This is a genomic window from Planctomycetaceae bacterium (genome assembly GCA_041398825.1).
GTDB lineage: Bacteria > Planctomycetota > Planctomycetia > Planctomycetales > Planctomycetaceae > F1-80-MAGs062.
On the sequence record JAWKTX010000003.1, the window covers coordinates 288,358 to 403,700 of the forward strand.

General features: G+C 54.2%; 79 protein-coding genes (2 of these 79 only partly in view). 47 read left to right on the forward strand and 32 right to left on the reverse strand.

Annotated features, from left to right (window positions below; all coding sequences use genetic code 11):
* On the forward strand, nucleotides 1–968 hold the final stretch of the coding sequence (locus R3C20_07460; protein MEZ6040326.1) for a DUF1592 domain-containing protein. Its footprint begins 1,576 nt before the window's first position; only the last 968 of its 2,544 coding nucleotides appear in the window; the start codon falls outside the window, past its left edge; the stop codon is at nucleotides 966–968.
* A 121-nt stretch (nucleotides 969–1,089) separates the two neighbouring features.
* On the opposite strand, the gene R3C20_07465 is transcribed toward R3C20_07460, so the two are convergent.
* Complete coding sequence (locus R3C20_07465; GenBank protein MEZ6040327.1) at nucleotides 1,090–4,089, reverse strand: hypothetical protein; 3,000 nt, start codon at nucleotides 4,087–4,089, stop codon at nucleotides 1,090–1,092.
* Between the two features lie 156 nt (nucleotides 4,090–4,245).
* Complete coding sequence (locus tag R3C20_07470; GenBank protein MEZ6040328.1) at nucleotides 4,246–4,884, reverse strand: XRE family transcriptional regulator; 639 nt, start codon at nucleotides 4,882–4,884, stop codon at nucleotides 4,246–4,248.
* 118 nt (nucleotides 4,885–5,002) lie between these two features.
* On the opposite strand from R3C20_07470, the gene tdh reads away from it, so the two are divergent.
* Both tdh and R3C20_07480 read left to right on the forward strand, forming a co-directional pair.
* Nucleotides 5,003–6,025 (forward strand): L-threonine 3-dehydrogenase, encoded by a 1,023-nt coding sequence (gene tdh, locus R3C20_07475; GenBank protein ID MEZ6040329.1) that lies wholly within the window; start codon nucleotides 5,003–5,005, stop codon nucleotides 6,023–6,025.
* Between the two features lie 138 nt (nucleotides 6,026–6,163).
* A complete protein-coding gene (locus R3C20_07480) occupies nucleotides 6,164–7,348 on the forward strand; it encodes a glycine C-acetyltransferase (protein ID MEZ6040330.1) in 1,185 nt (394 codons plus the stop codon).
* A gap of 153 nt (nucleotides 7,349–7,501) precedes the next feature.
* Here the strand turns inward: R3C20_07480 and R3C20_07485 are convergent, their stop codons facing one another.
* Together R3C20_07485 and R3C20_07490 are read right to left on the reverse strand one after the other, a co-directional pair.
* The gene (locus R3C20_07485) at nucleotides 7,502–11,932 is read right to left on the reverse strand and encodes a protein kinase (protein MEZ6040331.1); all 4,431 of its coding nucleotides are present in this window, start codon (nucleotides 11,930–11,932) and stop codon (nucleotides 7,502–7,504) included.
* A 534-nt stretch (nucleotides 11,933–12,466) separates the two neighbouring features.
* Nucleotides 12,467–13,750 (reverse strand): 1-acyl-sn-glycerol-3-phosphate acyltransferase, encoded by a 1,284-nt coding sequence (locus tag R3C20_07490; GenBank protein MEZ6040332.1) that lies wholly within the window; start codon nucleotides 13,748–13,750, stop codon nucleotides 12,467–12,469.
* 355 nt (nucleotides 13,751–14,105) lie between these two features.
* Here R3C20_07490 and R3C20_07495 point away from each other — a divergent pair, with 355 nt between their 5' ends.
* Both R3C20_07495 and R3C20_07500 read left to right on the forward strand, forming a co-directional pair.
* Complete coding sequence (locus R3C20_07495) at nucleotides 14,106–15,422, forward strand: Gfo/Idh/MocA family oxidoreductase (GenBank protein MEZ6040333.1); 1,317 nt, start codon at nucleotides 14,106–14,108, stop codon at nucleotides 15,420–15,422.
* Between the two features lie 16 nt (nucleotides 15,423–15,438).
* Complete coding sequence (locus R3C20_07500; GenBank protein MEZ6040334.1) at nucleotides 15,439–17,214, forward strand: serine/threonine-protein kinase; 1,776 nt, start codon at nucleotides 15,439–15,441, stop codon at nucleotides 17,212–17,214.
* A gap of 126 nt (nucleotides 17,215–17,340) precedes the next feature.
* Here the strand turns inward: R3C20_07500 and R3C20_07505 are convergent, their stop codons facing one another.
* The 3 genes from R3C20_07505 to R3C20_07515 all read right to left on the reverse strand — a co-directional run bounded on the left by R3C20_07505 (nucleotide 17,341) and on the right by R3C20_07515 (nucleotide 21,802).
* A complete protein-coding gene (locus R3C20_07505) occupies nucleotides 17,341–18,528 on the reverse strand; it encodes a PQQ-binding-like beta-propeller repeat protein (GenBank protein ID MEZ6040335.1) in 1,188 nt (395 codons plus the stop codon).
* A 236-nt stretch (nucleotides 18,529–18,764) separates the two neighbouring features.
* Entirely contained in the window at nucleotides 18,765–20,195 is a 1,431-nt protein-coding gene (locus R3C20_07510) for a metal ABC transporter permease (GenBank protein ID MEZ6040336.1), read from the reverse strand.
* Entirely contained in the window at nucleotides 20,192–21,802 is a 1,611-nt protein-coding gene (locus R3C20_07515) for an iron chelate uptake ABC transporter family permease subunit (GenBank protein ID MEZ6040337.1), read from the reverse strand. The genes R3C20_07510 and R3C20_07515 overlap by 4 nt, the downstream gene beginning before the upstream one ends.
* 636 nt (nucleotides 21,803–22,438) lie before the next feature.
* On the opposite strand from R3C20_07515, the gene R3C20_07520 reads away from it, so the two are divergent.
* The 8 genes from R3C20_07520 (at nucleotide 22,439) to R3C20_07555 (ending at nucleotide 32,256) form a co-directional block, all read left to right on the forward strand.
* The gene (locus tag R3C20_07520; GenBank protein MEZ6040338.1) at nucleotides 22,439–22,771 is read left to right on the forward strand and encodes an STAS domain-containing protein; all 333 of its coding nucleotides are present in this window, start codon (nucleotides 22,439–22,441) and stop codon (nucleotides 22,769–22,771) included.
* A gap of 83 nt (nucleotides 22,772–22,854) precedes the next feature.
* Nucleotides 22,855–23,898 (forward strand): methyl-accepting chemotaxis protein, encoded by a 1,044-nt coding sequence (locus R3C20_07525; protein MEZ6040339.1) that lies wholly within the window; start codon nucleotides 22,855–22,857, stop codon nucleotides 23,896–23,898.
* A 102-nt stretch (nucleotides 23,899–24,000) separates the two neighbouring features.
* The gene (locus tag R3C20_07530) at nucleotides 24,001–24,366 is read left to right on the forward strand and encodes a response regulator (GenBank protein ID MEZ6040340.1); all 366 of its coding nucleotides are present in this window, start codon (nucleotides 24,001–24,003) and stop codon (nucleotides 24,364–24,366) included.
* A gap of 92 nt (nucleotides 24,367–24,458) precedes the next feature.
* A complete protein-coding gene (locus tag R3C20_07535; protein MEZ6040341.1) occupies nucleotides 24,459–26,579 on the forward strand; it encodes a chemotaxis protein CheA in 2,121 nt (706 codons plus the stop codon).
* A gap of 86 nt (nucleotides 26,580–26,665) precedes the next feature.
* Nucleotides 26,666–27,142, forward strand: a complete 477-nt coding sequence (locus R3C20_07540; GenBank protein MEZ6040342.1) for a chemotaxis protein CheW — start codon at nucleotides 26,666–26,668, stop codon at nucleotides 27,140–27,142.
* Between the two features lie 66 nt (nucleotides 27,143–27,208).
* Nucleotides 27,209–29,371, forward strand: a complete 2,163-nt coding sequence (locus tag R3C20_07545; protein ID MEZ6040343.1) for a methyl-accepting chemotaxis protein — start codon at nucleotides 27,209–27,211, stop codon at nucleotides 29,369–29,371.
* Nucleotides 29,372–29,491: 120 nt separating this feature from the next.
* Nucleotides 29,492–31,099 carry a CheR family methyltransferase gene (locus R3C20_07550; protein MEZ6040344.1) on the forward strand — a complete coding sequence of 536 codons (1,608 nt, stop codon included), beginning with the start codon at nucleotides 29,492–29,494 and terminating at the stop codon, nucleotides 31,097–31,099.
* An 86-nt stretch (nucleotides 31,100–31,185) separates the two neighbouring features.
* Nucleotides 31,186–32,256 (forward strand): chemotaxis response regulator protein-glutamate methylesterase, encoded by a 1,071-nt coding sequence (locus R3C20_07555; protein MEZ6040345.1) that lies wholly within the window; start codon nucleotides 31,186–31,188, stop codon nucleotides 32,254–32,256.
* A gap of 131 nt (nucleotides 32,257–32,387) precedes the next feature.
* Here the strand turns inward: R3C20_07555 and R3C20_07560 are convergent, their stop codons facing one another.
* From R3C20_07560 to R3C20_07610, 11 genes are all read right to left on the reverse strand, one after another.
* Nucleotides 32,388–33,632: an RNA polymerase sigma factor gene (locus R3C20_07560; GenBank protein ID MEZ6040346.1), complete on the reverse strand. Its 1,245-nt coding sequence runs from the start codon at nucleotides 33,630–33,632 to the stop codon at nucleotides 32,388–32,390.
* 7 nt (nucleotides 33,633–33,639) lie between these two features.
* Nucleotides 33,640–33,891: a YciI family protein gene (locus R3C20_07565; GenBank protein MEZ6040347.1), complete on the reverse strand. Its 252-nt coding sequence runs from the start codon at nucleotides 33,889–33,891 to the stop codon at nucleotides 33,640–33,642.
* Between the two features lie 119 nt (nucleotides 33,892–34,010).
* Nucleotides 34,011–34,484, reverse strand: a complete 474-nt coding sequence (locus R3C20_07570; GenBank protein MEZ6040348.1) for a VOC family protein — start codon at nucleotides 34,482–34,484, stop codon at nucleotides 34,011–34,013.
* A gap of 9 nt (nucleotides 34,485–34,493) precedes the next feature.
* The gene (locus tag R3C20_07575; GenBank protein ID MEZ6040349.1) at nucleotides 34,494–34,871 is read right to left on the reverse strand and encodes a VOC family protein; all 378 of its coding nucleotides are present in this window, start codon (nucleotides 34,869–34,871) and stop codon (nucleotides 34,494–34,496) included.
* Between the two features lies 1 nt (nucleotide 34,872).
* Nucleotides 34,873–35,241 (reverse strand): YciI family protein, encoded by a 369-nt coding sequence (locus tag R3C20_07580; protein ID MEZ6040350.1) that lies wholly within the window; start codon nucleotides 35,239–35,241, stop codon nucleotides 34,873–34,875.
* Nucleotides 35,238–35,642 carry a DoxX family protein gene (locus R3C20_07585; protein MEZ6040351.1) on the reverse strand — a complete coding sequence of 135 codons (405 nt, stop codon included), beginning with the start codon at nucleotides 35,640–35,642 and terminating at the stop codon, nucleotides 35,238–35,240. Before R3C20_07585 ends, R3C20_07580 begins: the two co-directional genes overlap by 4 nt.
* 4 nt (nucleotides 35,643–35,646) lie before the next feature.
* Nucleotides 35,647–36,492 (reverse strand): YciI family protein, encoded by an 846-nt coding sequence (locus tag R3C20_07590; protein MEZ6040352.1) that lies wholly within the window; start codon nucleotides 36,490–36,492, stop codon nucleotides 35,647–35,649.
* A 38-nt stretch (nucleotides 36,493–36,530) separates the two neighbouring features.
* The gene (locus tag R3C20_07595) at nucleotides 36,531–36,926 is read right to left on the reverse strand and encodes a glyoxalase/bleomycin resistance/extradiol dioxygenase family protein (protein ID MEZ6040353.1); all 396 of its coding nucleotides are present in this window, start codon (nucleotides 36,924–36,926) and stop codon (nucleotides 36,531–36,533) included.
* Nucleotides 36,927–37,036: 110 nt separating this feature from the next.
* On the reverse strand, nucleotides 37,037–37,486 hold the full coding sequence (locus R3C20_07600; GenBank protein MEZ6040354.1) for an SRPBCC family protein: 450 nt from the start codon (nucleotides 37,484–37,486) through the stop codon (nucleotides 37,037–37,039).
* A gap of 59 nt (nucleotides 37,487–37,545) precedes the next feature.
* Nucleotides 37,546–37,944 carry a YciI family protein gene (locus R3C20_07605; protein ID MEZ6040355.1) on the reverse strand — a complete coding sequence of 133 codons (399 nt, stop codon included), beginning with the start codon at nucleotides 37,942–37,944 and terminating at the stop codon, nucleotides 37,546–37,548.
* A gap of 118 nt (nucleotides 37,945–38,062) precedes the next feature.
* The gene (locus R3C20_07610; protein MEZ6040356.1) at nucleotides 38,063–38,536 is read right to left on the reverse strand and encodes a DUF1579 domain-containing protein; all 474 of its coding nucleotides are present in this window, start codon (nucleotides 38,534–38,536) and stop codon (nucleotides 38,063–38,065) included.
* A gap of 893 nt (nucleotides 38,537–39,429) precedes the next feature.
* Between R3C20_07610 and R3C20_07615 the strand changes: the two genes are divergently transcribed.
* Nucleotides 39,430–40,575: a PhoH family protein gene (locus R3C20_07615; GenBank protein MEZ6040357.1), complete on the forward strand. Its 1,146-nt coding sequence runs from the start codon at nucleotides 39,430–39,432 to the stop codon at nucleotides 40,573–40,575.
* Nucleotides 40,576–40,778: 203 nt separating this feature from the next.
* Nucleotides 40,779–43,118 carry an HDIG domain-containing protein gene (locus R3C20_07620; GenBank protein MEZ6040358.1) on the forward strand — a complete coding sequence of 780 codons (2,340 nt, stop codon included), beginning with the start codon at nucleotides 40,779–40,781 and terminating at the stop codon, nucleotides 43,116–43,118.
* A gap of 273 nt (nucleotides 43,119–43,391) precedes the next feature.
* Here R3C20_07620 and R3C20_07625 read toward each other — a convergent pair whose 3' ends face one another.
* Nucleotides 43,392–45,143 (reverse strand): alpha/beta hydrolase, encoded by a 1,752-nt coding sequence (locus R3C20_07625; GenBank protein ID MEZ6040359.1) that lies wholly within the window; start codon nucleotides 45,141–45,143, stop codon nucleotides 43,392–43,394.
* Between the two features lie 255 nt (nucleotides 45,144–45,398).
* Here R3C20_07625 and R3C20_07630 point away from each other — a divergent pair, with 255 nt between their 5' ends.
* From R3C20_07630 to R3C20_07640, 3 genes are all read left to right on the forward strand, one after another.
* Nucleotides 45,399–45,758: an STAS domain-containing protein gene (locus R3C20_07630; GenBank protein MEZ6040360.1), complete on the forward strand. Its 360-nt coding sequence runs from the start codon at nucleotides 45,399–45,401 to the stop codon at nucleotides 45,756–45,758.
* A gap of 88 nt (nucleotides 45,759–45,846) precedes the next feature.
* On the forward strand, nucleotides 45,847–46,281 hold the full coding sequence (locus R3C20_07635) for an ATP-binding protein (protein MEZ6040361.1): 435 nt from the start codon (nucleotides 45,847–45,849) through the stop codon (nucleotides 46,279–46,281).
* Nucleotides 46,282–46,530: 249 nt separating this feature from the next.
* Nucleotides 46,531–47,016, forward strand: coding sequence for a hypothetical protein (locus tag R3C20_07640; protein MEZ6040362.1), 486 nt, complete (start codon nucleotides 46,531–46,533; stop codon nucleotides 47,014–47,016).
* A 174-nt stretch (nucleotides 47,017–47,190) separates the two neighbouring features.
* Here the strand turns inward: R3C20_07640 and R3C20_07645 are convergent, their stop codons facing one another.
* Nucleotides 47,191–50,604, reverse strand: coding sequence for a PQQ-dependent sugar dehydrogenase (locus tag R3C20_07645; protein ID MEZ6040363.1), 3,414 nt, complete (start codon nucleotides 50,602–50,604; stop codon nucleotides 47,191–47,193).
* 445 nt (nucleotides 50,605–51,049) lie between these two features.
* Here R3C20_07645 and R3C20_07650 point away from each other — a divergent pair, with 445 nt between their 5' ends.
* From R3C20_07650 to R3C20_07665, 4 genes are all read left to right on the forward strand, one after another.
* Nucleotides 51,050–52,528, forward strand: a complete 1,479-nt coding sequence (locus R3C20_07650) for a hypothetical protein (GenBank protein MEZ6040364.1) — start codon at nucleotides 51,050–51,052, stop codon at nucleotides 52,526–52,528.
* Nucleotides 52,529–52,604: 76 nt separating this feature from the next.
* Nucleotides 52,605–54,392: a putative Ig domain-containing protein gene (locus R3C20_07655; protein ID MEZ6040365.1), complete on the forward strand. Its 1,788-nt coding sequence runs from the start codon at nucleotides 52,605–52,607 to the stop codon at nucleotides 54,390–54,392.
* 104 nt (nucleotides 54,393–54,496) lie between these two features.
* Nucleotides 54,497–59,263 (forward strand): crosslink repair DNA glycosylase YcaQ family protein, encoded by a 4,767-nt coding sequence (locus R3C20_07660; GenBank protein ID MEZ6040366.1) that lies wholly within the window; start codon nucleotides 54,497–54,499, stop codon nucleotides 59,261–59,263.
* On the forward strand, nucleotides 59,264–60,082 hold the full coding sequence (locus R3C20_07665) for a DNA-formamidopyrimidine glycosylase family protein (protein ID MEZ6040367.1): 819 nt from the start codon (nucleotides 59,264–59,266) through the stop codon (nucleotides 60,080–60,082).
* Nucleotides 60,083–60,113: 31 nt separating this feature from the next.
* On the opposite strand, the gene R3C20_07670 is transcribed toward R3C20_07665, so the two are convergent.
* Genes R3C20_07670 through R3C20_07680 form a run of 3 tightly spaced genes read right to left on the reverse strand, consistent with a single transcriptional unit; the run spans nucleotide 60,114 to nucleotide 61,966 of the window.
* A complete protein-coding gene (locus tag R3C20_07670) occupies nucleotides 60,114–60,398 on the reverse strand; it encodes a DUF493 domain-containing protein (GenBank protein ID MEZ6040368.1) in 285 nt (94 codons plus the stop codon).
* A gap of 51 nt (nucleotides 60,399–60,449) precedes the next feature.
* Complete coding sequence (locus tag R3C20_07675; GenBank protein ID MEZ6040369.1) at nucleotides 60,450–61,355, reverse strand: DUF6605 domain-containing protein; 906 nt, start codon at nucleotides 61,353–61,355, stop codon at nucleotides 60,450–60,452.
* Nucleotides 61,262–61,966 (reverse strand): DUF6605 domain-containing protein, encoded by a 705-nt coding sequence (locus R3C20_07680; protein ID MEZ6040370.1) that lies wholly within the window; start codon nucleotides 61,964–61,966, stop codon nucleotides 61,262–61,264. The genes R3C20_07675 and R3C20_07680 overlap by 94 nt, the downstream gene beginning before the upstream one ends.
* Before the next feature lie 457 nt (nucleotides 61,967–62,423).
* Here R3C20_07680 and R3C20_07685 point away from each other — a divergent pair, with 457 nt between their 5' ends.
* From R3C20_07685 to R3C20_07700, 4 genes are all read left to right on the forward strand, one after another.
* Complete coding sequence (locus R3C20_07685; protein MEZ6040371.1) at nucleotides 62,424–62,780, forward strand: hypothetical protein; 357 nt, start codon at nucleotides 62,424–62,426, stop codon at nucleotides 62,778–62,780.
* A 623-nt stretch (nucleotides 62,781–63,403) separates the two neighbouring features.
* Nucleotides 63,404–64,510 (forward strand): DUF1559 domain-containing protein, encoded by a 1,107-nt coding sequence (locus R3C20_07690; GenBank protein ID MEZ6040372.1) that lies wholly within the window; start codon nucleotides 63,404–63,406, stop codon nucleotides 64,508–64,510.
* 130 nt (nucleotides 64,511–64,640) lie between these two features.
* Nucleotides 64,641–65,096, forward strand: coding sequence for a hypothetical protein (locus R3C20_07695; GenBank protein ID MEZ6040373.1), 456 nt, complete (start codon nucleotides 64,641–64,643; stop codon nucleotides 65,094–65,096).
* Nucleotides 65,097–65,317: 221 nt separating this feature from the next.
* On the forward strand, nucleotides 65,318–68,629 hold the full coding sequence (locus R3C20_07700) for a PQQ-binding-like beta-propeller repeat protein (protein MEZ6040374.1): 3,312 nt from the start codon (nucleotides 65,318–65,320) through the stop codon (nucleotides 68,627–68,629).
* A gap of 76 nt (nucleotides 68,630–68,705) precedes the next feature.
* Here R3C20_07700 and R3C20_07705 read toward each other — a convergent pair whose 3' ends face one another.
* From R3C20_07705 to R3C20_07715, 3 genes are all read right to left on the reverse strand, one after another.
* Complete coding sequence (locus R3C20_07705) at nucleotides 68,706–68,867, reverse strand: hypothetical protein (GenBank protein MEZ6040375.1); 162 nt, start codon at nucleotides 68,865–68,867, stop codon at nucleotides 68,706–68,708.
* A gap of 29 nt (nucleotides 68,868–68,896) precedes the next feature.
* Complete coding sequence (locus R3C20_07710; GenBank protein MEZ6040376.1) at nucleotides 68,897–69,568, reverse strand: transposase; 672 nt, start codon at nucleotides 69,566–69,568, stop codon at nucleotides 68,897–68,899.
* Between the two features lie 121 nt (nucleotides 69,569–69,689).
* Nucleotides 69,690–71,594: a hypothetical protein gene (locus R3C20_07715; GenBank protein MEZ6040377.1), complete on the reverse strand. Its 1,905-nt coding sequence runs from the start codon at nucleotides 71,592–71,594 to the stop codon at nucleotides 69,690–69,692.
* A gap of 351 nt (nucleotides 71,595–71,945) precedes the next feature.
* Here R3C20_07715 and R3C20_07720 point away from each other — a divergent pair, with 351 nt between their 5' ends.
* Entirely contained in the window at nucleotides 71,946–73,571 is a 1,626-nt protein-coding gene (locus tag R3C20_07720; protein ID MEZ6040378.1) for an endonuclease/exonuclease/phosphatase family protein, read from the forward strand.
* 17 nt (nucleotides 73,572–73,588) lie between these two features.
* On the opposite strand, the gene R3C20_07725 is transcribed toward R3C20_07720, so the two are convergent.
* Complete coding sequence (locus R3C20_07725) at nucleotides 73,589–76,897, reverse strand: hypothetical protein (protein MEZ6040379.1); 3,309 nt, start codon at nucleotides 76,895–76,897, stop codon at nucleotides 73,589–73,591.
* A 241-nt stretch (nucleotides 76,898–77,138) separates the two neighbouring features.
* The gene (locus tag R3C20_07730) at nucleotides 77,139–77,354 is read right to left on the reverse strand and encodes a hypothetical protein (protein MEZ6040380.1); all 216 of its coding nucleotides are present in this window, start codon (nucleotides 77,352–77,354) and stop codon (nucleotides 77,139–77,141) included.
* Between the two features lie 6 nt (nucleotides 77,355–77,360).
* Between R3C20_07730 and R3C20_07735 the strand changes: the two genes are divergently transcribed.
* From R3C20_07735 to R3C20_07765, 7 genes are all read left to right on the forward strand, one after another.
* A complete protein-coding gene (locus R3C20_07735; protein MEZ6040381.1) occupies nucleotides 77,361–77,585 on the forward strand; it encodes a hypothetical protein in 225 nt (74 codons plus the stop codon).
* Between the two features lie 889 nt (nucleotides 77,586–78,474).
* Entirely contained in the window at nucleotides 78,475–79,455 is a 981-nt protein-coding gene (locus tag R3C20_07740; GenBank protein ID MEZ6040382.1) for an IS110 family transposase, read from the forward strand.
* A 257-nt stretch (nucleotides 79,456–79,712) separates the two neighbouring features.
* A complete protein-coding gene (locus R3C20_07745; protein ID MEZ6040383.1) occupies nucleotides 79,713–81,479 on the forward strand; it encodes an arylsulfatase in 1,767 nt (588 codons plus the stop codon).
* 142 nt (nucleotides 81,480–81,621) lie between these two features.
* Nucleotides 81,622–82,539 carry an endonuclease/exonuclease/phosphatase family protein gene (locus tag R3C20_07750; GenBank protein ID MEZ6040384.1) on the forward strand — a complete coding sequence of 306 codons (918 nt, stop codon included), beginning with the start codon at nucleotides 81,622–81,624 and terminating at the stop codon, nucleotides 82,537–82,539.
* Nucleotides 82,540–82,578: 39 nt separating this feature from the next.
* The gene (locus tag R3C20_07755; protein MEZ6040385.1) at nucleotides 82,579–83,607 is read left to right on the forward strand and encodes an SMP-30/gluconolactonase/LRE family protein; all 1,029 of its coding nucleotides are present in this window, start codon (nucleotides 82,579–82,581) and stop codon (nucleotides 83,605–83,607) included.
* Between the two features lie 326 nt (nucleotides 83,608–83,933).
* Nucleotides 83,934–85,385 carry a DUF1501 domain-containing protein gene (locus R3C20_07760; GenBank protein MEZ6040386.1) on the forward strand — a complete coding sequence of 484 codons (1,452 nt, stop codon included), beginning with the start codon at nucleotides 83,934–83,936 and terminating at the stop codon, nucleotides 85,383–85,385.
* A gap of 508 nt (nucleotides 85,386–85,893) precedes the next feature.
* The gene (locus R3C20_07765) at nucleotides 85,894–89,430 is read left to right on the forward strand and encodes a PAS domain S-box protein (protein MEZ6040387.1); all 3,537 of its coding nucleotides are present in this window, start codon (nucleotides 85,894–85,896) and stop codon (nucleotides 89,428–89,430) included.
* 98 nt (nucleotides 89,431–89,528) lie between these two features.
* Here the strand turns inward: R3C20_07765 and R3C20_07770 are convergent, their stop codons facing one another.
* Nucleotides 89,529–90,866 (reverse strand): DUF1501 domain-containing protein, encoded by a 1,338-nt coding sequence (locus R3C20_07770; GenBank protein ID MEZ6040388.1) that lies wholly within the window; start codon nucleotides 90,864–90,866, stop codon nucleotides 89,529–89,531.
* Nucleotides 90,867–91,067: 201 nt separating this feature from the next.
* Between R3C20_07770 and R3C20_07775 the strand changes: the two genes are divergently transcribed.
* Both R3C20_07775 and R3C20_07780 read left to right on the forward strand, forming a co-directional pair.
* Nucleotides 91,068–92,363, forward strand: coding sequence for a hypothetical protein (locus R3C20_07775; protein ID MEZ6040389.1), 1,296 nt, complete (start codon nucleotides 91,068–91,070; stop codon nucleotides 92,361–92,363).
* A 173-nt stretch (nucleotides 92,364–92,536) separates the two neighbouring features.
* Nucleotides 92,537–93,535: a methyl-accepting chemotaxis protein gene (locus tag R3C20_07780; GenBank protein MEZ6040390.1), complete on the forward strand. Its 999-nt coding sequence runs from the start codon at nucleotides 92,537–92,539 to the stop codon at nucleotides 93,533–93,535.
* 47 nt (nucleotides 93,536–93,582) lie between these two features.
* Here the strand turns inward: R3C20_07780 and R3C20_07785 are convergent, their stop codons facing one another.
* A complete protein-coding gene (locus R3C20_07785) occupies nucleotides 93,583–94,038 on the reverse strand; it encodes a macro domain-containing protein (GenBank protein ID MEZ6040391.1) in 456 nt (151 codons plus the stop codon).
* A 227-nt stretch (nucleotides 94,039–94,265) separates the two neighbouring features.
* Between R3C20_07785 and R3C20_07790 the strand changes: the two genes are divergently transcribed.
* From R3C20_07790 to R3C20_07830, 9 genes are all read left to right on the forward strand, one after another.
* Complete coding sequence (locus R3C20_07790) at nucleotides 94,266–95,420, forward strand: retroviral-like aspartic protease family protein (protein ID MEZ6040392.1); 1,155 nt, start codon at nucleotides 94,266–94,268, stop codon at nucleotides 95,418–95,420.
* A 169-nt stretch (nucleotides 95,421–95,589) separates the two neighbouring features.
* Entirely contained in the window at nucleotides 95,590–96,513 is a 924-nt protein-coding gene (locus tag R3C20_07795; GenBank protein ID MEZ6040393.1) for a Gfo/Idh/MocA family oxidoreductase, read from the forward strand.
* Between the two features lie 303 nt (nucleotides 96,514–96,816).
* Nucleotides 96,817–98,214, forward strand: coding sequence for a shikimate dehydrogenase (aroE, locus tag R3C20_07800; protein MEZ6040394.1), 1,398 nt, complete (start codon nucleotides 96,817–96,819; stop codon nucleotides 98,212–98,214).
* Nucleotides 98,211–98,771, forward strand: a complete 561-nt coding sequence (locus tag R3C20_07805; protein ID MEZ6040395.1) for a shikimate kinase — start codon at nucleotides 98,211–98,213, stop codon at nucleotides 98,769–98,771. The genes aroE and R3C20_07805 overlap by 4 nt, the downstream gene beginning before the upstream one ends.
* Nucleotides 98,768–100,066, forward strand: a complete 1,299-nt coding sequence (locus tag R3C20_07810; protein ID MEZ6040396.1) for a prepilin peptidase — start codon at nucleotides 98,768–98,770, stop codon at nucleotides 100,064–100,066. Before R3C20_07805 ends, R3C20_07810 begins: the two co-directional genes overlap by 4 nt.
* Before the next feature lie 281 nt (nucleotides 100,067–100,347).
* Nucleotides 100,348–102,522, forward strand: coding sequence for a peptidylprolyl isomerase (locus tag R3C20_07815; GenBank protein ID MEZ6040397.1), 2,175 nt, complete (start codon nucleotides 100,348–100,350; stop codon nucleotides 102,520–102,522).
* 422 nt (nucleotides 102,523–102,944) lie between these two features.
* On the forward strand, nucleotides 102,945–106,010 hold the full coding sequence (locus R3C20_07820; protein MEZ6040398.1) for a PSD1 and planctomycete cytochrome C domain-containing protein: 3,066 nt from the start codon (nucleotides 102,945–102,947) through the stop codon (nucleotides 106,008–106,010).
* Between the two features lie 117 nt (nucleotides 106,011–106,127).
* On the forward strand, nucleotides 106,128–107,669 hold the full coding sequence (locus R3C20_07825) for a DUF1501 domain-containing protein (protein ID MEZ6040399.1): 1,542 nt from the start codon (nucleotides 106,128–106,130) through the stop codon (nucleotides 107,667–107,669).
* A gap of 356 nt (nucleotides 107,670–108,025) precedes the next feature.
* Entirely contained in the window at nucleotides 108,026–108,577 is a 552-nt protein-coding gene (locus R3C20_07830) for a hypothetical protein (GenBank protein ID MEZ6040400.1), read from the forward strand.
* Nucleotides 108,578–108,672: 95 nt separating this feature from the next.
* Here the strand turns inward: R3C20_07830 and R3C20_07835 are convergent, their stop codons facing one another.
* On the reverse strand, nucleotides 108,673–109,545 hold the full coding sequence (locus R3C20_07835) for a sugar nucleotide-binding protein (GenBank protein ID MEZ6040401.1): 873 nt from the start codon (nucleotides 109,543–109,545) through the stop codon (nucleotides 108,673–108,675).
* A gap of 151 nt (nucleotides 109,546–109,696) precedes the next feature.
* Here R3C20_07835 and R3C20_07840 point away from each other — a divergent pair, with 151 nt between their 5' ends.
* Together R3C20_07840 and R3C20_07845 are read left to right on the forward strand one after the other, a co-directional pair.
* Nucleotides 109,697–110,257, forward strand: a complete 561-nt coding sequence (locus R3C20_07840; GenBank protein ID MEZ6040402.1) for a transcription termination/antitermination NusG family protein — start codon at nucleotides 109,697–109,699, stop codon at nucleotides 110,255–110,257.
* 655 nt (nucleotides 110,258–110,912) lie between these two features.
* Entirely contained in the window at nucleotides 110,913–112,343 is a 1,431-nt protein-coding gene (locus R3C20_07845; GenBank protein MEZ6040403.1) for a carbohydrate porin, read from the forward strand.
* 553 nt (nucleotides 112,344–112,896) lie between these two features.
* On the opposite strand, the gene R3C20_07850 is transcribed toward R3C20_07845, so the two are convergent.
* On the reverse strand, nucleotides 112,897–115,343 hold the 3' portion of the coding sequence (locus R3C20_07850) for a HEAT repeat domain-containing protein (GenBank protein ID MEZ6040404.1). The gene runs 1,006 nt beyond the window's last position; the window shows 2,447 of its 3,453 coding nt (coding positions 1,007–3,453); the start codon falls outside the window, past its right edge — the gene reads right to left on this strand; it ends in the stop codon at nucleotides 112,897–112,899.

The window sequence follows — 115,343 nt, forward strand, 5'->3', positions numbered from 1 at the left end:
ATGCGGAACTGACCGATGTTGCAATAAGAAACGAGCTGCAGACGCCGGAACAAATCCTCATTCAGTTCGACCGTATGCTGAAAGACCCAAAGTCCAGCGCATTCATCGAAGGGTTTCTTGACAATTGGCTGGCGTTGCGCGATCTCGGGTCAAGTCCTCCTGATCGCTCTGAATTCAGAGACTACTACCAGTACGATCTTGGAACTGCGATGAAAACGGAGACTCGTTTATTTGCTCGGTACCTGCTCGACAACAACCTGAGCGTTTGCAACTTCCTGGACTCAGATTTCACCATTCTCAACAAACCGTTAGCAGACCTGTATGGGCTGAATGAACCGTTCGAAGATGCAGGATTTCATCTGGTGAAACTGGCCGACCGACGTCGAGGCGGCCTGCTGGGACAAGCCAGTGTTTTGACCGTCACGGCCAATGGGATTGATACTTCGCCGGTTGTTCGCGGAGTCTGGCTTCTGAACAACATCCTCGGCACACCACCCTCACCGCCGCCACCGGATGTCCCTCCACTGGATCCGGATGTTCGTGGGGCAGAATCGATTCGGGATCAACTTGCAAAACACCGTGATGTCTCCGCCTGCTACGACTGCCATCGAAGAATTGACCCGCCGGGTTTTGCGCTGGAAAACTTCGACCCAATCGGGCGCTGGCGAGAGCGTTACAAGCGGGGACCGGTCATTGATGCATCCGGTGAGCTCCCCACTGGTCAGGACTTCAGAGACGTGCGAGGCTTGAAGAAATTGCTGCTGGAACAGGATGAACTCTTTATCCGAAATCTAACATCACAACTGCTGGCGTATGCGGTTGGCCGTGATATGGAAATTGAGGATCGTCCGGCTATCGATACCATCGTGGAAGCTGCTGTCGGTCAGGCTGCAGCCGACGGGCAGCCCGCCGGGTTTCGAGACCTGCTGCAACATGTCGTGACATCAGAGATTTTCCTGAGTGAGTAGATCACCATTGGATTCTGAATTCCAGAGCGTGGCCCTCGGAACCGGTTTCAGCTCAATCACGTTCATCCACTGCTGTCAGCCGGCTTTGTGAATGCCGTTCGAAAGACGACGGAAGATTCCATCAAAAGTCATCGTCTTCCTGGTTTCCAAACTGGTACTTGAAGTCCACGCACTTTTTGGCGCCGAGCCATTCCGAAATTGCAACGGCACCATCGACGGGCGAGGAAAGTGTCACGTAATCCAGACGGATCAAAACACCGGCACGAGTTGCATATCCGCCGTCACAGCTGAGCGAAAATTCCCGGGCAAATTCTGTTTCCGGAGTCACCGGCAACGCCCCCATTCGTTCTTCCAGTTTTTGATTCCACGCTCTGATCTCAGTCATTAGCTTCTCCGGACCAGAGGGTTCAGAAGCCTCGGGCAGGGATTCCTGCGGCTCTTCGATTTCCAAAAAACGGTTCTTCTGCGGCTGCTGTTGATAAAGTTCGATGGTTCCCTGATCGACGCCTGGTTGTTGGAGAACCAATTCCATTCGTCGCTCTTCCATCCGTTTGCGCAGGTTCTCCTGAACCTTTCGGATCTCTTCAATTCGTCCGCTGTCAGCTAGCTGAGTGGCCGTACGGATTTCTGAATACGTTCTCATGAGCTCTTCCTGCAGACTCGCCAGATCCGCATCATCTTCTCCAACTCCTGATTGAGAATTAATCGCGTTGATGGTGCGTCGGGCGGCCTCCTGATGAGGCTGTATGGAGAATTCAGGTGACCATGGCGGAATCAGACGCCTGGTTCGAGCGACCCCCGTCATAAAGTACATTCCAAGAACCTCCTGAATCCGTTCGGCTTCTGCCTCGGATGGCGCAATGCAGGTCAGTGTGAATGATTTCGGGAATTCCGGATCGATAACAATGACGCTGCCCCCAGCAGTCTCAAGCGAGGAAATCCACTGCTGCCGATCGTCTGATGCGCTGGCCGGAGATGCGAACAGGATCGATTGACCGAATAATCGAATCACGGCGTTAGGTGGAATACTCGCGGAGAGAGTACTGTAAACATTGCCAGCTGTCTCTGAGTCTGCAAAAGTTGCGACCAGAGTTGATTGCGGTGACAGGTAGATTTCGTCTGCTTCGGGGCCACGATGTTCCAGACTGGTGCCGCAATCGTAAGACTGTTCGGGTTGCAGAGTCGCCAATGACATCATATTGAAAAGGTCGCCATGTTTTGCGGCAACGAGGATGAGCATTGAAAGAACAGCGGCACACAGGCTCATTCCGTGAAGGCCGCCGAGCAATATCGTCGGGCCTGCGTTTGGAGGAGGCGAATTGACGGCCTCAAAAATGTTCAGTGTCAATTGCGCCTTTGTGCGGATGTTCAAAGGTTGATTTGCGAACTCGCGGTCAATTTCAATCAGTATGCAATCGGCAGTCTCGGGACGAACAGTATCCCCGTCGCCAGCGGCGTTCCGGAGATCAGCCGGCATGAACTCTCTCAGACGATGAATTACGCGTCCCGTTCGCATCACCATCGGAATGCCAGCGCCGATGAAAATACCAAGGAACAACAACCATTTGTCTCCGGTGGCTGCAGAAATCCCCAGCAATGCGATCGCTGCGATCACCCGAAACGCAACGTCTGCCAGCCAATGCCGAGAGAAAATCAGGACGTGCGCGACCCAACCCCCATCCAGCGGGAGAACGGGAATCAGGTTTAGTCCATTGAGAATGAGCATCAGCATCGCAATCTCACCCATGAGTTCATTTTCGAACCACAAACCGGCGACGCCAATTCCGATTCCAGCTGCGATTCCAGGAACCGGTCCGGCTAAAGATACCAGCACCTTCTTCCAGCTGGGTATGTTGTAGTGAACTCCGGTTACAGCTGCCCCGAACAGCGGAATAAAGAACATCCTCAGATTACGGTAGCCGAAATACCTCATCGTCAGGTAATGACCGAGTTCATGTAAGAACATGATCGGCAACAGCATCACCGCAAAACGCCACGACCAGTTTGCTGCTCCAATCCCCAGAAACAGACCGATGGATACAGCTAACAGAACGATGCCACTTAACCAGCCGGACTTTTTATCCTGGATCCTGCGAATCTCCCGGACGACATCTGCGTGCGCACCCGAAATAGGCATTGGCGGGGGCGTTTCACCACGTTCCAATGCCGCTTCACGCTGGTTGAGAGCCTCGATTCTAATGACGCGATCAATAGCAGGTTGCTTTGCACGAAGCTGGTCTTCTGATTTGAGCGGCCGAAAAAATCCCCTGCGGCAGTGATAATCGAAGAGGCCAGCATGATGTTCTGCGATCAATTCCCGCAAATCGTCGGTTGAGGATATCGTTTGGATATTGGCCTCATGGGGAGCCAGCATCGTCTGGTGATGGTTCCAGAGCTCATTGGGTGACGATTTCGGATAACGATGCAGCTCGAAAGTTGAAGGCCAGGAAGCATCAGGCGGCATGGATGTCGTAACCAGATACCGACCATCATCAAGAGCGGAGATGAAGGAGCATCCGATATGATAAGAGACCGGACGGTTGGCTCTCCATTCACGCACGGCCACACGCCCCATCGAAGTACCGCTTTCGTGACGCATACTGATCCACCAGATTGTGGAGTTGCAATGGCCATCCTCAATCATATGGGTGACGGATGAATCAAACCCACAGTCCTCCATTTCATCTGCCATCTGATCGAAGAGGATCGTTTGTTTTTCCGGCATATCAAACAGATCACCTTCGAACGGAGCCAAATCACTGACCGGAGGATCATCTGTCGAGGCAGGCAACGGGAGCCGGAGGATCTTCAGCAGCAGGAACATGATCAACAGCTTGACGGGATTTTTTGTCTCCAGCAGAAAGTCTTTCAGAGAAGCCCGTCGGCCATCGACCTTCCAGAACAGGTCTCCTTTGTAGTCGCCAACAGGACAGGCTGGCCGAACAGAGCAGTCGGCAGGTGAAGCAACGAAGCCAGCCGCTTCCCCCTGCGCACTCGGAATCGGCAGGGCGTGTGGAGACGACGGAAGCGACGGTGCTGTCTCGAACTTCACAGCAAATACACGCCCACACTCAGGGCAGCGTAGTCGCTGACCCGATTGCGCTGCATCTGGCAGACGCATTGAAAGTTGGCATTCCGGGCACTTCACTCGCCTTGCCATATCGCGACCACCGTTAAGCGTATTGGACGAATCAATCCGGCAGTGTAGGCATCATTGCAGTTAGAGAAAACGAATTCTCCCTGACTCGACGAAGCAATTTGAGATTGAGAGCCGTCGTTACTGATAGATCACGACCAGAAACACCAAAGCTTCCGACCGACCTGGATTCGAAATTTCATGGGAAACATCAGCTCGATAACTGGCAGAATCGCCTTTGTTCAATTCACATTTTTCGACATCAGAGGTGACCGCGACACGCCCTTTCTGAACGGTCAGAAATTCGCGAGTCCCCTCAAAGTGAGCGGCAGATTTCAGTGCCCCCCCAACATTCAGCAGCACTTCGTAAAATTCAACATCCTTCTCCAGATGCAGTGGCGACAATGTACGGATGGAACAGTTTTCGTCAGCGCGAAAAATGTGCGAACGATCCTCCGAGCGAATCACCTCAATGTTGGTTGGTGGTGCGACCTGCTCGATCAATTCACCGACGCTCATCCCCAGTGCATGGGCAATCTTGACAGTCACGGCAAGCGTTGGATTCGCCTGCTCCCTTTCAATTTGACTGAGCATCGACTTGCTGACACCGGACAGCTGAGCCATGACGTCAAGGGACCAACCCCTCTGGCGGCGAAGGTCGCGAATTCTCTGGCAGACATGACGGCTGACATCTTCTGCCGATTCCCGTGAAGTCGGCTTAGCGGCGCTTGTGGCTGAAAGAGCATTCCCGGACCGGGACTTACCTCCAGATTTTTTCATGGGATTTCCATTATCCTGCACAAGTCGTCTTGTAAGATGAACTTTCGTGTTCTAGTATTCCGAACACAGAATCCGGTATATTAAACAATGCCTGAAATCCAGCAAGTTGGGGTATCAAATGAAAGCTCTCGTCAAGCGACATCGCGAAAAGGGTTTATGGCTCGAGGATGTTCCGGAACCGACTGTTGGCCTGAATGACGTGCTGATAAAGGTCGATCGGACGGGTATCTGTGGCACCGATGTTCATATCTACGACTGGGATTCCTGGGCACAGAAAACAATTCCTGTTCCAATGGTCGTTGGGCACGAGTTTGTGGGAGAAGTGGTCGAAGTCGGTGCGAACGTGACTGACTTTCATCCGGGGGAGGTCGTCAGCGGTGAAGGGCACGTTGTTTGTGGCCGATGCCGCAATTGCCTTGCTGGGCGACGTCACCTTTGTGCGCATACGCAGGGCATCGGAGTGAATCGCCCGGGTGCATTTGCCGAATACATTTCGTTGCCAATGACCAATGTCTGGCATCATGCCGATGGCATTGACCGTGACATAGCCTCAATATTTGATCCGTTCGGAAATGCCGTGCATACAGCCCTGGCGTTTCCTGTTCTGGGAGAGGACGTCCTGATCACTGGAGCGGGGCCTATTGGATTGATGGCCACAGCCGTCGCGAGACACGCAGGGGCACGCTTTGTCGTGGTGACCGACGTCAATCCCTGGCGTCTTGAACTCGCAAAAACGATGGGGGCTACGAAAGCTGTCAATGTCCGGGAAGAATCACTGGAGGCCGTCCAGAAGGATCTTGGCATGGCGGAAGGCTTTGATGTTGGTCTCGAGATGTCGGGAAATCCGTCGGCATTCAGAGACATGCTCAGGAACATGGCCCACGGAGGGAAGATTGCCATGCTCGGAATTCCTTCAGAAGACATCTCCATCGACTGGAATCTGGTTGTCTTCAATATGCTGACCATTCACGGGATTTACGGTCGGGAAATGTATGAAACCTGGTACAAAATGACAGTCATGCTGCAAAGTGGCCTGGATATCAGCCCCGTGATTACCCACCGACTTCATTACACGGAATATGAAGAGGGGTTTGCGGCGATGAAGTCAGGTCAGTCGGGAAAAGTGGTTCTGAAGTGGTAGTGCATTCGGTCAGTGGCGACCTCTGTTGAATCTCTCCGGTAGTGGCATCGACGGGTCCGGCAGCACCGGTATTTTGGCGACACATTCTCAATTCACATTGTTATTGAACCCAACAAATACAGCGGGGTGTCAAATCTAATGTCTGCTTTTCTTGACCATCTGACGTCTCAGCTCGGGGACATCCGAACCCAGGGCTTGTTCAAGTCTGAACGGACAATCGATTCTCCGCAGAATGCCGCGATACGCCTGCAGGACAACACTACGGTCCTGAATTTGTGTGCAAACAACTATCTCGGGCTGGCTGACCATCCGGAAATCGTACGTGCAGCTCACGACGGGCTGGATCGGTGGGGTTATGGAATGGCGTCCGTCCGATTTATATGCGGGACACAGGCCGTTCATCGTCAACTGGAAACCAGGATCAGTGAATTTCTGGGAACCGACGATACGATCCTGTACAGCTCCTGTTTTGATGCCAACGGCGGCCTGTTCGAAACACTTCTGACGGAAGAAGACGCCGTCATCTCGGATCAATTGAATCACGCCAGCATCATTGATGGCGTTCGATTGTGTAAAGCGAAGCGTTTTCGATATCGCAACAACGACATGACGGATCTGGAGGTTCAACTCCGGGAAGCAGCAGGCTGCCGTCACCGATTGATTGCAACGGATGGTGTGTTTTCGATGGATGGATATCTGGCAAACCTGCCTGCCATCTGCGAACTGGCAGACAAATACGATGCCGCTGTGATGGTTGATGATTCCCATGCCGTGGGTTTTATGGGCGTCAATGGCGGCGGGACACCTGAGCATTTCGGGGTCAGTGATCGAATTGACATCATCACGGGCACTCTTGGAAAAGCATTGGGAGGTGCCAGTGGTGGGTACACATCGGCCAGGCAGCCGATTGTCGATTTGCTCCGGCAAAGATCGCGGCCGTATCTTTTTTCAAATACACTCGCCCCCCCGATCGCAGCAGCTTCGCTTCAGGCGATTGATTTACTCAGAAGCTCGGGCGATCTTCGTCAGAAGCTCCGCGAGAACACCGCATGGTTTCGGCACCAGATGACGAAAGCCGGGTTCAATATCCTTCCTGGTGAACATCCCATCGTGCCTGTTATGCTGGGCGATGCAGAACTTGCAACAAGGATGGCGGAGGAAATGCTGAAACGCGGAATTTACGTTGTTGGATTTTCGTTCCCAGTCGTGCCTCGCGGCCAGGCTCGGATTCGTACTCAAATGTCTGCGGCACACGACCGCGAACACCTTGAGCGAGCGGTTGATGCCTTCACCGAAGTCGGACGTCTACTCCAGCTGATCTGAGAACAGTTCTTTCCTCTCGAAAGGCCTCGAGAAGCCCTGAATCCATGCATGTGGTCTGCTACGAACTGGGCGAATTCACTTCTGATTGACCAGATCGAATCGCAGAAAGCGGCACAACACGGACCGTGGTTCCTAATCGTTTGGCCCGGCTGCTTACGATTGCCCCATGCTTGCCAGCACATAGATGATCGCGAACAGCAATCCGAGAATCGCAGCAATACCAATCAATGCTGAACTGGACAGTGATAGCGACCGGTCCCCGAAGTCGAAATAAAGGGCCGGCGGCTTCTCTTCTCCGGGTTCGGCAGGAGGTGTCGCCTTCGCTTTCTTCTCCTTTTCCCTGGCACGCGGATCAGGTTCCTCACGGCTGGGGGCACGGAACGCGATACCAGCTGTGCGGGGTGCAAACGAACCCATTTCGTCATCCTGCAGCATCGTGGATGTGTAATTAGACCGGCGGTCTTTGTCAGTGTTGTTTTCGTCACTGAACACATCGTCAAAAATGGCGGAGATAACTTCCTCTTCCTGCTTCTTCTTTTTCCGAACTGCCTGGACGGCCTTCTGCCGCCGTGGAACACTTTTCTTGCCAGCCTTTTGACGACTTACCGCCGACTTACCACTCGGTTGCTCTCGATCAGCGGCGACGACAGATGCAGTGCCCGTTGTAGCAGCATCTGACGGGCCCGGTTTCTCGGTTGATGCCACTATTGGTATCGATGGCTGACTACCGGAGAGCCTTGCAGCTGGGGTGGTTCCGGAACCCACTTTGGGCCTTGTGATATCGCCATCTGATTTTCGCGAACGTTTGCGGGATTTTGCCGCACGGGCAGCTGAATCGGCGTTCTTTCTCCCGTCGGGCGAAGTGTCAGATTTCCTGGTTGATTTCTCACCGGACTCGCTGGATCCAGCGTCGGAAGTTTGTTTCTTCCGTCCGGCCTTTCGCTTGTTCGAAATCCTGGACTTACGCGTTCCTGCTTCAGCGTTTCCGCTGAGCGACATGGTTGCCCAGACATCCTCGCTGTGTAACTCGCCGTCGACATCTTCGGTATTTGCTGCAGACTCTGGCTCAGAAGCCTCCGATGAATCGTCATCGGCAACGTTGCCTGCCGTCGCAAGTCGAAACGTCGCTTCTTCTTCTTCGTCTTCACTGCTGAGGGTTTCTGATTCCGGTGAAGCGACAGCAAACGCACGTTCCAGATCGTCATCGTCATCGCTCAGCGGAACAAAGTCATCATCAGAATCGCTGTCCCCAGCGGAAACTTCTCCATCTGAAAGAGGGACATAGTCGTCTCCACCTTCTGCCGCAGTCTCGGCGGCAAGTTCGCGTTCAAGCCACTCTTCCTCCTGCTCTTCACGCTCGAGACGCTCGCGCTCGAGACGCTCTTGTTCTTCACGTTCGAGTCGCTCTTGCTCTTCACGCTCCAGACGCTCAAGTTCGAGACGCTCCTGCTCTTCGCGTTCCAGGCGCTCGCGTTCAAGACGCTCCTGCTCTTCGCGTTCCAGACGCTCGCGTTCAAGCCGCTCCTGCTCTTCGCGTTCCAGACGCTCCTGTTCGAGGCGCTCCTGCTCTTCGCGTTCCAAACGTTCGCATTCGAGACGTTCTTGCTCTTCGCGTTCGAGCCGCTCTTGCTCTTCGCGTTCCAGACGCTCCTGTTCGAGGCGCTCCTGCTGTTCGCGTTCCAGACGCTCAAGTTCGAGACGTTCTTGCTCTTCGCGTTCGAGACGTTCAAGTTCGAGACGTTCTTGCTCTTCGCGTTCGAGACGTTCAAGTTCGAGACGTTCTTGCTCTTCACGCTCCAGACGTTCAAGTTCGAGACGCTCTTGCTCTTCTCGTTCGAGTCGCTCGCGTTCGAGACGTTCTTGCTCTTCGCGTTCGAGTCGCTCTTGTTCGAGCCGCTCCTGCTCTTCACGCTCGAGGCGTTCTTGTTCGAGCCGCTCCTGCTCTTCTCGTTCCAGACGTTCGCGTTCGAGACGTTCTTGCTCTTCTCGTTCCAGACGCTCGCGTTCGAGACGTTCTTGCTCTTCTCGTTCGAGTCGCTCTTGTTCGAGCCGCTCCTGCTCTTCACGCTCGAGGCGTTCTTGTTCGAGCCGCTCCTGCTCTTCTCGTTCCAGACGTTCAAGTTCGAGCCGTTCCTGCTCTTCACGCTCCAGACGTTCGCGTTCGAGCCGCTCTTGCTCTTCGCGTTCCAGTCGTTCGCGTTCGAGACGTTCTTGCTCTTCTCGTTCGAGTCGCTCTTGCTCTTCACGTTCCAGTCGTTCGCGTTCGAGACGTTCTTGCTCTTCTCGTTCGAGTCGCTCTTGCTCTTCACGCTTCAGACGTTCAAGTTCGAGACGCTCCTGCTCTTCTCGTTCCAAGCGTTCGCGTTCGAGCCGTTCCTGCTCTTCGCGTTCCAAGCGTTCTTGTTCGAGCCGCTCTTGCTCTTCGCGTTCCAAGCGTTCGCGTTCGAGACGCTCTTGCTCTTCACGCTCCAGACGCTCTTGCTCTTCACGCTTCAGGCGTTCTTGCTCCAGACGTTCCTGCTCTTCACGGACTTTGCGTTCTTTTTCCAGGCGTTGTTTTTCGGCGCGTTCCTTTTCGAGTCGTTTTCGCTCTTCTCGTTGTCGGCGTCGCAATTCGCTGGCAGCCTGCGCGAGAGAGGCCTGCTCTGAGGCGGCTTCCTTTTGTGCAGCCTCTTCGGCTTCGGCTTTCTGGCGTTCAGCGTCGGCCTTCTCTTTTGCCTTGCGCGCTCGCTCTGCTCGCAATCGAGCGGCCATTGCCTTGGCATCTTTGATCGTTTCCAGAGGATTATCCGCAGCCTGTGGCTTCGATGCGGAACCCTCGGATCGTACAGCCGCCGGCATTTCATGGGTTGGCTGCTGCGACAGCTCATTGCGTTGCGAAGGTCGGCTACGTGTCTGTCGAGGCGCTTGTTCTGACGCAGGGATCTGATCGATCGATGCTTCACTCGTTTTCAGACCCCGGCGGAGTTCAGCCACCGTAGGCGTTAACTCCATTGGAGCATCCGGAGAATCAGTTGCATCGCCGAAGTCATCATTACTGGTTAACTGCGGACGATCCGGATTCATTCGGGCCGTGGGCCCCTTACGGGACGCAGTCTTCTCCGTCGTTTTCGTGGCCGGAGCTTCGTCAGGCGTAAGTATTCCTGCCAGTTCTTCGAAGTGTTTCCGGATGTCACGCAGCGTCGTGGGCTGGAACATCGTTGTACCGTACTTCGTGGAATTCAGCTTGCGTTTGACTTCAGGTTCGTCGTTTGTCGCGAACACTGCGACGCAGGGTGTCTTCAGCGATCGCGCATAGGCCTGAATCTGGGGGTAAATTTCCAGCGTGGCGTCTGAATCTTCATCTGCAAAAAACAAAATGCCGCCGGGAGCATTATTCCCTTTCAGCCTTTCAAGGGCTTCCGCGTGATCACTCAGGAACTCAAGTTGGAACGCGTACTTTTCAAAGTACTGGTTCAGAACCTTTCGACGTTTTCGTGACGTATCAACGACCAGCAGCTTGAATTCCGGGCGTCCAAAGGCTGCATCTGCGGCAGCATTTCTGGTTCCTTCCACCACAGCATCGGGATCGCCGAGTTCGGCGAGGGCCAGTCGAAGGTCCCGACAAGCTTCCCCAACGGTCTGGTAACGATCAGATGGATTCACATCCATCATCTTCGAACAAATGCGAGCGACACAGGGAGGCAGGCTTGGTTTGATCAGGTTGACTGGCCGCACACTCGAATACCGCTGGAGCTGCAGGCGTTCTTCGCGATCTGCCGTCCGCGGCCATGGCCCCTCACCGGTGAGCAGTTCGTAGTAGATCGCTCCGGCAAAAAAAATGTCGCTGCGCGGGTCGTTGCGTGGAGCGTTGGTTCCGCGTTCAAGCGAAGCATACTCAAGCGCTCGCTGCACGTCGTCGCTGGTTCCTGCCTGGTTGGGGTTTTCGGCCCCCGCGAGTCCAAAGTCGACAAGCTTGGCGACACCGGTACTGCTCATCAGAACATTAGTCAGCTTCAGGTCACGATGCGTGGCCCCCAGCGTCAATGCGTATTCCAGTGCAGAGCAGATCTCGTAGATGCACTTTGTCGCCTCCAGTGGAGCCAGCACCTGCCGAATTTTCATAAAATCCCGGAGGTTGCCACCTTCGACGAATTCCATCGTAAAGAAGTGGTACTTACCCTCATTTCCAATATCGAAGATTGGAACAATGTTGGGGTGAATGAACTTCATGCAGATCCGAGCTTCACGCTCGAACCCCTGAACCGCTTTGGGATCATCTGCCCATCGTTCTCGAAGCAGTTTGAGAGCGACGATCTTATTGTCATCTACCGTGGCGGCTCGGAAAACACGAGCAAAACTTCCGGACGCGTTTCGGTAAAGCAGCTTGTATCGCCCAAGAACCAGCCCATCCGTCTCGCCTTTCAGGATTCGGCCTGTCTGTAAAGGCGTGAGCAGCTGTCGACGTTCCAGAACGTCCAGCATTTCGCGCATTGTCTCACAGCCCGACATCTCAGCGTCAACCGTAGCCCATTCGGCTGGTTTCAGCAGACGAGACGTCAGCAAAAAAGACTTCAGACCGTCTTTCGTTTTGATCGGCGGCATTGACCGAGAATGCTGTCGGAGGAAAGTGAGCGGAACGCTAACTCGAATGCAGTGACTGCAGGTTCAAGAAAGGAGAACGAGAAAAGAACGTGGGATGGTGTCATTTTCCGTGCCACATCCGGGGAACGCGAGAGCCTGGGTGTGGGACATGCTGGAGTACGAAATGACACCTCAAGTTGTTTGGTCACCTTTTGCAGAAATCACCGGACAAGAAAAGTCGCACGTCCATTGCAGGGAAATGACCCGGAACCTGCCTGCTGCCGCCCTGCAACATGCCTTTCATAAATCCTATCACCTGAGCCAGGTCGTTCAACTTTTTCACCCTGGGTTTACGCAGCGAAGCAAATCTAGCGTGGTTTGGATTGATTTGACTGTCATTCTACTGCACAGACGTTACGTATCGCCGCCCGACCAGGGCCACTATCCCGTACAACACCGTTTATTCAAATAAGCCGACCGGGCGGAAGATTCCCTGCGGCTCATCCAGTTTGATTCAGCCTGATAGCGACCGTGGGTACCGCAGTGGCATCTGCTTCAGGTAACAGCCTCAATCGGCGCCGCCCGCGAAGAAACATCGGCGAAAGTGGCCGGCGCGGCGGCTTGAGGCGGCCACCAATCCTGCACCCCAAGTAAACTCAGCATATCCCTTCTGAGCTGATCCATGATTGGATCTGTTCCTCCCCTGGCCCGGGGTGTGTTCGCTGGGACTTCAATGGCAGCTCCAACATTAATTTCAACGTGCCATTCCGGCCGAATGGTCACGGCATCCGTCATGTCTTCTTCAAGTCGATGGACAGTTTCGATGATGCGTTCGGCCGATACATGGCCGCAGACGCCTTCTTCCAGATAACCTGGTGGATAAAGTGACAGGCATTGAAGGTAGTAAGCGTCGGTGAGTTGCCTCCACCTTCGATCCCGCTCCAGAGGCGGCAAACCGCCTTTGACCAGATCCGGCAGCATGGCGGATCGCAAGTCCTTTACCCTGGCGATCACGTCACCACAACGGCGTTCGCCAAGCCATTCTTCTTCGTAGGGATGCAAAACGGCATCAATCAGTTTTCCCATTCGATGTTTGAGACTGCCGGTTTGGGGCTGACCCAGACATTCAATTTCACGTGCAGCCAGCAAAGCCTGACCCAACTGATGAACGCGTGAAACGATCGATTGATGCCCATGCGACTTCCAGAAAGTTCGGGATTCCAGTCGGTCCAGCACACCGCGGATGGTTTCTTCCGGGTCTCCCTTCAGCTGGTACCGAATCGAAACAGGGTGAATCACAACCGGGGCCGTTTCACCTGCCCTGACTCGTCTTTTGGCTGCCGCTCTGGCGATGAAAGAAACCCCATCCATCAACGACAGCAGCCGATCGTTGGCTCGAGAGATAACCCCTTCCGGAAAAATCATCAGGGGGCGTTCTGCAGTCGTGACAATTTCAATGGACGTCTCCAGAGCCTGCCGATCCAGCCCTTCCCTGTAAATGCTGAATCCACCAACGCGGTTCGCCACGAATGCTTCAAGACGTGACTGCTTGAAGATGTGCCAGCTTGCCATCGCGTAAAGGTAGCAGGGCGTTTGCTTCACAAGAACGCCCATCAGCATCGGGTCAGACGGCCGGCAATGATTCGGACACAGGATGATACCTCGCCTGGCTGCGATAGACTCCCGGAGATGGTCCAGGCCATTGACACGATAGCTAACAATCCCGTACGCCGACTTCAGAAATCTATCCAGGTAAAATCTCTGTACAATCCAGGCCCAGACTTTCCCCCGGTGTGGTGGAATAAAATGGTAGGGTTCGTCAATGACCACCTTATGCATGAATCGAAGACTTTGTGCGTAGGAAATGCGCTGACATTCAGTCGACGGAAAAACTGAATTGGGTATTCGGGGTTAACGCTAACAGACTGAACCGCGTTAAAGAATCGGCGAAGGTCGCTCCCCGGGGGAATCCGCAGAAATTGAGCCCTTCAAACTCGAAGTTCTGGCATCGTTTGCAGGATTCGTTTCTTTCGCGTCTGTGCATGCCGTTGAAACGCAGTGCCGCGTGCATTTCGGGATTCTACTGACTAAGCTTTTTCAGTTCAGAAGTGTTACTCTTCTCAACCGACTGCCGTGCGACGTCAGCACGACCACCCCGATAACCCCCTCCCGCCCCTCTCAAGGACATCCTGCCATGTTAAACCGTAGAAAGTTCCTGTACACAACTGGTGCCGCAACTGCAGCCTTCGCAGCTCCAGCTCTGGTTCGCGGCCAGAACCTGAACAGCAAGTTGCAACTGGCCGGGATAGGTTGCGAAGGTAAGGGCTGGTCAGACATCCATGAAATGTCTTCTCATCCTCAGATTCGCTTTGCCGGATTCTGCGACGTCGACTTGTCGCGAACCGAAAAGGTCCGGGAGCTGGCTCCTGAAGCGCCGGTGTTTCAGGACTACCGTGAGATGCTTTCGGAACTGGGAGACAAGTTTGATGCAGTGACCGTATCGACCCCGGATCACATGCATGCGTACATTGGGTTGGATGCAATGCGTCAGGGAAAACACGTCTACTGCCAGAAACCTCTGACGCACAATGTCTGGGAGGCTCGGCAAATGACGCTGCAGGCCAGAAAATCCAACGTCATCACAAGACTGGGAAACCAGATCCACTCGCATGGTTTCTACCGAACTGCCGTCCATGCAATTCAGTCCGGGCTGATTGGAAAAGTAAAACAGGTTCATAGCTGGTGTGCAGCAACCGGCCACGGCAAGTCTTTTCATATCAGTCGACCAGAAGGAAACGTTCCCCATCCTGCGACTGTGGACTGGAACCTCTGGATCGGCGTTGCGCCCATGCGTCCGTACGGCGGCATGAAGGTCTACCATCCATGGGGATGGAGAGACTGGCAGGATTTCGGGAATGGAGCTCTTGGAGACTTTGGCTGCCATATTTTCGATCCCGTGTTCACAGCATTGAAGATCAACAAAGCCCCGACTCAGTTCACAGCTGACCATACCGGTATGAACCATGAAGTATGGCCAGCTCAGACCACCGTCAACTACATCTTCCCCGGGACGGAATTTACATCCGGGGACACTATCGCAATCTCCTGGAATGACGGGGGCAGACTGCCTTCAAGAAACGGTTCACACCTGCCGTCCGGCGAGGGATTGCCGTCCAGCGGATCCCTTTTTATCGGCGAGAAGGCGTCGCTCGTTCTCCCACATGTGGGTAAGCCGCGCGTCTATCCGGAATCACCTCTTGAAGAATTGGACAACCAGAACCACTATCACGGATGGGTGGATGGCTGCATCAGTGGTAAGCAACCCAGTGATGGGTTCGATTACGGCGGTCCACTGACGGAAGCTGTGTTGCTGGGAAATATTGCTGTGCGGTATCGCGGGACAACGCTCAAATGGGATTCCGAATCGATGACAATCCTGAACCACACTGACGCTAACAGATGGCTGCGTCGGGAATACCGTGACGGCTGGGATATTCCTGCCGTCAGCTGACAAGAATTCAACCAAAGTGACTGAAACGGACGAATCCCAAACCTGGTGGACACGCATCGCAGTACGACTTGGTGCTGCCAGTGCGGCTAAAGAAGTACGCCGAGTCCTCTCCACGGATACCCACCATGGCGAATCGGAATCCGCGTCACTGCTTCGCAAACGGCTGCGGGCAGTGACGCTGCTTCTGTTCCTGATTCGGGCAACGTTCGCGGTTCGCCAGCTTTTGTCCGATCACATGGATTTGTCCACACGGCACGGAGTTGTCATTGGGTGCCTGGCAGTCCTTTTCGTCGGTCTCCAGCGATCGCCTCTGTTGACGTCTCGCAGGCTCCGGATTGTTGAGGTCGTGCTCTTTCTCGGGTTCTCCGTGGATTCGGCGATGACCCTGAATGAGCGGCTTGCCCACATCGGCAACGAGATGACTCACACTGAAGCGAGTCATCCCGCTCAGGTCGTAGAACTGGTTGCGGCGATTAAAGACCAGGTCGTGGCCTCTATTGGTCTCATGCTGATCTACGGAATGTTCATTCCGAACTCAGGTCGAAAAGCTGCCCCGGTGGTCCTGTTGATGGCGACAATTCCTGGTCTGGTTGTGTTTGGAAATCGACAGTCTCGGGAGGAGTTGAATTCCTTCCGCAGGAGGAATGCAGAAGCGGTAGAGCAACTAAGAGGCGTCAATTTACTGACGCTCACGATCGGCGCTGTATGCAGCATCTATGGCACCGTAGTGATTAACGAACTTCGGCGACGCGCCATAAATGCTGAGGAAATGGGCCAATATCAGCTGCGTCGCAAACTTGGCCGCGGCGGGATGGGAGACGTCTACCTGGCAGAACACAAATTGTTAAGACGACTTTGTGCGCTGAAAGTCATTCGTCATGACCAGGCTACCGATCCGGTTATGATGGGGCGATTCGAACTGGAAGTGCGCGCGACCGCGTCGCTAACCCACTGGAATACGATCCAGGTGTTTGACTACGGGCAAACCGATGATGGTCGCTTTTTCTATGTCATGGAGTACCTGAAGGGCAGGAACTTGCTTGAGATTGTTCGCCACTTCGGTCCCATGTGCGCAGAACGGACGGTCTTTTTGCTGATGCAGGTCTGCGATGCACTCCGAGAATCTGCGTCACGTGGCCTGGTGCACCGAGACATCAAGCCCAGCAACGTTTTCCTTGCGGCACTGGGGGAACGTTATGATGTTGTCAAGCTGCTGGATTTTGGTCTGGTTCGTCCCCTGAAGGGCATGCCGAATGCGGACACCGATGGTGATCACCTTATCCATGGCAGCCCTCGATATATGTGTCCGGAGCAGGCTCAGGGGCAAGTGCCCGACATTCGCGGCGATCTTTATTCACTTGGTGCCGTTGCCTATTTTCTGCTGACAGGGCGGCCACCGTTTTTACTGGATAACCCGGTTAAGTTGATCGTCGCGCACGTCAGTGAAACTCCGGATTCCTTTCAGGATCTGGGCGTTGATGTCCCCGATGGACTCAGCAGGATCGTCCTCCGCTGCCTGAACAAATCACCGGATGATCGGTACTCCAGTCCGGACGAACTGCAACGGGATCTCAGGAGCCTCCCGGAGTTTCAGAAATGGTCATGGGAGCGGGGAGAGCAGTGGTGGCGAATGAACCTGCCAGCTCTGGTCGCCGAAGCAGATGCATTGCACCTGCAGCCTCACGATGCGGCATCACCAACGGATAACGCCATCGAAGCCGCCCTCGGACCAATGGATGATCCCGCTTCAAGCAGCGTCGGGTTTAACGATGAAACGGTGATCGATATTTGACAGATCACGAGGGTGCTCAACGATGCGCCGTCCGTGAATCCACAGGAACGGGCGGCTGAGGAGTTACATCCTGCAGTTCGTGTCATCAGATTCAGGACGCAATAAGATCGACCTTCCCGGTCGATTTCATTTACCAACCTGCAGGCATTTGAGGACGCTGTCGTCGCGGATATACAGCCGACCGCCGGACAACGCGGGCAGGCGATAGCCACTGTCAGTCGCGTTCAGGACCGTGTGTCGCGACTTCTCACTGTATTTTCCGGGCGACGCTTCCGCGCGAATGAGTTCTCCCGTACATGTCAGAATGATCAAGTCGTTTGAAGATCGAATGACGGTTCCATAGTCAAGACCAGTTTCCTCCCACAGCACTTTGCCGGCAATGACATCAATGCACTTCAGGCTGGCAGAACCTCTTCCCGAATCCTGACGGCCATCGATTGCGAACACAATACGATCAGGAACCCCCGGGATCCGGGGAGCTTTGACGGCCGTTGCATACTGGGTAGCCAAAAGCTCTTCATCCCGCCGGACTTCGGTGGCTGATTGGCCGTCGAACCGAAGCAATAAAGAACCAATGTTGTAGCTGGCGGAGAGGAAGATGTGGTTGCCCAGCACGACCGGTGTGGCTCCATTGACAGTAGGCCCCCGAGCTCCGAACGGAAACGTGAACAGTATTTTGCCGGTCTCGGGATTCAGACCTGTGACATTCAGCCTTGTGACGACGACCGCGGTTGGAGCCCCTCCGATGTCTGCCACAATTGGCGACGAATAGCTGGCATGGTCGGTGAAGGACGTCCATGCCGTTTTGCCACTTGAGGCATCGAAAGCGACAATCGCTGTTTCGTCCGCTCGCCCACCAACATTGACGATCAGCAGGTTCTTGTAAAGTACCGGGGTGCTGCCGACTCCAAAATAGCCTTCGAGAGGCCGAAAGTCTTTTGTGGTATCACGTTGCCAGATGGTCTTGCCATCGTTGAGCGTCAGACACTGCAATCGACCTTCCACACCGAACGTGAATACCTGGTGGCCAGCAATCAGAGGAACACAGCGTGGACCTTTATCGCCTGAAACTCCCCCCTGATATCTGCAGGGAGACTCTGATTTCCAGAGCTGCTTTCCGGATTCACTGTCAAGGCAACGCACGACTTCACTCGGGCCTTCGCGGTCGAAAAGAATGACTCGATCGCCGGCAACCGCAACTCCCGCAAAACCGCTTCCTACCTCCTGCTGCCAAAGACTCTCGGGGCCATTCCGCGACCATCTTTCCGCCAGTGTTTCGCCGACCGCAATTCCATCGCGGTTCGGACCGAGCAATTGAGGCCAGTCACCTGCCAGGACTGAACCCGTCTGAAAAACTAGGCACGCGAGGGCGCTGCAGATGAGGAAGGAGAGGAGTGTTTGCCCCCTCATGCAGAAGCAACCGTCAGGAGACTTCTCCGCGGATTGAGACATCTGAGTCCGGCGATGTACGAATGAGGTAAAGAGGAATCCGCAGGTGTTCCTGGCGGTAGCAAATCTCCTGCAGTAAATCCTGAAACGGCCCGTAGCAATCATGGGGAATTCTCTTCCGAAGGGATGGGGCGACCATGTGGATCTGAGTGCGGAGCGGATGTTTCCTGGTCAAGTCGATCACGAAGGTCTCGCCCGGTATAGTGCTCAAGACGCTCTGCCTGCTCATGAATTCGATCAAATGAGACGCCCGCTTCTGTGACAAGGTATTGTTCCCAAAGACGATGCGAACGCACCAGTTCCACTCCAAGTTTTCGTCCGGCATCCGTCAGAAAGAAGCCATCTGCATTGCCCGTCACATAACCGCGAACCCGGTGGCAGAACATGAGAATCGAAGTTATCCATGGCCCTGACAGCAGTACGTCCTGCAGATTCTCCTGCGTTGGTCCCGGATTCGTCGTAATCACAGCAGCAGTCTCCCGTGGTCGCCGCTCTTCCATTCGATACAACAGAGCGATCAGGTCTTCAGAAAGAATACGCAGGCTCAACAACTGCTGACGGAAAACGCGGACGACAACTCCCTGTTTTGGGGAAAAGAATGCCGTGATCAAAAATAGCAGTCCGGACGCAAGTGCCATCATCCCCGCCGTGCTGGCACTGCGATATCCAAGCACTGGAGGAATGGAAATGGCCGACAGGTGTCCCAGAATAGCTGCCGCAATCGCCACCAGAACGCTGATCAGGATCATTCTGGCGAGGTTGTCAGTCAGCAGGCGAGCCGTGGCGGGAGGCACAATAAACATGGCAACGACCAGGATGTTGCCAACACTTTCGAAGCAGGCCACCGCTGTGACCGACACAAGAATCATGAGAAGGTAGTGCATCAGTCTGGAGCGAAAACCCTGTGTTGTAGCCATTGCCGCATCAAAAGCGCAGATTTGCAGTTCTTTGTAAAAAGCGACGATGAATGTCAGATTCAGGAGTAGGACTGAGCCAATTGTAACAACGACCCTCGGAACTCGGATGCCAACGATGGTCACCTTGTCGAGAGGCGTTAGTTCTATGGCTCCGTAAAGGACGCAACTGGGATCCAGGTCCACATGATCGGCCGCCTGAACAATCAGAACCAAGCCCAGAGCAAACAATGTTGTGAAGACGACGCCCATCGAAGCGCCTTCGTCAACATCACCAAAGTTCCTGATCCACTCGGTGAACAGAGCTGTCAGAATGCCAGCCAGAACTGCGCCAACAAACATTGGTACGCTGCTGCGGCTGGCACTGATAAGGAAGGCAATTGCAAGCCCCGGCAGAATCGCATGGCTGATGGCATCGCCCAGCATGCTCATCCGTCGCAGAAGCAGGTAATTGCCCGGCAATGCGGCGGCAACCGCGCTCAGGATTCCTGCGAGCACGATCCATCCGTCCAGTTCCCAAATCCATGTGGCTCGCGGAATCGTGGCAAACGACAATACATCCGGAAATGCACTTGCGACGGAGGTGTTCAGGCCTGTCTGGAAAAGGGCTTCGTTCACGAAACGGACTCCCCGGACAGAGGCCCCGAATCATGACTCGGAGTTGGGACAGGTTCTGCGGCGCCGGCCTGAGTGATCGGATGGGGGCTTTGTGGAACACCATGCACCGGCCGCGACTGTTCAAGCAATTCTTCAAGCTGTTGAATCATCTCCGGCTCCAAAACGTGTTCAATTGCGTCGGCGTCCCGGTCCACACGCGAGGGAGCCACTTCTGCGTGGGTAATCAGATACATCTCCCAGAGCCGATGCTCATGGACAAGTCTTGCGGCTTCATGGATTCCATCCGTCGTCAGGGCAACCGCTTGGATGGAGCTCTGAGAAACTGTGCCATGGCGCCGACACCGGTTGATCTGCCTTTGCAATCGCCCGGGCGACCAGCTTCGCATAGAAAGGATGTCACTGAACGGCACCGGCTGAAGCAATTCTTTCTCTGTAGGATCACGCTGCAATGTCTGTTCAATAAACTCGTACAATCCCCGCAACAAATGCTGGCGATCAATGTTCTGGTTCAACTGCCAGCGACGAAACAGCCGGATCAGCACCCCGCGGCTCGAACCGCCAAACATACTGAACAAAAAAAGCACTCCGGAGACGAGAACAATCATGGCGCCAGAGGGCAAACCGGGAAAGATGGCGCTCATTGCTGAGCCGATCAGACCGCTCACTGAGCCAATTGCTGAAGAAATAACAGTCATTTGACGAATGTTCTGTGTCCAGAAGCGGGCTGCAGCCGCAGGGATGACCAGCAATGCAATCATAAGAATCTGCCCCACTGCCTGCAGGCCAATGATTGTGACCACCACGACCATCGTCATCAGAACGATGTCCAGTGCGAGCACAGGGAATCCACGGGCACCAGCATACTGATCATCGAAACACAGCAGTGTGAGTTCTTTGAATACGGCGTAAGCCAGCAATACGCACAACAGACCAGAAATTCCGATGAGCCACGCATCGGACGCGACCATGGACGCGGTTTTCCCGTAGATGAATGCTTCCAAACCGGCAGCGTGGCCTTCGGGCATCTGTTGCACGATACTCAGTACGGCAATCCCCGCCCCGAAAAAGACGCTCAGTACAATTCCCATGGCCGCGTCTTCTTTCAGCCGTGTGTAGCGGCGTACAAAGAGTATCGCGACGACACCAAGCAGTCCGCTGAAAACGGCCCCTGCCAGCAATACCGGAAGGGACTTCCCGTCTCGCCCGAGCGTTGAGGCAAAGATGAAGGCCAAACCCACTCCCGGCAGAGTTGCATGGCTTAGCGCATCGCCCATCAGAGATCGACGGCGCAACAGCGTAAAGCTACCCACTGCACCTGCGGCCATGCCCAGAAGCATTGTCCCCAAAACAACCACCCTGGTGTTGTAGTCGGACAGAGTAAACAGCCGCTTCCACTGCTGCCAGGTCGGCCATTCAATCGCCTGGTGAGTAAGCGATGGCGTTTCATCGCCAATGATACCGCCAGCGGCGGTGATGCTCCGAAGCACATCGGCGGGAAATGGATCTGCCTCTCTGGATAAGGCCAGGGCGTTTGACGGACTGTACCAGGCAAAGAGCAGCGTCAGTACAGCCAATCCCCGGGCGCAACTGCAGAATCGCATGCCCATGAAGATCGGGGAAAGTGTTCTGCGGTGTCGGTTGCATGTCCGCCAAATGAACTCAGTCCACAGCCGAAAGCTTTCGCTTTTGTCAGAAGTACCTGCAATCGATCCGTGGGCAGGCATGGAACACAGACGAAAGTCGGAGACGTTTCGTTGCGCGGAAAGACACTTCGCGGATGGAGGTTGTTCATTACGTAACTTCATGTGCGGGATTGTAGGAATCCGAAGCCGGGAATCCACCGCACTCAGAATTGAAGCTCAACAGCAACCAGTGGGAAGGTGCAATCTGAATGCCAGCAATCTAAGTACTTTCCTCCGGAAGCTGTGCCTTCGGCCGAATCATTTCCTGCCTGCTGCACCGGAAAATATTTCTCAATCAGCCGTTGAGAACAGGCGTTTTACAAGCTTATCCCCATGTCGTGAGCTGTCGTTGGTGGCACGTTCCATAAATCTGAGGCTGACCATGCGGATCAGGCCGAGTTTTCTCATTCGATGCCGCAAGCCAACCAGGACGCGTGCGATATTAGCAGGACAGACATCAATGACAGGATGGTTTCGCTGGGACAACAGACGCAGCGGTCCATCGAATGTGATTCCACTTTGTCAAATCATTCTGGAACAAAGTAGCTGGAGAGCTGTTTCATGTCCGACCTTGTTGCCAGGGAAGAACCGCGGGAATGTAACGAAGTTCAATTGGCCGGCAGTGTCGGAATCGAATCAATTGCATCGTTACATCAAACAGTCCTGCAACTATGCGGAACAAATCAACACACCATCGTTGGATGCAGTCAGGTTGAGCAATTAGACGTTGCAGCCATGCAGATACTGCTCTCCGCCATGCTGAAGCCCGGTGGACATATACACGTAAACCTTGGTGTTGCGGGGAGTCCCGCGTGGGACGCCGCGGATGCCGCCGGACTTATCGGATTGTTTGAAGCTGCTGAAAACGTGAACAAACACGATGAAGCAGCCTGAGGAAAGCTGCCCCTCTCTCCACGATGCTTAACGCACACACGTCGGACTCACGAATACTTTGTTGAATATCGGGACCATCCTGCATGTCGCAATCAATAATCCCTTCCAGCGCATCACCTGAACAGGATGATGATGTTGCTCAAAAGAAACGTAAGGCAAGCGAACTGACTGTTCGACGACGGCACGTGGATCCGTCTGAATTGTCGGCCGTGCTTGAAATACTGCGTGGAGTTGGGGAACAAATTTCAGAAGTTCAGAAGGATATGCAGTCGGCCGTTGACGAGGTGTGCGGTGGGTTTGAAGGCATGGCTGAGAAAGCCATGCGGACCGTACAGATTGCTTCGAACGTTCTTGGAGATCAGGCCGAGAATCGGAACACCGACCTGATTGGTGACGTCCATGTGACGCTGAATCAGATGTTGCAGATCATTCGGGATTCGAATCAAAGTTCTTCAGAAATGGCCACCCAGATTCGCGAACTGGATGTGAATCTCAAATCGATCAATCGATGTGTGAAGGAAATTGAACACATCGCACGCGGCGCAAAGCTCGTAGCACTCAATGGAAGCATCGAAGCAGCCAGAGCTGGCGAAATGGGAGTGGCATTTAACGTTGTCGCAGAGGAAACAAAACATCTCGCCACGCACGCTTCCGTGGCCAGTGATCGAATACGTGAAACGGCTGGTAGTCTTGCCGATTCTTTGTCCGGTGCATCAACGCGTCTCACAGCACATGCAGACAAGAGCATTCAGGAAACATCACGAAGTGAGACTGCTGCATTAAAGAGTCTTGGGATTCTTTCGCAGATGCATGAACTAATTACCAGAGCGATGCAGGAAACGGAACAGGTTAGTCACAGTTTGTCTTCGGACATCAATCGAAGCATTGTTGCGATGCAGTTTCAGGATCGCGTTGATCAGCGGCTATGTCACGTCGTTCAGACAATCAACGAGATCTGCACTGTGCTGGAACCACCCGAGAGTGCTGTTTCAAACCGGCGACGAACTCAGGTCATTGACGACTGGATTTCGAAGCTGTCGGCCAGGTACACGATGGCGTCGGAACGCAGCGTTCACACCGGTGAAGCCACATCGCAGTCAGATAATGGTGATTTTGAACTCTTCTGACCAAACCAGGTCATCCCGGTAATCAGGGATCGACGTGCAACGATCCCTGCCCACTCGTTGAAATGAAGATTACGCACCTTTGTTTAGTCGGAGTTTTCGAATATGGCCAAGTCCGCCCTTGTTGTTGATGATTCAGCGTCGATGCGTCAGATGGTTTCGTTCACGCTAACCTCGGCTGGGTTTCAGGTCATCCAGGGCTGTGACGGCAAGGACGCCCTCAGCAAGGTTTCGGGAAAGCCGATCAATCTTGTCGTCACCGACCTGAACATGCCGGTGATGGATGGAATTACTCTGATCAAAGAGTTGCGCAACATTCCTGAATATAAGTTCATCCCGATCCTGATGCTGACAACCGAATCTCAGGATGAAAAGAAGAAGCAGGGGCGCGCGGCCGGCGCGACTGGCTGGATGATCAAGCCATTCAATCCCGAGCAGCTGATGTCGGTTGTTTCGAAGGTTGTTCGTTAGGCCAACCACTCTGCTGGTCGACGACATGTGACGCTTGTTGATGTTCCCCTCTGCGTCTGGAACAGGAGCAACTTACAGCTATGCAAATTGACATGAATCGATTTCGTGCAGCATTCTATGAAGAAGCTGGCGAACATCTTGAGAATATGGAAGGAGCCCTGCTGCAGCTGGAGTCTGCAAGCGATGACCCGGAATTGCTGAATACCATCTTCCGTGCGGCTCACAGTATTAAAGGCGCCAGTTCGACCTTCGGTATCGAGCAGGTCGCGCGATTTACCCATGTGCTGGAGAATCTCCTGGATCGACTTCGCGAGGGCGAAGTCATCGTGACTTCTGAGCTGATTCAGCTGCTCCTGAACTCAACGGATGTCCTGAGCGCCCTGATTGATGCCGAGAAGAATGAGTCCGCACCGCCTGAGAACATTGACATGATTCTGGATGCACTGCACAAGTGCACTGGTGAGCCTGAGTCGGCAAAATCAGGCGTGGTTGACGGCACGCCTCAGTCCGAGACGGCATCGGACGGCGAAGAAGTTGTTTCGTACGAAGTGACATTCCTTCCCTCTGAATCCTTCTTTCTGTTTGGGCAGAATCCGCTCTACCTGCTGGCCGATCTGAAGAGTCTCTCCAACGAGTTTCAGGCCGTTCCCAACGTTTCGAAGCTGCCGGCGATCGAAGAACTTGATCCGGAGAAATGCTACATCTCCTGGACGATTCATCTGACGACGGCTCAGCCTGAAGATGCAGTTCACGATGTCTTTATGTTCGTTGATGATGCAACCAGCTATGAAGTCAAACGCCTGACCGCCCCGGCTCCTCCTGAATCGAAACAGGCTGTCCAGTCTGACATGCCTGCAGAATCGGCTCCCGGCGAGGATCCTGAAAACGAAGTGAAGCAATCCGTGGACAGCCCAGCTGCCGACGCACAGGAGGAAGCAAAGGCTCCGGAACGCCGGCAGGCCGATCGAAGATCCGGCGACGAGCGGCGCAATGAGGGTGTCAGTGTCGCAACCAGCTCGATATCACGCGAGACAGTGCGTGTCGACCGGGAGCGACTGGACAAGATGATCAATCAGATTGGTGAGCTGGTCATCGGCACATCAATGGTGGAACAGGACTGGATGCGACATCATGCCGACCTGGAATCACCAGCCCTTGTGCAACTGGGCAAGATCGTTCGTGATCTGCAGGAGATGAGCCTGTCGCTGCGAATGGTCCCAATCGCAGCCTCATTCCAGAAAATGACACGAATCATTCGTGATCTCAGCCTGCGGCTCGGAAAACAGGTGCGACTGGAAACTGAAGGTGAAGAAACAGAACTCGACAAGACGGTCGTAGATCAAATCGGTGATCCGCTGCTGCACATGGTCCGCAACAGCGTCGATCACGGAATCGAGACTGTTGAAGAACGTCTTGCGGCCGGCAAATCGGCAGAGGGTTTGATTTGCCTGAAAGCGTATCATCAGGGTGGCAATTTTATCATCGAAATTCAGGACGATGGCCGCGGACTGGACCGTGACAAGATCCTGCAGAAGGCCATCGATCGGGAGATTGTCTCCGAATCGGATGTATTGTCCGATGAAGAAGTTTATGGATTGATCTTCGCCCCTGGATTCTCAACGGCGGAGCAGGTCACAGATGTTTCCGGGCGTGGCGTTGGTATGGACGTTGTCCGTCGGAACGTCGAAGCGCTGCAGGGCAGCATTTCAATCCGGTCAGTAAAAGGTCAGGGCTGTCGAATGATCGTTCGACTGCCTCTGACACTGGCCATTCTGGATGGCCTGCTGGTCCAGGTCGGAGTCAACAGCTACGTGATTCCACTGCTTTCTGTCGTCGAATCCATTAAGCCGGATCCGGATGAAATACGCAGCGTCCTTGGACGCGGTGAAGTGATCACTCTTCGCGGCGAAGTCGTCCCCCTGATGCGTTTGAACCGCATTCTGAACATGCCAACCGGTGGTGAACCCGAGGATGAGAACTTGCTTGTGATTGTCGAAGACCAGGGCCGCAAGTATGCACTGGTGGTACATGAACTTCTTGGTCAGCAGCAGGTAGTCATCAAGAATCTGGAAGCCAATTTCCAGAAAGTTCCCGGTGTCGCGGGAGCCACAATTCTTGGTGATGGTCGCGTGGCTCTGATTCTGGACATCAATGGTCTCTGCGGCCTCGTTGGCCGGACGTCGGGCATCTCCGATTCGACCGGAGTCGTCTGACGATCAGACACAGACAGCGATTGGATGATGCATCTAATCTATTTGACCCAACTGTAAACGTACAGAATTCAAGAGGAGAGCATAGCGTGGTAAGCGAAACATCGAACGCAACATTGTGTGAACTGGCCGAAGGCGGAAGTCAGTTTCTGACGTTTCAGCTGGCCGAAGAAGAGTTCGGGATTGACATCCTGAAGGTCCAGGAAATCAAGGGTCTCACGCATCTCACTCAAATTCCCAATGTGCCGCCTTATATCAAAGGCGTGATGAATCTGCGAGGAACAGTCGTACCGGTAGTTGATCTGCGAAGTCGCTTCAATATGCCGGCCGCTCAATACAACCAGTTCACGGTAATCATCATTGTGACCGTGGGACAAAAAGTCATGGGACTGGTGGTGGACGCCGTTTCAGATGTCCTGAATGTGGCGGATTCGGATCTGGAATCTCTGCCGGAACTTGGTCACGGCATTGATACCGCTTTCATTACCGGAATGGCCAAGTCTAGTGATCGACTTATCACGCTTCTTGATATCGGCCGCCTGCTCGGCAGCACCCAGGCTGCGTGAAACTGGCATTCCCTTACCCGTCTGCACATCGACATTCACACTGTAAATCACAGGAGTTCACATCCCATGGCAACAAAGTCCGCAGCATCTTCTCGTTCTCCAAAAACCAAAGCAAAGACTGCGACAAGACGTCCAGCATCGGGTCGTCCACCTGCGCGGCGGAAGGCTGGTGATCAGGTTGAAGGAGCAACAGTTGATGAAATGAAGCTGTCCCACTACCTGATGGATGAAGTTTCCAGTGCTGTAATGGTAGTGGACACCGATCTGGTGGTTACCTACGTGAACAAGGCCACCATGGACTTGTTTGCTCGTCACGCCGCGACGCTTAAGTCAGTCTTTCCGGACTTCCACGCGGAAGACATTATTGGCACTTGTATCGACCGCTTCCATAAAGCCCCGGAACATCAACGACGCCTGCTGGCAGACCCTCGCAATCTCCCATACCGAACTGACATTTCGCTTGGAGACGTAAACATCGGTCTGTACGTCACAGCGATCCGTGACAATAAGGGCGAAGTAAGTGGCTACGGACTCGAATGGTCTGATGTCACCGAACTGCGAAATTCAACCGGTCAACTGGCGGCGATCGACAAGAGCCAGGCTGTGATTGAGTTTTCGATGGACGGAAAGATTCTGAGGGCAAATGACAATTTCCTGAAGACGGTTGGTTATACGCTCGACGAAATCCGCGGCAAACACCACAGCATGTTCGTTCCGGCCGACTACGCCAGCAGTCCGGAATATCGACAATTCTGGGCGCACCTCAACGAAGGTCGATTCGACGCTGGCGACTATCTGCGCGTCGGAAAAGGCGGCAAAGAAATCTGGATCAAAGCGACATACAACCCAATCGTCGACCTGAATGGACGTCCGATCAAGGTTGTTAAGTTTGCAACCGACATCACGCGACAGAAGGAAATGGAACGCAGCATTGCGGAAAAGCAGGAAGCAGACGCGAAGGCTGCTGAAGAGCTGAAATCGAATGTTGCACAGATACTGGAGGTCGCGAACCGCGTGTCTCGAGGCGACTATTCCCTGGAGATCACGGTGAATGGAGAAGACGCCGTCGGCCAGCTTGGAGAAGGCCTCCGGAGATTCTTCGCAGATAAACAGGCGGCGGAAGCGGCAGAACGCGAACGAAGTGACCGTGAGCGTCGTGATTCAGAGCTGCAGCAACGCAAGGTTCAGCAGGTTCTGGAGATCGTGAATGCTGTTGCCGATGGCAATTTCAACATTCAGGTACCAGACCTTGGCGATGATGCTGTGGGTCAGGTTGCTCAGGCGCTTGAATCTGCTGTCAGCTCAATTCGGTCCGCGCTCGCCGAAGTCAAGTCTGTAGCGGGAACCGTCGCTTCAGCGGCCTCTGAAATGACGGCCGCTTCGAATGAGATCTCCAAAGGGGCTCAGCATCAGGCTTCAAGTCTTGAAGAAACTGCCTCAAGTCTCGAGGAAATTACATCGACGGTCAAACAGAACACAGAGAACGCTCAACAGGCTCGTCAACTTGCGAATGGTTCTCGTGATGTCGCTGAGAACGGCGGACGGGTTGTTGGTGATGCTGTAAAGGCCATGGCTGAGATCAACCAGGCTTCAACCCGAATCGCCGATATCATTACGACCATCGACGAAATTGCCTTCCAAACGAATCTGCTTGCCCTGAATGCCGCTGTTGAAGCCGCACGTGCAGGCGAGCAGGGTCGTGGCTTTGCCGTCGTAGCCGCGGAAGTCCGCAACCTTGCTCAAAGAAGTGCTTCGGCAGCAAAAGAGATCAAGACTCTTATTCAGGACTCTGTGAGAAAGGTTGAAAATGGCACCTCACTGGTCAATCAGTCCGGCAAGACGCTGGAAGAGATTGTTGGGTCCGTTAAGCGTGTGACCGACATTGTCAGTGAGATCGCGGCCGCCTCGAAAGAGCAGCTCACAGGGATCGAACAGGTGAATAAGGCGGTTGCTCAAATGGATCGCGTGACTCAGAGCAATGCGTCGCAGACCGAAGAAATGTCGGGTACGGCCACTTCGCTGTCTCAGCATTCAGAACAGCTGCTTGAACTGGTCGGCCAGTTCCGACTGGAGACGGATGTAGCCGAGCACAGCGGACGTCGACACGCAGCCCCTGCTGCCAGTGGTCGGTCCCGTGGGAATTCGGCAATCAGAAATACAGAACAGGAGCTGAACAACATCAGCAACCAGGTGGATCGGTTAGTCGGCAACGGCTTTATCGAATTCTAACCCAATCCGTATTTCGAACGTTCTGTCAGTGCGGAGCCGAGCCGTGACCTTCGGCTTCGCGCTGCAGAACGTTTACAGCCCGGTTTCAGTCAACACGCACGTCAGACCAGAGTTCAGAAAATGGCAGACCCAGGAACACCAGCTCAGCTTACACGGAAAGAGTTCAAGCTCTTCCGGGAACTGATCTACGCCGAAGCAGGTATCTCCATGTCGGAGGCGAAGTTTCAGCTGGTGGAGTCCCGATTGCAAAAGCGTCTGCGAAAGTTACAGCTGAACTCTTTCAGTCGCTACTACGACTTCCTGCAGAATGAGGACAGGAATGGTGAAGAGCGTCTTCAAATGATCAACGCTCTGACGACCAACAAGACCGACTTCTTCAGGGAAAACCATCACTTCGAATACATGCGCGAAGAGCTGCTTCCTTCAATCGAGGCACAGGCGCGGGAAACCGGTCACTATAAGCTTCGCATCTGGAGTGCGGCGTGCTCAACCGGTGAAGAACCCTACACGCTCGCGATGACGCTGCTTGAGTACTTCGGGGCAGCGAAAGCCGCGCAATGGGACATCCGAATTCTGGCATCCGATGTCGACACGGATGTTCTCGCGAATGCGGAACAGGGTGTCTACCACGAAGATAAAGCGGACGAGATTCCGGCAGATCTGAGGAAAAGATACTTCCGCAAGGAAGTTCGCGGTAAAGACACCGTCTGGGTAGCGGGGCCGGAGTTGAAACAGTTGATTGCATTTCGACGCATCAACTTCATCGAATCACCATGGCCAATTAATACATCGTTCGACATCATCTTCTGCCGAAATGTCATGATCTATTTCGACGAACCAACGCAGGATCGTCTGGTCAGCCGCTTTGCCGAACAACTGGTGCCCGAGGGGCATCTGTTTATCGGGCACAGCGAATCGATCATGCGAATCGAGGGAGTCTATCGGCCGCTGGGGAAAACTATTTACCGACTCAATCCGGGTAAGGGAGCCACTTCCGCTCGATCTCTGTCCAAAGCTGCGCAGCTACCCTCGCCAACGCCGTCCACAGGACTTCGAAGGTCGACGGGGGCCGGATTGGCTGCATCGTCAGGTGGAACCGCAAGGGAACGGCTTCGACAGCGCATCGACAGTCAGGCGAGCACCCAAAGCTTCTCGACAGGCACGATGGGCAAAGGTCCGGATGCTTCGCACGCCATTATCGTTGGGGAGATCAAGGCATCCTCGAGCCCATGCAAAGTCTCTACGGTAGTCGGATCCTGTATCGCCGTGTGTCTGTACGATCCAATCGCTCATGTCGGGGGCATGAACCACTTCATGCTGCCGGCAAACAAATCAGACGACCGGGTGTGTGCCAGCTATGGGGTGCACGCAATGGAACTTCTGATCAACGAGATTATGAAACTGGGTGGGGATCGCAGAAAACTGGTTGCCAAAGTCTTCGGCGGAGGCAATGTCTTAAAGAGTTCCGGATGCTCACTGGATATCGGCGGCCGTAATGCAAATTTCGCCATGCAGTTTCTGGATACAGACTGTATTCCTATTGTCTCCAAAGATGTCGGCGGCAGACACGGTCGGCAGGTCCAGTTTCTGACACACACAGGACAGGCATTCGTGCGTCCGGTGAAACAGATGGCCGAGATTGAGGCAGAAATGGCAACAGTCAAACAAAGGGAAGAAAAGCCTGTCGCCGAGCCAGCAGGGTGTTATGGATCAGTCGAGTTGTTTTGAAGTTAGAGCGGCCTTGAAGGGAACTTCGGGGTTCTTCAGTCCAGATAAGCCTGAAGGGGTGCTGAAAAGCCGCCTGGGAGCCAGCCATGAACAAAGTGCGAGTACTGATTGTTGACGATTCGGCATTGATGCGCCAACTGCTCACCGAGATTCTGACGAAAGACCCGCATCTGGAAGTTGTCGGGACTGCTGGTGATCCGTATGTCGCTCGCGACAAGATCATGACGCTCAACCCGGACGTCATTACTCTGGATGTCGAAATGCCTCGGATGGATGGGCTGACATTTCTCGAGAAATTAATGGCGAGTCGGCCGCTGCCGGTTGTTATGGTTTCGTCCCTGACCGAACGTGGCTGTCAGACAACGCTGCGGGCTCTGGAACTGGGCGCCGTGGACTTCGTTGCCAAACCCAAAGGCGATATCTCCACTGGTATGCGGGATCTGGCTCGCGAACTTGTCCTGAAAATTCGTGGCGCTTCTTCAGCCAAAGTCCGTCCGCGATCAAGATCAGCACAATCGCCTGCCGAGCCCATCGTGAAGACACAATTGCAGTCAAGCAGTTTGATCACAGGTTCGAATAAGGTGGTCGTGATTGGCGCATCGACTGGTGGAACAGAGGCAATGGCTGAGGTTCTCACTAAGTTTCCTTCCGACGGACCAGGTGTAATTGCGACAATTCATATGCCGCCAGGCTACACAAAATCATACGCCGAACGGTTGGACCGTTGCTGTCAGGTTCACGTGAAAGAAGCGGTGAATGGCGATCGCATTCAGTCCGGGCAGGTGCTGATCGCTCCTGGTGATTTTCATATGGAAGCCGTTCGCAGCGGTTCCGGGTACAACGTACATATCTCAAGTGGCGAAAAAGTGAGCGGCTTCCGTCCTTCGGTAGACGTACTCTTCCGATCCGCCGCCCGCGCGATTGGAAGCAATGCGGTTGGAATCATCCTCACAGGAATGGGCAGCGATGGTGCTCTCGGTATGCTGGAAATGAAGAAATCCGGCGCTCAAACCATCGCACAGGACGAAGCGACCTCGGTCGTCTTCGGTATGCCAAGAGAGGCCATTTCCAAAGGCGGCGTCGATTTCATCCGACCTCTGCAACGCATCGCTGACCAGGCAATTGCCTGTTGCAAAGGTCAGCCCGCCATGGCGTAGAATGTTCAGGCAGTCATCGAGCGATGGTCAAAGAACACACCAGAAAATCGTAGACACATTGTCGACAACACTGACGGTCAGGTATCCGACTGAAACGTTCCTGTGGAAGCTGATCATTCCGCAGGAACGTTTTATGTTTGTGCCTTCGAATTTAGCGAGGCGATCTTCGCCCGCAGAAATCGTTTCTCCGGCTCCTGTTCAGCAAGCGAAAATGCCCATTCAAACGCCGATTTCGATTCGTCGAGTCTTCCAAGTCGCCTCAGGAACTCGCCGCGAGCGGAATGGATCAGGTAGTAATGCTGTAGTTCTCCGCGTGCCAGAATATCATCGATGATGGACAAGCCGGATTCGATGTTATCGCGCATCGCAATCGCCACGGCACGATTCAGCTCCACCACAGGAGACCGATCCGCACGCAGCAATATGTCGTACAGGGCAACGATCTGCTCCCAGTCCGTTTCGCTCGCCTGCCGGGCTTCCGCATGGACGGCGGAGATGGCCGCCTGGATCGTATAGACCCCAAATCTTCGTGACCTCAGTGCCTGTTCGACCAGTTGCTGCCCTTCTGCAATGAACTCCTGATTCCAGAGCGTACGGTCCTGATCCTCCAGCAGTACGATATCTCCGGAAGCATCCATCCTCGCATGGCGTCTCGATTCGTGAAGCAGCATCAAAGCCAGAAGTCCCATCGCTTCCGGGTCCGGTAGCAACTCGACCAAGAGCCTGGCAAGTCGAATCGCCTCCTCTGTCAAATCCACTCGCACCAGTTGGTCGCCACTGGAAGCAGAATACCCTTCATTAAAAACCAGGTAGATCACTGAGAGAACGGGATCAAGTCGTTCCGGCAAATCAATAAGCGAAGGAATTGCAAATGGAATTCGAGCATCGCGAATCTTGGCTTTCCCGCGTACGATGCGCTGCGCCAGCGTTGAGGGACTCATCAGGAACGCTCGAGCGATCTCCTCCGTTGTCAAGCCGCAGACCTCTCGCAACGTGAGCGGTATCTGCACATGCCGATCGATCGCCGGGTGACAACACGTAAAAATCAAACGCAACCGGTCATCTTCGATGTCCTGTTCCATGCTGGTTTGATTGGCAGCTTCAATGTCGGAAACGCGGCGCGCCAGTTCTGGTTGCAGTTCGCTGAACCTTTTGCGGCGTCGCAACATGTCCACAGCTTTGAAACGCCCCGTCGAAACCAGCCAGGACACCGCGTTGGCTGGCACCCCCTGCTCCGGCCACTGTTTGATGGCTGAAGCAAACGCTTCGTGCAGGGCCTCCTCTGCCAAATCGAAATCACCCAACAGGCGAACCAAAGTGGCATACACTTTTCGCGAATCTCGATGGTAAATCAATTCCACATCGACAGGCTTCATCGGTCTGCTACGGCATTCCCGTCAGTTCGATGATCGGTCGAATTTCTGTTGTACCGCGCGTCGTGCCCGGAATGCTGCCTGCAACAGCAATCGCTTCATCAAGATTAGCAACATCGATCAGGAAGTAGCCAGCCAGCTGTTCTTTGGTTTCCGCGTACGGCCCGTCGGAGACGGTGCGCACGCCGTCGCGGACCTGCACGCAGGTTGCAGTAACAGCCGGATGGAGTGGCGCGGCTCCCAAATACTGCCCGCGGCTCATTCAGCGTGTGACACAATTGAACGGAAGCATCCCGAGCGATCTCCAGTTCATCAGGCGGCCAAACTCCCTCTTCGGAATGAATTAACAGAATGTACTTCATCATCTTTACTTTCTGGTGATCAGTCGCAGCCGTCGAAGGCCTTCTGCAGTGTGGCGATATCAAGTTTCTTCATTTGCCACAGAGCTTCGAACATGCGTTGTAAGGCAGATGGATTCTCAGACTCAAACCAGGACTGCAATTGTGAAGGCCAGACTTGCCAGCACATCCCAAACCTGTCTTTCAACCAGCCGCATGCCAGTTCCTCTCCACCGTCATCCACCAGGCGATCCCAAAGGACATCAAGTTCCTCTTGTGTGTCACAATGAATCGCCAATGAGAACGCTTCAGTAAACTTCCAATCCTGCCCCGCATTGAGAGCGATGAACTTCATCCCGCACATCTCGAACTCAACAGTCAGCACGGCTTGATTCGCGGGATTCAGCACCTTGCGAATGATACGTGAATCCGGAACGACCGAGACGTAAAACTCAGCGGCGGCTTCTGCCTGGTTCGCATACGACAGAAACGGTGTGATTCTTTGCTTCATTTCCATCGCATAGACCTACTTCAGGGAATGCAGGCCAAACAGGTTGCCTTCGGTGTCCGTTGCCAGAGTAATAAAGCCGTATTGGCCAATTGACATTTTAGGTCGGAAGATCTTTCCACCGGCTGCTTCGACTCGCGATTCTTCGCTTGCGCAGTCTTCGCACGTGAAGTAGACCAGCGTTCCCATCCCACCGGACGGGCATCCTTCCATTTTCACCAGTGCACCGGGCGCACCGCCTGCTTCCATATGCATGGGAAAGGCCAGCATCTGCAAATCAGGGACCGGCGTGGCAAGCTCTGCAAGCTCGACCTGGAGAACGGCTTCATAAAACTTCTGAGCGCGTTCCATCTCCTGAACATAGATCTCAAACCAGCCAACGGGATTGCGCGTCATCTTAGTTCTCCTGTTTCGTCTGAGGGATTTCGGGTAAAGGAAACAGAGGCCGGATTTCAACCGTCCCCTTTTTGGCCGGTGGCAAACGAGCGGCGATGGCGATGGCTTCGTCGAGATGATTCACGTCGATGACGTAGTAGCCACCCAGCTGCTCGGTCGTCTCCGCGAAGGGACCGTCAGTAATCTGCCGCTTGTCATTGCGTACACGAACGCTGGTGGCTGTCGTCACCGAATGCAGCGGCGAGGAAGCGATATATTTTCCCTGCTTCTCCAATTCATCGCAGATGCCCATCGATTCAATCATGCATTCCGTGCGTTCGTCTTCTGTCCAGCAATTTTCTGAGCCGTAGATCAACAGCATATACTTCATGATTTGTTCTCCGGGGTCTTTGTATTGCCGAAACCGAAAGCGAGTCGAAAAACGTCCGGCATGCGAAGTCCGAGTGCGATCCACACCAGAACCCCAAGAATGATCGGGAAATAGAATGGTTCTCCCGCACGGACATGAGTGGCGATAGCACCGCCCAGATAAGCCGCAAGAAGAATGGCTGCCACGAATGCTGTGCGTGGTATCAGGAACATGACTGCTATTGCCACTTCCACGACACCAATGTTAAACATGACTTCTTCCGTCCAGCCCATTTTGGCAAACATTTCGGCCTTGCCTTCCCATTGCGTGAACTTGCCCACCGCGCTTGCTCCAATCAGAAACAAGACGAGCAGAACACTCAGGCCCCAGCCAATGATTCTTCTTTTTCCGGATTCAGCCATCGTTTCACGCCCCTTCGCCGGGAACCATCACCATCCAGCCAACGCCAAATTGATCCGTCACCATCCCGTATCGGGGCGACCAGAATGTTTTCATCAACGGCATATCCACTTTGCCGCCATCCGCTAAAGCATGAAACGCCGCGTCTGCCGTATCCTCGGTAGGGACTGACAGGGCTAAACGAAACCCGTCAAACTTTGACTTGTCGTCGCAGCCATCGGAGGCCATGAGCGTCATCTTGCCGACGGTAAACGACGAATGCATGATCTTGTTCTCGAAGCCTGCCTGCAACATGCCTGGTGGGACCGGGTCAGGACTTTCGCTGAAACGCATCTTCATGGTGACCGTTGCCCCCAGAGCCTGCTCGTAAAATGCCAGAGCCTCTTCGCATCGTCCACCGAAGAACAGATAGGGCTGGACCGTAGCTGCCTGCAGATTGATTTTGTGACGCAACACTTCTTCCTGTGCCGCAATACTCCCGTCGGGATCATGCTGGGCAAAGTCTTCCATTTCGTAGAACGGGCGGATTTCGATTTCTGAATCCTCCGGCATCGGATTGGGGCAACGCTTCACCCACTCAATGGCCTCCTGCATCGATGCAACCTCCCACAGCCAATACCCGGCAATCAATTCCCTGGTCTCCGCAAAGGGACCATCAGTAACAATGCGATCCGAGCCACTGAATCGTACTCGCACCCCATGACTACTTGGTTTCAAACCATCGCCGTTTCTCATGATGCCGGCGGAAACGAGTTGCTCATTAAACCTGCCCATTTCAACCATTAATTCCTGGCTGGGAGGTGCACCCGCTTCTGAACTCTTTGTCGCTTTGACGATCACCATGACTCTCATCAGAATTCTCCGTGTTAATTTTTGAGCGAACTAAGAGACTAGGCTGGCATTGCTTTTGGATCCATCCAGAACATTTCCCAGATGTGTCCGTCCGGGTCTGCCAGATTGCGGTTGTACATGACTCCCATGTCCTGAATGGGATTGATATCTGCCGTGCCGCCTTTGGCAGCTGCAATTGCATTTAATTCGTCCACGATCTCGCGACTGTCGCATGTCAGTGCGAGCATCACTTCGCTGGAAGTCTTCGGTGGAATCGGACGATTGGTGAACGTTCTCCACTTTTCGTGCGTCAGCAGCATCACGTGAATCGAATCGCTCCAGACCATGCAGGCCGCTGTGGCGTCCGTGAATGCAGGATTGTTGCGAAACCCGAGGGCTTCGTAGAATGCCATGGAAGCCGTGAGATCCGTCACAGGCAAATTGATGAAGATCATTTTCGACAAGATATTCTCCCCGGAATGGCAGAACAAGAAAGCTATCGGGCCACGGTCACTTCGCTGATTGGCTCACATGGCAAATTCACGTTCGTACGGGATGCTTCCAATCACGACAACGAGTGCTCGACGAGTCGAGACAACTGCAGTAGTGACTCCTGCCAACCGTGATAGCATGCGTCGGTGGGAATCACATCGGGGATTCCTTCCTGTGTGATCGTGAGTTCGGTGCCACAGGAGACTGCTCGCAAGGCAATGGTAAGCTCCATTTCTCCGGGTAGGCCCGGAGCGTCAAATTGCTCGATGATCCGAATGCGTTCGTGCGGCGTCAGTTCGACAAATCGGGCTGAAAAGGAATGGGCTTCACCGGTCTCGAAGTTCCTGAACGACATCCGATATCCTCCGCCGACACGGACATCCATTTCATTTACGGTGCCCAGAAATCCGTACGGTGGTAGCCAGCGGGCGAGAGCATCGGCATCGACAAAGGCTCTGTACACTCTCTCCATTGGTGCGCGGAGTACGCGATGCAGTTGAACTGTATTTGTGGCGGTCGGCATGGTGTGATTCTCCATGTTATTGCAAGTTCTGTTCAGTCGATTGTTGAGACAGCAGGCTCTTAAGATTGCATGTCGCGGCACATCGCGTCGCGCGCCGCAATGAGCTTATTGACCTCTTCATTTGCTGGCCGGATTTCAAATGGCCCCATCTTTACGCCGGGATGATTGGACATAAGTGCAATCGCGTGGTTCAGATCCCGAGCTTCCAGAAACAGGATCCCGCCCAGCATTTCTTTGGTCTCTGCATAGGGCCCGTCGGTGACGTCGACCGATCCGTTTCTGATCCGCAGCGTGACTGCGTTGCTGGCAGATTGCAGTGCTTCTCCACCCAGAAAGTGACCGCCGCGTCTGAGTTCATCGTCGTAGGCAAAGCACTCCTCCATCATTCTCTGGCCCTCTTCCGCAGAGAGTGACTGGTACTTCGACTCCTCAATAAAGCCCATGCAAATGAATTTCATCGTGATGTTTTCCGGTCGTTGGGTTGTTCAAATTGTCGAGCAAGCCGATGTTCGCTGGCAGGTAGTCGAATGGCGAATCTTTCAATCGACAGTTTTTCTTGAAAACTTTTTGTTGCCCCTATTCGCACCTGGTGTGCCTTGCGACCATGAACTGCTTCCATGTGCCATCATCCAGTTGAAGTTCGCTGGTGAAAAGCCAGGTATCGCGGTCGACAATTTCAATCGTGTCTCGATATTGACCAATGCCACTGCCATCGAACTTCGGTCCTTCGGAATACAACGGCAGTCTGAGTCCATTGCTGTCTGCAACCCCTTGATAGGGCCAGATGTTGGCCATCATCGAACCAATAAAAGTCCCCACGTACTGCTCTTTAGCGGGATCGAATCCAAGGGTCATGACCGTCGACCAGGGTCCGTCGGGCGAATCGCCACTGCTTTCGCAGATTAGCCACATGCCGCCAAGCGATCGGCAGCTCATTGTGCCGCAGGCGGCGGACTGGTTACCGTCAGGCATCTCACATTTATGCTCAAAGTTCCATTTGCCAACCAATTGGGTAAGCCATTCATGCTCCGCCTGTGGTTTTGCGAACATCGCTCGTTTCCTTTTGCTATCAGAGATATACAAACCTGTTTACTGTCCGGAATTCTGAAGTGGTCGTTTCATGCAAACGGAAATCGACAACAGTCAGGAGAATCAGAGACTTTCAGTTCACTAAAATACTCTTCCCCTCTTCTTTGGGCGAAGTCCCGATCCCATGAATCTTCAAAGATGCTGGCTCGGGCACTTCTCGCTCCCGCTGCCTGTCAATTGAGCAGCCGGATTCATTTCGCCTGTTGATTAATCCTGTTTGATTAATAAAGTCTCCTGAGGTATCGGAACCACTGGCTCCAACGAACACGTCTTCGGGGATTGATCGATCCTGTGCTGACATCGTCAAGTTCGATTGTCGGCGTGTTTGCATTGAAGCGGATTCCGAAGAACCTTGCCCGGGAGCTGCTAAACCTGCGAACCTTTACTTCGCGACAGGCTCTTCGATTCCAGCCGGCATCAAATTTGGAACGGTTTCTGCATCGCCACACCCCGTCGAAGCATTCTTTTGGTATCTCGAAAGCGAAAACAGAAGACAAATCGAGGGGGGAACGTGATGTCATACGATCGAAATTGCAACGCAGGCTGCAGCAGAACTCCACACGTCACTCCAAAAACACGGCAAAAGACTCACGTATCCAGAACCGAAGATTCTGACCTGGTCTCTACGCGAGCACCGGGACAACGCATCACAGGGTCGCACCGTTCACCTCGGTACGACACAGGAACTCGCCATAACAAACATCTTTGAATTCAGGTGCGCTTGCCGTTCAATTGAGCAATCGCTCGAATAAGAAGCGATTATCATTGTCTGCGGAACATTTCAGTTCCTAAAACTGAATTGGTGACCAGACTTCCCTCCGGACAGCGGCAATTCAAACGGACTACTTCCAGGTATGGCCGAAGCAACCATTAAACTCACGAACCACGAAGAAGCACTGGCTTTGTTCGGGACCTGCGACGAGAACCTGAAACAACTTTGCGAAGCGACCGGCACCCGCGTTGTGCTGCGCGACGGCAACATTCGAATCATGGGGAATCAGGCTCAGGTCGCTCAGTGCCGGGCAACACTGGAACAATGGCAATCCCTGCTGAAGAGGAAGGAAAGTCTGTCTGCTTCGGATGTTGCCATGTCACTTCAGACGGATTCCATCGATGCAATCTCTGGAAACGTGCGTAAAGAAGAACGACCAAGATACGCCCGGGAAAAGGAACCTGGCATGATTTCGAATCGAAATTCAAATCGCGAACGCGCATCGTCGTCTCGCTCTTCAGGACGAGCTCCTTCGTTCGATACATCATCAGCTGCGGATACACCATTGACCAGCCTCAACGAAGAACTCGTATCCTCCAGCCGTGTACTGCAGGAGCTGCGACGCGGACGCGATAAAGTGGGCAAAGTACGACCCAAGACGGATGGTCAGCGCCGTTACATGGAAGCGATTGAGGATCACCCGCTGGTTTTCTGTGAAGGGCCTGCGGGCTGCGGTAAGACGTATCTGGCGGTCGCGATGGCACTCGAAGCTTTGCGGAGAGAGGAAGTCCGCAAGATAATTCTGGTGCGGCCAGCGGTCGAAGCGGGGGAAAAACTGGGGTTTCTCCCCGGGGATATGTTTGCCAAAGTCAATCCCTACCTGCGCCCACTGCTCGATGCAATCAACGATATGCTGGAATTCGATCAGGTACGGCGGTACATGAGCAACGATGTCATCGAAATTGCCCCCCTGGCTTTTATGCGGGGAAGAACGCTGAATGACACCTTTATCATTCTGGATGAAGGCCAAAACACGACAATCACACAGATGAAGATGTTTTTAACCCGAATGGGAATCAATTCCAGGATTATTGTTACAGGAGATTCCTCGCAGAATGACCTGCCCAAGGGAACTCGCAGTGGACTTTCTGACGGCATGCAGCGACTTGCACATGTGGATGGGGTTGCGATAATCCGAATGACCGGACAGGATATTGTCCGACACCGACTGGTTCGTGAAATAGTTTCGGCGTACGAAACGGAGGGACACTCGCCACAGGGCGAGTGACTCGAAATGAAACAGCCAGTCAGCGAGACGAACGCAACTTCGTCTACGGTTTAAAAAATGGCTGTTCATGACATCGACAGCTCGGCGAGTTTGCCGGGTGGCAGTGAGCATTCGGCGAATCTGCGACCGAACCGTTTCCAACTTCGGCTGTGCGATGGAATCGCAACGGCGCTTTACAGATTCTTCCAGCCCGGATAAGCGCCATGTCATTCTTTGGAACCCGGCGGCCTCGCCAGGCGCGAGTGTACAGGCCGACGCCGTCTCTCTGGGATCGCCTGAAGAACTCGATCACCGACTTCCGTACCCTGACACAACTGGGCATCGCTACGCTTGCGATCATTCTGCTGTTGCTGGCAGGACAATCCTGGAAGTCCCGATTCACTTTCCGCGCCGGACAGTTTGCAACGGTTGGAATCCAGTCACGCGTGGAATTCGAGGTATTAAATGTTCTGGAAACTCAGCGACTGAAAGTCGAAGCGGAACGAAACGCACCGCTGGTCTTCCAGCAGGATTCCACCGTAATCGATCGCCTCCAGTCGCAGTTTCGTGACCATCTGAGTGAAATCGCCAATGCGGAACAGCTGGAAACAGTCTCCGCGAGAACACGGGAAGCGTTCGGTCTGGAGACCGGAGACCCAACGACGCAGGAAGCCACCTTTCGTAACATGAAGGATGTCCTGACTCGAGCGATGGAGTCTTCGGGAAACCGAATCGACGAACTCGTGCTTCAGTTCTCGCAAATCCTGGGTGGCGCAAGATTGCTGGGAGTCATCGACACGCAAACCGCGCTGCGTCTGCCGCGTGTCATTGCCGGTGTCAATAATACGCCTGAAAGCAAACCCCGTGAGCTGCTTAGAAATCGTCCGGTAAGAATCGACGACGCTGGCGGAATCACTATCCAATACGATGTGCTCGCGTCGATTCTGCTTGAGGAGCAGCTGAAGGAAACGGGGAGACTCGGAAAAGTCTGGCCGAGCGATGAATTGGCGGACCTTCGAGCGATTCGCGGTCCAGTGGAAACCTGGCTGCATCGCAACCTTCGCAATCAGTTGCAGCTGAACGCCGAGGCCACAGAGGAAGCGCTTCGGGAAGCCGGCGAAAAGTCGCCCCAGAGAAACGACATCTTTGCCCAGGGGGCGGTACTGGTTCCGGCAGGAACCCAGCTGACCGCAGACGAACAGATCGCTTTGCTGTGGCACGAATACGAAAACTACGAAGCGCAGGTCCCCTTCAGCAAACGATTGCTGCGATTGTTCGGGACTTCGGTAATGTTGATTCTGATGGTGGTTCTTTTTGGCGCTTTCCTTCAGTTTGTTAGTCCGGAATTGCTGGTCGAAACGCCGCGGCTCCTGAGCTTTGTTGTCATGTGCGCGATCACTGTGCTGCTGGCAAACATGGCAAGCCGTGATCCCTGGCGAGCAGAAATCGTACCGCTGGTTGCAGCTGTCATGATTACGGCCATTGCCTACAGTCAGGTCATTGCCATTCTGACAGCATTTTGTCTATCACTGCTGATCTCGATGTCAACGCTCGGAGATCTCGGCCACTTCATCATGCTGATTACGGTCAGCGTCACGTCCATCGTTCCGCTCAGACGTATCAAGTCCCGTATGACGATGGCAAGGGCCGGATTTGTGCTGGCCCTGGTGGCATTTCTTGCTGTCTGGGGCGTTGCCATCATTCAGGCACACGGAGCCGAAGATGCCTGGAGAAACCCTCAAATTGTTACCACGGCCCTGAAGTTTTCGGGGTGGGCTTTGATTTGTTCTCACCTGGTGATCTTTAACCTCCCATTCATTGAATCGGCATTTGGCATCGTCACGGATATCAGTCTTGTCGAACTCTCTGCCGTTTCACACCCCCTGCTACAGGAGCTGGCTCGCCGCGCTCCTGGTACTTATAACCACTCGATGACGGTGGCCACGATTGCCGAAGCCGCGGCCGAGGCAATCGGCGCGAATGGGCTGTTGACGCGCGTCGGTGCTTACTTCCATGACATTGGGAAAATGATGAAGCCGGAGTACTTCATCGAGAACATGACGGAAGGCTCAGAGAACCACCATAAATCTCTGGCTCCGGCGATGAGCACGCTCATCATCATCGGTCATGTCAAAGAAGGCATCGAACTGGCAGAAGAAAACAACCTGCCGGACAGTCTGATTCAGTTTATTGAGCAGCATCATGGGACAACTCTGGTCGAGTACTTTTTTCATGAAGCCACTCGAAAGGCGGATGTGGATCACAGAACGGACGCTGACGAATCTTCCTTCCGGTATCCGGGCCCGAAGCCTCAGTCCCGTGAAACGGCAGTGTTGATGCTGGCCGATGCGGTCGAAAGCGCCAGTCGATCTTTAAAGGAACCAACACCCAAGAGAATCCAGTCGCTGGTTCATGAGATTACCATGAAGCGATTGCTGGATGGCCAGTTCGATCAATGCGACCTTAAAATGACCGAGATCCGAGTGGTCGAAGAGAGTCTGATTAAGTCATTGCTCGCAGCTCACCATGGACGAGTAAAATATCCAGGCCAGCGGACAGCGTAACCCCAGAGTTCGGTTCGTCTGCCGAGGACCGCGGATAGATCCGGAGACTTCGACAGACAAGTCCGTGTGAATCACTTCACACTCCCTCGCCGCATTCGAGTGGCAGGTGAACTGGCTGTCATGATGAGTCTCATTCCTGCTGACATCAGGGCGATGTGCGGGCTGGACAGACGTAACAGCCTGTTGAAGACCGGGACCAGCTCGAGCAGAAGACCTTAATACACGACGCTTTACAGCCGTCCAGCGGGCCTGTCCTGATTTTTCGACGGACAACTAACGGCGAATGTGTCGAACCAGACGAAACACAGGCGGTGTTGCAAGCAGGTTTCGGTTCTGCACGGATTGCCCGAGGAACAACCCCTGAACATCTCTCATCACTTCAGGCATGTCACCGTAGTAAATGTGACCGGTATCAAACCACCTGTCTGAAAGTGCGGACACATCGACCAGTTCAAACGCATCTTTTCTTGCGATCTGCAGCGAGTATTCACTGAGTAGTCCGAGAGGATCCCAGCCATTCAGCTGTTTCGAAAACTGCAATGCCTTGTCGTGCTTTGAGGCATACACGGTAAAACGACTGCTGAATGGGCGGATGCGGTCTGCTGTCCGTTCGGCAAAATCTCTTGAACTGATATCCGGCGCGGCCATCGCAACAGCATCAAACATCCGAACGGGCGTCCCGGAAGGCCCCAGGCGATCCGCCATTGTCTTCAGCGACTCTGTGACCAGATGATTTCCCATACTGTGAACGATTAAATGAATGCGTTCAGCTCCGGCTCGAGCGGCGATCGCTTCGATGACTGTCAGAAAATCTTCACATGATTCGTCAGCTCGCCGCAAATCATTTGTGTAGTTCCAGCGATTCAGACCTTCTGTTTCACTGCCAGCAGGCCAACTGAAAAACATGGCCGCCCCCTGATAATTCATGTCATAGGCAATCTGCGCAGTTCTTCGCGCGGCGTCCCGAAATGATGCGCTGTATCCATGAACGAACAACATCAATTGTCGTTGTGGTCGCGTGTCCAGGTCCGCTCGAAGTGAACGCCAGAATTCCTCATCCTGCTTTAACTGAATCTGCATCAGCACAACATGTCGAGCCGGATCCTGAGTGAACTCCAGAGCCAGCACAGACGGCTCGGGCAATGTCCCCGGTGCTCGTCGGTATGGCATACTCACTTCGCAAACACCATAGGTAACGGTTCCTCGCTGAGCTCCAAAATACATATCCGGATCTGTGGAGGCTCTTGGACTGTCTTCTGGCTGTCTGTTTGTCGCGAAGTAGACGAGTTCATTGGAATATCCCTGTCTTTGTAATTGAGCCCCCGGCCGCCGAATAACGGTTGATGGCGCTGCCGTGGCTTCAGCCTGCCTGCGCCGTTCTGTGGCAGCGGAAACATGTCCTTCAATCACTTGCGGAACCGCAGCAAGATCATCCCGTGGTTCCATTTGCTCCTGCTGGGACGGTAGGGGACTGAAACTTTCGCGAGGTGCAGCCATCGGCGAGGTGGGTTCTTCCGAATCCCATGGAGGTTCTTCGAAAACCAGTCCACTCTCTTCTTCCTGTGGCATTTCCAGGGCAGCGACCGGGGGAAACTGGGGAGGAGACTCAGACTTCTTCTTCGAAGGTGGCGGTTTCGGAACTCCGAATTTCTCTGAAGAACCCGGGAGCTCTTCAACCGTGACTGGATCCAATCCAGCGGCAGAAACTGCTGTTTCTGCCGACGATTCCGGAAGGTTCGGTTCGGCGAAGGGAAACTCACCTGCCTGCCGCGGCAGTTCGGCCGACTGAAAGACTGCTTCTTCCACCCTGGAACTGGCGTTGTCGGGCGCTGACGATCGAGACTTTTCAGCACCACATCCGGCACAAATCAGCAGGAGCAGTACCGCGATCCGCAATTCAGGCATCTGTGAAGGCATTGTCGGTTCCGTCCGAATCAGGAAATGCCAGTAGTTTGGAGGAAACACCTGGTTCAGGATGTTTCGGGTGACTTTTGTGGTCGGCCATCCGGCGGATACAGAAATCACAGGATGCAAAACCAGTCTAAGGTATCGGCTCGTCCGGGAAAGCAGATGCCTGAATCGCTTGACAGTTCGGCTTTGGTGGGCAATCATCGACTCAGGGCAATTCTGCTCACACCTGCTGCGGATCCGGGCAATATACCTACCTTCAGCAGATCTCCTCAAGGGGGTTGCCAACGGGCGGACCAAAACGGACTGACGGCACCATTCATCGTTTGCTTGACTTCGGTATAAGCGGCGTCTGTAGAACAGAGGCGAATCATGGCGAATACATCTGAACGACGGATTGATATCGAAACGGTAGAGGGTGTTACGGTAGCACGGCTACTCGAACGCAAAATTCTGGACGAAGCCAACATCGAAGCTCTCGGCCAGGAAATGTTTGCAATGGTTGAACAGGATGGGCACAACAAGATCATTCTGGATTTCAGTTTGGTTGAGTACCTGTCAAGTGCGGCACTGGGCAAGCTCGTCACAATGCACAAGAAGGTGCAGGCCGTGGGTGGGAAGGTGGTCCTTTGCAACATTCAGCGAGACATTGTGGACGTATTTAAGATCACCAAGCTGGATAAGGTGTTGACGCTGTGCTCGGACCTGGATGATGCTCTGTCCCGATTCTAGTCCAAATCGCATGCAGCGACCGTTCCTGCCCGATATCTTTGCTGGTGACAGTCGGAGCGGTCCCGAAACACCTGTGAGGATCGCTGCCATGGCTGAGCCTGTCGCATTCGAAACAACAATTCCCAGCAATACTGCCGATGGCCTGGCAGCACAGGAGAAGATCGTTTCGCTGATGGAGCGATGGGAATACAGTTCCCGGGATGTTTTCGCGATGCGATTGTCTCTGGAAGAAGCTGTCACCAATGCGATTCGACACGGTAATCGATTCTCAGAAGAGAAGGTTGTCTACATCTTCTGCGAAATCAACGATCAGCAGATGAAGGTAATCGTGCGCGATCAGGGCGAAGGATTCGTGCCGGAAGAGATCCCGGATCCCACAGCTGCGGAATACATTGAACGCCCCAACGGTCGTGGCCTGCTTTTGATGCGAGCTTATCTTTCTCACTGCGAATACACAGAGGGTGGTCGCTGCATTACCATGGTTCGGGAACGCAACAGTGAACTCCCGATACTCGACGACTGAATGGTTTCTGAACAGCGAATCGCCTGATAAGCAGATTCCCGGCTCCGGTTCAGTTCCGGCCCGCAGGTTTTTCGGTTGCCTCCGGATTTCGCAGAATGTTCGCTGCTCTGCTGCAGGCAGCGTTGTGATCTGTCAGTCGCAACGAAAGGTGTTTGCTTTTCAGTCTTCGTAGCTCGTGGCTCCTTTTTCTCCGCGGGGAGCTCAGTTACAATTTCGTGCTGACGAAACAAACAGCACACGGGAACAGAAATGTCTGATTTTGAAGAGAAACTGCAGCGAGCCATTCAACGCGGCAAGCAATTCCGGGATGCCGACGGCGAATCCGCTGGAGAACAGGCTCGAACCGAAGAAGAGCTGCGTGCGATTCATTCCGGGCTTCGAAATGAACTGGCCGAACACATTGAGCAGTGTCTGCGCAAGCTCGCCGATCATTTTCCAGGGTTCGAATTCACAACGGTGCTGAATGAAAAAGGCTGGGGCGCGAGGATCAGTCGCGACGATCTCAACCTGAAGGCTGGCAATTCCCGATCAGATTACAGTCGACTGGAAATCCTTGTCCGTCCGTTTTCCGATGCACACATCCTGGAAATTGCCACCAAGGGGACAATCCGCAATCGAGAGTCCCTGAACCGTACCAACTTCAAATTTCTGAATGAAGCGGACCTCGAGACACTTCGACAAATGGTTGACTGTGTTGTACTGGAATTCGCAGAGCAGTTTTCCGCCCAGCGGTAGCTCAGGTCCTGCCTGGTGTGCCAGGAATGTCTTTAGGACAGTGTCGTGTCCTGAACCAGAGACTTCCTGCGTCCGTCTCGTCCGTCGGGACAAGCGAATGCAGGAAATCTGGCTGATCGAATCGTCTCAGATCAAACGGATTCCCGACACGATTCACGCAGTCCCGCACAGAACCTATCTCTCACCGTGTGCAGCCGCCCCTTCGCCTTTCAGAGTCGCGAGATACGCAATCAGGTCACGTATCTCGGACCGGATCAGGTTCTTTCCCATGTCCGATGGCATACCAGACTGACCGGTCGTACGTTCGTCGATCTCATCCGGAGAAATGGAGATTAACGCGCCTTGTGGGGTCATCAGCTGGAGGACCTGAGCGTCATCCCGCTTGACGACCCCCGAATGCACTTTGCCCTCTACAGTAACGACAACGACAGTTTCGAATCCCTTTGCGATCTTAGCATTCGGATCAACGATGGATTCGAGCAGGTAGGTGCGGTCTTTCTCAGAGGCGATTTTTGAAAGGTCTGGCCCAACCTCTCCTCCACTCGCATTCACCTTATGACAGCGACGACAAGACGCAGCACTCCGTCCAAAGAAAATCTCTTCTCCGCGTGCGGCCTCTCCGCCTTCAAGGCATTCGCTCCAGAGCGCCAGTGTCGTGCCCGCTTCTTTTTGCGACTTTCGATAGCTGTTGACGGCTGCCTTCAGCTGGGAAGATCCGTTCTGCTCCGCCGCAGTCAGCAGATCCAGAATGCTGGATGCGGGTAATTGACCAGAGTCAAGCCTGTCGAAAGCAGCCAGCAGAATCAGTTCGGCTTCGTCCTCTTTGATTCCTCCCAGCAGGCGAATGCTTCGCTGGACAGCCAGGGGTGAGCCGTTCTCAATTGCAATTCTCAGCGCCGGGATTGCAGCTTTGGGCTTCCGTGTTGCCAGTAATTCGAGAGTCGCAAGCTGCACCGATTCGGACCTGTCTTTCTGACCAAGTTCAATCAGTTCATCAATGTTGTCTGAAAGCCGGGCAAGAGCCCTCAGACAGGATACTCGCAGCGTTTCGGGGTTATCTTCATCCAGCAGCAGCTGTCGCAGGGTCGGTATCAGATCTTTGATTCCGTGAGTCGATGCAATTTCCACCGCAAATTCCCGAAGCTTGTCTGACCCTGCTAACATCGCCGGAAGATATGGCTGGATCGCGGATGCCATTGAACCGGCATTTCGAATTCCGGCGACATCTGTTCGAAGTGGACGCCAACGACCAGTGACCGGATCTTTCTTCAACGGCTGATTCCATGTCTTCAATAATCTCGCGGCCAACAACCGGACGGCTTCGGGGTTGGCGCTGTCAGCGGCGATGGCAGCGACAACCGATGCATTGTTAATTTGGCCCAGCCGGTAATTTGCGTTCAACACGCGCCGCAACACAAGGTCCGGAAGCCCTGGTGTCCCTGCCAGACTTGCCAGTGCCGGCATGGCTGCATCGATGTGTTCGTCATGAATGGCCCGGACGGCCTCTGCCACGACATTCGTATCTGCATCAGACAGGAACCCTGCCAATTCGGGACTCAGCTGCATTCGCATGGCAACTACAAGTCCCAGTCTTCCCGCGTCTCCGGGGTGAGCGTTAAGCGATGCGAGCAGCCCCGGGAATCGCTGTCCCAGTTGCCACAAAGCATGGCTGCACTGATGTCGAACAACAGGGTCCTGATTGTTCACACGGTCAAGCAACGCAAGCAAAGCTTCACCATCGACATCTTCGCCAACAGACCCTAACGCTGCTGCTGCGAAGCCAGCGACACGAAGGTTTTCTGATTCCGTCAGACGTCGACAAAGCAGAAGCAGTTGGCCGCGAGTCTGCAATGAAAATGCAGCATCAACCCCGAATCGATCTACGATATCGCCAATCACTTTCAAACACTGAGCCAGGTCATCGTCTGCCGGATCTCGGTCAATCGCTGCGTGTATCGATTGTGTCAGCGCCGCTGTAGCTTTCTGAGAATCCTGTGCCGACCGCAATCCAATTTGCCACGCCCCCCAGATGGCATGACGCCGGACAATTGGCTGGGGTGCATTTGCCGCCAGATCAAACAGGTCCGTGTCTGCATTCCGTCGAACCAGTTCAAACTGCGCCTGCTGGCGCACTCGACGATCTACATGGGCTAACAGCCCAATCAGCTCAGAATGCGCCGCATCCTGGAGACCGTTCGCAAGCATGTTCGGCACACCTGCTCCCGCGACTTCAGAAATGCGATTGGTGTGTTCGAAGCGATAGATTCGTCCTTTTCCCTCACCAACCCATCCATTCACCCAGTCCGAGACATACAAACTGCCATCAGGTGCAAAGTCCACATCCGTGGCCAGAATTGACCAGATGAATTGATGTGAATCAACCAGTTCAAATGTGGCACCATTCGTTTTTACTGCAAAGCTACGGATCCCGCTGTTACCTGCGGTGCCCCGAAAATCGGCCATAAAGAAATGGCCGGCGTATCGATCTGGTAAGCCGATGCCTGGGTAGTACGTCAGGCCCGATGGACCATCAGCCAGATGCGCGACTGGCGGAAGTATGTAGGCGGGCTGCACGGCGACGGTCTCTTCATCGGATCGGAATGGGTACCAGATCCGTTCGCGATTCCAGGGGCCTCGGTCATTTTCGTACTGGTAATACATGCGCCATCCAGTGTCGCTACCCTTCACGACATAGACCCATCGCGCTTTATCGCCGCTGTCGGAATTATTGTCGCCGGTAAACAGATTGCCGAAGTCATCAAAGGCGAGCTCCTGAGGATTCCGAAGGCCATGCGCGAACACTTCAAGATTCGAGCCGTCCAGGTCACAGCGAAATACGGCACCACAATCCGGCCGATGCAACCGCTCTCCTTCTTTGGTAATCACGTTATAGCCACGATCACCAATGCTGTAGTAAAGCCGCCCGTCCGGTCCAATCGTCAGGCCATGCATATCGTGCCCGCGGAACGCAACGCGAACTCCGTAACCGTGATGAAGGGCGTCATGATCGTCTGCGATACCGTCGGAATCCGTATCTTTCAGACGCCAAAGCTTCGGAATGCAGGTGTAGTACACACTGCCATTTGCTTCAATGACACCCGCCCCTGTCCCGTCGAGTGGGTCGTTGAATCCCGCGGCAAACACACTATCTGTGTCGAACTTTCCGTCGCCGTTCGAGTCTCTCAGAAGGCGAATGCGGTCCTGTTCCACCCCGTACTTACTGACATCGTCGCCCAGATACCGGCGAAACATCGCCAGTCTTTCTTCAACGGATTGCAGCTGCAAATCATTGTCGAGCCAGTTCATATGGCTTCGATTGTCCTCAACACCGACTTCCTGTCGGAACGTTTCGCAAACATAAACGCTTCCGTTCCCGGAAACATAAAAGGCAACGGGATTCGCGAGCATCGGCTCGGCCGCCATCAATTGCCCTTTCATCCCCTCAGGAATCTGGAAACCCTGAAGAGCAAGTTCGGCATCTTTGGAGGATGACGCTATGCGTGGCTGATAGTCATCCTGGGCAGAGACCGATGCAGCCAGAAGAATGACGGGGATGATCAGGTGCCGCAGTTGTCGCAGAACGTTCATAAGACCATTTTGGGGGCTGTCCGGCGGCAGGAAAGACGAACCGCTCGGGGACCAGAGAATGACGGATTGAAATTTCAGGGAGCGCAGAAGAATGAAGCTGGCTCCCCTCGTCAATACAGCAGACGTCGGAATTCGACACCGAAAGTGAAATCCTGCAGGCATCGAACTCCGTCCTGGCCAAACGGCAAGATTTCCCCCGTCAGGCATTCCCCGGTCGTCAGTTGTATCGAAACCGCGGGAATTCCCGGCAAATCACCGGCAAGGACCTCGATCCTGGTAAACCTTTACTTGTTTCCCCCGTTTCACGGTGCAACCATTCCTTTCGCGGGGTTTACGCAAACACGGATATCGAAGACATGTGTTCGCATGTACATATTCCCTTTCGGATTCTGCGGCATTCCTTCCGAGGATTCTATCCAGACTCGGCAGTTTTAGAGGTCAATTGATGGAACAGTACATACTGGAATGGGACCGTGAATCGATCCTGGCAGCGATCGGCCAGATGAAGGGAAATCGCGTTTCACTGCGGTCCATCCACAGAATTGATCGCACAAAAGAAGACGCCGGTTCTCTGTCGTCACAGCTGCAGACCATTTTTGGTACTGGGGGCGGTAAAGCGGCGTTGCCCGTCACGGTCTTGTTGCCACGTCAGGCGGTCACGATTCACCGAATATCGTTACCAATGGTGCCGGAAGCGGACATGCCGGACATGGTTCGAATGCAGGCTGCGATCAAGCTGACTGTGCCCGTCGAATCGGTCTGTCTGGATTTCGCCCCTCTGCCTGCACTGGCCGACGCCACAGCCCGCGATGTGTTGCTGGTGACTTCCCCCGTAGATCAGATCAACAGAATTCGACGAACTCTGGCGGATGCTGGCCTGGAATTGAAGGCGGTTCGAGCGACTTCTTTCAGCATTGCATCGGCCGCAGTTCACGCGGGAGTTGTTTCGGCAGAGCGTGGAAGTGCAGGTGTGGAAGCGATCGCCCTGCTGAAGAGCGATGTGATTGAAGTGACGTTTACCCGCGGAGAGGCGGTGTTGTTTTCGCACAGCGGGGCCGGTTGGTCGACGCTTGATGGTGTCACCAAGGCCGTGAAATCTGAGCTCGCTCGGGCTCGCATGGCTGCTGCCGAAGTTCTTGGCGATTTGAAAGTCTCCAGGCTTCATCTCGTGGGTGCGAAGGAGATTACTTCGCTGGTTGAAGAAGATGCCGCAACGCGAGTTGACAATGCCTCCATGGATCGGATCGATCCTGCGGAAGGAATCTTCGAACATGATGGGACCACAGAGATACCTGCCGCAGATCTGTTAGCACTGGCCGGGTCGGTCTATTCTCAGGTCGAATCTCGTGTTCCTGAAGTGGATCTGGTTAATCCAAGGCGTCCGCCGGTAAAACAGGACTATCGACGAGTTCAGTTGCTCGGCGCGGCATTGGCCCTTCTGGTGCTTTTTGGTCTGGCGTGGAATTGGCGACAGAACAAAATTCGGGTGCTGAGCGCAGATTTAGAGTCCCTTCAGGATAAGGCTAATGACATCAATTCCACATTGCAGCTCGGTAAGAATGATCTGGTGCTGGCTGAACTTGTGAGCGACTGGGTCGATCGTGATATCAACTGGCTGGACCAAATGACCACACTGAAGGACTTGCTTCCGGACACAGATCGCTTTCTCGTGCGAGAAATTAAAGCGGGTGTAAAGTCCGGCAGGGAAATCGGCTCCATCAGGTTAGACGGCGTCGCGAAGTCCGTTGCTGAAATCGAACAGATGGCCCGACGTCTTTCCGATGCGGGCTATATTGTCGAGCCCTACACACCGGAAAATACCAGCCGAACTGCCGGGTACCCGTTCTCCATCTCCATGCAGCTGCAGATCCCGAAGCCACAGGAAGTCGCTCCCGGGAGTGGAAAATCAGGCAACAAGGCCTGAGTCGCACGCTTCTGGAATAACTTACATCTCTGCAGCCTCAAGAGACTGCCTGCAATTTTGAATTCTGGATTTCGCAATGGACGACAAGAAGCGAACGATACTTTTGGCCTCGGTTCTCGGTGCCGTACTGGCAGTCTGGGGCGGGAGGTCCGTGTTTGAATCCACGTTCAAAAAGCCCATCACGGATCTTCAGAAGAAGATTGACAATCAGCAACGCACGGTGGACGGGTTGGAGCTGAAAGAAATTCAGCTTGGCGCTGCGCGTGCGAATCTGCTTTCGTGGAAGCAAATGAGCCTGCCCGAAGATGCCGCGACTGCGCAGAGGTTATATCGCGAATGGATCGAGCAAATGGCATTGCAGTGTTCCTTCGCCTCTTTATCTGTCGAACCGGGGAGCAAGAATGTATTGAAAGACAAGATGTTGTCCGTCTCCGTCGATGTCAAAGCAGAGACTGACCTGGCCGGTCTTTCGCGGTTCATGTTTCTGTTTGATAGTGCAGCACTGATGCAAAGGCTGTCGAACCTGACAGTCAAGAGCACTGGTACTCAGGGAAATCCCAGGATGGAAATCGGCTTCACGGCAGAAGGAATGAGCGTCTTTCAAAGTGGAGTGCGAAGCGAGTTGTTTGCGCGGACAAAGCTTGCCGCTCCACTCTCCGAAACGGCTGCGGAGATCACGCCACTGGCTGCCAGTGGATTTCCTTCCGCAGTACCGTTTGATATCCGAGTGGATCGGGAATTGCTGACTGTGATCGAAGCTGGCGACTCGAGCTGGAAAGTCGCCCGGGGAACCATGGGAACGAAACCTGCTGCTCATGCAGAAGACGCGGTTGTCGAATTACTGCCTCGAGCCTGGGAAAAGAAGGGGGCTTCATTCGATCGCTACGAGTCGTTGCTGGCAGGCTCACCATTTGCCCTGCCATCCCCACCACGAAAGTACTCCCCCAAATTGTCCGGCATCAGCGATAAGTCCATCAAGCCAGGGCAGGAAGTCAAACTGAACGTCAAAGTCGACGACCTGGATCCTGAACTCGGAAGCATCCATTACGAACTGATGGAAGCTCAGGACGGGATGTCACTGGATCCAGAGTCCGGTGAATTTATCTGGACGACAGCGGTGACGATTCCTGAGGGCAAATACACGGCAAAGATCGTGGCTCGTCAGTCCGACAATCCCGATCTCATGCTTGAAGGCAGGGTCACAGTCAGTGTCGCCGTTCCGAACTCAGCTCCCGTTATCGAATCGCCTGTCGCTCAGATTGCGATCATAGGACAACCATTCTCCACAAAGATTATGGCCACAGATGACGCTGCAGCAGATCAGCTGAGCTTTTCGCTGGCCGACGCTCCCAGTGGCATGACAATCAACGCTGCCAATGGAGAGATTACATGGACACCCGAGATTTCACAAAAACCGAATGACTACTCCGTCACCGTCAAAGTGACGGACAAGGGCAAAGAACCTCTGTCATCGACAGCAACTCTAAAGGTCAAGCTCCAGGAAGACGACGCAGCGATGACCCTGCTGACAGGGAACGTTTCGAAAGACGACATCTGGTACGCATGGTTCCGCAACAAAGCGACCGGCGAACAAATGCAACTGAAGACTGGCGAACGCCTGGTTCTTGCGGAGATCGACGCAGAAGTAGCTGCGATCGAATTGCGTTCCATTACTTTGGTGGACTCGCAGGGAACATGGACAGTTCCGCTGGGCAAGACAATCCGGGAGCGAATTCTCATTTCGCCCGCAGCAGCCAGCGAATCAGTCGCCCCGGCGGCTTCACCGGATGCAGCAAAAACAGAAGCAGGAACGCCACGCGTCGAATCGCCTGATTCCTCGGACGTTGCGGACACCACTCCCTGACCGGAAGCAATTTGTTTGCCGGGCCATTGCAGTGAAATGCCGTTTTCCAAAATCAGTCATTTGGAGAGTAGGAACGGTTGAGCGAAACGGGAAGACGTGGGGCCGTGTTGGTTCGACGGCTCGAAGTTTTCGCTGGCGGTGTCTATAACGGCGCCATGGCAACCATCGACCAGAATCAGTCGCTCAACTGCTTCCACCCGTGTACCCGGGACTGGTTTTGTCAGGCTTTTGATGCCCCGACACGCATTCAAACACTCGCATGGCCAGTTCTGAGTTCCGGGCGAAATGCGTTGTTGCTTGCGCCGACCGGATCCGGGAAGACGCTGGCCGCGTTTCTTGCGTCCATTGATCGGCTGTTCTTCAGGACAAAAGAATCAGGCTGCAACAAGGCGTCATCCAAAAATGTCGCGTCCCATGGTTCGGACGAGGCATCGGGGATTCGCGTGCTCTACATTTCGCCGCTGAAAGCTCTCGGCGTTGACGTAGATCGAAACCTGCGCGCTCCCATCGCCGGACTTCGCGCGTGGGCAGAGCGTCATGAGATCGCGCACCTCGTCCCGCGAATTGCTGTTCGATCGGGTGACACGTCTCAGAAGGAGCGGACACTCATCACGCGGCATCCCCCTGATGTCCTGATCACGACTCCGGAATCACTTTACCTGATGCTCACGTCTCGGTCCGAATCAATTCTTGCCAATCTGGAAACAGTCATCATTGACGAGATCCATGCGATGGCTGGAACGAAACGGGGCGTCCATCTATTTTCGACTCTCGAGCGTCTGGAACGTCTGCGTCGTCGCCACCACGCTTCACGATCCGGGGATTGCGATTCACTTCCGCCACTGCAGCGAATCGGACTCTCGGCAACACAGCGTCCATTAGAACTAATCGCCCGGCTCCTTGGTGGAGGTGAATCAACGCCCGATCCGAACACGCCCGTAAGACCCAGGCCTGTTGAGATTATCGACGCGTCGGAACGCCGCAGTTTTCAGCTCAGCATCGAAACTCCCGCGGAAGAACGGCAGGCGGAGGCCAATCTGGCCATTGCCCGCCGTCGGGCAGCAGAGGTTTCCGGCGCTGAAGAAGTGATTGACGAATCACTGTTTGACGAAACGATTCCCATCGGACCCGCGGCATCGTCTCCTTCGATTCCGTCCGTCTGGCCATCGATTCATCCGCGTCTGGTCGAACTCATTCGACAAAATCGCTCAACAATGATTTTCGTGAACAGCAGGCGCCTGGCCGAACGTCTGGCAACAGCTATCAACGAAACCGCCGGCGAAGAACTTGCGTTGGCGCATCATGGTTCCGTTGCGAAGGATAAGCGTGCGGAGATCGAAGACCGCTTGAAACGCGGTCAATTGCCGGCAATGGTCGCCACATCGTCGATGGAGCTCGGCATCGACATGGGAGCCGTCGACCTTGTGATTCAGATTGAAGCGCCTCCGTCGATTGCGTCCGGCATGCAGCGGATCGGAAGATCGGGACACCATGTTGGCGCTGTTTCGACCGGGGTCATTTTTCCGAAATTCCGGGGCGATCTGCTCGCATGCAGCGCAGCAACAGGTGCCATGCTTCAGGGGTGGGTCGAAGAGACGCACTTTCCGAGAAATCCGCTGGATATTCTCGCACAGCAGGTTGTCGCTATCACCGCCCGCGAACCAATCTCTGTCGATGAACTGTTCTCCACCGTGCGCGGGGCAGCTCCGTTCTTTGACCTGCCCTATTCTTCATTTATCAGCGTGCTCGATCTGCTCAGCGGTCGTTACCCTTCTGACGAGTTCTCGGAGCTGCGCCCAAGGATCAACTGGGACCGTATCAGCGGCATCATCTCGCCTCGCAAAGGAGCCCAGCGACTAGCCATCTTGAATGGCGGTACGATCCCGGACCGAGGGCTGTACGGAGTATTTCTTGTTGGGTCCGATGGCGAATCCGGCGGCCGGGTGGGCGAACTTGACGAGGAAATGGTTTTCGAATGCCTGCCGGGAGACGTATTTTTGCTGGGCGCATCCTCCTGGCGCGTCATGGACATCACGCGGGATCGTGTGCTGGTCACGCCTGCCCCCGGTGAACCCGGGCGGATGCCGTTTTGGCGAGGTGACAGTCCAGGGCGTCCGCGAGACTTTGGGATGGCCATTGGTAAACTGGCCAGAGAGCTGGTTTCTGTGAATCCCCCAAAGGCGATCGAACGGCTGACGAATCAGCACTTTCTGGAGCTGCCAGCCGCCGAATCCCTGCTCCGGTATTTGAAGGAACAGGTCGAAGCGACGGGACAATTACCGTCAGACAATTGCATCGTGATCGAAAGCTTTCTGGATGAAGTGGGGGACTGGCGGATCGTTGTGCTTTCGCCGTTTGGTTCACGCATTCACGCCCCGTGGGGGTTACTGGTTGCCGCAAGACTTCGTCGCGAGATCAGTGACGAAGTGGATCTGATGTGGACCGATGATGGAATTGTCTTCCGAATTCCGGAAGCATTCGACGTGCCCCCTGTCGAAGTCTTCCTGCCGGATCCGGACGAAGTTGAAGAAGAACTGGTCCGGGAAATTGGAGGGACAGCACTATTCGCGGCTCGATTCCGCGAGAACGCTGCCAGGTCGCTGCTGCTTCCCCGACGGGGACCTAACAAACGAACGCCCCTGTGGATGCAGCGACGGAAATCCGCGGACCTGCTGAAAGTGGCTTCCCGCTTTCGCGGTTTCCCGATTCTGATGGAGACGTACAGGGAATGTCTCCGCGATGTGTTTGACATGCCGGGCTTCATTCAACTACTCAAAGATGTTCGCCTGCATGTGATTCAGGTTCATTCTGTACGGACAGAATACGCATCACCGTTTGCGTCGTCGGTGCTCTTTAACTACGTAGGAAACTTCGTCTACGAAGGCGATGCTCCACTGGCTGAACGACGGGTGCAGCAACTGTCGCTGGATCACAATCAGCTCAGAGAACTTCTGGGCACGATCGATTTTCGCGAACTCTTCGATCAGTCGATCCTGGAAGAGGTAGAACGGGAACGGCAGAGGCTGACGGGACACCGAATCCGACACATTGACGATCTTCACGGGCTGCTTCTGGAACTCGGGCCGTTGTCACTGGATGAAATCTTCGCACGATGTGAAGACGAGTCTGCCGAATCCGGCCAGTTGGAAGAATGGTTGAAGCAACTGCAGGATAGTCGACGCATCTTTAGTTGCCGAATCGCCGACTCTGCGCGATTTGCGGCTGCTGAAGATGCAGGAAGACTGCGAGATGCCCTCGGAATTATGCCGCCATCCGGGCTGGCTGATGCGTTCCTGGAACCCGTCGAACAGGCAATGACTGATCTCGTATCGCAATATGCCAGGACCCATGGACCATTTGCCCCATCCGAGGTGGCACAACGGTTGGGACTTGGAATCGCCCCCATCATCTCGGCGTTGAATCATCTGGCCGCTCAGGAGCGAGTCATCGAGGGTGAATACCGGCCCGGGCGAACGGGCCAGGAATGGTGCGATGCCAATGTGCTGCGAATTCTGAAACGTCGCAGTCTTGCTGCCCTTCGACGTGAGGTCGAACCCGTTGAAGCCGATGCTTTGGTTCGCTTCCTTCCAGACTGGCATGGCATTCATCGGCCGAGACGGGGGCTCGATGGTCTTCTGGATGTGATTGAGCAACTCCAGGGGGCTCCCTTGCCAGCATCGACGCTGGAGCATGAGATACTTCCCGCACGCATACCCGGGTTCCGTTCTGCCGATCTGGATGAACTTTGTGTTCAGCGAGAAGTCATCTGGCGAGGCTTCGACAGTACTGGCAACAGTGATGGACGCATCGGTCTTTTCCTGACGGACGACTATATGACTCTGGCGCCGGCGGTACAGACGGTCGAGGACTCGATAGCCGGTTCTATCCGTGAGTTGCTGTCCGACCGGGGCGGAATGTTCTTCGAACAGATCACAGAAGCGTTGAGGATGTTTCCGAACGAAGTCCTGCAGGTGCTGTGGCAAATGGTTTGGGCCGGTGAAGTAACCAACGACACTCTGACGCCTCTGCGTTCGCTTCGAGCTTCCCAGAAGGCCGGTCGCAGGAACGACCGCCGATCAGACCGGCGAAGTGGAATGGGATTCCGCTCACGTCGCCGAAGTCATCTGCCGGGTTCCGAAGGACGCTGGACTTTACTTCCCCGGGCCGCTGAATTCACACAACCACAACCAACCAGTCAGCTGTTGCCGGAAGTCATTCCTCCGACAGTTACCGAACGGCAAATGGCAATCGCGACGCAGTTGATTGAACGACACGGCGTGCTGACCAAAGAAATGTTGTCGCGCGAAGAAGTGGCTGGTGGGTTTGCCGGACTTTATCCCGTACTGAAAGCGATGGAAGAGGCTGGCAAAGTTCGGCGCGGGTATTTTGTCGCCGGACTCGGAGCAGCCCAGTTCGCCGCGCCGGGAGCGGAAGACAGACTGCGTTCGTTCCGTGACCCGACAGGTGAACCTGAAGTTCTGGTGCTCGCCGCAACCGATCCGGCGTGTCCATGGGGAAACGCACTTCCCTGGCCAGCCAGCGCGAATGGAGATGAAACCTCACGCATGCAGCGAGTAGCTGGCGCTCGAGTCGTTTCGATGAATGGGCAGCTCATAGGCTACCTTGGACGGACCCACCAGTCGTTGACTACTTTCTTGCCGACCGATGAAAGCAGTCGAAAAGCCTCAGCCCGAGCGTTGGCCGAATCGCTGGCATCCATGGCTCGCCCCGGGCGAGCGATACTTCTTTCCAGGATCGATGGTAAATCAGCGGGCGACGCACCGTTTGCTGCGGAACTGCTCAGCGCTGGTTTTACGGTCACGTCTCAGGGCCTGTTGCACAAAGGGCTCTCGCAAAGAGGGACTGTCTGAATGCCGGAAGGCGACACGATCCTGAGGACAGCGATCAATCTGCGCAAGGTTCTTCCGGGGCGAGAAATCGTCGCGGCAACCGGGCGACGAGAGCTCATGGAACCCGAGTCGCTCGACGGTCGGATGGTCTGTCACATTGAAGCCCGTGGAAAACATTTGCTGATACATTTTGACGACGCTCGAGTGCTGCATTCACATATGGGGATGACTGGTTCCTGGCATATCTATCGCCACGATAGTCGATGGCAACGCCCCGTTTCTCATGCAGTGTTCACTATGAAGAATTCGGACTGGGTGGTTGTCTGTTTCACGCCCAAAATGATCAAGCTAATCACCAACCGGGAACTGATGCGGGATTCATACCTTCAGCGACTCGGCCCGGATATCCTTGGCCCTCCCATCGCGGATGACGTTGTCATCGCCCGCTTTCGAACCCAGGATGTGATCACCATTGGCGAAGCCGTGATGAATCAAACGGTCGTGTGTGGTATCGGCAACATCTATAAGTCAGAGATCTTGTTTGCTGAACGCATCCATCCTCTGACTCGAGTGGGTGAACTTTCGGACGATCAATTGATTCGAATCCGAGATCGCGCAGTTGATCTGATGCGAAAGAATATTTACACAGATGAACGGCGAACCCGGATGCGAGGCGATGGATTCGAGTTCTGGGCGTATGGCCGAAATGGTGAACCCTGCCTTGTCTGCGGGACTCGCATGGAACTAATTCGACAGGGCGATCTCGCACGAACGACCTGCTTCTGTCCGGAATGTCAACACGTCATCGCCCGCGAATCGCCATCCCCGCCGCGATCGTGACACCCTGATACAAAAGTGGAATCGACCTCAGTCAAAGCAGCATCACAAGGCCGTCCATCCCGGTAAGCCTGCCGTAAATCGCCAGAACCTGCTGAGCCGATTCACAAACGGGTTCTACGGTCACTGAGATATGCTTTCCGTTTCGGGCAGCGCGGTACGAATGCGGCGGATCAGCCTCCAGTTGCATTTCATCCCGAATGATCGAAACAACTCGGGCGTGGAAGTTGTCGGACGTATTTCCTATGACTTTAAACACAAAGACGCAGGGAAAGTTGTGCCGCGATTCCAGCAACTCAACACTTGGTAGGTTCAGCATTGTCAACAACTCACATTTCGCGAGGGCATGCATCCGTTCATGGCCGGAATCTTACCTCCTTTTGGTCGCCCGGTCGAACAGATTTCTGGTGATTTGCTGGACGCGATCGTCAGGGCCATGGGGGCGACTCCAGTGTGACCAGGGAAGCGTGTGTCCGGGAGGCGAGCTCAAGCCCTGAGCCCAGAAAATAGTGGCCGCATTGAAAACGAAGTTGTCTTTGGGACCGGGGTAGATCGTGGCCGTCCATTGCTGTGGATTCACGCCCCCCTGCCATGCCGTTCCTCCGGCAACAACTTCCAGTCCCGGAATTTCTGCTGGCTGCCCGTGATATTCCCACCCAATGAGTCCGGGGATGGAATCGCCATCAGCAATATCAGTATTTTCAAAAATCCAGTGGTCGGCATTCGCGACGACCCAGTCTCCTCCACCGTTAACGGGCTCCACGTTGCGAGCACCCATCAGCAGTCCTTCATCCGGACCACGATGTGGGAACGGTCCATGGTCCCGTTCCCGATTCACCGCGTACTCGTTGTCTCCGCCATAGGGACCGCCCCGAAAAATAATTCGATTGGCACGACCGTCGGCGGAATCCCGAAATGGGGTCACCCAGCAGACGCTGTTCCCCGAGAAGAAGAGCAGATTGACGCCCTCGTCTCGCATTCTGGTCACACTGTGAAACTGCCGCAGATCCCAGTATTCGTCATGGCCAATGCTGACGAAGGTCCTGCACTTCAGGCCGCGGTCCGCGCTTAGCAGGTCGCAGTTCGAACAATACGTGACATCGTAGCCATTCTTCTCCAGCCAGAACGCCAACGGAAATTCGAATGGCAGAAACTCGCCCGACCCAACGGTCAATGGATCATTCACAACGCCCGTAAACTGGGCTTCTCTTCCGTAGGGACGATCAAAGCTGACATCCGCCCACGGCCCCTGATTTCCTTTGGGGTGAGTGTAGATGGAAAAGTTATCCGGCCATCGATTGTATGCCTGCCACGTGTTGTCTGAACACTGAACAAAACGTCAGCAGGACGGTCATCCGTGACAATAAAGACGATATAGCTCTGCCAGTAGGACTCTGAGCCCTCAGGAATTGTTGTCAGTCGTCCGAGATAAACGCCGCTCAGCCAATCTTCCGGGATGGTGAGCGAAAGCGATGGTCGCCAACGACACTCTCGCAGGTTCTTGTCGCCAATCTCGGGATCGGGTTGAATGGCCCCCGGTACCGATTCAACGGTTTTCATCAACCGCGCCCCACGGCCTTGATAATATCCCATCCGGAAGAACTCCACGGAAAACTTTCGCACCGGATTCGTCGACACCATGATGTCAATTTGCTCGCCCGCTTTTACGCTCTGGCGCGAGCAATATCCTTCAATCCAGGGGGATCGGAAGCCACCTGCATCAAGTCGAACTCTGGTCAACTGCCAGTCCCTGGCCCCGGGAAGACGATTCTCTATAACCACCGGGTTCGGATGGTCCGACTGTTGAGCGACGAGCGTAGGAGCAGACTCAGGCAACACGATAAATATTGCAATTACGCAAATGGCACGGAGATCAATCTGGTTCATCTGTTCATTGCTCCTGTTGTCGCTGCGGGTGGGGGACATTCAGTTCAAATGGCGGGAACCGAAGCATAATGCGCACGCAGCGCAAAGGCGACCAACAACATCACCTCATCAGTCGCAGCACCACCACAACCATAGCCGGATTCGAAAGCACTCGAGGATCAGTGAAAACGGCATCGCTCCGTTGGACAAGCACCATACTTCATGTGTCGCCATGATGACAGATCACATTCGGACAACGCGCGGTGCCGAATCCAAAACATCCCATGCAGAACGCCTACAACCTCTGGGGGAACTTCATTCTTCATTGTGTCTTTCTTATGCATGTCCTTTGTGTGTTCTCAGACGTTCGGTTGGGCGAACGCCACATGTGTGACGGACGCAGACAGCATCCCGTCAAAGGTTCAATCGCCAAGCTGACATACAACGTCAATAAACGGTTCCTACCACTTCTACGATCGTGAAGACTTGGTTGGATGAAGGCTTAAATCTGCTGCGGCCCAAAGGCAGGGAGGGGCTCGTCGCATGGCTGCAACCCCGGGTGTCAAAACTCCGCGGCAAAAAGCCCGCCGCCCTGAATTCCCTGCTGGGCTACTTACGCAGCGGTGTCGGCATCACGAACTATCCGGTTTATCGAGATCACAACTGGCAAATCGGCTCGGGCATGATCGAAGCCACCGCCAAGCAACTTGTCGGTATCCGACTGAAAGGCCCCCACATGCACTGGTCGCCCCTCGCAGCCTCCGCCATCACCGCACTCCGAGCTCAAAACATCAACAACAACTGGCACCAAATCTGGAAAACACTCGTCATCTAACGCCTCCTCCACTGGGCAGATGCACCCCTTTTAGCGTTCTCCACCACGAAAGCACGACAGACCGCAACCAGCCAATTGCAGGTCAGGCGATTGCAGGCAGGCGATTCGCTCCGCCGCACGTTGCGAAATCAGCGCCCGGAAACCGAAATCTGGTCCACACAACATCAGAAATCGATCAGGTTCCAGACACAACCTGAAAATCCTCCCTGCCAGCCAACTCAGTCGCGATGGTGTGAGATATCCGGGCTAGCAGGAGCGACGATCAGTCTCAGAGCGTTAGCTGAAACGGCGGCGGGCACTGCCTGCTTCATGAACTAGCCCAGATCCTTAAGACACTCGCCACATTCCGCGATCCATTTTGCATTCTTCAGATGATCTAAAACCGAATCAGTCCACGACCGGCTGAGCAATCGCTTCGCCCAGTTCAGAGAATCATGTCAGCCAGTCACTGGCCTTTAACTAAACATTAACACCTGCAGGGTTGAATGAGCAGAGGCGCCAGAAGTTCGCGTCCGAGATCACCATGTTCATGGCTTCGATCGGGTTCCTGCAACTGACGTCGGATCACGGTTTCTGTTTTGCTGATACAGCATCTGATTCCCATTATCCCTGGAGCTATTCTTATGAAACTTATAGCCAGACGAACCGGTTTCACGCTGATCGAATTGCTGGTTGTTATTGCAATCATTGCGATTCTCATTGCTTTATTACTTCCTGCTGTACAGCAGGCTCGTGAAGCAGCTCGGCGGACACAGTGTCGCAATAACCTGAAGCAGCTGACTCTGGCCATACATAATTACCATGACGTTTACAGCCGAACTCCCCTGCATATGCATCGAGCGGCTCATGATTACGGCGGCAACGGCAATTCCGGCAATTTGTCCTGGTATTTCGGCCTGCTGCCTTTTGTGGAAGAGGCCAACGCTTACAACTTTCTGCCTTCGTCCATCACCGGGGCTGGCTATTCGTGGACAGGCATTGTGAATGGCACAACTCCGCTTGGTCAGATGGCGCGAGTTCAAATGGGCACGTTCCTTTGTCCCAGCGAAAGTGAAACCAACGCAAACGTTCCAGGCCTGGCAAATTTCAGTTACGTGGCCAATGCCGGACCGCCTCGACATCTGGCACTGCCAAATGCCGGCGTTTCCACACGATCGCGGGGCTTCATCTCACACTCTCGCATGAGTCCCGGTGGACCGGGTACGGCCAACTGCAGCGGAACGTTGCTCGCCGGTTCCAATAACTCCATTCGTTTTCGTGACATCACCGATGGTTTGTCCAATACAGCCGCAATCAGCGAAAGCCTTGTCAACGACGGTGGCGGAAATCATCGCGACAAACGCCGAAACCTGTATTACACGGGATCAGGCATGATCCAGACACCGGGAGCATCCATTCGAGATGTTGTTCGCGACGGACTGGCCAATCATGTAAACTGGCGTGACTGGGGTCAGTACAAGGGCCTGAACTGGCTTTATACGAGTTCGTGGGAAAAGCACCTGTATAACCACGTGTTTCCTCCTAATACTATTTCAATTCCCGGTTATAACACCGACTGGTTTCGATGCAGCGAAGCTGATGGCGCCATTACACCGTCCAGCAATCATGTCGGCGGTGTCCAGATTTCCCTGGCTGATGGTTCAGTGCGATTCATTTCTGACAGCATCGACATTGATACCTGGTGGGCATTGGGGACTCGCGGCGACGGAGAAAACATCTCCGACTTCTAAAACACTGCCGCAAATGCGTGTCACAGACCCGTTTTTTTGAACAGACAGCACGGGCAATTTGCGCGTGTGCTGTTCCTGCATCAGCCTTGCCCTCCGCCCGCAGCATTTTCGAAGAGAGCGATCTCACACGATGACCCTTCAACACCGGACTGGCGTTTTTCAATACGTTGCTTTGATCATATGCGCGTTTCTTTATGGTTGCTCACGTGGAGAAAACGCCATAGAGCAACGCGCCGAGGAATTTCGATACACGCCTCAGTCGCTGGCCGATGAGCTTGTTCCGCGTTTGCGACAGGCGGTAGCGTCTTACTCTTCGACCATACAGCAAACGAAGAAAGGATCCGAAGTCGCTTCTCTGGAAGCAGATCGTGGCGGCGATGGAGATCGACCGAATCCCAACAGTCTGGACGCCATTGTGGCTGATACGGTGTCAAAGCTGCAATCGATGGATGCCGACGCAACGGGAACAGTTTCTTCGGAACAGGTAGACGCTCTGATGCAGATCATTCAGGCTGCTTCCGATCTTCCCGGCTCGATCAAATCCAGCTTTGGCGACAAGCTCCGCGCGGCGACAGCTGGTCAGTAACCGCCCACAACTGCCTGCCACAAGACGCCCCAAACCGTATCGGTGCCACAGTTCACCCCACGGGCGAGGTGCCTGCGTCGGCAGTTTGCCCGGCCCGTATCTTTCAGACGATGGCGGCTGCTACTATGCTGAGCTGATCCGGACCTTTACAGCCAGCTGAATTTCCGCGTTCGGGGATTACCATGGTGCCCTTCGCCCAGACATACTCGAGGATCGGAACCATGCCCAAACGGACTCGGCCGTCGCTGGTCACACACATATGTTCTGTTTGTCTGACGTTCTTTCTGACCGCAGGCGTTGTTCGCGGTGAATGGCCTGAACATCGCGGCAATGTGCAACGGACTGGCTTTGTTGTTCAGTTGATTAAATCGCGAAGCTGGAACCCCGGCTGGATGCTTTCTGATTTCAACTCACCCGTTCCCGCATGGCCAGAAGCAGCTCGCGGCAGTTTGTGGCAGCGGCTGGACAAGATCGAACCACGCGTCACAGATGATTACGGAAATGTGCCGCTGATTGTCACTGACGACCATGGGCAGCAGCGGGTTCTGGTTGCATCCTCTGCCAACGATCGACTGATCTGCGTTAATGGCAAAGACGGATCACAGGTCTGGGAATTTGTGGCTCAGGCTCCCATCCGTTTCGCTCCCTCAGTCACGCAGGGCGTGGCTTTTCTGGCAGCCGACGACGGACATGTACGAGCTATTCGGATAACCGATGGAGCTGTCCTCTGGGACGTCAAAATCGGGCCGGACATGCCATGGATTCCTGGAAATCAGCGACTGATCAGCCCTCATCCCGTCCGAACATCAGCCACCGTAATCGACGGTCTGGTTTATGCCTGTGCCGGGTTGTTTCCGGGACAAGGCGTGTATGCTGTGGCATTGCAGGCCACCGATGGCAGCATCGTCTGGCGACGCAGAATTGACCAGTCTCCGCAGGGCTACCTGGTTGGCACTGACGACGATCGATTTATCGTGCCGTCCGGACGCGGTACCCCTTTTCTGATGGACGCACTGAATGGCCAGCGGCTGGAGAAACTTCCATCTCCTGGCGGCTCGTTCTGCATGCTGACACCCGATGCATTCTTTGCAGGACCCGGCAATCTAAAACGTGTCGAATCATTTCCGCGCACCAGCGGAATGGCTTTACGAACCACGGATCAGGGAAAGCCGCAGATGCTGCCATTCGGCGGCCGCGCGGTGGCTGCTGGTTCCGGAAAAATCTGGATCGCCGATGGCAGGCAACTGATATGCTACAACACCGCCCGAATTCTGAATCAGCAGGATGAAGCTGTTGAATGGACCGTTGACTGCCAACTGGACCAAACGCTGATCGTATCGGGCACAGACCAAACAATGCGACTGTTTGTGGCAGATCAAAATCAGGTACTTGTATTCGACGCGCTGACCGGAAAGCAGCTGACCTCCACCACACTCGAAAGCACCGATGAGCAAATCATGTATCTGGCAGTTTCCGGTCAACAGGAAACTAACAACCATCAAACGGATCCACTTCCAATCCACAAAGAACTGCTGGTTGCGACCACAAGCTCCGGTCGCATCTATTGCTGGCATGGCTCAGACAGAGCTGCAGATCCCTCCGAAAATACCCCGGCACTTAAAAGTGCCGCAGAATCTGACAATACAGATTCACTCTGGACCAGCAATTCGCGCCTGGAGGTGGAAACAAGCGTCGTGGAAGATGATCAAACCCTGACCGCTGTTGGTCAGTATCTGGATCTGCTTCCGGTGGACGCCGGATTAGTTCTGGTGACTGCTGATTCTGAAGGCAAACTGTGCCGATCTCTGGCCAAGCAATCGCGGTTTCAAATCATTAATGTCGTGCGTCACCGGCAGAATTTTCAGCTGTGTCAATGCCTTCTGCATCAGCATGGTTTATATGGCAATCGTGTGACTGTACGGCACGTTCCTGATGATCAACCCTTGCCGTTTGCGACAGGCATCTTCAATGCTGTCATTCAGATCAATCCTGCTGATCGTACGCGGCAGGAACTAACGCGGCTGCTTGTCCCTGGCACCGGCTGGCTGTTCCCTGCACAGGAATCTCCGATCTCGGCGCCAGGCTCTGACGATGTCGGAGTTTGGCGACATCAGTATGGTTCGCCGGCCAACGAAGCCGCCGCTCAGGATGCAGCGATTGGTACAGCCACTGACTTTCAACTGCACTGGTTTGGCGGTGTGGGACCACGAAGAATGCCGGACCGCCACCTGCGCGGACCTGCTCCACTGGCAGCGGGTTCGGCATTGATCATGCAGGCCGACGAGCGTTTAATCGGCGTGGATCCGGCAAACGGATTCGAGCGGTGGCAACTGGATCTGCCGAAAGATTCGATGAGATATGTGACACCTTTTGACTGTGGTTACTGCTGCCTGACAAAAGATGGAAGAACTCTGTACGCCGCCACATCAGAATCCATCTGGAAAGTCGACGCCCTCCGCGGTCAGGTGACTGACACACTACCAATGCCGGAAATCGAAGCCTCCAATATATGGGGCTCGCTGAGATTTGGTTATCTGGCAGAATGCAACCAAGCCCTGCTGGTCACGTGCATGAAATCGTCTGCGCCGCGGCTGGCGCTGGATCCCGTACAGGCTCGGCTGAGCTACTCCGACCAGGACTACAACTCGCAACGACCTTTGGTCTGCAGTCGCCTGTTCGCGCGGCTGACTCCGGACGGTACTGTCAGCTGGAATTATGTCCGCGGCACGATCGTCAATAGTTCCATCACCGCCGTAGAGACACCTTCACGCGTTCTGTTTGTCGAAGGTCGCAGCGATGCGTGTCTGCAGCATGAATCCGACCGCATACCGCTGCCTGTGATCATGCAAGATGCGTTTTTGGTCTGCCTGGACGCCGACACCGGACAGACCATCTGGGAACAAAGAATCGAATGGCCCGAAGCAAAGAACATGCTGTTCACTCAGACCGACGGCGAACTGGTCACCCTTGTTTCGTCAGCGAGTAACGAACAGACAGAAACTGCCGGGTACCAGATTCGAGTACATCAACTGCAGTCCGGCGAACTGGTATGGCAGGCTCAGCACCAGCACATCCGCAAAGGCCTGTACCACGGCGAACAGATCCACCACCCGGTGATCCTGCGGCAACCTGATCAGGATCCGCTGCTGGTGGTTGAGCCGTATTTGTACGATTTGAAGACGGGCGTTCGCCTAGTACCCACGGGCGCAGAACAGGACTGGTCCCTGCGCAGACCTGGTCACAGTTGCGGCAGTCTTTCCGGCGCTGGCCAGTGTCTGTTCTTTCGAGCCACCAATCCCACTTTTCTGAATCTTCACTCGCCCCAGCCAGACAGTTATTCATCGCTGGCCCCCAGTCGACCGGGTTGCTGGATTAATATCATTCCTGCACACGGGCGATTATTGATTCCGGAAGCCAGCGCCAGCTGCGTCTGCAACTTTCCTCTTCAAACGTCCATGGCTTTTACGCCCGGCACCCCTGTTCTCCTGGACGATGTTGAAGTCACCAGCACCGCATCAGCCAGCGTCGATTAACGAATTCGCCGCTGGCCCCGGATGGTTTCGCAATCGCAACTCGTCAAGCCAGCCATCGACTCTTACGAACCCGGTGCTACTGACACTTGACCAGCACTCGCCCGACAGACTTCCCAGCCAGCAACTGCTCGGCGGCCGACTGCACCTGATTCAGGCTGATGACTCGAGTGATCGACAGCAGGTTTTCAAAATCCAGATCAATTGCCAGCCTTTGCCACGCTCGATCGCGAAGCTCCATCGCAGACACAAGAAGGTATCGGGAACCGTTTATTTGACTCTTGGTCGTCCCTGGGGGCGGGTGGTGATTTCGAGGCCCAGTTTTCGAGTCGCTTTGGTTGCCCATGTTTCGTCTCCAAACGGTGAGCCTCGATTGACGCTGCGACGCAGGGCCGCGAGTTCGGCGTCCGTCTGAGGCGAATTGACATGCTCCAGCCAGCCAGCAGTTCGCCGCACAGGCCATGCCGACAGCAGGTTCTTTTCTGCCGCCGTTCCCGACGACCAGCGATACAGACTGCTCCAGCGCCAGTCGTCCGCACGCTTCACCAGATTCGCACGCAAAGCATTGCGTTCCACATACCGGCAGACCGTCAGAAGGTGACCATCGTCCTGCACCGGGAAGGATTTGAATCGCCCCTGGTAGACGTGCCCTGACCCCGTCGATTTGCGATGCGCGTGCCAACGCTGCGTGTGAGTCAGTGTCAGCCAGCCAACAAAGCGAGACAACTCATCATCTTCCTGAGGCCACACCACCAGGTGCCAGTGATTTTCCATCAGGCAATACGAAAGCAGCCGAGTCCCCGTCCGGGCAACAGCTTCCTGAAGCACCGTCTCAAACGCGATGAAGTCTTCATCCTTCGTGAAGATCGGCATCCGCGCGTTCGCACGGTTCAGCACATGATAAACCCAACCACCCGGAGCTAATCGTTTTGGTCGTCCCATTACAAGACGATAATCAATTCACTCGCAGTTGTCAATAAACGGTTCCTGACACCTTTTGTGCTTCCTGACACCTTTTGTGCTTCCGGGGCAGACAAGCAAAGGGAGTGCCTCGTGAATATGATCAGCGGTTTTCGAAACTCAGCGGGCCTGAGCAGTCTGGCCGGTCTTCGCGGGCTGGATGCTCAGGCCGCGAGGATTCCGGCTGCCAATGGGGCCAGATGGCGGCGTGACCGCTGTTCATTGCAGTGATCGTCGTTACTTTTTTGTCCGCCAGTGTCATCACGCAGAGTTGCCTGACGCCTTTGAGTTTGCATCCGTAGAGCAACTGCGTCCCGTCGTGAGACGGCTGAGGATGATAGTGCTGTGTGCCTGCAACTGATGTTGTTAACTGTTCGATGGCGCCATCCAGTCTCGCCGCAAACAGTTCTGTATTGTCACCAGCTTTAGCCGTATAAAAAACAGACTGGCTGTCTATTGACCAGACAGGCGTGTCACTGCTGCCGCCATGAAAGTCCGGGACGTCAAGGAATTCCGCGACTCCTCGATAGCCGTTTCGATCGGCCAGTTTTCTTGATTCGCTGCCGTCAGCTCGAACGATGAATGGATGGCAGTTGTTATGTTCGCCGCTGACGAACAGGACCCACTTTCCGTCGGGTGACCATGTCGGTCCGAAATTGAAGGGATTGCCGGTCTGGATCTGTGTTGTACTGGATCCATCCGCATTGGCCAGATAAACCTGATAGTCCTTGTGATACGCAATTCGACGGCCGTCGCTGGAGCTTGAAAAGCCGTAAGTGAACTGCGTCGATCCGGATGTTAAATCCGTCTTGTTGTGCCCGTCGCGATCCATGCGAAATGGATGCGAGTTTCCATCGATCAGCGCAGTGAACCCAAGCCGTGTGTCATCGTTTGGCCAGAAGAAAAGTCCTCCGTTGTAAAAGCTGACTCGATCCACACTTGTCACATTCTGAGTCTCGCCAGTATCGATGGCGACAAGATACGAATCCAGCAGCCAGCCTTCCTTTGTGAAGTGGAACCCTCTGCGTTCCTCTTCAATCGCAGCATTCCGGGGACTCTGCCAGCCTCGGGCGACAATCGCGGTCCTGCCGTCCGGTGACCATCCGGCAAACTGAGTCCATGCATCCGGATCAGTGGCAAGGTTGGCATTGATTTCTCGATCGTCAGTTCCGTCCGAATTCATAACGTGAGCACGCATCGTGCGAATATTGGCGTGTCGCCCGCCCGGTAGATTTGTCTGCATGGCTGTGTAGCCGATCAGCGAACGCCGTTGAGCCAGTAAACCGGATTGGCGTTTGATGGCTGTGATGATGGAACTGGCGATAGCCTGCATCCCTCTGTCGCCGGGATGGCCAGCAACACCCGCATGATCGATCTGCCGTTCTGATCGTGCCATGTTCGATTCGTCGCGTCCAAGTTCATGGATGTCGATGAACGTGACATTTGCCCTCACCGCTGCCTGCTGCATGATGCTGTCTTTGGTTGCATTCTCCCAGAACGATCCGCGTACAAAGATGGTCGGTTGACTGTCGTTTTGCAGTGCCAGAAGTAAATCGAGGACGGCTTTCCCGAAGGCCGACCTGGCTTCATCCGTCGTGGGTTCTGATACATTTTCGCCGATCGCGACGATGATGATGTCTGCCTGAAACGCAATTTCGTCTTTCAGACCCAGGGCGATATTGTAGGTGGCATAGCCGCGTTCAAAGTCAGCAATATTCTTCACTCGAACCTGAGGTCTGCTCCCCGATGCTGATTCGATGAAGTCGGTCACCAAATGTACATAGTCTTTATCGCCTGAACTGGCAGCCATGCCCCAGTTGCCGGTCCAGCCGATATTCGGTGCGGGGCCATGCAGTGTGATGCTGTTGCCGAGGTATAGAATCTTCTCTGCCGGCAGTCGCCCCACTCTCGGAGTGCTGCCAGGATCTGCAGCCCGGTCGTCGGCTGCGAGAAAAGCTGCATTCGCAATCGACGCGAGCAACAAAACGACAATGAATGACGGTTTCAAGATTCTGTTCCTGTTCGAGGATTCCGATACGCAGATTGCTTTTGAGATCAGGAATTGGTCAACGTGGTACTGTGCGTTGTGCTGATCGTTATACATTGACCAATTGACCTTGAACCAGTGTCATGGCAAGTTTGTGGTAAGGTGAGCAGTCAGTTCCGAATTCCTGGCCTCGCAGATTGCGCCTGGTGACGTGTTGAACCCTGCGGGACGATTTGCCATGGATCCACAACAATCGCCAGTATGGATTTGTTGCAAAGTGTGTTTGTGCGTACGCTTTCACTCGGCTGTTCGTGATCTTGTGATCTCTATGGTTATCTGCCTTTGGCCTTTGAATCCAACGGGAGTTTGAGGATGTTTCGAAACAGTGCCTCCGCAGGAACTGTCCTGCTGCTCATTGTTGCTGCGTTGCCTGGTGGGGCATTCGAATGCGGTGCTGCAGCGAATGGGATGGATGGCGGAGCCTTCGAGACTCTGCCCAAAGAGTTTCCCGGTTCGAAATCCGACTGGTATGGTTTCGAACGATCCGAATTCGAAGTGGACGGTCGGCCGGTGATTGTCGTTGCTCCCAAGACGGAAGCTGAAGGGCGTCCGTGGGTTTGGCACGGCGAATTCTTTGGACACAAACCTGCCCCGGATATCGAACTGCTGCACCGGGGATTCCATATCGTCTACATGCGAGTTCCCGACATGCTGGGAGCCCCGAAGGCAGTCGAGCACTGGAATGCTTTATACGCAGAACTGACTGGTCGGTATGGCTTCGCAAAGAAGGCGGCTCTGGTTGGGCTCAGCCGTGGCGGGCTGTACTGCTACAACTGGGCGATCGCAAATCCTGATCGAGTTGCCTGCATTTACGCCGACGCAGCGGTCTGTGATTTCAAGAGCTGGCCAGGCGGCAAAGGTACCGGAAAAGGCAGCCCTCGCGACTGGAAGCTGGTTATGGATGTCTATGGCTTTTCATCCGAGCAGGAAGCTCTCGACTACAGGGGCAACCCGGTTGACCAACTTAAGCCGCTGGCTGAAGCCGGTGTTCCGCTGCTGCATGTTTACGGTGATGCCGATGATGTTGTCCCGTGGGACGAAAACACGGGAATCGTCGCAGAGCGTTACAGGGCGATGAATGGTGACATCACACTGATCGCCAAGCCTGGAGTCAATCATCATCCACATGGTCTGGACGATCCCACGCCGATTGTCGAATTCATTGAACGACACAGTCGACTGCGAAACAAGGGTGACTCAGGAAGTCTGCGCCTTCGTGTGCTGTGTTACAATATCCACCATGCCGAAGGAGTGGATGGCAGGCTGGATGTTGAACGCATCGCACGAGTCATCCAGTCTGAACGTCCGGATCTTGTATCTCTGCAGGAGGTTGATCAAACGGTTGATCGAACCGACAAGGTCAATCAGCCGGATGAACTTGCTCGCCTGACGGGCTATCGAGTTCTCTTTGGAGCCAACATTGAGCTTCAGGGCGGACATTATGGGAATGCGATCCTTTCGCGATGGCCGGCTGCGCAGCACACGAACCACTTGCTGCCTTGTCTGGAAAACGGTGAGCAAAGAGGCATTCTGGATGCGTCATTTCGGTTGCCTACCGAGTCAACCGTGCGACTTCTGGCGACGCATTTTGATCACCGACCGAATCATGCCGAACGCGAATTATCGGCGCAATTTGCAAATGACCTGCTGAGCGGGAATTCCAAGCAGCCAACCATTCTCGCGGGCGATCTGAACGCAGTGCTCGAAAGCAAAACGCTTGCGACTCTGCTGACTCAATGGCAATCCACAACCGGCACCGATCCGCTCGCAACAATCCCCGTCTCTGAACCGAATCGTCAAATCGACTTCATCCTCTTCCGGCCCGCCTCCGCGTGGCACCTCATCGAGTGCCGAGTTCTTCCGGAAGCAGTTGCATCCGATCACCGAGCCATCATGGCTGTGATCGAGCTGAAGCCATTGAATTCATTAGTTCACTGAATTGTATTCACCGGATTTCAGACAATCTCGAAGGCAACGGCTTGACTCCATGCAGTTGCCGAACTGTCCGCATAGATGATGCGAACCCATGCACGATACTTGCCAATTGGCAGCGCTTCTTCCAACGTGTGCGTTTCGCTTGTCAGATCTGCCCTTCGATAGACGGCTCGATAGAGCGACGTTTCGCTCGCAATAAAGAGGTCATAGCGTGCCGGTTTGAGGGAGGATTGACGAAAGGTAAGTGTTGGCGTCGCATCATTGCCTTGACCACCACCGGAAATGATGGCTGCAAGCTGTCCGACAGCAAACGAACGAGCCGGAGTCCACGGACCGAAGCCAAAAGAGTTCTCGGCACGCACCCAGTAACGATAGGCGATTGGGTTTGATGAGATCACAGGCTGGTAATCGAAGAACGTGTCCTGAACTCCCTTTTGATCCACCAGTGCCGCGATGGAGTTTTGCAGACTGACATACACCTGATAACTAAACGCCCCTGCCACGGGATTCCAACTGAGTCGAACTGGCAGCGATCGATCTGGCTGATTGACCGCAGGGCCGGTCAGAATCGGAGCTGTTGCCGGGCGAGACGTTCCGATGCGTAATTCCGATGGTAACCACTGGCTGAACGACCCGTCGTCAAAGTATGCCCGAACCCAAACCTCATAGCTGCCATCGGGCAGCGACTCGGGGATTTCATGCGACGTCGTCGCGAGTGCATTCTTGCGGTAGAGCGTTGTTCGGTCACCAACCTTGTTGATTGCGACATCGTAACGGACGGCATTGCCGGCAGGCTTCTGCCACGCAATGACGGGCGTCGAATCCGTCGTGTTACCGATGCCTTCTGTTGGGACAACCGCGTCGTGCATGATCTGGAAGTAGTAAGGAGCAGTGTATCCGGATGTGCCGATCTCATTCTTTGCACGAACCCAAAGACGATACATACCCGGCGCCAGATCTTTTGGAACCCGCAGTTCCGTTGACGTCAGCCCATCACGATGAACGACGGCCGCCGTTGAGTAATTGTTGCTCAGCCAGACCTGATAAGTCTGTGCCCCGGGAACAGCCGTCCAGGACAGAGTCGGCTGGTTGCTGGTCGGCAGGATTGCCCTGGCGGGGCCGGTGACAGTTGGCTTGCCGTCAGGAACCTGCGTCAGAATTGTCATTTGTGGAGGCGTTGGTCCCCACGCGGTGTACGTTCCGTCTGTGTAATAGGCTCGCACCCAGACTTCGTAGTCACCGTCCGGAATTGCAGTTTCCGCGGTGTGTGATGTCGAAGTCAGATTTGTACGGCGATAGGTAATTGTTGATCGGGCGCCGACGGGATTGATGGCCAGATCATAACGAGCCACCGGCCCAGGCGCCTCCGGCCACGACAGAGTCGGCGTCGATGTCAACTGCTTTCCAATTCCCCCTGAAACCAGAATCGGAGCGGTGCTGTAATTTGCATTTGGCACTTCGTACAAAGTGCCCTTGCCGCTGGTCACAAACAGACCGCCATCAAACGGGTAGATCTCAGACGCGAGCCCATCAAATTCAGCACCGCCAACAAGGATATCTTCACCGTCCTCAATGACCTTGTAGATCGGCAGATAGCCTCTGCTGGCAGGTGTATCTCCCATGTCCACGTAGAACCAGCTTCCGTCTGACCATCCGTAGAAGCGAGGATCCGTAGAACCTGAAGAGTCTGAGGATACGATTCTGCTGCCCGCAAGCGTTCCATCTGTTTCCATTGCGTACGCATATGCGCCCCACGGGAGATTGTTGTGGTTCGCTCCGATGTGAATCTTCTGATCACTTCCAATGCTCAATGTTGGAAGATACGGGTCGCTCGGCGCGGTCCACGCAGATTCCTGTCTGACTGGAGTTTCGAACAATTCGTCGCCGGTGAGGCCATCAGTGGAGATCAGCGATCCGAAAACCAAATATCCTTCAAAGGTGTAACCGGCAAACGGTGTTCCCATAGAACGGAAGACCAGATGGCCGTTCAAGACTGTGATGCCGTCATAATAGCTCCCGGCCTCCATTGGACGGGTTGCTGCAGAATAGATCTCGCTGAAAATCACGTGTGGGCTTCCGTCGTCTGCGCTGCTGTACGACATGAGCCCGCCATACTGTCCATCGTCACTGTCGCCACGGTAACCTACCACAAGCCGATCATTGATTACTCCAATCGGCAACGTCCCGGCGAGCTGTTTTGGTGAGTATCCAATTCGATAAGTCGAGCCAGATGGTCCGGCTCCGTTGAGAACGCGAGTGGCAGTCTGGCCATCGGTCACGTACATATCGTGATTGCCGAATGTCGCAAAGAACAGCTTTCCATCAAACGGGACGTAATCAAACGGAAATGAGCTTGCTGGGCCCGGGATCACGTCAACCCCAAGCTGGGTTCCTGCATCTGTGCCGTCAGATTTCCAGATTTCACGCCCATAATCTTTCGTCTCTGCAGAGAAATAAACGCTTCCCTCGTAGACGACGAAATCCGACGGCTTGCTAGAGGTCTCGTTCAGAACTCCAAGAAATCGTACTGGGTATTCGACAGGTTCTCCCTGAGTTTGATCTTCGAAATTTGGAGTCACAGTCAACAAGGTTTGATACAAGTCCCAATTCGATACATGACCAACCTCAATGTAGGTATCTGTAACGCCGTTCTGAGTGATCCAGTCATTGGGGCCAGAGCGGTCGTAAGCAGCACCACCCCATCCCTCCGTGATAGACCAAGCGCTCACTGTGACGTCGTAGGAAACTGCACCAGGAACGGCATCCCAAAAGTAGATGCGTCCGTCGGGGCCGTCCTGACCGTGGTTGATATCGCTGACCTGAGTCGTTCCGGCTGAGGTTCCATCGCTTCGCCAAAGTTCAAATCCATCACCGCCATCACCGGAAAAATAGAGGTAACCATTGAGCTCGGCGGATTCCAGTGGCTGCTTGATGGATTTGGGAAGCCCGATGTCAGTCCCAGCGCCGGTACTCCAGTATCCTTCCGATGGCAGCAGAACATCGGCGATGGGTTGAGTGCCAGCGGTTGTTCCGTCTGTTGCCCAGAGCTTGCCGGTCGATTCGACTCGGAAGAGCACTTTGCCGTTAATGGTTCCGAGAACGTCGAGCTTCTCGGTGAGCCCCGGGATGGTTGCAACGGCTTCTGTTTCGGACGTGGACCGGTTCCAGCGCAGCAATTGTGTTGAATCGGTTGACTGCTGCTGGAGCAGTTTGATTGTCCCGGATTCCACAAACGGAAAAATGGGTGTCAGGAGTGCACGGTCTTCAAGAACTTCGATCAGTGCTGACTCTGTGCGCAGTGTTGATTTTTGGCGTAGATTGCGACGCATGGCGTGAGGCTTAACTAAACGAAGACGGAGATGCGACAAGATGCACATCCCAGGAAGTCATCCTTCGTAAACGGCATCTCGACACATATTGTCCCCCTAGTGGTGACTCTTGTCAATTACGGGATTGACTAATATTTGGCCATTATCGCAAAAGTGCCGTGTACACAATGTATACAAGACGGCTGTTATTAACAGAACCGGCACATTACGCTGGTGAATTCCAGCAGCTTTCGAATGGCGATCAATGGGTGTGTCCGTGCCCGTGCTCGTTTTCTTCATGGCTGTGAGCCAGGGAGCCGCTGTACGGTGTGTCGTTGATGGTGACGTTGAGACTCGCTTCGGAGGAGGCGTCTTCGATGTGTGTGACCAGGTCTGAGCTGTCGAGAGTGAAGCGGGAGGACTTGCCTTCTGCGTCGCCTTCATTGGGTGACGCAGCCAGCTTGAACTGTTCGGGCATTCCGTCGTGTTTAAGATTGATCACCAGTTCGGCTGCCTCGATCGCAACTGTGTTACGGGCAGTCGAATCGAGAAGATGGATCGTGACGGACTTGTCGTGGTGGACAAGTTCGGCATGGTACTCTTCGTTGCCCAGTTCAATCAGATGACCGTGATGTGGTCCTTCTTATGGATGATCATGACTATGCATGTTGACGGTGTCGGGCGGCGCGGTGTCAACAGTGACGGATGAACCGCTGCCGGGTTCCGGCGGGGGAAAAGGTGTCGGAAGGAAAAAGGTGTCGGAAGGAAAAAGGTGTCGGAAGGAAAAAGGTGTCGGAAGGAAAAAGGTGTCAGGAACCGTTTCTTTCGGAGTGCTGAAAGAACGAAAACGGCGGGGTGGCACCGTCGAATGTTTATCGGAATCCGATTGCAGCGAACTGAAGTGTGCCACTGGCGTAGCCAGTGTGGGTTTCAATGGAAGCGGAGTCCGAATTGGTGAAACCATTTCGGATCAGGGTCGGCAGGTCCGGACCGATTGCGCTGCGGTGCTGAAACCGAGCACAGCACCCTTTGAAGTCGACTGCAGGTCCGGCAAAGGTACCCTGATGAACGCAGTCCTGATCGTTTCGGTCCTGCGAACGATGGAAAGACAAAAGACTTCAGGTCTGTTTGATTGCGTCTGGTTTCCTGCATCCGGGTTTTCTCCCCACCGATCAAACTACCGACCCGGCAATAAACGCAACCGTCCGGTTGTGTCCGGTTGCTGCGGGACGGTAAAATGCCGGGCAGGCAAAATGTTCCTGTTCCTGCGTTCCCGAGTGCCACGTGGATTGCCGCCCAGCAGCCTGTTGAAAACCGGGACTGGCTCGTGCGGGAAACCTTAAAACACGACGATTTCCAGTCGTCCTGCGTGCCTAATATGTTTCCGTTGGACGTTTGCCAGATGTTGAGGGATTATTCTTTTATGTTTCGAGAGTCCCACCGGAGCAGCAACTCCGGTGGGACGGCGGCTTGCAGATCGATCGTGCCTGGGTCCTTTTGAGACCGTGGGACAGCCGGATCGCAGGTCGTCTTCATTTCAAACCCGAACCGTCGCTGGAGCTGCTTCACCGCAAGCTCGAATATTAGGAGGGGACAAAATGAACAGTCAAGCAGCCTCATGGAATATCCTCGTGGGGATCGATGTGGCTAAAGACAAACTCGACATCGCAGACAATCAGGGCCATCGTGTCCGGACCATCGGCAACAATCAGAAGGACCTCACCGCGTGGATTCAGTCGCTGGGCGATACGACCGGCACCTTTGTCGTGATGGAAGCGACCGGTGGCTATGAATCGCTGCTCGTTGAACTTCTTCATCAGCATCGTATTGCATTGGCTGTCGTGAATCCCCGACAGGTGCGAGACTTTGCCCGAGGCATCGGACGCATTGAAAAGACCGACCCGATTGATGCTGAGGTCATCGTCCGATTCGGCGAAATCGTTAAGCCCGCCGCTGCAGAGCCACCGTCGGACGAACAGGTCCGGCTTGGGCGGCTTGTGGAACGGCGACGACAGATCCTTGATCTGATCAACCAGGAGCAGAATCGTTTGCATCAGACTCAGGACAAGGAAACTCGGGCGTTGATTGATATGGTTCTGAAACCACTCAGAAAACAGCTCAAAACACTGGACGAACGCATTGCAGGGGCTGTGAAAAACGATGAGTCCCACACACGCAGAGTCGAAATACTCAACTCTGTGAAAGGCATCGGGCCGGTGACTGTCAGCACGCTTCTTGCTGAACTCCCCGAGCTGGGAAAACTCAATCGCAGGCAAATCGCAAAGCTGGTCGGAGTCGCTCCGATCAGTCGCGATTCCGGTCGGTCCTCCCACAGGCGAAAGACAGTCGGAGGGCGTTCGGGAGTTCGCCGTACGCTTTATATGGCGGCGATGTCTGCCGCACAGTTTAACCCCCGCATGAAGAGTTTCTATTTGCGATTGCTGGCCGTAGGAAAGCAGAAGAAGGTGGCACTCACGGCTGTCATGCGAAAACTCATCACGATCCTCAATACGCTCGTTCGTACGGATCAGCTCTGGAAAGATCCTTCACCACCTGTTGGTGACTACGAGCTTGTCTGAGCCCCGTTCGCCTCACCGTCGCATCGCCTTCACCCCAAAAGGCGATGCGACGGTGAGGTGAAAAGGGGCCCAGCCCCCGTTTGCTGATCCCGAGCTGAGCAGCGCCCCCACCATCCACACATAAACGGCGAATTCGAAATACAAATCTCCAATCTGAAACTTGATCTCTGTTAACACCGTCGCTGTCCCGGTTTTTCAACGCACAGCCAGGCTGTGTGGCGTATTCGTCGAACAGACTCGAAAGTTACGCGAAAGCGATGAGTTTTCGGTTGACGATTTGTTCGTTGCAGTATCCGACGCACGAAGTGAGTCGATGGTTCTTTCACCTCTACACGTTCGAGACATTCAGAATGTTGCTCATCCCTGCAAATTTCAGGCAGTCTGTCAGCGTCATTGCGTTCAGCCTGCTCCTCACACATCTGACTGCAGCCACTTGCCTGGCCGATGATTCCGGCGATTCCCGGCCACGTCCCAACATTGTTGTGATTCTGGTGGATGATATGGGGTTCTCTGACATCGGTTGTTATGGAAGTGAGATCCCGACACCGAACCTTGATGCACTTGCGGCCAACGGTCTGAAATTTCGGCAGTTCTACAACACGGGCCGATGCTGTCCGACTCGGGCATCGTTGCTGACCGGTCTGTATTCGCATCAGGCTGGTATTGGTCACATGACGGATGACTACGGTATTCCCGGGTATCGAGGTGTTTTGAATCGTCGGTGTGTGACACTGGGTGATGTTGCTCGGTCGGCAGGCTATTTCACTGCTGCCACAGGAAAGTGGCATGTCGGGCACCGCAACGAATCCAACATGCCGCTGCAAAGAGGTTTTGATCGATTCTTCGGGGTTCCTGAAGGAGGCGGTTTTTATTTTCAGGTCAAGGCCGGTCGGACGGTACGCCTGAATAACGACGTTTTCTATTCAACTGAAAAACCAGCACCGGACGGGTGGTATTCGACGGATGCCTGGACGGAATACAGCTTGAAGTTTGTTGACGAAGCCAAGCACGCGCGAAAGCCGTTTCTCCTGTATCTGGCACATAACGCCCCTCATTTTCCTCTTCAGGCGACGGCTGACGATATCGCAATGTTTCGTGGTCGCTACAAGGATGGCTGGGATAAGCTTTCGAAGGACAGGCTGCATCGGCAATTGAATTCCGGTCTGATTGACTCGTCCTGGGAGCCAGCCGAGCGTTCGAAGCCGGTCGCTGAATGGGATTCGCTGAGCGACCAGGATAAGGATCGTTTTGATCATTTGATGGCGACTTATGCCGCTTGCGTTTACAGAATGGATCGTTCGATTGGTACGCTTGTTGAGGGACTGAAGCAGCGGGATCAGTTTGACAATACATTGATCCTGTTTATGAGCGACAATGGAGGATGTGCCGAAAGTGGTCCTCGAGGCCGGAGTGAAGGTGATCCGACAGTGGCCGATTCGAACTGGTTTTGCGGTGAGTCGTGGGCATGGATGCAGGATACACCGTTTCGCAAGTTCAAGCATTACAACCATGAAGGGGGAATCGCCACACCCCTGATCGCCCATTGGCCTGCCGGGATTCAAAGCAAGGGGGAGTGGCGTGATACGCCGGCTCATTTAATCGATGTGATGGCTACCGTTGTTGATTTGACCGGTGCCACGTATCCCGAAGAGCATGGTGGTGTCAAAATTCAACCTGCTGAAGGGCGCAGCCTCAGGCCGGTTTTTGATCATCAGTCGATTCAGCGAGACGCATTGTACTGGGAGCACGAAGGCAATGCGGCGATTCGCGAAGGAGACTGGAAGCTTGTGCGTTTAGGTGGAAAGGGTGCCTGGGAACTTTACAACATGAAGTCTGATCGTACCGAGCAACATGATCTGGCAGAAACGCATCCAGATCGGGTCCGGACGCTTGAGCAGAAATGGCTGGCGTGGGCCGAACGCTGTCATGTTCACACGGATGGTTTGCCGGATCGAAGTCAAAGCAACGGCGGAAAGAAGGCCCCCGGGAAGAAAGGCAAAAGGAAAGCCAAATCCATAGACTGATGTTTGTTTTCCTTTACTCATTACGATCTCCATTTTCGGTGTCACGAAGAACGACACTGATCAGGCACGTGCATCCTTTCATTGTTTGAGCGACGGCTCGAACGGGTTGCTGGCCTTCCGCTCCCGGCTGAAAGATTATCTGATGACAGTTGGTCCACATCTTGTGTCTTTGATGGCTGCCACCATCGTTGTCTTTGCTGCTCATTCTTTCGGTGCATCCGGAATTGATGCGTTCGAGGGAGAATCTCAGACGCCGTCGATTCGAGTCATGAGCTTCAATATTCGTTTTGGTACGGCGAACGATGGGGAGAACCACTGGAAGCATCGACAGGAGTTTGTGGCCGAAACCATCCGGGCCTGGTCACCGGACCTGCTGGGGACTCAGGAGACTTTGAAGTTTCAGCGAGACTTTCTGGCTGAGAAACTGCCCGAATACGGAGTCATCGGTGTTGGTCGAAATGATGGAAAAGACGACGGCGAAATGATGGCTTTGTTTTACCGCAAAGATCGTTTTGATGTACTGGATTCTGGTCATTTCTGGCTGAGCGAAACTCCTGAAAAGATTGGCAGTCAGAGTTGGGACAGCTCACTGCCACGAATGGCGACGTGGGTCCGGCTGAGAGACCGCCAGCATCCCGATTCGCAACCTGTGATGTACCTGAATACACATTTTGATCATCGGGGTCAGGAAGCCCGTCGACAGTCGGCCCTTTTGATTCGCCGACGAGCGAGCGAAGCGGTTTCAGACGGATGTCGCATCATCGTGACCGGTGATTTTAATGCGGGCTTCGGCAGCCAGCCGTACGAAGCTCTGTTTTCAGCATCTGATGGTTCGGCGTCTCCTGTTGTTGATACCTGGTCGTCCATTCATCCTCAGGTGACCCCGGAAGAAGGTACATTTTCGGGCTTTCAGAGTTCCGGGACGAAGGGCGCCAGGATCGACTGGATTGCGGTATCACGCGACTGGAAGGTTCTGGACGCCGGCATTGACCGCACCGAGCGTGATGGGCGGACTCCATCCGATCATTTTCCTGTGTATGCAATTCTTCAGGCGCGATAGTCTTCACGTGGTGTTCTGTAGATTTAACAAGGTGGAATTATGCGATTTCCAATTGTCACCTTTGTGTTCTGTTCGATGCTGTCCATGGCAGTTTGCCCCGCGCAGAACACGACTAATTTTCCGGTGATTGGGCACGTCGATCGATTTGACGAGTCTGTTAATCGGTTGATTGATGTTGACGCCCGAATTGAGGTGCTCTGCGGAGGATTCGAGTGGGCCGAAGGTCCTGTTTGGGTGCCACAAGCCGAAAACAGATACGGTGGATCCGTCCTGTTCTCGGACATACCAAACAACGCAGTGATGCGGTGGCAGGAGGGCTTCGGCGTTTCTGTTTTCATGAAGCCTGCCGGATACACCGGGGTCGCGGAATATGGCAAGGAACCCGGCAGCAACGGTTTGGCTCTGGACAGGCAGGGACGTCTGGTCTTGTGCGAACATGGAGATCGCCGCATTTCTGTTCTCACGCAGAATGGAGGCAAGATGACGCTGGCGGATCGCTGGGAAGGCAAACGGTTCAACAGTCCCAATGACCTGGCGATCCGGGATAACGGTGACATTTTCTTCACCGACCCTATCTATGGTTTGCCCCGTCAGGCCGAAGACCCGCGGCGCGAAATTGATTTCTGTGGAGTCTACCGACTGCAACCAGATGGCACTGTGACCGCGGAATTCAAGGAAATTGCGAGACCGAACGGCATTGGATTTTCTCCCGATCAGAAAACTCTGTATGTCGCCAATAGTGATGGGCGTGATCCTGTCTGGCGTGCGTTTCCGGTGCAGGAAGACGGAAGTCTGGGTTCGCCGAGAGTTTTTTTTGATAGTTCGAAGTCGGAACAGATCTCAGCAGGTGGCGGTGACGGATTAAAGGTGGACCAGTTGGGGAATGTCTTCGCGACGGGGCCGGGTGGCGTCCTGATCATTTCTCCGACCGGTCAGCTGCTGGGGCGAATTGTCACGGGAGAACGTATCGCGAACGTCGGCTGGGGAAATGACGGAAGTACTTTGTATCTGACATCGGACATGTATCTTTGCCGAATTCAGACCCGGACGAAGGGAACGGGTTTCTGAAATCGTCGTCGTCAACTGGTCAACACGCGAGCCGATGCAATGCTCGGGTGGGCGAATATCAGTTGCCGTTCAGGATTGGCTCTGTTTCAGGAAAGACTGTTTCAGGAAAGACTGGTTCAGGAAAGACTGTTTCAGGAAAGACTGTTTCAGGAAAGACTGGTTCCATGGATGCTTCACGGTTAGAGTCTTGCTGAGGATGCCGATCGTCAACGTTAATCGTTTTTCTGACGGGCTGCTGGTTCCGTTACAGCTTCTGGTATTGTCACAGAGTCGACGTTTCGTGCGTCGATGGCATCGAAACAAAATCATCCCGGAGATGTGCTGTCTTGAATCATCGTGTTGAAACTGCCACTGGACTATTACAGCAGGTGACTCGTCGTTACCTGTTTCAGAATTCCGCGCTGGGGCTTGGAGCGGCAGCTTTGGGCTCGCTGTTAAATGAGTCAGCGTCGGCCGGGGCGGAATCATATTCACGTGACCCGATGGCTGCCCGGCCATCGCATCATACTCCGAAAGCCAGGGCTGTCATTTTTCTGTTTATGGCTGGTGGGCCGAGTCAACTGGACTTGTTCACGCACAAACCTTTGTTGCAGAAACACCATGGAGAGTCGCCACCTGCTGAGTTCATGGAAGGCAAACGATTTGCGTTTCTCAAGGGAACAGAAAAGTTGCTGGGCAGTTCCCAGCGATTTGCGAGATGGGGTGAATGTGGTCAGGAGCTGAGTCACCTGTTGCCTCATCATCGTCAAATTGTGGATGAGGTCTGCTGGATCAACGGCATGAAGACCGATGTCTTCAATCATGGTCCGGCGAAGCTGTTTGTTAACACCGGATCGCCTCAACCAGGTCGACCAGGCATGGGGGCCTGGGTGACATACGGCATCGGAAGCGAATCCAGCGACTTGCCCGGTTTTGTCGTGCTGCAGTCAGGTCCTCGAGGGCCTCGCGCGGGAAGTTCGCTCTGGTCGAGCGGATTTCTGCCGACAACGCACCAGGGCGTACCATTTCGGAGTGGACCGGAGCCGATTCTGAATCTAAAGAGCCCTGAGGGGCAGGGGAGAACGCAGGAACGGCACTTCGTCGATGTCGTGGGCGATTTGAATCGTATGAAGGCAGATGTGGTCGGTGATCCGGAGATTCAGACTCGCATTGCTGCCTATGAGATGGCCTACCGCATGCAGTCCAGCGCGCCGGACCTGATGGACCTGGGACAGGAACCGCAACACATTCTTGACCTGTACGGAGCGACTCCCGGCAAGTCGTCTTATGCAAACAACTGCCTGTTGGCTCGTCGTATGATTCAGCGTGGTGTCCGTTTTGTTCAGCTCTATCACACCAACTGGGATCACCACGGAGGGCCAACGGAAAACCTGGAGAATCATCTTCCCGCTGTTTGCCGGGAAGTGGATCAGGCATCGGCAGCCCTGGTTCAGGATCTGAAGCAGCAAGGTTTGCTGGACGACACCATCGTGGTTTGGGGTGGAGAATTTGGTCGCACCCCGATGGGAGAAATTCGCCAGACGACCGGTCGCGATCACCACATTGATGCTTATACGATGTGGATAGCCGGAGGCGGATTCAAATCGGGGATCATCCATGGTGCGACGGATGAGCTTGGGCTGAGTGTGACTGAGAATGCAGTTCACGTTCATGATCTGCAGGCAACAATTCTGCATCAACTGGGGCTGGATCACGAGCGTCTCACCTACAGGTTTCAGGGCAGGGATTTCCGTCTGACGGATGTTCACGGTCGTGTGGTAGACGACATCATTGCTTAACTCAGCTGTCCGTTGAAAACCGGGACAGGTACGCTGGACGACTGAAAGCCATCATGTTTTCAGGTCTCCTGCTCGAGCCAGTCCCGTTCTTTAACAGGTTGTTAGGAGAGATGCGTGCAGACACGCTGTGGGCTGCGGTGAAGGACCCAAAATTCCGCTCCCGTCTGGCTTACCGTGTGAACGCACGGGGTGTCTGTTCCTTGCGCATGTGGGTCGATCACAAGAGTGTTAACTGGGGTGTGTTAACCTGGGGCAATCCGTTCAGTAACCGGGGATCGAACCAAGACAATATCCTCTGTGCGAATCCTGAAATCCGGGCCCCCGGAATTGGTTCCAACATGTCTGTGCGCTGTTATTCTTAGCAGATGCCCAGCGGAAGGTTCCTGGTCTGATGCTGTGCTTGTTGTAATGCCCGGGCGGGCAAAGCATTGAATTTGCACCATTGACGATCACAACACGTTGCTTCACAGACCGGCTTTGAGTTTTGGGTTTGCTGGAGGGCTATCAGTTGCCAAACTCGTCAATAATCGCTGTCTTCACTTGTGATGTCTGCGGGCGATTCACTTCGTTCAATTCGAACATTTGCAGAATACTCGGGCGGACACCGTCTTTGCAGGAATCGGTTCCGGAGTTCCTTAATGCGTGTCACATTCAGCATCTGGATGGGACACCAATGTCTGTCGAACAGTGTCCGGTCTTGTCCGCAATCAGGACTGGCGAAGAGCATTCCTCAGAACTCACTGTGCGTCGTGGTGGTCAGGAGCCGTTGACTATACTTGCGACGGCTTCTCCCGTGTTTGGGCCCGGTGGCGAAATCAGCGGAGCCACTGCGGTTCTGGTCGATATCACGCAGCGGGAGAAGGATCGCAGTTCACTCGCGCTGTTTCGAACCCTGATTGACAATATTCCCGATTGCATTGAAGTCATCGATCCGGAGACAGGCGGGTTTCTGGATGTCAATGAGTTTTCGTGCAAACTGCATGGCTATACGCGGGAGGAGTTTCTGGGGCTTTGTGTGACGGATATTGATTCGAGTCTGTCGCCATCGTCATGGAATCAGTTTCGGGATGAGTTAAAGAAATCGGGACGAATGGTTTGCCATGCCGAGCATCGCTGCCGGGATGGTTCGGTGTTTCCTGTTGAAGTGAATGCAGCCTTCATTCATCTCGACAGGGATTATTTTCTGGCCGTTGTCCGAGACATGTCAGATCAGCGAGCTGTGCGAAGTTTACTGCGGGAGAGTGAGCAGAAATGGCGGGCGATTGCCACGACGATGCCGCATGCCCTTTACATCTTCGACATTCCGTCGGCAAAGAATGTTTATATGAATCGGGAGGTGTGGTCGGATCTTGGTTACACCGCAGCAGACTTTCCCGAGGGAGGCCGCGATATCCTCAACAAGCTTCTGCATCCGGAAGACCTTGCTCGCGTTCCTGAGTTGCTGTCTCGATGGGACAACGTTTGCGATGGCGAGATTCTTGAGACCGAATATCGAATGCGTCATGCCTCTGGCGAGTGGCATTGGTTTTTGGGGCGAGACACCGTATTCCATCGAGACGACAACGGTCGCGTCGTTCAGGTGATCGGCACAGCTCAGGATGTGACCGAGTGGAAGAGGGCAGAGCAGACACTGCGTGAAAACGAAACACGTCTTCGGCTTTCCATTCAGTCTGCGAATATCGGATCCTGGGAATGGGATATTCAATGCAACGAGGTTCGGTTTTCTCCGGAATGGAAGCAACAGCTTGGTTATCAGGATGATGAACTGGCCGATGACTACATGGAATGGGAAGGAAGACTGCACCCGCAGGATCGCGAACGTGTTCTCAAAGCACTGCAGGACTATTTCATTCACAAGGAGGCGGATTACGCAATCGAATTTCGCCTGCGGCACAGAGACGGTTCCTATCGATGGATCTATACGCGAGGAACGGCGCGATGGGATAAGAATGGCCAGCCCGTACGAATGATGGGATGTCATGTCGACATTACGGAAAGACGCCGGGCGGAAGATACCATCCACCAGTTTGTGGAGGTACTGGCTCATACAACTGGTCAGGAATTCTTTACGGTGCTGGTTCAGAATCTGAGCAAAATCTGTCAGGTGGAGTATGCCTTCGCTGCATCCGTGGATGCCTCCAGTCCGGACGAAATTCAGACAATTGCAGCCGCAAGAAACGGCAATTCCATTGCCAATGTCCGTTACAGGATGCATGGCACACCCTGCGAACATGTTGTGCGCCGTTCCTTATGCTACTTCCCAAGCCATGTTCAGGAACGATTTCCGGAAGACCAGATGCTTGCGAAGCTGGGAGCGGAAAGCTACATGGGCATCCCCTTGTGGGCCAGCGATGGTCAGCCGCTCGGGCTGCTCGTGCTGCTCCATACCGGACCTATGAATGATGCTGAACTAACCCGAGCCACTCTGCAGATTGTCGCCGTTCGGTGCGGTGCAGAACTGGAGCGCAAACGAGCAGAAGAATTACTTCGCAAGAGTGAAGAGCGATTACTGTCCGTCGTGCGAAATACACCCAACGTCGCCATTCAGTGGTATGATTCAGATGGTCAAGTCCGACTCTGGAATGAAGCTTCTGAAACCCTGTATGGCTACCATTCTGCCGAAGTTGTTGGTCGGAGGCTCGCCGAGCTTGACCCACCGCCGAAGGATCCGACGACCCTGGGTCTTGCGTTTGAAGAGCTTCGCAATGCGAACGGTGCCGCAGCTCCGAGTGAGTACAGTTTTCAGCAGCGCGATGGAAGAAAGGGAACCTGTCTATCAAGTATCTTCAGGATTCCGGGCGACGAAGACAACGATCTGTTTGTCTGTATGGACGTGGACATCACGGAAAGAAAACAGGCGGAAGAGGAACGTCGGCACCTGGAAAAACAGCTTCTGCATGCTCAGAAACTTGAAAGCCTTGGTGTCCTTGCCGGAGGGATCGCCCATGATTTCAACAACCTTCTGACTTCAATGATGGGTTATGCCAGTCTGGCGCAGGCTGATGTCGAAGCGGAATCGAGTGTCAGCGACATGTTGCGGGAAATTGAAAAGGCTGCTCAACGCGCAGCCCAGTTGACACAGCAACTGCTTGCGTATGCAGGGAAGGGCCGATTTGTTGTTGAGCCTGTTCGACTGGATGCGGTCGTTGAAGATCTGGCACGATTGCTGGCCACAGTTATCTCACGAAAGGCAGCAGTAACGCTGGATCTTCAGCCAACCGTGATCCATGGTGATGCGTCGCAGATTCAACAGGTTGTTATGAACTTAATTACCAATGCCTCAGATGCACTCGGTGGCGAAAACGGCCGAATTCGTATTCGAACCGGAGTCCGTCATGTTGAATCCGAACAATTGACCTCTCTGGTTTGTCCGGATCCTCTGCCAACCGGAGATTACGCTTTTCTTGAGGTGGAAGATACGGGCACCGGAATGACGGCTGAAACCGTCGCAAGGATCTTCGACCCATTCTTTACGACTAAATTCGCAGGACGTGGTCTGGGACTCGCTGCGGTTCTTGGAATTGTTCGAAGTCATAAAGGTACAATTCACGTCGATTCACGATCCGGAACCGGAACGCGTTTTGAAGTGCTGTTCCCGGCAAGTTCCGTGGCAGTGATGCCCAAAGTGGGTTCAAAACCTGCATCCGGATATGAAAAAGGTCAGGGGGAGATTCTGTTGATTGAAGACGACCCCAACGTGCGACTGTTTACGAAGCACACACTGGAAAAGGCTGGCTTTACTGTTCGTATTGCCGTCGATGGTCGGGAAGGCGTCGATGAATTTCGGCATCACAGAGATCAAATCGTTGTCGTTCTGCTGGACCTGACAATGCCGAAGAAAGATGGGACAGAAGTCCTTCGAGAGATTCGCGAACTGAGTCCGAAAGTGCCTATCCTTGTGATGAGTGGCTTCAGCGAACAGGATGTCCTGTCCCGATGCACGCGACTTGGTGCAACCGGATTTCTTCAGAAACCATTCCTGCCTCGACGATTGCTGACGGAAGTCAACGGAATGCTCGAAACCGCCCACCGAGTGCCTGCTTAGCAGTCCTCATGAGGCGGGCCTGGCTGTCCGTTGAAAGACCGGGACAGGCACGACTGCACGACTGGAAACCATCGTGTTTTAAGGTCTCCTGCTCGAGCTTAAACAAGTTCGGGCAGGGGAGTCGTGTGATCCAGTAAATACTGAGGTCGTCCGGTGAGGTCGGTGAGTTTCGTCGTGTCCGGATTGATTCCCAGATGGCGATAGAGCGCGGCAAGAACTTCTCCGAAGTGTACCGGTCGATCAGCAATCTCAGCCCCAAGTCGATCTGTGGCGCCGATGACCTGTCCTGTTCGAAATCCACCGCCAGCCAGTAGTCCTCCGCCAACTTGTGGCCAGTGATCGCGTCCGGCATCCTTGTTGATTCTGGGTGTTCGGCCAAATTCGCCCCATGCGATGACAGCAACATCATCGGAAAGTCCTCTCTGATGAAGATCTTCGATGAGCGCAGAAAGCCCCTGGTCAAATTGCGGAAGGTGGGTGTTCTTCATTCCATCAAAATTGTTGCTGTGAAAATCCCAACGTCCGAAATTCAGAGTCACAACGCGACAGCCTGCTTCGACAAGACGCCGCGCCATCAGAAAGTGTTCCAGATTGCGCGGTGCTCCATCTCCGAATCGATTCTCGTCTCCCTTGCCGTATCGTTCTCGAACAGAATCCGGTTCTTTCGAAATATCCAGGGCTTCCGCCAGCGCGCTGCTTGTGAGAATGTTGAATGCCTGCTGGCTGATAGCATCCATGCCGTCCAGAGTTCCGCTTGCATCGATATCTCGACGAAGCTGGTCGATCCCCGTCAACAGAGCACGACGGTTGCTAAGTCGATCGGCAGAGATGCCATGCAGCTTCATGTCTTCTGCTGCAGGACCGGACGGTCGAAACGCAGAATGAGCCACACCGAGAAATCCCGGATGTCCTGGCGAGCCGTATGGTGGGTGTCCTGCATCCGGGGCGAGTCCAACGAATGGGGGAACCGCCTGATTAACCGGTCCAAGGACTCGAGAGGTGACCGAACCCATGGAAGGCCATCCGCCGGGCGGCTGATTGCGCGTTGTTCGACCGGTGTAGCAGATAAATGAATCGTGAGCACCATCCGGAGAACCGTACACGCTTCGCAGCGGAACACATTTGTCCATGATGGCAGCCAATCGAGGCATGTGTTCGCAAATCTCGATGCCATCGACGCTGGTTGGAATGGGTCGAAACTCTCCGCGAATCTCGGAAGGAGCAGACATTTTCAGGTCGTACATATCCTGATGCCCGGGTGCTCCGCACATGTAGATCATGATGACGGATTTATGGCGCCGCACTCCGGCGGCCTGATCTGCTCTCAGAACGTCGGCAAGAGACAGGCCACCAAGCGTGAGCGTACCGATGCGCAGCACGTCTCGTCGGGTGATTCCGTCGCATAACTTGCTTCCGTGGCCGTAGAGTGAGAACATTGATGTCTCCTGTATGTAAGCCGCCGCAGGCCCTGCTCCGGGGTAAGGCCGGACAGGGCTGGTGTTTGTGGCTGATGGCAAAGGTGGGTTTTGGCTGCCGGGATCGTGGTGGGCTGTCCAATTATCGGTTATGGATGACTGACTTGCTACGCTGTTTCCCTGATTTCCAGGGTAAGGCTGTTGAATTGAGCGGAATCGAACATGTCCTCTCGAAAGCTCCCGTGGTACCGGAAATTAGCCTTCATCTCGATGACATTGACGCTGGTCTGGGGCATCATCGAGCTGATTTCACTTGGTGGGCTGCATTTGTGTCGGGGGGAATTCACATTTGCCGGACTCCGGGAGGAGCAGCGCATTCTGGCGAAAGGGGCTCGCCTCGTTTCGAGTGGCGAAGAAGTCATTCATCCCTATCTGGGCTGGATCAAGAATCCGGATCTGGCTGAGCCGGAGCAGATAAATGGGAGAGAAATTCGCGTCAATGCCCTGGGCTTCCGGGACGATGGAGAGACGATCTATCAGCGAAACCGAAGAGAATTTCTGCTTGGAATCGCCGGCGGGTCTGTTGCGAGCAACATGTCATGGGATGCGGAGGATTTGATTCTGGAACTTCTTTCCGGGCACCCGGCAATTCAGGGACGCTCTATTCGAATCATTCGAATGGCGACGCCCGGGTATAAGCAACCCCAGCAACTCCAGTTGCTCACGTATCTGCTGGCACTGGGAGGCGAATTCGATGCTGTGATTAATCTGGATGGCTTCAACGAAGCGACTCTCGCGGTGCAGGAGAACGCAAAGAATGAAACAGCAATCGCGTATCCACGAGGATGGCATACGCGCACGATTACGATGTTCGATCCGAAGGATTCAAAGGATGCATTTGCCTTGCTGGAGATCAAGGCCACTCGACAACGAATGGCTCAGACGATCCTGCAGCCACCATGGTGCTGGTCTCCGGCCTGCAATCTCTTCTGGTTGTTTCGTGAACAGCAGAACATCGAGCGGTTGACGGACCTGGGGGTCAGGCTCTTTAGCCAGCAGCGAACAGGGTTTGGTAATCATGGCCCACTGGAAACGTTTACCAGTGAAGAAGACATGGCGGACAAGGCTGCTGAACTCTGGTTTCGAAGTTCATTGCAGATGCAACGACTTTGTGCGGCTAATGGCATCATCTACCTGCATGCATTGCAGCCGGATCAGTACGTTCAGGGTTCAAAACCACTCACGGAAGCAGAACTCAGAGAGGCATATGCAGAAGATGCAGGTACGCTTTCTGTTGTGCGGCTCACCTATCCGAGGTTGATGCAGCTGGGCCGGATGCTGACCGAAGAGGGTGTCGCATTTTCTGATCAGACAATGGTCTTTAAAGAAGTGAATGAAACACTCTACATCGATCCGTGGTGTCATGTGAACAAGCGCGGAAGTGAGATTCTTGCGACTTCGGTGCTCAAAGACCTGATGCATTTACTTGAAGTTGAACGCGGCAAGACTTCGGAATGAAGTCCGGGCATTCTGTCTTTCATGATTTTGCGGAACAGGACAGGCGTCTTGCCGGCGCGAAAATAATTTGTGAGTCATGCAGAATCGTGCTCTGTTCGACAGCAAGTTTGGCGGGAGTCGTGCGATGTCCCTGCTGGATCTTCCCCATTAATCTGCACCGGACTGTCGAATCGATGCTTTTCACCCGGAAACAACCAGACGTCTCATCTTCTGATCCGCAGGAAGAACTGCTTGAATTACTTCGACAGGAGCATTCGCATCTGCGCGAAGGTCTCTCCAATATTCAGACGAATCTCGCAGAGTCGGTTTCATTCAATTCGACGAATATCGAGATCTGCCAGCAGATTGAAGCAAACTGCGAACAACTGGCGGACGAGGCCGACGGTATTTGCCAGGAAACAGATAACTTCAGCGACGCCGTATCAAGCATGTGTCGTCTGGTTGAACACACAGATCACCAGCTGGCTGGAATTCGCAAGTTTGTCACGATGATTGAGACCGTTGCGAAACAAACAAATCTGCTGGCACTGAACGCTACGATCGAAGCTGCAAGAGCAGGAGAGGCCGGGAAAGGATTTGCCGTTGTTGCCGGTGAGGTGAAATCACTTTCCAATCAGACACAGGATGCTGTGGCAAGCATTGGGCGTTCGATTGAACAGATTCTGGAGAATTCCAGGTGTGTGGCCGAGCGGATGCGCAATCTGGATGAACGGAGTGGTCAAATCAGGCAAACCGTCTCCGCCTTCAGCGAAAGAATTCATCACACGAACGATCAGAATGTTAAGGCGACGCAGAGGGTGACGGCCGCGAATGATCGCATCTTCATGAGCCTTGCGAAGCTGGATCACATCATCTGGAAGGTCAATACCTATCTGAGTGTTCTGAACAGGCGCCCCGAGTTCACATTCGTGGACTACCACAATTGCCGACTTGGAAAGTGGTATTACGATGGGGATGGTCGCACATCGTTTTCGACGATGCCTTCATTTCGTGGTCTCGAAGTGCCGCATTCACAGGTGCACGAAGCCACACGCCGTATTTTCAATTTGATGGAAAACGATGTGAAGGATTTCGGTCCACTGGAAGCGTCGCTGGAGGCGATGGAAGCAGCCAGCAACGGCGTTTTCGACTGTCTGGACCGCATGCTTTCGGAAAAAACAATGTCTGAATGATGACTGCGATTCAGATTGAGGACTGCGACTCAGAACAATTGTGTGCCTCAGCGTGCAAACTCCACCAGGGTGTGGTCTTCACCATCGAGTTCTTCCTCAATAATTGCCGCGATGCGGTTCCAGTCACCACCCGCAAGGCCGGCTCCGATTTTGGGATACCCGATTCGTTTGCCGCCAAAGTTTTTTCGCACGGTGGCCAAGACTGATCTGAGGGCCTGGTAATTTACCTTTGTGCCGCTTCCTCGCCAATGCAGCTGGATGTAGCCGTTGACAATAATGATTTCGCGGGCGTTCCGTTCGGTTCTGGCATACGAAATGGAGCCAAGCTTTTCTTCGGCCCCTTTCTCGGTTTGACAATCGGCTTCGTAGGCTTCCGGAAAAACGGCTTTCACTGCCTTTGCGATCCCGGCTCCCATTGCACATTGACAATTGCACCCGTGCAGAATGACGTCAAAGGTTCCTTCGACCGCCAATTTTAACAGGTCTCCCCGTATCGTTTTCATCGTCCTGTTCCGACTGATCGAACCGTGGATGACAGGAAATGGAGTTGGATTTGTCCGGATGACTCGTCAGGCACGTCAGACTGGTTGAATCTGTATCGCGCCATCGGTAGCCTCGCCTTCAAAGTAACGGGTGGTATCTGTTCTTCGGTGTAGATGGTCCTTCCGCGGCGGGGCACTCCCCCGAAGAGAAGTGCAGCGAACCGTTTCAAGAGGGAATATAACAAACCGTGTCGAAAATCAGTAATAATCCGCCGGAGTTCGCCACCATCGCAGGAGACGCTGGAATGCCCATTATCGATTGTTTTCATGTTCGCCTGACGGCAATCTTCGTTTCGCTTTTCATGTTTTTCTGCTGTGGCTCCGTTTCAGCGCAAGGCGATCCCGAAACCGTCCTTCAGCAACGCGGATTGCGCAAGAGCAGTGCGGGCTGGATTCTGGAGGAAGAGTCTGAGCTGACAAAGCTGATGTCTCAGTCATCCAGACTCAAACGCCAGGTATCTGATGCCGGGCGTGTCCTGACTCAGGCCGAACGACAGGCACTGGCAAAGAAAACGGCTTTGACCCAAATGAATGTCCAGCATGTCCAGCTGAACGCACAGCTGGCCAACGCGCGGACCGTCGCAGAGAATAATCGCATAGTTGGCTTGCTGAACGCGCTCGGTGGACAAATCAATCTGGCGTCTCAGGACCAGACCGCTGAGAACAATCTGAAAGCCGCCAGGTCGAAAGCCGGAGAAGTTCGAGAATTATATGCGCAGCACATCATTGATATGCGAACCAGGTTTGATGTCGTAAAGGATCGATACACCGTGCTGGCTGCTGATAACGTTGTTCGGCAGGCGATTAATGATTTCAATCAGTCGAGTGACAAAAAACTGGAACTCGGTCCGTCCAGAAGTCTCGCAAGTTTTGAGCGTTCGCTGGTGAAGCTCGAAGAGACGGTTTTATCAGAAGACATTCAGGGACAGCAGGGGCAGGGGAGTCTGCTTTACGTGGCAGCGGTCATTAACGGGAAGGAGCCAATTGACATTGCCGTTGATACCGGAGCAAGTGTTGTTGTGTTGTCATGGGAGCTTGCAGAAAAGCTGGACCTGAAACCCGGCCCAGATGCACAACGCGTTTCGTTTGTGGTTGCGGACGGTCGGCAGATTGAAGGTCGAATGGTCAGTGCAAAAACTGTTCGCGTTGGCAGGTTCACGGTTGAAGATGTCGAGTGTGCTGTGTTTGGCCCGGAAAATACGAACGTCGTGCCGTTGCTCGGCCAGAGTTTTCTGGAGCACTTCATCTACAGGATTGATTCGGGTAAGGGTATCATTTCCATGACTCGTGTCGAAGATGAATCCGCGTCGAAGAGCAAGAGTCGAGGTCGAGAGGAAGACTAGTTGCACAGCATCTTTGCTCTGAAAGAATCCGTTGGTCTGTGGATGGACGTCGACTCGATTCTTATGGTCTCCCGAAGTGTTGGCCGGATGTTTCATCCCATACACGTGCCGAAGTTTTGAATGAACGGCCAGGCAGGCGTGACGCGTTTCAGTGAGGTGTCAGGGCAAAATGATGCGATTGGGAATGATAGGGCTGGATACTTCGCATGTTCCCGCCTTCGCGCGACTGTTAACGGCTTCCGATCGTCCGTCTCCATTGGATCGTGTTCAGCTGGTTGCGGCAGTTGCCGGCGGCAGCCCCGGTTTTCCAATGAGCCGGGATCGTGTGGAGGGCTACACGGCGGAAGTCGCCGCAATGGGAGTCACCATCGTTCCGAACCTGCGCGACCTGCTGGAATGCTGTGATGGCATCATGATTCAAAGCGTCGATGGGCGGCAGCATCTTGAGCAGGCCGCACCCGTGTTCGGTGCCGGAAAACCTGTTTTTATCGACAAGCCTCTGGCTGCCTCACTGACAGACGTCCTGGCGATTGCTGAACTCGGAAAGTCGACAGGCGTGCCGTGGTTTACGGCCTCATCCATGCGGTACTCCCCGGGGTACCCGGAATTGAGGCAGGATTTGTCAATTGGCCAGATTGTTGGCTGCGATACATTCGGACCATCCAGAATGATGCCCGGGCACCCGGATCTTTTCTGGTACGGAGTTCATGGAGTGGATTTGTTGTATTCATTTCTTGGTACGGGCTGTCAGCAGGTTTGGGCGGTGCAGACTCCATTTACTGAATTGGTTATGGGTCGGTGGCAGGATGGTAGAATCGGTACGTTCCGCGGAATTCGTGAGGAAACAGGCTGTTCCGGGTGGGGGGCCGCGGTGTTTGGAACAACCGGTAATCGCCATGTGACAAATTCGTACGATTATTCCGCACTGGTGAATCAGATTGTTCATTTCTTCCTGTCTGGCCGATCTCCCGTTTCAGACGCCGAAATGGTTGAGGTCTTTGCTTTTCTTAGTGCTGCAGAAGCAAGTCGAAACTGCGACGGCAAGCCGGTAAATCTTTCGCAGGTGATTGACGGTGCCAGGCAAGGGGGCTAAACAGTCCCCTTCAGCCGTGCGTTTTCGTTGCCGAACGGTTTGTCAGCGATTTTCCGGCTTGTCAGCGCTGTCCCTGTTGCCCATCATTGCGGCGTTTTGAAAACACAGAAATCATCATCTGAAATTTTTGACATATGATTTGCGTAAGTCTCGGACGCACTCGACATTCTTCGGTGCGCAGCGAACATGAGCACCTGGCAGAACTTGGCGCTGAACTGGTTGAACTTCGACTGGACTTCATGCGACGGAAGCCGGATGTCGGGCTACTGCTGAAAAGACCGCCCCACACCCGTCGTTGTTACGATTCGACGGCGTGAAGATCGCGGACGCTGGTTTGGTACAGAAGAACAAAGACTGGCGATTCTTCGGGAAGCCATTATCGCAGGAGCTGAGTACGTCGACCTGGAAGACGACGTTGCCGCTGAGATTCCTCGATTCGGATCCACGAAACGTATCGTGAGTCATCACAACTTCGACGAAACACCGATGGAGTTGTTTGATATTCACAAACGCATGGCGAAGTGCGATCCGGACGTGATCAAAATTGTCACGATGGCGAATTCGCCTTCCGACAACGTTCGTATGCTGGAACTTGTTCAGTCTGCGACGATCCCGACAGTGGGATTTTGTATGGGTGAATTTGGCACCATCAGCCGTATTCTGTGCGGGCGTTTTGGTTCTCCGTTCACCTATGCTGCATTTAGTCGCGAACGTGAAATGGCGCCAGGGCAACTGACCTTCGCAGAAACACGCAATCTTTATCGCTTCAATAAAATCACCAAAGATACTCAGATCTTCGGCGTCATTGGTGACCCTATCGCCCACAGCAAGAGCCCGTTGATCCATAATGCGGCTTTCAGAAAGCTGCGTCTGGATGCCGTCTACCTGCCGTTGCGCGTTCCTGCAGATCAGTTGCTGATGACACTGGAAGAGTATCGTCGCCTCGGATTATGTGGTTACAGTGTCACTATTCCGCACAAGGAAGCAGTGCTGGAGTTCTGCGACAGTCTGGATGAACAGACCGACGAAATTGGCGCGGCGAATACTTTGTATCTGGAAGGTGACGAATGGGTTGCCACGAATACAGATGCCGATGCAGCCCTGCAGGCGATCAGGATGGGCTTGCAGCGGTCTCCCGCCAAAACCACGGATCTGGCCGGGCGCAGGGTGATGATCCTTGGAGCAGGCGGCGTTGCTCGCGCGATTGCTCACGTGCTGGTGCGCGAAGGCGCTGCTGTGACGATTACAAACCGTTCGAGAGAGCGAGGAAAGCAGCTGTCGGTTGAGCTTCAGTGCCAGTTTGTGTCCTGGGAAAATCGTGGTGTTGAAGCGTGCGAGATCCTGGTGAATTGCACATCGGTCGGCATGTACCCAAAGATGAATGAAACACCGTACCAGGCAAACTGGCTTCATGAATCGATGCTGGTTTTTGACACCGTTTACACTCCTGAAAAGACCCTGCTTCTGAAGCAATCCATGGAACGTGGCTGCACGATCGTCAGCGGTATTGAGATGTTCATTCGGCAGGCTGCCATGCAGTTTGAGTTATTCTCGGATGAGACGGCTCCTACGGAGTTCATGGGAGAAACTCTGCGTCGAATCATGTCTGCAGCACGCGTGGCCTCTTCCGTGGTATCGAGTTCAGAATCAGAAACGGATGATGAGGACGATGAGGAAACGTCGGATCAGGATGACACATGATTATCACCCTGATTGGATATCGAGGCTGTGGCAAATCGAGTGTCGCCCCATTGCTGGCTGATGCGCTGCAATGCGAATGGGTCGATAGCGACGCTGTCATCGAAGAACGTGCGGGCTGTTCCATCCGGCAGATCTTTGAATCGGAGGGTGAAACGGGATTTCGCCTGCGCGAAACAGAGACACTGCAGGCTTTGACAGCGGCCGATCGTGCATCAACCAGTGGCTGCTTTGTCATTGCGGCAGGAGGCGGCGCGATTCTGGCAGAACGAAATCGTGAGTTGATGAAGAATGCCGGACCGGTAGTCTGGCTGGACGCGCCGGATGCCACACTCGCTGCGCGAATTGCCGGTGACATCAATACCGCCAGTCGTCGCCCGAGTCTCACCGGACAATCGGTGACAGACGAAGTGACTGCGGTCATGTCGGTTCGACGTCCGATTTATCTGCAGACAGCAACCATCACTGTGGATGCAGATGCGAATTCACCCGATGAAGTTTGTCGCCTGATTCTGTCAAAGCTGAATCGCGGCAACGGGGCGCAGGAGGTACGGTCGTGAATTTGTTCGATCTGCCTCGCCCGTTTGTCTACGGATGTATTTTTGTTCTGGGTTGCTGCTTCGGTAGCTTTCTGAACGTCTGTATTCACCGGTTTCCTTCCAGGTACAAGCTCTGGGACCAGCTAAAGGCGCTGAACAGTTCTCGTTCCGGCTGTCCGAAATGCGGGGCTGCAATTCAATGGCGCGACAATATTCCACTGCTCGGCTGGCTGATGCTTGCGGGAAAGTGCCGCAATTGTCGTCGCCCGATTTCGTTTCGCTATCCCTTTGTGGAATTGCTGACCGGGTTATTGTTCGTGTTGATGTACTGGATTGAAATGCCACCCGATCGATATGTTTCGATCCAGCAGGCCGGCCTCTACACGGTACTGGGACCGCAGAACATCACGGATCATCTTTCTCCGGACGTCTGGCTGCATCTGCGCTACTCGCTGCACATGATGATGATTTGCTGTCTGATTGTGGCCACCTTCATCGACTTCGAACTCAGAATCATCCCGGAAGCGTGTACAGATCCCTGGATTGTCGTGGCCATCCTTGCATCGACGGCTGTGGGTCAGTGCTTTATTGTTCCGTTGTGGTTTCAGGACCTGAGCGTAGCCAATATTCTGCGGGAAGAACTTCCATCCGTCTTAAAACCATTGATGTTTTACTGGGACGCCGTGGAGTTCGCGCAACGCCATCCGCACCTTCATGGTTTTTTGACCAGCCTGGCGGGATTCTGCATGGGTTATGGCGTTGTCTGGTTTGTCCGGACCGCTGGTAGTCGGGTCCTTCGCCAGGAAGCGATGGGTGAAGGCGATGTGTGGTTGATGGCAATGATCGGCAGTGTGATTGGCTGGCAACCCGTGCTGATCGCGTTTTTCATCGCACCGTTGCTGGCGATTGCTTCAGCATTGATAACATGGCTGGTGCGTGGCGATCGCTATTCGCCGTATGGTCCATGGTTAAGTATGGCAACTGTGCTGGTGCTTGTTGGCTGGCCCACGGTCTGGCCGGCTGCAAAACGCATCTTCGATATGGGCCCTGCTTTGGTCCCCATTGCTGTCTTTATGATGTCGGCACTGGTCGTCAGTCTGCAGTTGACTCAGCTGATCAAACGGATTCTTGGTTTTCCCTTGTATTATGACGAAGAGGAACCCACGCCTGAGTGGTCTTCTGCAGATCATCTGACCTACTACAACGCGGAACGACCGGACGAACAGACCGGACAATGGCAAGTGTCGCAATGGCCCGGCTGTCGAGCGGGACGTGGTTTATCGCAATCTTACAGATGGCGTCACGACAGCCGATGACGGTCCGATGGCACTTCAGGTGAATGAGCCAATGGCATCTGACTGCCGGATTGACTGCGATCGCCGGCATTCGGCAGATTCTGCCTGTTCGTAGCGGCATGGGTCCGCATCTCTTCTCGCTCCTCCGGAATTCAATCGCGGCAAGCCTGATAAACTTTATTGAATTTGCAGCCTGTGACGATTCTGATTCCGGACCACCGCGCTTTTGATGCGTGATGATTGCGGCACGCGCACTGGCAGTCACAGGTGGTACAGGCATCTAGTGATTGTGAGGACTCGCCATGCTTTCGTTTTTCAACCGTCGCTCTCGTGCTCAGCAGCAGAATATTCGGGTCATGACGGCAGATCTGCCGCTCGAAAAACGATTGCTGCTTGCCGGGAATGCGCTGGTAAACGTCAGCGGTGGAAACGTCTCGATCAGCGGAGATGCGGACAATAACGCCATCGAACTCACCACGATCGGCGGCAACGTTGTCGTACGTGGACTGCAGGGAACGACCATCAACGGCAACGCTGGTTCGCTTATAGTCGCAGAGAACACGGACACGCTGAACGGCCGACTGGTTGTGCGACTCGGTGAAGGGAACGATTCATTTCTGCTGAGTCGCAGCGTCATCGTCAACGGCAGTGCTGTGATTGATGCCGGTAATGGAAATGATGATATTGGATCAACCGGTAGCACGATTCGGGGTTCTCTGGAAGTGCATGGTCGGCAGGGCGACAACCAGATTAGTTTCAGCGACTCAACTGTTGACGGGCGTCTATGGATCAAGACAAAACGTGGTTCTGATATCGTGAGTCTGAAGAATGTGACTGTGAATGGCCGGCTGAAAATCAAGACTGGCGCGGGGGAGGATGGCGTATCGCTCGATAACGTGACAGTGTCCGATAAGACATCGATTCACACAAAGAACGGTGCGGATGACGTACTGATACAGAATTCAACTTTCAACGCTCACGTCAAGATTCGGACTCGACAGAATGACGACAACGTCGTTCTGGAGGGCAACACTTTCCGTTCGACAATACATATCAATACGGGCCGGAACATTGACAATGTTGTGGCTCGCGGGACGAATACGTTTGACGGAGCCTTCTCTGTTAACAGTGGGGACGGTCACACAAATGGTTCAGTGGGAGATGCCGTTGAGATTGCATCGACCAACGTGTTCAATTCCAGTCGCAGTATCAGAAAGGCCGAGGGAGCCACGGCGCCTCCCACTGTCATCAGTACTCGGATCGACGATACAACAAACGGACTAGTTGGGCTGGCTGCTGCTGCCGACAAAGCGATCTCGGATTTGCTGGTGACGTCTGTGTCGGATTTGACACTGGATCTGTCTGCCAACACGACGGTGGCATCCACTGGTGACGTACTGATAACCCGCGATGAGAATTTTGTGATCGCTGGCACCACCACAGCATTGTCGACGGTGACACTGGATACAGACGGCAATGGGCAATTCGACAACGGAACGGTGACCGCCGACGAAAATGGCAATTTTTCCACAACCGTCACCCTGACTCGGCGAGATCTGAACACCACAGATACTGTCGAGAATGACCAGATGAGTGGATTTCAGCAGATCAATATCCAGTCGCTGGATGAAGCCGGCGGGCTGCAGACGGCCACGGTCAAAGTCGACTTCGTCAAGAACACTGTCGTTCAGTTTGTATCAAACATCGGAACGTATGAAGTGGAAATGTTTGACGACCTGACACCAAATACAGTCGCAAACTTTCTGGGGTACACTGACAGATACGACGGAGTGATCATTCATCGATCGGTCACGGATTTTGTGATTCAGGGCGGTGGATTCACTGTCAACAACGGTGTCGTTGACGCCGTACAGACGGATGCCCCGATCACGAACGAGTTCAATTCTTCCGCTTCAAATATTCGCGGAACTCTTTCGATGGCACAGCTGGGTGGGGACATCAACAGCGGGACCAGCCAATGGTTTGTCAATACCGTCAACAATGATGGTTCAGGCGTCAATAATCTCGACTCTGTGCCGCATACGGTCTTTGGGCGAGTCATTGGTGAAGGGATGTCGGTCGTCGACAGTATTGCAGCATTGTCGAAGGCAGACCTGTCCAGTGTGACCGGTGTTTCTGCGCTCAATGAAACGCCACTTCAGTCAACCTTCACTCCACTCACACGTACGATCACGGGGACGGTTTCAACAACTGGCGGCAGTACTGTTGTGACGGGTGTTGGAACCCGGTTTACTGAGGAACTGGTGTCGGCACTTGGGAACACGGGAGGTTCTCGTTCTCGCATCTCGATCGATGGAACTATCTACAACGTCGCCTCCATTTCAAGCGACACCGAACTCACCCTGTCCAGCTCGGCGATTACATCATCGACCAACGTTAATGCTTTGACCGATGACCTTGTCGACGACGCATTCGTTCGGTTCTCTTCCATTGCTGAAATTCTGAATCAGGTTTAGCTTTCCGTTGAAGAATCGGGACGGCACGCTGGACTGCCCAATACCGTCGTGTTTTCAGGTCTCCTTCTCAAGTCGATCCCGTGTTTCAACAGGCTGTCAGGTTCGTTCGCGCGGAACTGCTCCCGCGTGTTGTCTTGCGGTGGAATGTCCGCGAATTTGCAGTCGTTGCTCGCGGATTTCCCCGCGTTCCACCGTCGCCCTTCAAGTATCAGACGCACTGCCAGCAGCGAACGTCGGTGTTGACAGACGCCGGAGAAGCGTCAAACGTTCGCTCGAAGAATTCACGCGATGCGATGGCCGATTGGGTTCTCTACTGGAAAGAAGTCTTCTGCCGGGCTTTAATACGGTGAGTCAACGCTCGATTGACCACTTGTGATCGAGCTTTGATCTCCCCGCTAAGAATCCCGCCTGAGAATCCACCCATGTGTCGAATTGCTTCTGCATGCCTGATCGCCACAGCCTTGTTTGCATGTGCAGAGAAAAATTTCGTCGTCGCTGAAGGTCCTGACTTTCAGCAGGACGTTCAGCCGATCCTTGCCGAACACTGCACAGCTTGCCACGGTGTCGATCCGGAAACACGAGAGGGGGGATTGCGTCTGGATTTGCGTGAGTCTGCGTACAGGGGAGGCGAATCGGGCCTGGCGGCGATCGTGCCGGGTGATGTGGATGCCAGTGAACTCTGGAAACGCATTACGTCAACGGATGGCGATCTGATGATGCCCCCGCCATCGCATAACAAGCCGCTTAGCCGACAGCAGATTGAGACGATTCGTCAGTGGATTGGTGAAGGAGCCCAGTATCAGGGGCACTGGGCCTTTGTTGCGCCACGGCAGGAAGATCTTCCTGGAAACGGCCTGAGCCACCCGATTGATGCCATGGTCGCTCGCAAACTGGCTTCCATAACGCTGGATGGGCAATCTTTGTTGTCGGCACCTGCTTCACTGGCTTCCCCTGCCGAATCACCGCACGTTCTTTGCCGGCGTCTTTATCTGGATGTCATTGGTCTGCCGCCGTCGCCGGAAGAACTGCGCGCGTTTGATCGTGACGGTTTCGAAGCAACCCTTGAAAAACTCCTGGCCAGTCCGCGATTCGGCGAACGATGGGCTCGACCCTGGCTGGACGCTGCTCGCTATTCCGACACGAATGGTTACGAAAAAGATCTGCGGCGAGAGCAATGGGCCTGGCGAGACTGGGTGATTGGCGCGATGAATGCTGATATGCCATACGATCAGTTTATCGTCGAACAGATTGCCGGTGATCTTCTGCCCAATGCTTCGCAGAATCAGATAATTGCGACGGGTTTTCTGCGGAACAGCATGATCAACGAAGAGGGTGCAATCATTCCCGAACAGTTTCGTATGGTCGAAATGTTCGATCGGATCGACTGCATTGGAAAGGGGGTTCTGGGCCTTTCGACTCAGTGTGCCCAGTGTCATTCACACAAATTCGATCCCATAACGATGGACGAATATTACGGGATGTTTGCCTTTCTGAATGATTCGTATGAAGCGCAGTCGTGGGTTTATACGGATGCGCAACAGAACAAACGCGTCGAAGTCCTTCAGGGAATTCAACAACTGGAAGATCAGATTCGTCGGGAACAACCATCGTGGGATCAGGAGATGGCTGCATGGGCCGCGCAGCTGGCGGGTTCACAGCCGGAATGGCATGCGATCGTTTTCGACGACATGAATAGTGTCAGCGGTCTCAATCATCCGACCCAGGAACCTGATCGATCGCTTCTGATGAAGGGACACAATAGCGGGGATGTCTACATGATTGGCGAACCGTCCGTGCAGGGAGTGACAGGCTTGCGACTGGAACTGCTGAATCATGGAGATCTGCCGTTTCGAGGTCCTGGCCGTAGCAGCCTTGGGACGTGGGGAATTCGGGAAGTAGAGGTTTGGCTGCAGCAACCGGGAAGCGACAGCTGGGAAAAACAAAAGCTTATCAACCCGACGGCCGATTTTTCTGAGCCCGAACAAAAACACAACGAGGGAAAAGATGCCAGCGGTCCGGTGAGTTTCCTGATTGACGGGGCGGACAACACCTGGTGGAAAGCCGATCGTGGTATTGGAAGACGCAATGCCCCTTCCGTCGCTGTGATGCAGTTTGAATCACCATTGGACGCACCTGCCGGGACCAGGATGAAAATTGCCATGCGCATGACGGATATGCCGGGCTGCTGTCGCTTTTCGCTGACAACAAAGGCCTCTCCCTCCGCGTCGAACGTGGATTTTGACGCTGTGATGGCAGCAGCTGTCCCAGCGAATAAACGCTCACACAACCAGCAGACGGCTCTGTTTGCCGCATGGCGAAAGTCCATCCCGCAACTTCAGTCTATCAACGAACAGATCACTGCTTTGTGGGATCAATATCCGCAGGCTTCGACATCCGTGCTGCATGTGGCAGAACGCGAACCTGAGTATCATCGGCCGACTTATATTCTGAAACGCGGTAACTGGGACCAGCCTGAACACGCCGTAGCCCCGCACGTGCCAGCCGCGTTTCATCCTTTGCCGGAATCTGACGAACCACCCCGTTTGCAGTTTGCCCGATGGCTTGTGGATCCTCAGTCACCGCTTGCAGCACGTGTCGCGGTGAATCGTGTCTGGCAGAATATCTTTGGTTCAGGGCTTGTCGAAACGTCGGAAGACTTTGGGACGCGAGCACCTGTCCCGGAGTATCGTGATATTCTGGACTGGCTTGCCGTCGACTTTATGGAGCACAACTGGAGTACGAAGCATCTGATTCGTCGGATCACCGGCAGCCAGACATACCAGCAGACTTCCAGAGTAACGGCTCGGTTGCTGGAGGCGGATCCTCAGAATCGGCTGCTAACGCGTGGTTCACGATTCCGGGCTGACGCAGAAATTATTCGCGATTCGGCCATGGCCCTGGCCGGGCTGATACATCACAAAATCGGAGGGCCGGGCGTGATTCCACCAGTGCCGCAGAATGTTCTGGATTATAACTATGTTTATCCCGACTACTGGAAGCCTGCAGAAGCGCCGGAACGTTACCGACGAACGGTTTACGGGTTCCGTAAACGTTCGATGCCTGATCCTGCAATGTCGACTCTGGATGCACCGAATGCGGACTTTGCCTGCGCTCGCCGTATTCGTTCCAACACGCCGCTGGCCGCGTTAACCGAGTTGAATGAACCGATCTTTGTCGAATGCGCGCAGGCTCTTGCGTTGCGAATTCTTCGCGAAGGCGGCCCTGAGGATGTGGCTCGAATTGACTATGCCTACCAGCTTTGCATGGCCCGCAGTCCAACCGCAGCAGAACGTGATGTTCTCATGGATCATCTGGCTGCTCAGCGACAACGCATTGCAGACGGTTGGCTGAATGCACGGGAAGTGGCAACAGGTAAGGCTCATCTGCTTCCACAGCTTCCCGAAAACTGCACACCGCAGGATGCCGCTGCCTGGACGCTGACGTCGCGCGTGCTGCTGAATCTCGATGAAACCATGAGCCGGAATTAGTGTCTGTTGATGGGAAAATCTGCACGTCTGTGCTTTCCGGAACAGGCAGTGAGATGTGTTCTGAATTCTTCATTCGTATGGTTGTGGGTCCCGCCCACTTCAGGAAGTCGTGCTGTTATGAACCTTAATCAGTCACTTCGGGATGCACAGGCTGGTCTGCTTCGTCGCCGCTGGTTTCTCCAAGACTGTGGAATCGGGCTGGCGGGTGCGGCGGCATCGTCCCTGCTTCAGTCGGAACTGAAAGCTGACAACGCTCCTGATGTGGCGACAAAGGTTTCTCCTCTGGCGCCAAAGAATCCACACTTTGAACCGCGTGCGAAGCGCGTGATCTACATGTTCCACGCGGGCGCGCCCAGCCAGCTTGAACTGTTTGATCCAAAGCCGGAACTGCAGAATCGGAACGGGCAGTTGCCCCCGTCGGAATTACTCGAAGGCTATCGAGCTGCTTTTATCGATCCGAATTCAGGGCTACTCGGTGGGAAGTTCAAATTCGAGAAGCGGGGGCAGTGCGGGATGGAGCTGAGCGAAGTGCTGCCCCACACGGCGGAAATTGCAGACGATATCTGCCTGATCCGATCGATGCAGACGGAAGCGGTCAATCATGCGCCAGCGCAGATCATGATGAATACGGGTTCGCAGCAGTTCGGTCGCCCGAGTTTCGGATCATGGACACTTTATGGTCTTGGAAGTGCATCTTCTGACCTGCCAGGGTTTGTTGTCTTGACCAGCGCCAAGGGGACCAGTGGCGGAGCCAGCAATTACGGTGCAGGATTTTTGCCGACCATGTACGGGGGTGTTCCATTTCGCAGTTCCGGCGATCCGGTGCTCTATCTTTCCAACCCGGCTGGTATCGATACCGAAGCTCAGCGAACTTCTCTTGATGCCATTAGTCAGCTGAACGAACTTTCTCTGAAATCACTGGGTGACCCGGCAACGGCAGCACGCATTCAGAGTTATGAAATGGCATATCGTCTGCAAACCAGCGTTCCGGAGTTGATGGATCTTGGCAGTGAACCGGCTCATATTCTGGAAATGTACGGAATTAAGGACCCAAAAGAGGCGAACTACGCTCGCAATTGCCTGCTGGCGAGGCGCCTGATTGAACGCGGAGTTCGATTTGTGCAGTTGTTCCACGAGGCGTGGGATCAGCATGGCAATCTGACCAATGGTGTCAAACAGAATGCCGCTGATACCGACAAGGCCAGCGCTGCACTTGTGAAGGATCTCAAACAGCGAGGATTGCTGAATGAGACGCTGGTTGTCTGGGGAGGAGAGTTCGGTCGAACTCCAATGGTGCAGGGCGGCAATGATGGTCGTGATCATCACAATCGAAGCTACAGCGTTTGGCTGGCAGGTGGTGGTGTGAAGTCCGGGTATGTCCATGGCCAGACAGATGAACTGGGGTTCAATGTCACTCAGGATGCGGTTCATGTCCATGACCTGAACGCCACAATGTTACATCTGCTGGGACTTGATCACCTGCGCCTGACCTACCGATTTCAGGGGCGTGACTATCGCCTGACGGATGTGCACGGGAATCTGGTAGACAAAATCCTGGCAAAGCTGTCCATTGAAAAACCGGGACCGGCGCGCAGGACGACTGGAAACCATCGTTTTCAGGTCTCCTGCTCGAGCCAGTCCCGTTTTTCAACAGGCTGATGTGTCCCCGGAGCGAGGCTCATCGGGGACCGGAATCTGACGTCCAGTCTGATGTCGACCGCGACCCGTCTCAGGGAACTCCAGACAGGCTGCCCTGTGCGCGGACGTGCTGGCCCGACTTGACCTTGAAACATCAGCTCCTCCGAATGGAATTCGGCGGAGTCGGTAATTTCTTCTGAGGTTCCTTCGTTTGTAACTCTTTTCCTGGATAGAGGTTGCGGCGATTTCATTTTTTTGCCCCCCAGGAAAACACGAATTTCCTGTAACAGGTCTGCATGCCAGGCAAATGAGAGGTGTCGAGCGAAACGATGCTCAAATCGAAAACAAAGAAAACACCTTCATAAAGGGACTCAGTGATGAAAAATCTTATCCTTGTTGCACTCGTACTTGCTTCTGCCACAACTGCTTTTGGCCAGGATTACAGTAACGTTCGTTCGGGCATGTTGTTGGGGATCTATTCTCAACCCTGCAATGGCGGACTGAAGATCACATCGATTATTGAGGGGTATTCTGCAGAAGGTCGCCTGTTTCCCGGCGACGTGCTTAAGCGAGTGACTCCGGACGGCAACATGATCTACACGTTGCGTTCACTCTACGAGATGGAAAATGCCAAGATGGCGATCGGGCCGAATCGGCAGGCGGCGGTTGAGTTCTATCGCCCTGGCGTTGGCCTCATGTACGGTTGGGTTGAATTCACACCCATCGCAGGGCCTGCCGCTGTGACCTCTTCCGGAGGCAGCACAAAGCAGTACAAAGCTCAGTTCAAGCTGGAATCAGAAAAGCCGGGTGCACGGGCAATGTTCAAGTCGAATTCCAACTCTTCGAACGGGGGCATCAAGTTGCCGGTTCCACCAAAATTCAAGCAGGGCGGAGTCAGCGGTGGGGCAAAAGGTTTGTTCGGAAGGTGATGCATTCGCGGAGAACAAGACGGTCGGCTGACATCATAAAAAAGGGAATCGAGTTTCGCTCGATTCCCTTTTTTGCATTGAAGTCGGCTGAATGATCAGCTGGCGGTTTGCCAGTGTCTCAGAGCTTTCTCCAGGGCTTCATCGATCGGGCTCAGCGGAAGTCCTGCCGAGACAGCTTTCGAACTGTCGAGAACGCAGTTTGATCGCGGGGCAACTGCGGCCTTCTGCATGAAATCAGATTCGGAGTTGAAGAACTGGAACGATTTGTCGGTCAAGCCATGCCTTTGGATACGGTTGACCACTTCCTGAGTTGTGATGCTGCCCGGATTGGTAAGGTTGTAGACACCAAACGGGATCCTCATCATCCAGCTTTCGACACAGCAGTCGGCGAATTCATTCAGGTGGGAAAGACTGTTCTCTGCGTTCAACAGGCGATCATATCGGATCAGTTTCGAAATGTAATTGCGTGGAGAATCTACCTGATTGAACGGGATGCGTAGTCTCCAGATGTAGCAGTTCTCTGTTCCATTCAGTATCTCTTCTCCCAGGGCTTTGCAGCCGGAATAGAAACTGCAGTTGTTCTGCCGGAACGTGAAGTTTGCAGGGTCGTTCTCTGTGAATCCGGTGCCATCGGGCCTCCGTCCGGTAAAGATGCACCCGGAACTGACGTGGCCCCAGGGGATGTTTTCGCGATCACAAGCCGCACGAATGACGCCGGGCAGCACGGCATTTCCTTCGAGGCATGGCGTCTTATTGACTTCACAGGCATCAACATTCGGACGACCTGTATAACCCGCAGCATTGATCAGAAATTCAGGGCGGAGGTCGCGTAAACAGGCGGTCAGGGCACCTTCATCCGTGTAGTCCAGCAATCTTCTCGAAATCACCTCGACCGCAAGACCGCGCTTCATCAGACTCTTTTGAATTGCTGTTCCAACAAAGCCAGTGCCTCCTAACAATACAATCATCTGCTTGGCTCGTCTTTTCCGAATAGAATGACACGATTCGCTCCGAATGGTGCCGAAGTATGCGTCATCAACTCAACCGCGGCAACTGTTGATTTCAAGGGCCGTAAATCAGACTGCGCGAAACGTTTGATGGAAACAGGAATTCAAGACCATGCCGATCCTTTCGAAGGAGCCGGAAGTTTTTCCAGATGATCTGCTGGATGGCAAATTTCAGCTGGATCCGGATCAAAACTGGTTCGCAATGTACACCCTGGCGCGCCGCGAGAAGGAATTGGTGCGCCAGTTGCGCCAAAAGAAGGTCTCACACTACCTGCCTTTAGCTCCGTCCCGGAAACGGTCCCCATCCGGCAGAATTCGAACCAGTTTTCTGCCGCTGTTTACGGGTTACGTTTTCGTTCGCGGCACGGACGCTGACCGATACGAAGCTGTTTGCACAGGTTGCATCTCTCGTTGTCTTGACGTGACTGAGCCTGAGCAATTGTTTGAGGATCTGCGGCGAATTCGGATTCTCAGCCGGGAAGGCGAAGATCTGCGTCCGGAACCCAAGCCTGTCGTCGGGCGTCAGGCTGTCCTGAAGACAGGTGCCATGGCAGGTGCCAGAGGTATCGTAACAAAAGTCAATGATCAGCACCGGCTGACGGTTGTCGTGCGATTCATGCAGCAGGGCGCTTCGGTGCTGATTGATGAAGCAGATGTCGAGCTGCTGGATTGATGCTTCGCTCAGGCTGAATCTGAGCGCCTTTGCAACCGACGGAATAGTCATGACTGCAGCACGCGTTACAGCTGGCAGGAAGTCTCGCCGGATTTTTCGCTGAATGCGCAATCAGACAGAATGCGCAATCAGACAGAGGAGGCTCCTGCTCCGGGGGCAGAGGACCTTCTTGATGGCGTTGACCGATCTTGATGGCGTTGACCGATGGGTCGTATTGAGAGTGTTTCCTGCCACGGCTGCGGATTCGATATAGCTTCCAGTGCCGGCCCTCAATCGTTTGAGACATGCGCAGTCCGTTTTGGCTTTGTCTCCGAAGCAGCTGGCAGCTGGCAGCTGGCGACGGGCAGAAAACATGCCCACGAGTAGTCTCTTGTAACGCGATCCGGAGACGGTTGCAGATGCGGGTTTTCCATCAGAATCCGTACATAATTGCCATAATGTGACTAACAGCAACGGGTGTTAACCCGATTGACCGGCCGCTGCCGGGGAATTTCTGCCTGCCGAGAAGATCAGCGCCGATGAACGGGATTGCGCTTCAGGCAATAGTATCGTAATCCTCACCAGCAAGATGACCCGGAGAATCAAACATCATGCGGTTCGCCAGCACCGTCGATCGGGTTTTCACTCTGAGCGGTCCCTTCAGGGTGTCAGAGTCATGAAATGGAGTTCACTGCTGTGGCACGTTCTTTTGCCCATGGACAGATTGTTGGGGCCGCTGAAGGCTCCCCGCGGGTACCCAGAGATCATCCGGCGTTTTGTTTTGTTATGCAATGTGTTCGTCTCATCGGTTCTTTCGACTTCTGTCATTGCACAGGAGGTCGGTCGATCGATGATTCCGGTACCTGGTTGTCCGGGCAGAGGCTTGCTGTTCGACAGCATCGAAGGGCTCGAATACTCCAGCACACGTCAGATGAATTGTTGTCGCAGCAATGATTCAGCTTTGGCAGCCGAAGGAACGTGCGGTGAAGGCTCGGACTGGCCTGCAACTTTGTTTCCTGAAGAATGGCACAATCCGGGGCCGATCCAGGCGGAGTGCATCTATACCGGGGAGATCTTCTCGAATACTCGTGGCGGTTTAAATGTGAATGATGCCACACGATATCGTGGCAATCTGGACATCGTTCTGACTGGCCACAGTGAACAGCTTGGACTTTGGGAACATGGTCATTTCTTTGTCTATGGCAGTTCTCTTCACGGCCGAACGCTTGCGGGAACTGATACTGGTGATTACCAGTTTTACAGCAACATCGATGGTTCTCCGCGCCCCGACAACGTGTTTCAGATTACGGAGTACTGGTATGAGCACGAGTTTCTGGACGGGGCAGTTGCCGTGAAATTAGGCAAGCAGGATGCAAACGCAGATTTTGCCTACGTGGAGCTAGGTGGCAGTTTCATCAATACTTCACTGGGGCTGATACCGACGGTTCCGTTGCCCACCTGGCCCAATCCGGGTTTCGGACTCGCTCTGTTTGCCAGTCCCGGTGATCTCGTGCAGTTTAAGTTCGGGCTCTATGATGGTTCACCCAGCGTGGGGTATCAGAGTGGTGGTCGATGGGCATTAAGCACCATCGGAGATAACGGTGCGTTTGCGATCGCGGAGCTGCTCCTGACTCCCCGGTTCGGCGTTGATGAAGAACTTCCGGCTTCTATCCGTACCGGTGTCTGGTTTCACACGGGGAGATTTGAGAACACAAACACGGGTCAGTTTGAATCAGGGAACCATGGGATCTACATCGGTTACGATCAGATGCTCTGGAGCGAAGGAGCGGATGCGCAGGGGTTCGGTGGATTCGCCCAATTTGGTTATGCCCCTGCCGAATTGAATTCGGTAAGGCAACACTGGGGAGGGGGGTTGGTTTATCGAGGTTTGTTTTCGGGGCGGGATGATGATGAGCTCGGTCTGGGATTTTCCTCTGTCCGCTTCAGCGACTCATCCTTACGGTCAGAAACGGCCGTCGAACTCTTCTACCAGGCCACCCTCACTCCGTTCGCTGTGATTCAGCCGGATATCCAGTACATCGCCTCGCCCTCCGGAAATATCAGAGATGCGTTGGTGGTGGGGCTGCGAACAGAAATCGTCCTGTAGTTCGGTGGATCCGGACGGCAGGGTTTTCGTCCAGATGCCGCCATGCAACCGAACAGACTGTTGCTCAGATACTGTCTGACTGCCAGCACATTTTGCAGTTCTGCCCGTCACGACGGGTTCTTTTCGTGACTCTGGGTACACGCCTTTTCAGAATTGAGGAGAGTCGACCGGGCTCCGGTCACCAAGTCCTCAGCCGACGACAGAAAGGCGGTGTTAGCCGTGTCCTTTTTACGAAGAATGTTTGTCCCGGGATGTTTGATTGCCGTCGCGTTGGGTGCGGCCGTCGCTTCGTCCCAGGTGCAGCCGAAAGTTATGGATGGCAGCACCATTGCGGCTCGATATCAACTCAGGTCCCGATCTGCGAATTTCTTTCGTCGTTCCACCGGGCGTTCATCGATGTCTTCCAGTCGATCCGGTCTGTTGAGTCTGTTTCGCCGATAGGTGCCGGTGCATTCCTGCATTTCCCCGAAGTGTCCGTGATCGGTGTGTCTCGTGGAACCCGGTGAGCGTACCGTTCTTGTTTGCTGCGAATTCACAGCATCTTTTGCTTTGGCTATTCAGCCAGCATCTCTACTGCATTCCAGTAGCCGAATTCGTAAGACCAGTCATTGGCTTTATTGAGCAGTTCGATGCGTACGGTTTGCCCTCGATACTCCGAGAGATCAATTTCGATATCCTTCCACCGGTTCATTGCTGACGGAGATCGTATGATGGACGCGAGTTTGTCTGTGCCGTTGATTCGAACGACCAGTTGCCAGTCACCCCGATGATCGGCTGCGATGGAGACTCGCAGGACGGGTTTCCTGCTGTCAGGGACAGTCATAGAACCGTGGAGTCTGCAGGGTTCATTGCGAGAAACCGGGTGCGTTCTGAGTGCTGGTCGGCCGTTGTAATTGGATAAGACCGCGACGCCATCGACACCGGATTTTTCAGTGGCGAAGCCTGGCAGAATATCCGCAACCAGCGCGGTGAATTCCGGCGGGTTGTTCGAGCTTTGTTCTTCAATTCTCGCTCCCGGCAGAGGCCTGGCATTCGGGTCATCCGGCGGTCCGGTTAAGGTGAGGTAAGCAAAAAGATCGATCAGTTCTTCGGGTTTAAGTTGTTTCTCTAATCCCTCCGGCATCAATGAAAGTTCACTACGAACGACTTCGTCGATGTCGCTGCGAGCGATGACTTCCATTTTGTCTCCCTGAACCTTCAGCGTAACTCGCTGGGGGCTGTCTTCAATCGGAAGTCCGGTGACGACACGTCCTTCGTTTGTCACAACGGTCAGCGCCTGATACGACGAACCAATCACGAGACTGGGGTCGAACACATTTGATAAAAGCTGTTCAAAAGAGGCTCGGCCATTGCGGGTTATATCTGGCCCAACGTCGGCGCCTTCGCCGTATATTTTGTGACACTGAGCGCAAACTTTCCTGAAGACTGCCTGACCGGCAACAGGATTCCCAGCTGAGGTTCGGAGCGTATTTCTCATTTGGCTTATCAATCTGGCCCGTGCCGGATCACGCTGAGATCGTACGATGCCCCAGTGCCGATTGATCAGGTCCGTTAAACGCTCCTCTTTCAGGCTCAGCATCTTTCTGGCCTGGTTGGCGTTGATGGTGGACGCAACGACTTTCCCGTCCGCAACGGCCGTCATCAGTGCGATGGCCGCGTCGGTGCGATCTGTAAGTGCTTCGATGACAGCGGGCTGAACGTCTTCCGGCAGAGTATTCAGTTGCTCCAGAAGAACTGTGACCGCATCGAACGTTGGTATCCGACCGATTGCCTGAGCTGTTCGACGCAGTCCGTAACTGTGTCCGCCTGACGACAGCATGGAAGCGGCAATAGGCAGGGCTGATCGATCTCCTGCGGTAATCAGGGCATTCAGCAAGCGAATCTGCGGACCATCAACCGAATGTCCATCCAGTAATGCTGCAGCCCGGGATTTGGCTTCGGAGATTCCTGCTGATGTTGCCAGTTCGAGTGAGCTGACTGTCAATGGGTCCGCAAGTGGAGTACCAAAATGCCGCGTTAAGCCGCCGGAGAGCGTTTGTCGGACAGTATCGAGTGAATCTCCTGAGAGCTCTCCACTCCGAATTCTCTGCGTCAGTATCTGGAGAGCGCGATCCGCAGATTCCGCAGCCGACGACGTTGTGAGCAGAAGAGAGACGAGCTGTGTGATTGCTGCTGTGTCTGGTTTTTCCGCCGCGAGCAGACGGTCCGCGACTCGCGGGAGGATTTCGATGACTGCCGCCGGTTTGTCGCTTTCCAGTGAGGCGATCGAAGTGGTGAATTCCTCTGTTTGCGATTCCAGCAGCGGATGCAGATTCTGCCAGACAATGCGCGGCACCAGCGGGTCTTTGCCCGCCTGGGCCAGCACGTCAACAAGAGTTGACACTGTTGGCACGTGTTCAATCTTTCCTGCGGCGATTGCCACCTGCAGGCGCACACGCGGATGCTGGTCATAACGCAGGGCAGCAACAAGCTGTGCCACTTCGGGGTCATTGATTCGCTGATTCCCGGCGGCTCGAATTCCCCATGCGCGAACATCGGCGTTCTGGCATGCCAGCAAAGATTTCAGGAATTCTCTGGAAAGCGGCCTGGCTCCCAGTCGAGCCCACAAGGCATGCATGCGAGTCTTGAACGGTCTGGCATCGTCCAGCACCAGCTGTTCCAGCAATGTATTTGCCTCTGGCTGGTCACGTTCGGATAGCAGTCGTTGAGCAATTTCACGAAAGTGCACATTGGCCTGGTGAAGTCTTTCGATGAGCCTGGCGTTTGATTCTTTGCGGAGATCAAATGCACCAGCTCGAGGTGTGTCCCGAAAGCGGATGCGATATAAACGTCCCTTCAGGCGGTCGATGCCATCCGGATCGCGACGAGCATCCTGATAGCAGTGATAGCGATCGTACCAGTCCAGGACCCACAGGCAGCCATCAGGCCCGGTCTTTTGCACGACAGGCATGAACCAGGCGTCGTGAGCTGAAAGAAAGTCTTCAGCCGGAGATGCCTGAT

Bases quoted from the DNA above. Each gene is read 5' to 3' on its own strand.
- R3C20_07465 (MEZ6040327.1), bottom strand. From the start codon at position 4,089: ATGCGTCTGCCAGATGCAGCGCAATCGGGTCAGCGACTACGCTGCCCT.
- R3C20_07470 (MEZ6040328.1), bottom strand. From the start codon at position 4,884: ATGAAAAAATCTGGAGGTAAGTCCCGGTCCGGGAATGCTCTTTCAGCC.
- tdh (MEZ6040329.1), top strand. From the start codon at position 5,003: ATGAAAGCTCTCGTCAAGCGACATCGCGAAAAGGGTTTATGGCTCGAG.
- R3C20_07480 (MEZ6040330.1), top strand. From the start codon at position 6,164: ATGTCTGCTTTTCTTGACCATCTGACGTCTCAGCTCGGGGACATCCGA.
- R3C20_07485 (MEZ6040331.1), bottom strand. From the start codon at position 11,932: ATGCCGCCGATCAAAACGAAAGACGGTCTGAAGTCTTTTTTGCTGACG.
- R3C20_07490 (MEZ6040332.1), bottom strand. From the start codon at position 13,750: ATGCATAAGGTGGTCATTGACGAACCCTACCATTTTATTCCACCACAC.
- R3C20_07495 (MEZ6040333.1), top strand. From the start codon at position 14,106: ATGTTAAACCGTAGAAAGTTCCTGTACACAACTGGTGCCGCAACTGCA.
- R3C20_07515 (MEZ6040337.1), bottom strand. From the start codon at position 21,802: ATGGGCATGCGATTCTGCAGTTGCGCCCGGGGATTGGCTGTACTGACG.
- R3C20_07520 (MEZ6040338.1), top strand. From the start codon at position 22,439: ATGTCCGACCTTGTTGCCAGGGAAGAACCGCGGGAATGTAACGAAGTT.
- R3C20_07525 (MEZ6040339.1), top strand. From the start codon at position 22,855: ATGTCGCAATCAATAATCCCTTCCAGCGCATCACCTGAACAGGATGAT.
- R3C20_07530 (MEZ6040340.1), top strand. From the start codon at position 24,001: ATGGCCAAGTCCGCCCTTGTTGTTGATGATTCAGCGTCGATGCGTCAG.
- R3C20_07535 (MEZ6040341.1), top strand. From the start codon at position 24,459: ATGAATCGATTTCGTGCAGCATTCTATGAAGAAGCTGGCGAACATCTT.
- R3C20_07545 (MEZ6040343.1), top strand. From the start codon at position 27,209: ATGGCAACAAAGTCCGCAGCATCTTCTCGTTCTCCAAAAACCAAAGCA.
- R3C20_07550 (MEZ6040344.1), top strand. From the start codon at position 29,492: ATGGCAGACCCAGGAACACCAGCTCAGCTTACACGGAAAGAGTTCAAG.
- R3C20_07555 (MEZ6040345.1), top strand. From the start codon at position 31,186: ATGAACAAAGTGCGAGTACTGATTGTTGACGATTCGGCATTGATGCGC.
- R3C20_07560 (MEZ6040346.1), bottom strand. From the start codon at position 33,632: ATGAAGCCTGTCGATGTGGAATTGATTTACCATCGAGATTCGCGAAAA.
- R3C20_07565 (MEZ6040347.1), bottom strand. From the start codon at position 33,891: ATGAGCCGCGGGCAGTATTTGGGAGCCGCGCCACTCCATCCGGCTGTT.
- R3C20_07570 (MEZ6040348.1), bottom strand. From the start codon at position 34,484: ATGGAAATGAAGCAAAGAATCACACCGTTTCTGTCGTATGCGAACCAG.
- R3C20_07575 (MEZ6040349.1), bottom strand. From the start codon at position 34,871: ATGACGCGCAATCCCGTTGGCTGGTTTGAGATCTATGTTCAGGAGATG.
- R3C20_07580 (MEZ6040350.1), bottom strand. From the start codon at position 35,241: ATGAAGTATATGCTGTTGATCTACGGCTCAGAAAATTGCTGGACAGAA.
- R3C20_07585 (MEZ6040351.1), bottom strand. From the start codon at position 35,642: ATGGCTGAATCCGGAAAAAGAAGAATCATTGGCTGGGGCCTGAGTGTT.
- R3C20_07590 (MEZ6040352.1), bottom strand. From the start codon at position 36,492: ATGAGAGTCATGGTGATCGTCAAAGCGACAAAGAGTTCAGAAGCGGGT.
- R3C20_07595 (MEZ6040353.1), bottom strand. From the start codon at position 36,926: ATGATCTTCATCAATTTGCCTGTGACGGATCTCACGGCTTCCATGGCA.
- R3C20_07600 (MEZ6040354.1), bottom strand. From the start codon at position 37,486: ATGCCGACCGCCACAAATACAGTTCAACTGCATCGCGTACTCCGCGCA.
- R3C20_07605 (MEZ6040355.1), bottom strand. From the start codon at position 37,944: ATGAAATTCATTTGCATGGGCTTTATTGAGGAGTCGAAGTACCAGTCA.
- R3C20_07610 (MEZ6040356.1), bottom strand. From the start codon at position 38,536: ATGTTCGCAAAACCACAGGCGGAGCATGAATGGCTTACCCAATTGGTT.
- R3C20_07615 (MEZ6040357.1), top strand. From the start codon at position 39,430: ATGGCCGAAGCAACCATTAAACTCACGAACCACGAAGAAGCACTGGCT.
- R3C20_07620 (MEZ6040358.1), top strand. From the start codon at position 40,779: ATGTCATTCTTTGGAACCCGGCGGCCTCGCCAGGCGCGAGTGTACAGG.
- R3C20_07630 (MEZ6040360.1), top strand. From the start codon at position 45,399: ATGGCGAATACATCTGAACGACGGATTGATATCGAAACGGTAGAGGGT.
- R3C20_07635 (MEZ6040361.1), top strand. From the start codon at position 45,847: ATGGCTGAGCCTGTCGCATTCGAAACAACAATTCCCAGCAATACTGCC.
- R3C20_07640 (MEZ6040362.1), top strand. From the start codon at position 46,531: ATGTCTGATTTTGAAGAGAAACTGCAGCGAGCCATTCAACGCGGCAAG.
- R3C20_07645 (MEZ6040363.1), bottom strand. From the start codon at position 50,604: ATGAACGTTCTGCGACAACTGCGGCACCTGATCATCCCCGTCATTCTT.
- R3C20_07650 (MEZ6040364.1), top strand. From the start codon at position 51,050: ATGGAACAGTACATACTGGAATGGGACCGTGAATCGATCCTGGCAGCG.
- R3C20_07655 (MEZ6040365.1), top strand. From the start codon at position 52,605: ATGGACGACAAGAAGCGAACGATACTTTTGGCCTCGGTTCTCGGTGCC.
- R3C20_07665 (MEZ6040367.1), top strand. From the start codon at position 59,264: ATGCCGGAAGGCGACACGATCCTGAGGACAGCGATCAATCTGCGCAAG.
- R3C20_07670 (MEZ6040368.1), bottom strand. From the start codon at position 60,398: ATGCTGAACCTACCAAGTGTTGAGTTGCTGGAATCGCGGCACAACTTT.
- R3C20_07680 (MEZ6040370.1), bottom strand. From the start codon at position 61,966: ATGAACCAGATTGATCTCCGTGCCATTTGCGTAATTGCAATATTTATC.
- R3C20_07690 (MEZ6040372.1), top strand. From the start codon at position 63,404: ATGAAACTTATAGCCAGACGAACCGGTTTCACGCTGATCGAATTGCTG.
- R3C20_07695 (MEZ6040373.1), top strand. From the start codon at position 64,641: ATGACCCTTCAACACCGGACTGGCGTTTTTCAATACGTTGCTTTGATC.
- R3C20_07700 (MEZ6040374.1), top strand. From the start codon at position 65,318: ATGCCCAAACGGACTCGGCCGTCGCTGGTCACACACATATGTTCTGTT.
- R3C20_07705 (MEZ6040375.1), bottom strand. From the start codon at position 68,867: ATGGAGCTTCGCGATCGAGCGTGGCAAAGGCTGGCAATTGATCTGGAT.
- R3C20_07710 (MEZ6040376.1), bottom strand. From the start codon at position 69,568: ATGGGACGACCAAAACGATTAGCTCCGGGTGGTTGGGTTTATCATGTG.
- R3C20_07720 (MEZ6040378.1), top strand. From the start codon at position 71,946: ATGTTTCGAAACAGTGCCTCCGCAGGAACTGTCCTGCTGCTCATTGTT.
- R3C20_07725 (MEZ6040379.1), bottom strand. From the start codon at position 76,897: ATGCGTCGCAATCTACGCCAAAAATCAACACTGCGCACAGAGTCAGCA.
- R3C20_07730 (MEZ6040380.1), bottom strand. From the start codon at position 77,354: ATGCCCGAACAGTTCAAGCTGGCTGCGTCACCCAATGAAGGCGACGCA.
- R3C20_07740 (MEZ6040382.1), top strand. From the start codon at position 78,475: ATGAACAGTCAAGCAGCCTCATGGAATATCCTCGTGGGGATCGATGTG.
- R3C20_07745 (MEZ6040383.1), top strand. From the start codon at position 79,713: ATGAGTTTTCGGTTGACGATTTGTTCGTTGCAGTATCCGACGCACGAA.
- R3C20_07750 (MEZ6040384.1), top strand. From the start codon at position 81,622: ATGACAGTTGGTCCACATCTTGTGTCTTTGATGGCTGCCACCATCGTT.
- R3C20_07755 (MEZ6040385.1), top strand. From the start codon at position 82,579: ATGCGATTTCCAATTGTCACCTTTGTGTTCTGTTCGATGCTGTCCATG.
- R3C20_07770 (MEZ6040388.1), bottom strand. From the start codon at position 90,866: ATGTTCTCACTCTACGGCCACGGAAGCAAGTTATGCGACGGAATCACC.
- R3C20_07775 (MEZ6040389.1), top strand. From the start codon at position 91,068: ATGTCCTCTCGAAAGCTCCCGTGGTACCGGAAATTAGCCTTCATCTCG.
- R3C20_07780 (MEZ6040390.1), top strand. From the start codon at position 92,537: ATGCTTTTCACCCGGAAACAACCAGACGTCTCATCTTCTGATCCGCAG.
- R3C20_07785 (MEZ6040391.1), bottom strand. From the start codon at position 94,038: ATGAAAACGATACGGGGAGACCTGTTAAAATTGGCGGTCGAAGGAACC.
- R3C20_07795 (MEZ6040393.1), top strand. From the start codon at position 95,590: ATGATGCGATTGGGAATGATAGGGCTGGATACTTCGCATGTTCCCGCC.
- R3C20_07805 (MEZ6040395.1), top strand. From the start codon at position 98,211: ATGATTATCACCCTGATTGGATATCGAGGCTGTGGCAAATCGAGTGTC.
- R3C20_07815 (MEZ6040397.1), top strand. From the start codon at position 100,348: ATGCTTTCGTTTTTCAACCGTCGCTCTCGTGCTCAGCAGCAGAATATT.
- R3C20_07820 (MEZ6040398.1), top strand. From the start codon at position 102,945: ATGTGTCGAATTGCTTCTGCATGCCTGATCGCCACAGCCTTGTTTGCA.
- R3C20_07825 (MEZ6040399.1), top strand. From the start codon at position 106,128: ATGAACCTTAATCAGTCACTTCGGGATGCACAGGCTGGTCTGCTTCGT.
- R3C20_07830 (MEZ6040400.1), top strand. From the start codon at position 108,026: ATGAAAAATCTTATCCTTGTTGCACTCGTACTTGCTTCTGCCACAACT.
- R3C20_07835 (MEZ6040401.1), bottom strand. From the start codon at position 109,545: ATGATTGTATTGTTAGGAGGCACTGGCTTTGTTGGAACAGCAATTCAA.
- R3C20_07840 (MEZ6040402.1), top strand. From the start codon at position 109,697: ATGCCGATCCTTTCGAAGGAGCCGGAAGTTTTTCCAGATGATCTGCTG.
- R3C20_07845 (MEZ6040403.1), top strand. From the start codon at position 110,913: ATGAAATGGAGTTCACTGCTGTGGCACGTTCTTTTGCCCATGGACAGA.